General features: G+C 60.5%; 100 protein-coding genes and 9 pseudogenes. 74 read left to right on the forward strand and 35 right to left on the reverse strand.

What is annotated here, in order from left to right:
- The first annotated feature begins 247 nt into the window (after window positions 1-247).
- Complete coding sequence (locus tag WS75_RS26515; RefSeq protein ID WP_059684883.1) at window positions 248-829, forward strand: phosphatase PAP2 family protein; 582 nt, start codon at window positions 248-250, stop codon at window positions 827-829.
- Window positions 830-868: 39 nt separating this feature from the next.
- Here the strand turns inward: WS75_RS26515 and WS75_RS26520 are convergent, their stop codons facing one another.
- The 3 genes from WS75_RS26520 to WS75_RS26530 form a co-directional block, all read right to left on the reverse strand.
- Window positions 869-1,093 carry a hypothetical protein gene (locus WS75_RS26520; RefSeq protein WP_059685218.1) on the reverse strand — a complete coding sequence of 75 codons (225 nt, stop codon included), beginning with the start codon at window positions 1,091-1,093 and terminating at the stop codon, window positions 869-871.
- Between the two features lie 119 nt (window positions 1,094-1,212).
- Entirely contained in the window at window positions 1,213-2,034 is an 822-nt protein-coding gene (locus tag WS75_RS26525) for a siderophore-interacting protein (RefSeq protein ID WP_059684886.1), read from the reverse strand.
- Window positions 2,035-2,071: 37 nt separating this feature from the next.
- A complete protein-coding gene (locus tag WS75_RS26530; protein WP_059684889.1) occupies window positions 2,072-2,779 on the reverse strand; it encodes a PadR family transcriptional regulator in 708 nt (235 codons plus the stop codon).
- A gap of 465 nt (window positions 2,780-3,244) precedes the next feature.
- Here WS75_RS26530 and WS75_RS26535 point away from each other — a divergent pair, with 465 nt between their 5' ends.
- Genes WS75_RS26535 through WS75_RS26545 form a run of 3 tightly spaced genes read left to right on the forward strand, consistent with a single transcriptional unit; the run spans window position 3,245 to window position 7,260 of the window.
- A complete protein-coding gene (locus tag WS75_RS26535) occupies window positions 3,245-3,625 on the forward strand; it encodes a helix-turn-helix domain-containing protein (protein ID WP_082729745.1) in 381 nt (126 codons plus the stop codon).
- Window positions 3,626-3,671: 46 nt separating this feature from the next.
- Window positions 3,672-4,646 carry an AAA family ATPase gene (locus WS75_RS26540; RefSeq protein ID WP_059684892.1) on the forward strand — a complete coding sequence of 325 codons (975 nt, stop codon included), beginning with the start codon at window positions 3,672-3,674 and terminating at the stop codon, window positions 4,644-4,646.
- A gap of 16 nt (window positions 4,647-4,662) precedes the next feature.
- On the forward strand, window positions 4,663-7,260 hold the full coding sequence (locus WS75_RS26545) for a S8 family peptidase (RefSeq protein WP_059684895.1): 2,598 nt from the start codon (window positions 4,663-4,665) through the stop codon (window positions 7,258-7,260).
- Window positions 7,261-7,459: 199 nt separating this feature from the next.
- Here WS75_RS26545 and WS75_RS34985 read toward each other — a convergent pair whose 3' ends face one another.
- Window positions 7,460-7,744, reverse strand: a complete 285-nt coding sequence (locus WS75_RS34985) for an MbcA/ParS/Xre antitoxin family protein (RefSeq protein ID WP_082729746.1) — start codon at window positions 7,742-7,744, stop codon at window positions 7,460-7,462.
- Window positions 7,745-8,285: 541 nt separating this feature from the next.
- Here WS75_RS34985 and WS75_RS26550 point away from each other — a divergent pair.
- The 6 genes and pseudogenes from WS75_RS26550 (at window position 8,286) to WS75_RS34775 (ending at window position 14,180) form a co-directional block, all read left to right on the forward strand.
- On the forward strand, window positions 8,286-8,711 hold the full coding sequence (locus WS75_RS26550) for a helix-turn-helix domain-containing protein (RefSeq protein WP_082729747.1): 426 nt from the start codon (window positions 8,286-8,288) through the stop codon (window positions 8,709-8,711).
- Window positions 8,712-8,941: 230 nt separating this feature from the next.
- Window positions 8,942-9,580, forward strand: a complete 639-nt coding sequence (locus WS75_RS32910) for a TnsA endonuclease N-terminal domain-containing protein (protein ID WP_082729748.1) — start codon at window positions 8,942-8,944, stop codon at window positions 9,578-9,580.
- Window positions 9,577-11,568, forward strand: a complete 1,992-nt coding sequence (locus WS75_RS26560; protein ID WP_059684902.1) for a DDE-type integrase/transposase/recombinase — start codon at window positions 9,577-9,579, stop codon at window positions 11,566-11,568. Before WS75_RS32910 ends, WS75_RS26560 begins: the two co-directional genes overlap by 4 nt.
- Entirely contained in the window at window positions 11,558-12,592 is a 1,035-nt protein-coding gene (locus WS75_RS26565; RefSeq protein ID WP_179948954.1) for a TniB family NTP-binding protein, read from the forward strand. Before WS75_RS26560 ends, WS75_RS26565 begins: the two co-directional genes overlap by 11 nt.
- Window positions 12,593-12,635: 43 nt before the next feature.
- Window positions 12,636-12,956 (forward strand): annotated as a pseudogene (locus WS75_RS35145) (TniQ family protein); the annotation flags it as partial.
- Window positions 12,957-13,160: 204 nt separating this feature from the next.
- Window positions 13,161-14,180 carry a hypothetical protein gene (locus WS75_RS34775; RefSeq protein WP_257129456.1) on the forward strand — a complete coding sequence of 340 codons (1,020 nt, stop codon included), beginning with the start codon at window positions 13,161-13,163 and terminating at the stop codon, window positions 14,178-14,180.
- A gap of 253 nt (window positions 14,181-14,433) precedes the next feature.
- On the opposite strand, the pseudogene WS75_RS26575 reads toward WS75_RS34775, so the two are convergent.
- Window positions 14,434-14,955: pseudogene (locus WS75_RS26575) on the reverse strand (IS3 family transposase); the annotation flags it as partial.
- A gap of 45 nt (window positions 14,956-15,000) precedes the next feature.
- Here WS75_RS26575 and WS75_RS26580 point away from each other — a divergent pair.
- On the forward strand, window positions 15,001-16,026 hold the full coding sequence (locus WS75_RS26580; protein ID WP_059685222.1) for an IS110 family transposase: 1,026 nt from the start codon (window positions 15,001-15,003) through the stop codon (window positions 16,024-16,026).
- Window positions 16,027-16,295: 269 nt separating this feature from the next.
- On the opposite strand, the pseudogene WS75_RS33890 reads toward WS75_RS26580, so the two are convergent.
- Window positions 16,296-16,930 (reverse strand): annotated as a pseudogene (locus WS75_RS33890) (transposase); the annotation flags it as partial.
- 1,205 nt (window positions 16,931-18,135) lie between these two features.
- Here WS75_RS33890 and ald point away from each other — a divergent pair.
- The 10 genes from ald to WS75_RS26635 all read left to right on the forward strand — a co-directional run bounded on the left by ald (window position 18,136) and on the right by WS75_RS26635 (window position 33,684).
- A complete protein-coding gene (ald, locus tag WS75_RS26595) occupies window positions 18,136-19,251 on the forward strand; it encodes an alanine dehydrogenase (protein WP_059684915.1) in 1,116 nt (371 codons plus the stop codon).
- A gap of 180 nt (window positions 19,252-19,431) precedes the next feature.
- Window positions 19,432-20,967, forward strand: a complete 1,536-nt coding sequence (locus WS75_RS26600) for an MFS transporter (RefSeq protein ID WP_059684918.1) — start codon at window positions 19,432-19,434, stop codon at window positions 20,965-20,967.
- A 157-nt stretch (window positions 20,968-21,124) separates the two neighbouring features.
- A complete protein-coding gene (locus WS75_RS32920) occupies window positions 21,125-21,526 on the forward strand; it encodes a VOC family protein (RefSeq protein ID WP_082729751.1) in 402 nt (133 codons plus the stop codon).
- 1,841 nt (window positions 21,527-23,367) lie between these two features.
- Complete coding sequence (locus WS75_RS26605) at window positions 23,368-25,638, forward strand: iron-containing redox enzyme family protein (protein WP_156429896.1); 2,271 nt, start codon at window positions 23,368-23,370, stop codon at window positions 25,636-25,638.
- 33 nt (window positions 25,639-25,671) lie between these two features.
- Window positions 25,672-27,513: a carbamoyltransferase family protein gene (locus WS75_RS26610; RefSeq protein ID WP_059684921.1), complete on the forward strand. Its 1,842-nt coding sequence runs from the start codon at window positions 25,672-25,674 to the stop codon at window positions 27,511-27,513.
- Between the two features lie 291 nt (window positions 27,514-27,804).
- Window positions 27,805-28,881, forward strand: coding sequence for an SGNH/GDSL hydrolase family protein (locus tag WS75_RS26615; protein ID WP_059684922.1), 1,077 nt, complete (start codon window positions 27,805-27,807; stop codon window positions 28,879-28,881).
- A 225-nt stretch (window positions 28,882-29,106) separates the two neighbouring features.
- A complete protein-coding gene (locus WS75_RS26620) occupies window positions 29,107-30,273 on the forward strand; it encodes an ATP-grasp domain-containing protein (RefSeq protein ID WP_059684925.1) in 1,167 nt (388 codons plus the stop codon).
- Between the two features lie 157 nt (window positions 30,274-30,430).
- Window positions 30,431-31,750: an aspartate aminotransferase family protein gene (locus WS75_RS26625; RefSeq protein WP_059684928.1), complete on the forward strand. Its 1,320-nt coding sequence runs from the start codon at window positions 30,431-30,433 to the stop codon at window positions 31,748-31,750.
- 289 nt (window positions 31,751-32,039) lie between these two features.
- Window positions 32,040-32,354, forward strand: a complete 315-nt coding sequence (locus WS75_RS26630; RefSeq protein ID WP_059684931.1) for a hypothetical protein — start codon at window positions 32,040-32,042, stop codon at window positions 32,352-32,354.
- A 16-nt stretch (window positions 32,355-32,370) separates the two neighbouring features.
- A complete protein-coding gene (locus tag WS75_RS26635; protein WP_156429897.1) occupies window positions 32,371-33,684 on the forward strand; it encodes an amidohydrolase family protein in 1,314 nt (437 codons plus the stop codon).
- 161 nt (window positions 33,685-33,845) lie between these two features.
- Here the strand turns inward: WS75_RS26635 and WS75_RS26640 are convergent, their stop codons facing one another.
- The gene (locus WS75_RS26640) at window positions 33,846-34,826 is read right to left on the reverse strand and encodes a LysR family transcriptional regulator (RefSeq protein ID WP_082729752.1); all 981 of its coding nucleotides are present in this window, start codon (window positions 34,824-34,826) and stop codon (window positions 33,846-33,848) included.
- A gap of 1,132 nt (window positions 34,827-35,958) precedes the next feature.
- Here WS75_RS26640 and WS75_RS26645 point away from each other — a divergent pair.
- The 3 genes from WS75_RS26645 (at window position 35,959) to WS75_RS26655 (ending at window position 38,732) form a co-directional block, all read left to right on the forward strand.
- The gene (locus WS75_RS26645; RefSeq protein ID WP_257129457.1) at window positions 35,959-36,777 is read left to right on the forward strand and encodes a helix-turn-helix domain-containing protein; all 819 of its coding nucleotides are present in this window, start codon (window positions 35,959-35,961) and stop codon (window positions 36,775-36,777) included.
- Window positions 36,778-36,801: 24 nt separating this feature from the next.
- Entirely contained in the window at window positions 36,802-37,326 is a 525-nt protein-coding gene (locus tag WS75_RS26650; protein WP_059684941.1) for an oxidoreductase, read from the forward strand.
- A 65-nt stretch (window positions 37,327-37,391) separates the two neighbouring features.
- Complete coding sequence (locus WS75_RS26655) at window positions 37,392-38,732, forward strand: sensor histidine kinase (RefSeq protein ID WP_257129465.1); 1,341 nt, start codon at window positions 37,392-37,394, stop codon at window positions 38,730-38,732.
- Here WS75_RS26655 and WS75_RS26660 read toward each other — a convergent pair.
- From WS75_RS26660 to WS75_RS26665, 4 genes and pseudogenes are all read right to left on the reverse strand, one after another.
- On the reverse strand, window positions 38,723-39,520 hold the full coding sequence (locus WS75_RS26660; RefSeq protein WP_059684947.1) for an FkbM family methyltransferase: 798 nt from the start codon (window positions 39,518-39,520) through the stop codon (window positions 38,723-38,725). The genes WS75_RS26655 and WS75_RS26660 overlap by 10 nt on opposite strands.
- A gap of 163 nt (window positions 39,521-39,683) precedes the next feature.
- Entirely contained in the window at window positions 39,684-39,974 is a 291-nt protein-coding gene (locus WS75_RS32925) for an H-NS histone family protein (RefSeq protein ID WP_082729753.1), read from the reverse strand.
- Window positions 39,975-40,018: 44 nt separating this feature from the next.
- Window positions 40,019-40,372: pseudogene (locus WS75_RS32930) on the reverse strand (DDE-type integrase/transposase/recombinase); the annotation flags it as partial.
- Window positions 40,373-40,608: 236 nt separating this feature from the next.
- On the reverse strand, window positions 40,609-41,004 hold the full coding sequence (locus WS75_RS26665; RefSeq protein WP_059684949.1) for a DUF2384 domain-containing protein: 396 nt from the start codon (window positions 41,002-41,004) through the stop codon (window positions 40,609-40,611).
- A gap of 341 nt (window positions 41,005-41,345) precedes the next feature.
- Between WS75_RS26665 and WS75_RS32935 the strand changes: the two are divergent.
- Window positions 41,346-41,605 (forward strand): annotated as a pseudogene (locus WS75_RS32935) (IS5/IS1182 family transposase); the annotation flags it as partial.
- A 459-nt stretch (window positions 41,606-42,064) separates the two neighbouring features.
- On the opposite strand, the gene WS75_RS26670 reads toward WS75_RS32935, so the two are convergent.
- On the reverse strand, window positions 42,065-43,012 hold the full coding sequence (locus WS75_RS26670; protein ID WP_059684952.1) for an aldo/keto reductase: 948 nt from the start codon (window positions 43,010-43,012) through the stop codon (window positions 42,065-42,067).
- Between the two features lie 359 nt (window positions 43,013-43,371).
- Complete coding sequence (locus WS75_RS26675) at window positions 43,372-43,992, reverse strand: LysE/ArgO family amino acid transporter (protein WP_059684954.1); 621 nt, start codon at window positions 43,990-43,992, stop codon at window positions 43,372-43,374.
- Window positions 43,993-44,098: 106 nt separating this feature from the next.
- Here WS75_RS26675 and WS75_RS26680 point away from each other — a divergent pair, with 106 nt between their 5' ends.
- Entirely contained in the window at window positions 44,099-44,992 is an 894-nt protein-coding gene (locus WS75_RS26680) for a LysR family transcriptional regulator ArgP (protein ID WP_059598694.1), read from the forward strand.
- Between the two features lie 60 nt (window positions 44,993-45,052).
- On the opposite strand, the gene fnr is transcribed toward WS75_RS26680, so the two are convergent.
- From fnr to WS75_RS26700, 3 genes are all read right to left on the reverse strand, one after another.
- Window positions 45,053-45,799 (reverse strand): fumarate/nitrate reduction transcriptional regulator Fnr, encoded by a 747-nt coding sequence (fnr, locus tag WS75_RS26685; RefSeq protein WP_059684957.1) that lies wholly within the window; start codon window positions 45,797-45,799, stop codon window positions 45,053-45,055.
- Between the two features lie 179 nt (window positions 45,800-45,978).
- Entirely contained in the window at window positions 45,979-46,446 is a 468-nt protein-coding gene (locus tag WS75_RS26690; protein WP_059684959.1) for a universal stress protein, read from the reverse strand.
- 346 nt (window positions 46,447-46,792) lie between these two features.
- The gene (locus tag WS75_RS26700) at window positions 46,793-47,203 is read right to left on the reverse strand and encodes a DUF3005 domain-containing protein (RefSeq protein WP_059684964.1); all 411 of its coding nucleotides are present in this window, start codon (window positions 47,201-47,203) and stop codon (window positions 46,793-46,795) included.
- A 278-nt stretch (window positions 47,204-47,481) separates the two neighbouring features.
- Here WS75_RS26700 and WS75_RS26705 point away from each other — a divergent pair, with 278 nt between their 5' ends.
- On the forward strand, window positions 47,482-47,715 hold the full coding sequence (locus tag WS75_RS26705; protein WP_011659947.1) for a hypothetical protein: 234 nt from the start codon (window positions 47,482-47,484) through the stop codon (window positions 47,713-47,715).
- Between the two features lie 137 nt (window positions 47,716-47,852).
- Window positions 47,853-48,773 (forward strand): serine O-acetyltransferase EpsC, encoded by a 921-nt coding sequence (gene epsC / locus WS75_RS26710; protein ID WP_059464839.1) that lies wholly within the window; start codon window positions 47,853-47,855, stop codon window positions 48,771-48,773.
- Window positions 48,774-48,888: 115 nt separating this feature from the next.
- Here the strand turns inward: epsC and WS75_RS26715 are convergent, their stop codons facing one another.
- The 3 genes from WS75_RS26715 to WS75_RS26725 all read right to left on the reverse strand — a co-directional run bounded on the left by WS75_RS26715 (window position 48,889) and on the right by WS75_RS26725 (window position 51,349).
- The gene (locus tag WS75_RS26715; protein WP_059684966.1) at window positions 48,889-49,692 is read right to left on the reverse strand and encodes an SDR family oxidoreductase; all 804 of its coding nucleotides are present in this window, start codon (window positions 49,690-49,692) and stop codon (window positions 48,889-48,891) included.
- The gene (gene folE / locus WS75_RS26720; protein ID WP_059684968.1) at window positions 49,692-50,321 is read right to left on the reverse strand and encodes a GTP cyclohydrolase I FolE; all 630 of its coding nucleotides are present in this window, start codon (window positions 50,319-50,321) and stop codon (window positions 49,692-49,694) included. Before folE ends, WS75_RS26715 begins: the two co-directional genes overlap by 1 nt.
- A gap of 101 nt (window positions 50,322-50,422) precedes the next feature.
- Entirely contained in the window at window positions 50,423-51,349 is a 927-nt protein-coding gene (locus WS75_RS26725; RefSeq protein WP_059598699.1) for a LysR family transcriptional regulator, read from the reverse strand.
- Between the two features lie 116 nt (window positions 51,350-51,465).
- Here WS75_RS26725 and pobA point away from each other — a divergent pair, with 116 nt between their 5' ends.
- From pobA to WS75_RS26760, 7 genes are all read left to right on the forward strand, one after another.
- The gene (gene pobA / locus WS75_RS26730; RefSeq protein ID WP_059598700.1) at window positions 51,466-52,698 is read left to right on the forward strand and encodes a 4-hydroxybenzoate 3-monooxygenase; all 1,233 of its coding nucleotides are present in this window, start codon (window positions 51,466-51,468) and stop codon (window positions 52,696-52,698) included.
- A gap of 144 nt (window positions 52,699-52,842) precedes the next feature.
- On the forward strand, window positions 52,843-53,556 hold the full coding sequence (locus WS75_RS26735) for a 3-oxoacid CoA-transferase subunit A (protein ID WP_014900666.1): 714 nt from the start codon (window positions 52,843-52,845) through the stop codon (window positions 53,554-53,556).
- A gap of 19 nt (window positions 53,557-53,575) precedes the next feature.
- Window positions 53,576-54,232 (forward strand): CoA transferase subunit B, encoded by a 657-nt coding sequence (locus tag WS75_RS26740; protein WP_012365076.1) that lies wholly within the window; start codon window positions 53,576-53,578, stop codon window positions 54,230-54,232.
- An 87-nt stretch (window positions 54,233-54,319) separates the two neighbouring features.
- Window positions 54,320-55,693, forward strand: a complete 1,374-nt coding sequence (locus WS75_RS26745) for a 3-carboxy-cis,cis-muconate cycloisomerase (RefSeq protein WP_059684971.1) — start codon at window positions 54,320-54,322, stop codon at window positions 55,691-55,693.
- The gene (gene pcaD / locus WS75_RS26750) at window positions 55,693-56,478 is read left to right on the forward strand and encodes a 3-oxoadipate enol-lactonase (RefSeq protein WP_059684974.1); all 786 of its coding nucleotides are present in this window, start codon (window positions 55,693-55,695) and stop codon (window positions 56,476-56,478) included. The genes WS75_RS26745 and pcaD overlap by 1 nt, the downstream gene beginning before the upstream one ends.
- A 10-nt stretch (window positions 56,479-56,488) precedes the next feature.
- Window positions 56,489-56,875: a 4-carboxymuconolactone decarboxylase gene (pcaC, locus tag WS75_RS26755; RefSeq protein WP_059598704.1), complete on the forward strand. Its 387-nt coding sequence runs from the start codon at window positions 56,489-56,491 to the stop codon at window positions 56,873-56,875.
- 163 nt (window positions 56,876-57,038) lie between these two features.
- A complete protein-coding gene (locus tag WS75_RS26760) occupies window positions 57,039-58,397 on the forward strand; it encodes an MFS transporter (RefSeq protein ID WP_059684977.1) in 1,359 nt (452 codons plus the stop codon).
- A gap of 123 nt (window positions 58,398-58,520) precedes the next feature.
- On the opposite strand, the gene WS75_RS26765 is transcribed toward WS75_RS26760, so the two are convergent.
- Window positions 58,521-58,769 carry a hypothetical protein gene (locus WS75_RS26765; protein WP_059685225.1) on the reverse strand — a complete coding sequence of 83 codons (249 nt, stop codon included), beginning with the start codon at window positions 58,767-58,769 and terminating at the stop codon, window positions 58,521-58,523.
- Between the two features lie 109 nt (window positions 58,770-58,878).
- Window positions 58,879-59,496: a LysE family translocator gene (locus tag WS75_RS26770; RefSeq protein ID WP_059684979.1), complete on the reverse strand. Its 618-nt coding sequence runs from the start codon at window positions 59,494-59,496 to the stop codon at window positions 58,879-58,881.
- Window positions 59,497-60,208: 712 nt separating this feature from the next.
- On the opposite strand from WS75_RS26770, the gene WS75_RS26775 reads away from it, so the two are divergent.
- The 8 genes from WS75_RS26775 to WS75_RS26810 all read left to right on the forward strand — a co-directional run bounded on the left by WS75_RS26775 (window position 60,209) and on the right by WS75_RS26810 (window position 69,556).
- On the forward strand, window positions 60,209-60,955 hold the full coding sequence (locus WS75_RS26775; protein ID WP_233410054.1) for an SDR family NAD(P)-dependent oxidoreductase: 747 nt from the start codon (window positions 60,209-60,211) through the stop codon (window positions 60,953-60,955).
- 111 nt (window positions 60,956-61,066) lie between these two features.
- Complete coding sequence (locus WS75_RS26780) at window positions 61,067-62,419, forward strand: purine-cytosine permease family protein (protein WP_059684981.1); 1,353 nt, start codon at window positions 61,067-61,069, stop codon at window positions 62,417-62,419.
- A 94-nt stretch (window positions 62,420-62,513) separates the two neighbouring features.
- Window positions 62,514-63,518, forward strand: coding sequence for an AraC family transcriptional regulator (locus WS75_RS26785; protein WP_059684982.1), 1,005 nt, complete (start codon window positions 62,514-62,516; stop codon window positions 63,516-63,518).
- 126 nt (window positions 63,519-63,644) lie between these two features.
- Window positions 63,645-64,973 carry a Rieske 2Fe-2S domain-containing protein gene (locus tag WS75_RS26790; RefSeq protein ID WP_059684985.1) on the forward strand — a complete coding sequence of 443 codons (1,329 nt, stop codon included), beginning with the start codon at window positions 63,645-63,647 and terminating at the stop codon, window positions 64,971-64,973.
- 461 nt (window positions 64,974-65,434) lie between these two features.
- Window positions 65,435-66,181, forward strand: a complete 747-nt coding sequence (locus WS75_RS26795) for an aspartate/glutamate racemase family protein (protein ID WP_257129458.1) — start codon at window positions 65,435-65,437, stop codon at window positions 66,179-66,181.
- A 404-nt stretch (window positions 66,182-66,585) separates the two neighbouring features.
- Window positions 66,586-67,710: a porin gene (locus WS75_RS26800; protein ID WP_059684990.1), complete on the forward strand. Its 1,125-nt coding sequence runs from the start codon at window positions 66,586-66,588 to the stop codon at window positions 67,708-67,710.
- A gap of 49 nt (window positions 67,711-67,759) precedes the next feature.
- Window positions 67,760-68,065, forward strand: a complete 306-nt coding sequence (locus WS75_RS26805) for a hypothetical protein (RefSeq protein WP_059684993.1) — start codon at window positions 67,760-67,762, stop codon at window positions 68,063-68,065.
- Between the two features lie 483 nt (window positions 68,066-68,548).
- Window positions 68,549-69,556: an AraC family transcriptional regulator gene (locus tag WS75_RS26810; RefSeq protein ID WP_082729754.1), complete on the forward strand. Its 1,008-nt coding sequence runs from the start codon at window positions 68,549-68,551 to the stop codon at window positions 69,554-69,556.
- A gap of 122 nt (window positions 69,557-69,678) precedes the next feature.
- Here WS75_RS26810 and WS75_RS33895 read toward each other — a convergent pair.
- Window positions 69,679-69,804: pseudogene (locus WS75_RS33895) on the reverse strand (IS3 family transposase); the annotation flags it as partial.
- A 55-nt stretch (window positions 69,805-69,859) separates the two neighbouring features.
- Here WS75_RS33895 and WS75_RS26815 point away from each other — a divergent pair.
- Complete coding sequence (locus WS75_RS26815) at window positions 69,860-71,119, forward strand: IS256 family transposase (protein WP_059684995.1); 1,260 nt, start codon at window positions 69,860-69,862, stop codon at window positions 71,117-71,119.
- Between the two features lie 41 nt (window positions 71,120-71,160).
- On the opposite strand, the pseudogene WS75_RS32940 reads toward WS75_RS26815, so the two are convergent.
- Together WS75_RS32940 and WS75_RS26820 are read right to left on the reverse strand one after the other, a co-directional pair.
- A pseudogene (locus tag WS75_RS32940) lies at window positions 71,161-71,343 on the reverse strand (IS3 family transposase); the annotation flags it as partial.
- Between the two features lie 279 nt (window positions 71,344-71,622).
- A pseudogene (locus WS75_RS26820) lies at window positions 71,623-72,507 on the reverse strand (IS3 family transposase); the annotation flags it as partial.
- A gap of 317 nt (window positions 72,508-72,824) precedes the next feature.
- Here WS75_RS26820 and WS75_RS26830 point away from each other — a divergent pair.
- The 16 genes and pseudogenes from WS75_RS26830 to WS75_RS32950 all read left to right on the forward strand — a co-directional run bounded on the left by WS75_RS26830 (window position 72,825) and on the right by WS75_RS32950 (window position 88,303).
- Window positions 72,825-74,189 carry a Rieske 2Fe-2S domain-containing protein gene (locus tag WS75_RS26830; RefSeq protein WP_059684999.1) on the forward strand — a complete coding sequence of 455 codons (1,365 nt, stop codon included), beginning with the start codon at window positions 72,825-72,827 and terminating at the stop codon, window positions 74,187-74,189.
- A gap of 157 nt (window positions 74,190-74,346) precedes the next feature.
- Complete coding sequence (locus tag WS75_RS26835; RefSeq protein ID WP_059685002.1) at window positions 74,347-75,753, forward strand: amidase; 1,407 nt, start codon at window positions 74,347-74,349, stop codon at window positions 75,751-75,753.
- Window positions 75,754-75,789: 36 nt separating this feature from the next.
- Entirely contained in the window at window positions 75,790-76,815 is a 1,026-nt protein-coding gene (locus WS75_RS26840) for an FAD-binding oxidoreductase (protein WP_059685004.1), read from the forward strand.
- A 9-nt stretch (window positions 76,816-76,824) separates the two neighbouring features.
- Window positions 76,825-78,153, forward strand: coding sequence for a M20 family metallopeptidase (locus tag WS75_RS26845; protein WP_059685007.1), 1,329 nt, complete (start codon window positions 76,825-76,827; stop codon window positions 78,151-78,153).
- 118 nt (window positions 78,154-78,271) lie between these two features.
- Window positions 78,272-79,720, forward strand: a complete 1,449-nt coding sequence (gene iaaH / locus WS75_RS26850) for an indoleacetamide hydrolase (RefSeq protein WP_082729756.1) — start codon at window positions 78,272-78,274, stop codon at window positions 79,718-79,720.
- 37 nt (window positions 79,721-79,757) lie between these two features.
- Window positions 79,758-80,714: a VOC family protein gene (locus WS75_RS26855; protein ID WP_059685012.1), complete on the forward strand. Its 957-nt coding sequence runs from the start codon at window positions 79,758-79,760 to the stop codon at window positions 80,712-80,714.
- Entirely contained in the window at window positions 80,711-81,541 is an 831-nt protein-coding gene (locus tag WS75_RS26860) for an alpha/beta fold hydrolase (RefSeq protein WP_059685014.1), read from the forward strand. The genes WS75_RS26855 and WS75_RS26860 overlap by 4 nt, the downstream gene beginning before the upstream one ends.
- A 14-nt stretch (window positions 81,542-81,555) precedes the next feature.
- Window positions 81,556-81,981, forward strand: a complete 426-nt coding sequence (locus WS75_RS26865; protein ID WP_059685233.1) for a lipocalin-like domain-containing protein — start codon at window positions 81,556-81,558, stop codon at window positions 81,979-81,981.
- Window positions 81,982-82,083: 102 nt separating this feature from the next.
- Entirely contained in the window at window positions 82,084-82,887 is an 804-nt protein-coding gene (gene mhpD / locus WS75_RS26870; protein ID WP_059685016.1) for a 2-keto-4-pentenoate hydratase, read from the forward strand.
- Window positions 82,888-82,892: 5 nt separating this feature from the next.
- The gene (locus WS75_RS26875; protein ID WP_059685018.1) at window positions 82,893-83,822 is read left to right on the forward strand and encodes an acetaldehyde dehydrogenase (acetylating); all 930 of its coding nucleotides are present in this window, start codon (window positions 82,893-82,895) and stop codon (window positions 83,820-83,822) included.
- A gap of 11 nt (window positions 83,823-83,833) precedes the next feature.
- Window positions 83,834-84,853 carry a 4-hydroxy-2-oxovalerate aldolase gene (gene dmpG, locus WS75_RS26880; RefSeq protein WP_059685235.1) on the forward strand — a complete coding sequence of 340 codons (1,020 nt, stop codon included), beginning with the start codon at window positions 83,834-83,836 and terminating at the stop codon, window positions 84,851-84,853.
- 18 nt (window positions 84,854-84,871) lie between these two features.
- A complete protein-coding gene (locus WS75_RS26885) occupies window positions 84,872-86,005 on the forward strand; it encodes a zinc-dependent alcohol dehydrogenase (protein WP_257129459.1) in 1,134 nt (377 codons plus the stop codon).
- 12 nt (window positions 86,006-86,017) lie between these two features.
- Window positions 86,018-86,551: a cupin domain-containing protein gene (locus tag WS75_RS26890; RefSeq protein WP_059685023.1), complete on the forward strand. Its 534-nt coding sequence runs from the start codon at window positions 86,018-86,020 to the stop codon at window positions 86,549-86,551.
- A gap of 204 nt (window positions 86,552-86,755) precedes the next feature.
- Window positions 86,756-87,606 (forward strand): annotated as a pseudogene (locus tag WS75_RS32945) (integrase core domain-containing protein).
- A gap of 44 nt (window positions 87,607-87,650) precedes the next feature.
- Window positions 87,651-87,788, forward strand: a complete 138-nt coding sequence (locus WS75_RS33905) for a hypothetical protein (RefSeq protein ID WP_373558518.1) — start codon at window positions 87,651-87,653, stop codon at window positions 87,786-87,788.
- 11 nt (window positions 87,789-87,799) lie between these two features.
- Window positions 87,800-88,303, forward strand: a complete 504-nt coding sequence (locus tag WS75_RS32950) for a hemerythrin domain-containing protein (protein ID WP_233410059.1) — start codon at window positions 87,800-87,802, stop codon at window positions 88,301-88,303.
- 38 nt (window positions 88,304-88,341) lie between these two features.
- Here WS75_RS32950 and WS75_RS26915 read toward each other — a convergent pair whose 3' ends face one another.
- From WS75_RS26915 to WS75_RS26925, 3 genes are all read right to left on the reverse strand, one after another.
- Window positions 88,342-88,635: a DUF2384 domain-containing protein gene (locus WS75_RS26915; RefSeq protein ID WP_373558517.1), complete on the reverse strand. Its 294-nt coding sequence runs from the start codon at window positions 88,633-88,635 to the stop codon at window positions 88,342-88,344.
- A gap of 668 nt (window positions 88,636-89,303) precedes the next feature.
- Window positions 89,304-90,482 carry a chromate transporter gene (locus tag WS75_RS26920; protein WP_059685031.1) on the reverse strand — a complete coding sequence of 393 codons (1,179 nt, stop codon included), beginning with the start codon at window positions 90,480-90,482 and terminating at the stop codon, window positions 89,304-89,306.
- Window positions 90,479-91,456, reverse strand: coding sequence for a chromate resistance protein ChrB domain-containing protein (locus WS75_RS26925; RefSeq protein ID WP_059685034.1), 978 nt, complete (start codon window positions 91,454-91,456; stop codon window positions 90,479-90,481). The genes WS75_RS26920 and WS75_RS26925 overlap by 4 nt, the downstream gene beginning before the upstream one ends.
- Window positions 91,457-91,720: 264 nt before the next feature.
- Here WS75_RS26925 and WS75_RS26930 point away from each other — a divergent pair, with 264 nt between their 5' ends.
- The 6 genes from WS75_RS26930 to WS75_RS26955 all read left to right on the forward strand — a co-directional run bounded on the left by WS75_RS26930 (window position 91,721) and on the right by WS75_RS26955 (window position 98,784).
- Entirely contained in the window at window positions 91,721-91,993 is a 273-nt protein-coding gene (locus tag WS75_RS26930; protein WP_059604831.1) for a metal/formaldehyde-sensitive transcriptional repressor, read from the forward strand.
- 11 nt (window positions 91,994-92,004) lie between these two features.
- A complete protein-coding gene (dmeF, locus tag WS75_RS26935; protein WP_059685036.1) occupies window positions 92,005-93,300 on the forward strand; it encodes a CDF family Co(II)/Ni(II) efflux transporter DmeF in 1,296 nt (431 codons plus the stop codon).
- Between the two features lie 3 nt (window positions 93,301-93,303).
- Complete coding sequence (locus WS75_RS26940) at window positions 93,304-93,489, forward strand: DUF1289 domain-containing protein (protein WP_059685038.1); 186 nt, start codon at window positions 93,304-93,306, stop codon at window positions 93,487-93,489.
- A 7-nt stretch (window positions 93,490-93,496) separates the two neighbouring features.
- Complete coding sequence (locus WS75_RS26945) at window positions 93,497-94,702, forward strand: MFS transporter (protein WP_059685040.1); 1,206 nt, start codon at window positions 93,497-93,499, stop codon at window positions 94,700-94,702.
- Window positions 94,703-95,091: 389 nt separating this feature from the next.
- Window positions 95,092-96,399 carry a dicarboxylate/amino acid:cation symporter gene (locus WS75_RS26950; protein ID WP_059685042.1) on the forward strand — a complete coding sequence of 436 codons (1,308 nt, stop codon included), beginning with the start codon at window positions 95,092-95,094 and terminating at the stop codon, window positions 96,397-96,399.
- Window positions 96,400-96,849: 450 nt separating this feature from the next.
- Entirely contained in the window at window positions 96,850-98,784 is a 1,935-nt protein-coding gene (locus WS75_RS26955; RefSeq protein ID WP_059685044.1) for an SMP-30/gluconolactonase/LRE family protein, read from the forward strand.
- A gap of 25 nt (window positions 98,785-98,809) precedes the next feature.
- On the opposite strand, the gene WS75_RS26960 is transcribed toward WS75_RS26955, so the two are convergent.
- Window positions 98,810-99,247, reverse strand: a complete 438-nt coding sequence (locus tag WS75_RS26960) for a GNAT family N-acetyltransferase (RefSeq protein WP_059685045.1) — start codon at window positions 99,245-99,247, stop codon at window positions 98,810-98,812.
- A gap of 465 nt (window positions 99,248-99,712) precedes the next feature.
- Complete coding sequence (locus tag WS75_RS32965) at window positions 99,713-99,868, reverse strand: DUF3309 family protein (protein WP_082729761.1); 156 nt, start codon at window positions 99,866-99,868, stop codon at window positions 99,713-99,715.
- 207 nt (window positions 99,869-100,075) lie between these two features.
- On the opposite strand from WS75_RS32965, the gene WS75_RS26965 reads away from it, so the two are divergent.
- From WS75_RS26965 to WS75_RS26990, 6 genes are all read left to right on the forward strand, one after another.
- Entirely contained in the window at window positions 100,076-100,750 is a 675-nt protein-coding gene (locus WS75_RS26965; protein WP_059685047.1) for a histidine phosphatase family protein, read from the forward strand.
- Between the two features lie 20 nt (window positions 100,751-100,770).
- The gene (locus tag WS75_RS26970) at window positions 100,771-101,802 is read left to right on the forward strand and encodes a phosphotransferase (RefSeq protein WP_059685050.1); all 1,032 of its coding nucleotides are present in this window, start codon (window positions 100,771-100,773) and stop codon (window positions 101,800-101,802) included.
- A gap of 57 nt (window positions 101,803-101,859) precedes the next feature.
- Entirely contained in the window at window positions 101,860-102,624 is a 765-nt protein-coding gene (locus WS75_RS26975) for an SDR family oxidoreductase (protein WP_059685242.1), read from the forward strand.
- A 7-nt stretch (window positions 102,625-102,631) separates the two neighbouring features.
- Complete coding sequence (locus WS75_RS26980; RefSeq protein ID WP_059685053.1) at window positions 102,632-103,390, forward strand: SDR family NAD(P)-dependent oxidoreductase; 759 nt, start codon at window positions 102,632-102,634, stop codon at window positions 103,388-103,390.
- A gap of 39 nt (window positions 103,391-103,429) precedes the next feature.
- The gene (locus WS75_RS26985) at window positions 103,430-104,674 is read left to right on the forward strand and encodes an acyl-CoA dehydrogenase family protein (protein WP_059685056.1); all 1,245 of its coding nucleotides are present in this window, start codon (window positions 103,430-103,432) and stop codon (window positions 104,672-104,674) included.
- Between the two features lie 79 nt (window positions 104,675-104,753).
- Window positions 104,754-105,659 carry a LysR family transcriptional regulator gene (locus WS75_RS26990; protein WP_059685058.1) on the forward strand — a complete coding sequence of 302 codons (906 nt, stop codon included), beginning with the start codon at window positions 104,754-104,756 and terminating at the stop codon, window positions 105,657-105,659.
- Window positions 105,660-105,702: 43 nt separating this feature from the next.
- Here the strand turns inward: WS75_RS26990 and WS75_RS26995 are convergent, their stop codons facing one another.
- From WS75_RS26995 to WS75_RS27010, 4 genes are all read right to left on the reverse strand, one after another.
- Entirely contained in the window at window positions 105,703-106,830 is a 1,128-nt protein-coding gene (locus tag WS75_RS26995; RefSeq protein ID WP_059685061.1) for a J domain-containing protein, read from the reverse strand.
- Window positions 106,831-107,111: 281 nt separating this feature from the next.
- Window positions 107,112-109,484, reverse strand: a complete 2,373-nt coding sequence (locus WS75_RS27000; RefSeq protein WP_059685063.1) for a DNA polymerase II — start codon at window positions 109,482-109,484, stop codon at window positions 107,112-107,114.
- A gap of 218 nt (window positions 109,485-109,702) precedes the next feature.
- Window positions 109,703-111,349: an EAL domain-containing protein gene (locus WS75_RS27005; RefSeq protein WP_059685065.1), complete on the reverse strand. Its 1,647-nt coding sequence runs from the start codon at window positions 111,347-111,349 to the stop codon at window positions 109,703-109,705.
- Between the two features lie 356 nt (window positions 111,350-111,705).
- Complete coding sequence (locus WS75_RS27010; protein WP_059685243.1) at window positions 111,706-112,017, reverse strand: hypothetical protein; 312 nt, start codon at window positions 112,015-112,017, stop codon at window positions 111,706-111,708.
- Window positions 112,018-112,385: 368 nt separating this feature from the next.
- Between WS75_RS27010 and WS75_RS27015 the strand changes: the two genes are divergently transcribed.
- Both WS75_RS27015 and WS75_RS27020 read left to right on the forward strand, forming a co-directional pair.
- Entirely contained in the window at window positions 112,386-112,667 is a 282-nt protein-coding gene (locus WS75_RS27015; RefSeq protein ID WP_059685067.1) for a hypothetical protein, read from the forward strand.
- A 69-nt stretch (window positions 112,668-112,736) separates the two neighbouring features.
- A complete protein-coding gene (locus tag WS75_RS27020; protein WP_179948957.1) occupies window positions 112,737-112,979 on the forward strand; it encodes an energy transducer TonB family protein in 243 nt (80 codons plus the stop codon).
- A gap of 193 nt (window positions 112,980-113,172) precedes the next feature.
- On the opposite strand, the gene WS75_RS27025 is transcribed toward WS75_RS27020, so the two are convergent.
- Entirely contained in the window at window positions 113,173-113,607 is a 435-nt protein-coding gene (locus tag WS75_RS27025) for a hypothetical protein (RefSeq protein WP_059685069.1), read from the reverse strand.
- Window positions 113,608-113,930: 323 nt separating this feature from the next.
- On the reverse strand, window positions 113,931-115,289 hold the full coding sequence (locus WS75_RS27030; RefSeq protein WP_059685072.1) for an NAD(P)/FAD-dependent oxidoreductase: 1,359 nt from the start codon (window positions 115,287-115,289) through the stop codon (window positions 113,931-113,933).
- Window positions 115,290-115,343 lie beyond the last annotated feature (54 nt).

Genomic DNA, 115,343 nt, shown 5'->3' on the forward strand with positions numbered 1-115,343 from the left:
ATCGGCTTGCCCATCTCCTCAGTCTCGGTTGTTCCGATGCCTGAGGTTAACAGCTCGTCGCGAAAGTTAACAGCCCCAAGGGGCCATTTTGAAACCGTCTCTAAGCGCGTTCGCGCGCGACGCATGGGCCCGGTCCTGATCATCGGCCGTCCGACGCATTAAGCGTTACTTAAGCGAGTGAGCACTAGCATCGTTCCACCCGGCCGGCACGCCCGGTCCAATTGTTACGCCCCAGGCAACCGCATTCATGCAGAACCTCAATCTCACCCTGTTTTCCGCCATCAATGCCGGCGCCGTGCCGCCCCCCAGTGTTGCTCGCGTCGCGATCTTCGCTGCCGACTGGCTGGTCTTTGCGCTGCCCGCGATGCTGCTGCTGACCTGGATCTTCGGCGAGCGCCCGACGCGCCGCCAGGCGATCGAAGCCGGTGTCGGCACGTGCGTGGCGCTGGCGCTCGCGCAGGTCATCGGGCATTTCTGGTTTTCGCCGCGGCCGTTCATGGCCGGCGTCGGCACGCAACTGATTCCGCATGCGCCGGACAGCTCGTTTCCGAGCGATCACATGACCTTCGCGTGGAGTCTCGCGGTCGGCATGATGCTCGCCGGCAGCACGCGGGTGACCGGGTTCGTGATGGCCGCGATGGCCGTGGTGATTGCATGGGGCCGCGTGTATGCGGGCGTGCACTGGCCGTTCGACATGGCCGGCGGCGTGCTGGTCGGCACCGCCGGCGCGCTGGCCGCGCATCTGTACGGACAACGCATCGTCGAGTTGCTCGAACGGATCGGCGACGTCGTGCACGCGGTGATGATGGGGCGCGAGCGAGCGCCCTGAGAGAGAGAACTACGCGGGAGAAGTTCGGGCCGGACGCCGTCAACCGGGCGTCTTGGCCGCTTCAGCCGAAGTCGACGGGCCGCCGCCCGCTTCGTGCAGTTCGGGCGTCTCGCCCGGGTGCCGTGCGGCGTCACGTTCGAGTGCGCTTTCTTTCAGGATCGCGCACATCGCAACGAACAGCGCGAGCACGATGGCCGCCAGGCCGCAATAGCCGGCGATCTTCAGGTTATGACGGAAAGGCGAAGCGTGGCTTTCTTTTGTCATGAACGGGCGCTCCTGGGCGGGCTGCGCCGGCTGTCGCCCGACAGCGGCGTCGCAGACATAGATATATACCAGCCGCCCCGCCGATGCCAAGCCCGACGATGTTCGGGCTCCCGTTCGCGTCAGTCTTCCAGCGTTTCGTGCACGGCCGCTGCGCCGCGCTTCCAGTATGCCGCCGCGCGGATGCGCGACTTGTCGACGCCACGCTCGCCAGTCAGGTGCTGTCGCACCGCACGCATCGACTGCGCTTCGCCGGCCGCCCACACGTAACCGTCGCCGGAGGACGGCAGCGGCAATTCGCGCACCGCATTCAGCAGCACGTCGCCGTCCGCCGCGTCGGCTTCGGCGCGAAAGCGCCAGAGCTCATGCACGTCGGCACGCGTATCGAACGCGATCTGCGCGGTGCGATCCGCGACTTCCAGCACGACTGCCGCACGCGAGCCGGCCGGCAATTGCTCGAGACGGCGCGCGATGGCCGGCAGCGCCGTATCGTCGCCGATCAGCAGATGCCAGTCGAAATCGATCGGGACCACGAACGAACCGCGCGGGCCGCCGATACCGAGCCATTGGCCGACGCGCGCCTGCGCCGCCCACTGCGATGCGGGGCCGGGATGGTTCAGCACGAATTCCAGATCGAGTTCGCACGCGGTGCGATCGAAGCGGCGCGGCGTGAAATCGCGTGCGACCGGCTTCGGTTGGCCTTCGGGAAACTCGGGGCCATTCGCGCCGAGCGTCGGCATTGTGGGCCGGTCGGCGCCGGGCGGCGGGAAAAACACCTTCACGTGATCGTCGAACGAAGACGATTCGAAATCCGCGAGGTCGGGGCCGCCGAGGGTGACGCGCAGCAGGTGCGGCGTCACCGCATGCACGCGCACGACCTGCAGCAGGCGGAACTTCAGCGTATGGCGCACGCGGGTAACGGCGCGTTCGGATAGGTTCTGCATCGATCCATTCTCCTTGGGTGTGGACGGGCGGCGCGGGTCACGCGCCGGTGCCGCCTTCGATTTCGGCCGTCGCGCGGCGCATGATCGCCGCGATACGCCGCTGTTCGTCGGCGTCGGCGGCGCTCTTGTGGAGCAGTGCGCGCTTCAGCGCGAGACGGGCCTCGACGAACTCCGGCAGCCAGCCGGGCTGCGTTTCGTCCTGCGTTTCGCCGCCTGCCGATTCACCGGCGAACGCGCGGCGCATGAATTCCATCTTGCGTGCGAGATGCGTGAGGCGCGCGAACAGGGTGTCGACGCGCTCGCGCTGCGCATCGAGGTGCGCGCGGCCGGCGTCGGTCAGCGCGTAGCGCTTGCGGTTGCCTTCCGCCTGCGACACGACGAAGCCGACTTCCTCGAGATACGTGAGCGCCGGATACACCATGCCGGGGCTCGGGCTGTAGAAACCGTTCGAGCGCGTGTCGAGCGCCTTGATCAGTTCGTAACCGTGGCTCGGTTGCTCGGCGACCAGCGCGAGCAGCAGCAGCTGGAGATCGTCGGAGCTGAACTGGCGGCCACGCGGCATGCCGTCGTCGCCGAAATCGCCAAAGCCGCGTCCGCCGCGGCCGCCAAACGGGCCGCCGCCGAATGGGTCGTGACCGCGCCGATGGCGGCCGATTGCTTGCCAGACGCTGGTGTACCAGTCAGGGCCGGCATGCGCACCATGACCGTCGCATCGGGCATGGCCGCGGGAGGGGTTGTGTCGCATGATCGTGTCCTATGTGTCGTAAAACATATCGAAAGATATATATCGAAAGATAGAGTGTCAAGGAGGATTATTGGGGATGGATGATCGGCGGGCCCAGCTGTCGGGCGAACAATTTGTAGGTTGGCAAAAAAGGTGGCCTTTTTTGCAGTATTTGATCAAAACTATTGATATAAAAATCAAATAGTTTTCATTGAAACTCCCAACGTTTTGTCTGGTCGGTCTGATCAGACACCCGACGCGCATCGTTCCCGACGGCGGCGGCACCGGGTGGTGCGGTCACGTTCGCAGACACGCGGGCGTTCCTGGTGGGCGATCTTGAGCGCGTCAGCAGGAGGGCGTTGCGGCAATGAAGCTGAGGTGAATTCGTGTGTAGTGGTCCGACATGCCGCTCGTTATAGAGTAACGAGTAGCGTTTATATCAATTTTGGTATAATCGACCCGCGCAAGGTGAGACGAGACGCCGCGATGCCAACCAGCCACCAAGACCAGCGATCACGCAGCACGAACACGCGTCGCCGAAGACGGCCTCATGCAACGGAAGCCGACAATGGGAATGCTGTCAACGATGAGATACTGTCAGGCGATGATTTCGATGCCGATTCAGCCAAGATGGCTTTGGCATCGAAACTCAACGCCCTGTTGGGCGAACGCCGGCTAAGTCAAAGTGCCGCTGCCCAGCTGCTGGGAATGTCCCAGCCCAGGGTGTCGGCGATCAGGAACTACAAGCTCCATGGAATATCTTTGGAGCGCTTGTTGCAGGCACTTCTCGCGATGGGCCAGCAAGTGGAGATCGTGGTCAAGCCGCACCACGAGACAGGCGATCCTGCGATTCGTGTGACAGCCTGAATATTGTTATCAAGTACATTGAGTTTGTGATCCGAGAGGTAGAGAAATGTCCCGAGCGGACCTCATAGTCAACCTCGTCAAGGCTGGTAGCCAGGGAGACCAACAGCTCCTACGGACCACTGTCGAGGCAATGGCTGCGGAAGAGCGCGCCAAGCGTCATCATCAGTTGGCCGACAAACTGGAAGCTAATCTTCGCGCAGTTGGAGCCAAATCGCGTCCGGCCGAGGTCGTGCGTTCGTTTGACGGTGGTCATGGCGGGCTTCTATATGAAGTGGACCCTCGTCGGACACTGGAATCGCTGTTCCTCGATGCTCCGGCGCTGGAGGCGTGCCGGGAACTCGTGGAAGAGCAGCATCGCAAGGACCTGCTGCGATCCTATGGACTTGAGCCGAGGCATCGAGTCCTCTTGTCCGGACCGCCTGGCAATGGCAAAACCTCTCTGGCCGAGGCGATCGCGGCACAGCTGCTCGTACCGCTTTTTGTTGTCCGCTACGAAGCTGTTATCGGCAGCTTTCTGGGCGAGACAAGCGGGAGGCTCAAACGCCTCTTCGATTTCGTGCGCACCCATCAGTGCGTTTTGTTCTTCGACGAATTCGACACTCTCGGCAAAGAGCGCGGTGACGTCCATGAGACCGGTGAGATCAAGCGCGTTGTCAGTTCGCTACTGCTGCAAATTGATGCCTTGCCGAGTCATGTAGTGGTGGTTACGGCAACCAACCATGCCGAGCTGCTGGATCGTGCTGTGTGGCGACGTTTCCAGCTTCGCTTATCCCTGCCTGCGCCGACTTTAGCGCAGAAGGAAGAGTGGTTCTTGCGGTTTCAGGCCAAGTTTGATTCGTCATTGGGCTTCTCCGCGAAGACGCTCGCATCGAAAATCGATGTCAACAGCTTCTCTGAATTAGAGCAGTTCTGCGAAGATGTGCAGCGCCGGTATATTTTGTCGCTGCCAACTTCGAATTTGAAGTCCATTGTGGCGTCGAGGCTAAAACAATGGCAAGCTCGCTTTAGCGTAAATCCATAATAAGGCGATCTGGCGGATGGCCACGGAAAACTACCCTCTTCTTGTCTTTCCCCAGCCCACTCCGGCTGATCGAAATTCTCTCGGAGGGGGCGGTGGCTCCATCCACGTTCCTGACATAGCGAGGCAGCGGGTACGCATTGCGCCGCAACTCAACGTGCTGCAACAGGCTTTCGACGCGAAGCGTCTCAAGTTGCAGCAAGTGGCTCCGCTGGAAAACCCCGAGCTTGTCTTGGTGCTGGAGATCGCGGGGGAGGTAAAGGACTTTGCCAACGCGGTTGCGAAGATTCCGGGGTTCGAGTGGTTGGTAGAGTGGGCGGAAGATCAGATTGCGCCGGACGAAGATTTCTTTGTCGAAAACAGGGAAGGAAAAGCCTTCGGCGGAAGACTGTTCTTGTTGTCCAGTAATCAGCAGGCTCTAACTCAGCTACTCACACTCTGGAATCGCTACCAAGCTGACCCCAGTGCGAAGTTTGAACTGGGGCTAAACAGATTCAGAACCGTCTTCGGCCACCTGCGTAACATCCGCTACTGGAGCGTGGCTGATCGCATAGGTGTGGACGTTCGCGCGTACTGGCAGGATTGCCTCGACGCAGGCCAACAGACGATCAGGTTCGAAATCGAGGCATGGCATTTTGCATCCGCTGCCAAGAACGAGGCAACACGGGCGGAAATCGCCGCGCTCGTACAGGGGCTAGGAGGGCAGATACTGCGCTCGGCGTCGATAGCGGAGATTGCTTACCACGGGTTTCTGGTGGCACTTCCTGCGGCAGCGGTGGCGAGGGTGTTGAACGGCGAAACTCCCGAACTAGTGCTGTCGGATCGCATTATGTTTTTCCGGCCCAAGGCGCAGTCGGTGACCGATGGTGCGAATGAGCTAGAGGTGATGGCAGGCGAGGGAGTAGCGGAGGTTGCAGATAAGGCGCCTGTTGTCGCGTTGCTGGACGGGTTGCCATTGCAGAACCACCATCAGCTCCAACGGCGCCTGCTGATAGACGATCCCGATGGATGGGAAGACCAATACGAGGTCAAGGATCGCGTTCACGGCACGGCGATGGCTTCACTGATCCTGAATGGTGAACTCGACGGACAGTCATTGCCGCTGAATAGGCCGCTTTATGTTCGACCAGTTCTGCGTCCGGACGCGAACGACGGTTTCAACGCGCGACGCCGAGAGTCCACGCCGGATGATGTACTGCTTGTTGACCTGATCCACCGTGCTGTCAAACGCATCTTCGATGGCGACGCAGGAGAGGATCCAGTGGCCCCGTCGGTGCGGGTGATCAACCTATCGATTGGTGATGATTCGCGCTTGTTCGAGCGTGAGATGTCGCCTTGGGCTCGGCTCCTCGACTGGTTGTCTGTCAAATATTCTGTGCTCTTTATCGTTAGCGCCGGCAACGATATGCGACCGTTAAATTTGGAGGTTGCGTCTAACGCTCTTGCTGGCTTAACCGCGGAGCAGCGCGCAGCTCTTGCCTTTACGGCTATGACCAAGGAGGATGCCGCGCGTCGCTTGCTGACGCCCGCTGAAGCGATGAATATCCTGACGGTTGGGGCACTGCATGCGGATCGTTCGACGTATCCAGTGGTTCCAGATCGATATGACCTATTTTCTCTGGGGGGACTGAGTCCGTTATCCCGGATTGGCCATGGGTTTAGACGTGCTGTCAAACCGGACATCTTGATGCCTGGCGGACGGGCACTCTATCGGGCAAGGATGTTGCCCGATCCCATGGCAAGCACTTTGGACGTCGTTACTGCTGGTGCTGCGCCGGGACACCGTGTGGCGATGCCGCCGGTTCAGGGCGAAACGATAACCGACACCGCCTATACCAGGGGAACGAGCAACGCCGCAGCTCTCGCAAGTCGGGCTGCTGCGCAAGCATATGAGGTGCTTGAGGCCCTTCGCGCTGAGGCGGATGATGCGCCCGGCCAGAATTACGACGCAGTGCTGCTTAAAGCAATGCTGGTACATGGGGCGCAATGGGGTGATTGGCCAGATCGGCTGCTGGCTGAACGGCCCGAGCTGGCAACTATTGCGGACCACAATACGCGGCGAGTTGCCCAGAAGGACTACGTCACTCGCTGGCTCGGCTATGGGATTGTCGATATCGCACGATCTATTGCTTGCGCGGCCGAGCGCGCGACATTGCTCGGTGTGGGTGAACTGGAAGCCGAGAAAGCGTTTGTTTTCTCGGCACCACTACCGCCGACCTTGGCTGGTAAGAAGGCGTGGCGGAGGCTGACTGTGACGCTAGCCTGGATGTCGCCCATTAACTGCGCGCATCAGGGGTATCGGCGAGCGAAGCTATGGATCACGCCACCTCAGGAACAACTGCGTATCAAGAGAACCAACAGCGTTCACGATAAGACGGCCTTGCGAGGAACGGTGCAGCACGAGATATTGGAGGGCGAGGACGCCGTAGCATTCATAGATGGCGATCGATTCGAGTGCAAGGTGAACTGTGCCGCTGAAGCTGGCGACCTCGTCGGCAACGTCCGATTCGCGCTATGTATTTCCTTGGAGGTCGCGGTTGATTCGGGAATTCCGGTGTACCAAGAGATTCGCGCCCGAATCAAACCGCCGATTGGTATTCGGCCTGCAGCAGAGTAGCCCCTCGGGAGCAAGGCCCGCTACCTGGTGTGCAGGCTGCAGTCGTACCTGCTGCGCGAGCGGCTTCGTGCGACCAACCTGTCGGCGTCGCTCGGGCTGGAGCGAGAGGTGCGATCTGTGGACAGCCTCTGACGCGATCGTTGACCCGGTCGTCAGACGTCGAACCGAACGAACTCGTGGCGCCATAGGCCGAATTGATTTACCAGTAGGCACCCATTTGTCCGCTCACTAGCATCCTCGAAATTAGATCAATTCCATCGGGTGTGTGAAGGTAGTCTGTCGGCCGTCTCCCACCAAGAGCAGGAATCGGGGAGTGAATCCAGTCAAGTATCCACGCGCGTGAGTCAAAGTCATTAGGATTCCCGGATTCATCGACCATCTTTTGCACAAGCGCAGTAAGCATGTCGATCACGGTGGATGGGATGTCTGAATTCGGACCAACGGACGGAAATTCTGCACCGAAGGTTTCATTGATGCTGTACATGTGCACCTCATGCTTGAATTTTCTCGGCTGACAAAGACGTCACCTGTCGAAGCCCATCGCGTGTAGCTTCATTTTTTGTCGTGCTGAGAATTATGTTGCTAATTTGGTCGAATTCCTAGGCTCGAGGATGACCGAGAGATGGGACTGCTCGGTCGAAATTGTGTGCCGGCGGCGAGAAGAGCATTTCTTCCGAGAGGTGAGGTTTGCGGGTTGTTGCGGACGGAGAGTAGGCACATTGGTGGCTGGTTGCCGAGCTTAGATCGAAACGATCCCCAGTCGTTGCAAAGAGCTGTATTGCTGACCGGAGCTCAGATATCCGCTGGGGGTTTTGTTCCAGAAGAAACATTCTAACTCGCGCTGAAATCGACGAATCCCTTGGTGGGTGGCGTTTTCAGCGCGCGTCCGTGTCTCTGTAATTATCCTATTGCATCGCATGCGAAGTACAAAAAGCTCCCTAAAATCAAAGCTGTGCTTTTGACTTCTTGCGCGAAGTCGCCATAACATCGCTCGGTGCTAAGAACTCCTTTCATGAGTTAACCAGGTGAGCCCCTTTTCCGAACGACTGCGCGCACTCAGACTTCGCTATGGCATCCGTCAGAAGGATCTGGCAGTTGCCATGGCGCTTGAGCAAAGCTACGTCTCGGCCCTTGAGCTCGGCACGAAGGGCCCTCCTTCGCCGGCTATCGTTGACAGGCTGTCAGCGAGTCTGCGGCTTACGGAAGACGAATACGCAAGTCTGCACGATGCCCTGTTGCTCTCGCAACGACACTTCACGATTCCTCATACGGCGTCTGCCGACGTATATCGTCTCTGCAGCGAGCTTTGGCACGACCTGGACAGGTTGACCGATGCGCAAGTGCGCGTGATTCGCGATGTCATCGCAATGCGAAGTGGAATGAGCCAGGAGGTGGAGCGACCAATTGTTGGTCGCGTGGTCAGAAGAGGCAAGGAGGACGCCAAAATGTAAAAAGCGAGACAAACCCAAAGGCTTGCCCCGCTTCTTGTGTGGGCTGGACGCACCACTAGTTGACGCCGGTAGTTTCGTCCAGATGATCCATATCGTCAAGCCTTCTTCCCTTCCGTTTGTATCCATCGACCACGCGTAGCACGCGTGGCGGGGTGTACTTACGTCCGAAATTTGGTGCTATCCGTATCCGTACCCGCGTGAAGAGCGGGCGGATCTCCTATTGCTGAACCATGAAGAAGACGACTACTGCACGCAAAGTGCTGACCCGATCTGGACGACGTGTCCGCTACTTGTATCCCTCAACCAAGAATCGCGCGCTCGTACAGTGTGAATCGCGGCTTGAGTTCGATGCGGCCATGCACTTCGAGTTTTCGCCGGACGTCGCACGCTATCGCGAGCAACCGACCCGAGTGACTTATCGCGACCGCCACCATCGAGTACGGCAGTACTTTCCCGATTTCGAACTGACGATGAGAAATGGAGCGTCTGTACATGTCGAGATCAAGCCTTCATCGAAGCTACGTCGGGTTGACCTGCGTGAGCGGCTGCAAGATATCGCGCAGCACTACGCGCATCGAGGTCAGTCGTTCAAGGTTTTGACCGAGCGCGACGTCGGAGGTGCAGCAAGAATTGCCAATCTTGAGCGCCTAAGCTATCACCGCCGATCCACTCCATCTGGATTCGAACGTGTTGAGCTTTTGCGGCGTTTAGCTCAGGTTCAACCGTTGACATTTGGCCGTGCCTGTTCAATCGCAGGGAGTGAACATGCGATCATGCGTCTGCTGTCAGCAGGTTGCCTGGAGTTCGATCGCGACACCGCATTGACGAATTCGACCATGCTGCGCTTCGCTTCGGAGGAGCAATCATGATCCGATTCACCTTCAAGAAGGGTCTGGTATTCCGAGAAGGACTCAAACGATGGACGATTATTGGCCGGACGGCTTTCGGGAAGATAAAGCTCGAGTGTGATGAGGGCGAGCCGCGCACGATGAGTCGCGACGAGCTTTACCAAGCGGTTTTGCTCAACACGATGTCAATCGATGAGCAGAGTCTGAATGTCGATCCGAACGTGCTGTTCACGGCCGTTCCACGCGATCTCTCTACATTCCCGAAACACCATCAGCAAAATGCACGGCGTCGGCACATTTACATGCAGAAGCTGACGGACAGTTTCACTGATACGAACGCGTGGATACGCGAACAGACCGCGAAGATTGCTGCAGAGATCGGCGATACGGTGGTGCCCTCGGTCAGCAGTATCAAGCGCTGGTGGAGACAATATCGATACACGCAATGTGTCACCAAGCTGACCGATCGCAGAACGAATAGCGGGCGTCGACGCGATGGCGTCATCCAGGTGCTATTTGAGGAGGCTGTTAACGAGATATATCTCGATCCACAGAAGCGTTCGGGACAAGATGTCTACGGTAGCTTGGTCGAGAAGATCAACCAATACAACAAGAATCGACCTGATCAGTCGCCGCTCACCTGTCCTGTCGAGTCGACGGTGTATCGCTGGTTGAGGAACCTCGATCAGAACGTGGCGGACGAAGCGCGGCTGGGGAAAGACCTTGCCGCTAGAAAGGCCCGTTGGGTGAAGGGAATGGCCACAGCCGATTTTCCCTTGCATCGTGTCGAGATCGACCACACGCCTCTGGATGTCCTGGTGATCGATCTGGCCACGAACCTGCCGTTGGGCCGGCCGTGGATCACGGTTGCTATCGACCGATACAGTCGAGTCATTCTTGGCTTCTACATAAGCTTCCGAACTCCCTCGGCCCAATCGGTACTGCAGTGCCTCAAACGCGCGATCTTGCCAAAGGCGGGATGGGGCAAGATTGTCGATCTGCATCGCGAACATCCTGGGTACGGCATTCCGCACCTCGTTGCCGTCGACAACGGCATGGAGCTCCACGCGGAAGCGGTCCAGATGGTGTGTGGCGAGATGGGCATCTCGATGCTCTATTGCCCCGCGGGGCAACCGGAGTTCAAAGGGGCTGTCGAGCGAGTAATCGGCACAATCCAGCGCTCAGTGATGCATAAGCTGCCGGGGACCGTGTTCTCGTGCGTCGATGAACGTGGCGATTATCCGGCGGAGCAACTGGCCGCGATCGATCTGAAGACGCTGACGCAGATCCTTATCAAATGGATCGTCGACGAGTATCACCATACGCCGCATCGCGCGTTGGGAATGACTCCAGCAGAAAAATGGCAACAGGGTATCGCGAACGTACGGATCGAACTGCCGGCACACCCGCAACTGCTCGATGTATTGACGGGACTACCGGAGAGCCGAACCGTTTGGCATTACGGCGTCGAGCTTGATGGCCTGTACTACAACAACGAACACCTCCAGGTACTGCGCAGCCGTGCGCGCAACTACCGGACGCACGTGCAGTTGAAGCGCTACGAAGATGATGTCAGCTACATCCACGTCTTTGATGACGAAGCTGGGAGCTATTTCAAGGTGCCCGTTACGCAACGATTCGCGAACTATGCGGACGGCATGACCTTACACCAGCATCTTCTGATTCGCCAACGGACAAGGTTTGCTCACGGGAACAAGTGGAACGACGAGCATCTGTTGCGAGTGAAGGCTGAGATCCAGTCCATGATTCGCGAAGCTTTGCGGGCGAAGAAACTGCGAGATCGCAAGCGAGCTGCTTCCCTCGATATCACGGACAGCGAGCAAGTGTTTTCTGATGAGTCGAGCGATCGTCGTCGCTCTCGCAACTCGAGTCGGCCACGTATCCGAGAATCGCAACAGCCTATGCCTGACTCGTTCGACATCGGACAGATCCCCGATCTGAATAGCTCGCCGAATCCCAAGTATCAAGGAGACGCTCGTGGGTACTGATATCCAAACCATCAAAAAAGATCCTCTTGATTTTCTTGCGACGATCGGCCTTCCTGAGGACGCGAAGAAGTCACGTGCTCTGGTCGTCAGATTTTCGATACGAAAGGAACTCATCCACTATGACCGATTCTGCATCGCTTTGCGGCGGATCGCTGCTATTCATCGTCAATGGCGAGCGATGTCACCGGGGCCGCGCGCACTAGCATTCTTGGGACACACTGGAACCGGGAAGACCACCATCCTGAAGTTCTATGCCAGCCAGTTCGAGCGGTTTGAAACAACCGAAGGCCCGGTTGTTCCGGTGCTATATGTTGTCATGCCATCGAGGCCAACCATCAAGAACCTCGTGCAGGCGATCCTCCATGCACTAGGGGATCGAATACGTCGAGCTTCGGCGGAAGATCGGACGATATACCTCCTCGAGCTACTCAAACAATGCAGGGTGGAATTGCTGATCATCGATGAATTTCAGCATTTCGTTGACGCCGGGCAGATAGCGGAGGCAAGTCGCGCAACGGATTGGTTGAAGAATCTCCTGGAGGCTAGCAGCATTGTGATGATCGTAGCGGGCCTGCCGAAGAGTGCTACGGTTCTGGAGGCTAACCCTCAGCTGACCCGGCGATTCTCAGCGCATCATGAGCTGCGTCGGTTTGATTGGGCGCTGTCGGACGATCGTCGGGAATTTGCTGGCGTACTGAAGTACATGCAGAGCCGATTACCCTTGCCGTGCTCCGAGCTTTATTCTCCGGATTTCGCGATGAGAATGTACTTGGCTTCCGCCGGTGTAATCGACTACGTTGCCAAGATCATCGACGGGGCGGTTTTGTGTGCCATTGAGCGTGGTAAGAGTCGGCTCGGTCTTACGGAATTCGAACAAGCTTTTGCCGAGGAGGTCTGGGCTGGTGGGGTAGGTAGGCTCAATCCATTTCACCCCGATGCGGAGTTGCGTGATCTCGTGGGTACTGGTGAGCCCTTCTGGTATCTCGCTCGCGACGTGAATGGAAATGGCAAGAAACTCCGCTGAATCGTCGGTAGCGGTTGCAATCGCCTCTCCTCCAAGGATGTTTATGCACCCGGTCATCCAGGTCGGAGAGGCGAGTTCGGCCTATATGAAGCGCATCGCCGTCAGCAATGGTATCTCGCTAGATCGCCTGTATCAGCTTGGTGTAGTCCTCGACGAGACGGCTCTTGAGAAGGCGTTGTCTTGGGATCGTATCGCGCCCCCGGTCGAATCGAGACGATACTTGAATAGTCTGATCAGTTTGCGTCGCTCTGCGCCGAGGGCGTGGCTGAACAAGACTGCACGGTGCTGCCCGCTTTGCTTGCGCGAACAGACGCGCTGGGCAGCCGAGTGGGAATTGCGTCCCTATCTAGCGTGCACCAAGCATCGATGCTGGCTGATCGATCGGTGTGGCGCGTGCAACCGGCCCATACTTTGGACAAGAAAATCGCTGCTTTGCTGCGACTGTGGAGAACGGTTTGCAGACATGCAAACATCGTCAGCACCAACGAAGTTCACTGAGCTATCCTCAATAATAGCTAGTAGGCTTCCAAATTTTTGCGGAGAATCTTCTGTATTCGATGGACTTTCGTTGCATGAGATGATTGTTCTTGTTGTGCACTTCGGGAGCCCGGCCGATGCCGACAAGGGCAGTTACTTTCGTGGGGCAAGTCACGTCGGCGAAATGAGCAACGCTATCGCGACTCTCGAACCATCGGCTGATGCACTATCAGCTTGGCCATCTGGCTTTTCGACGTATCTGAGAGCCATGCACAGGGAGCGAGGCGATGAAGAGGGATCCATCGAATCAACCTTCCGCGGCATCTATCTTTATATTCGCTCAAATCATCATAAAGCGCAATTCGGATTCCTGAAGGAGTGCTTTTTGCAGTACCTTGTCGACCATTGGCCGTGGCCTTCGCTTGATCGAAAAAATTCCATGGTGGACGCCGTTTCATCTCGATTGCCCTGGATGTGGGCCTCCAGCGCTGCTCGAGAACTCAAAATGAAAGAGGAGAAGCTCAAGGAGTTGGCCGGGAAGGGGCTAATCGAGGTCAAATATCGCCCAACTCGAAGCAGGCGAATGTTGCTAGCAGTTCGGCGCGAAGACCTACCGAAGATTCGGCAGATCTTGCATGAGCAGGCGGGTATCAAGGCGCTACGAAATCTTGGGATTTCGAATCGACGGCAGATCGTGTTGCTCCCGCTCCTCTTTCCGGAGGCTCAAGGAGGCACCGTGCAGTTCAACAAACGAGTAAATGTGCAAGTGTTGAGATCCGGTATCGAGAAGCTACTCAAGCTTGCCGAAGATTTACCGCTCGTCGATTATGAGGGCGCCGGACAGATAGCGTTGGCACGGGTGCTTCGGTCGTGCGCTTGGCGTAACGAGATGGTCGAGCGTCTTTTCCGGTTGATCCTTAGCGGCGAAATGAAGCCGGAAGCAGTGCTGAGGGGCAAGCCAGGGTTTACCGGCTGGCTGTTTTCTCGAGAGGCGCTGGAAAGAACCAAGCTTGAGGGCTCGCTGACACGGCTGAAGGCGTATTCGCAGGCAGGCGCCAATGTGCTTCCCGCGCTGGCGCCACCAAGCCGGACGATATCGACGCCATCGTGAAGGCAGTTTCGCCCACGCCCGTCACCGCCATCCTCGTCAACCCAACACATAACAGCAGATCTCGAGAAGCTCGACGTGCGGTGGAGCCGCGTTGGTGGGTTCGTCGCGATGGCGGCTTGGGCCTGCTTCGAGAACCCGGTGCAGTCGCTCGTCAAGAGCGGATCGTCGCCGGCGGCAAGCTTCGGCTGATCGACCCGAATGTGGCTTCGTTGCGGCGCGGCGCTTGTTTCAGGTGTGTGACCCTGAACCGGAATTAGTCCCGATCGGAAGTGGAGATTTCCGGCTCGGTTGAGTTGTCGGGCGAGGCAGATTCCCTTGCCTGACGGGCGAATTCGGCAGGCGTCATCCACTGCAATGCGGAGTGGGGACGAACCTCGTTATAGTACGTGCGCCAGTCGTCGATTTTGCTCTGCGCGTCGGCCAATGACAAGAACCAATGCGCGTTCAGACATTCCTGCCGGAAGCGTCCGTTGAAGCTTTCGACCTTGGCGTTGTCAGTCGGCGTGCCCGGTCGGCTGAAATCCAGTTCAACGCCATGTTCATATGCCCAGCGATCCATTGCCTTCGAGATGAACTCGCTGCCATTGTCGACCTTGATCGTGGCCGGGTGGCCGCGCATGGCGGTGATACGCGTCAACGCTTCGACCACGTGTTCACCCTTCAAACTTTGGCCGACCTCGATGGCCAAGCATTCCCGTGTGTAGTTGTCGACGACGGTCAGTGTCCGAAGGCGTCTCCCATCGAACAGCGCATCTGCAACTAATGGTATGGTCCACCCGCTTCTTCTATCGTAGTGGCGCTACCACCCATGGAGGCTGCCATGAACTCGGTCACGTTAGGAATCGATCTCGGCAAGCGTTGGTTCCACGTCGTCGGCTGCGACGCTGCTGGCAAAGTCGTGCTGCGCGAGAAGTTGGGGCGTAATCAACTCCTGCAGCTTATGGCACAACATCCACCGTGCCTTGTCGGCATCGAAACATGCTGTGGCTCGCAGTATCTGGCCCGCAAATTTCAGGGCTTCGGCCACGACGTCAAACTTCTGCCAGCACAGTACGTCAAGCCGTTCGTCAAATCGCAGAAGAACGACTTTAACGACGCTCAGGCTATTGCCGAAGCTGTCCGACTTCCGGCGATGCGGTTTGTGCCGCTCAAGTCAGAGGAACAGATGGATGTCCAGGCGCTGCATCGCGCCCGCGAACGCATGCTCCAGCAACGCCTGGCATTGACCAACCAGATTCGCGGACTGCTGCTGGATCGCGGCATCGAGATTGCACAGGGGTTCTATGCGCTTCGCACAGTGTTGCCCGCTCTGCTCGAGAAGGAAGACTCCGGCTTAACTCCCATGATGCGCGATCTTGGACGCATGCTGCTCGATATGTGGAACCGCACGGAATCAACCATTGAACAGATGAACGACCGGCTCAAATGTCTCTCACGTGAGAGTGACCTTTGCCGACGCCTTCAAACGATTCCAGGTGTCGGTGTCTTGCTGTCGACCGCCATCGTCTCCGCAGTCGGCAATGCATCAACGTTCCGGCGGGCACGCGATCTCGCCGCCTGGGTAGGGCTGGTGCCACAGCAGCATACAACCGGCGGCAAGCCACGTTTGCTAGGTATTACAAAGAGGGGAAACAGTTATCTGCGTCGCCTGTTCGTGCAGGGCGCCCGCGCGCTATGGGTATGGAAAGACAAGCATCCCAACGATCCGATCCAGCACTGGCTAATCCAACTTGCCGAACGCCGGCATGCGCACATTGCGGTCTGCGCTCTGGCAAACAAACTCGTACGCATTGCATGGGCCGTCATGCGAAGCGGCGCGGAGTTTAACCTGCACTATCACGCCTGACGCATACCAGACGGATCGCTACCCTCGATGCCGCTTCTTTCCGCAGCTCGCGCAGCCAATCAGCATGGCGCAAACGACCATCCGTCGCTTCCCCAAACCCGTATGGACTTCCGGCAGACACCATGCCGCGCCACTAATTGGGACGGAAGCGTGCGACTACATCATGCAGGCCAGATCCGGCTTCGATCGGATCGCTACAGGCCGGATAGATAAACGCGAGTCGTCTATCGCCACCAGTCTGCGCTTGCGGTTTGCGGGTGGACCATAGAGAAATCCATGCTCCAGATTTCGTTGATCGTAGTCACGATATGCTTGGGCTGCCGTAGGCGTGCCGACTTGTTGCGCCGCGGCCGCTTATGCCGCAGCGACAGGCCTTCCGCGCGATATAGCCTGTACACGCGCTTGCAATTATCTCGCCAGCCTTCCCGTCGCAGGACCACGTGAACGCGTCGATACCCGTAGTGCACGCGCGTGGCGGTGATCTCCTTGATACGCATGAGCAGTGCCGACGAATCGCGCGCGACCGACTGATACCGATACAGCGAACGAGACATGCCAAACAACGCACAGGTCTTCGTCAGACTTGTTCGATAGCGATCACGCAACTCATCGATCAACATGCACCGACGGGCAGGCTTCAGAGCTTTTTTGCGAGTACGTCCTGCAGCATGGCCTTGTCTAGGCTCAGGTCCGCCACAAGTCGCTTCAGCTTCGCGTTTTCCTCTTCGAGCTGGCGCAACCGGCGCAACTCGGAAGGTCCCAACCCTCCGAATTTCTTCTTCCAATTGTAGAAAGTCGCCTCGCTAATTCCGAGCTTGCGGCAGACTTCTTCGACCTTCGTACCCAGCTCGGCTTGCTTCAGTGCAAATGCGATCTGCTCTTCCGTAAACTTGCTCGTCTTCATGGCATGGCCTTCGTGTCCGCTTGGACACATCATGCCGAATTTCTCTACTTTTGCGCCGGACTATTTCTTGGGTCAGGGTCAGATGCACAAAGACACACGATGAATAACGCTTATACAAGAATTTCATCTACCGAGTCTATGGTCGGTCCGTTACTATGGGGTCGCCGCACTGCCCAATCGGTTTGGGTGTAGTGCAAAAAAGTGATTAGTGGATACTTCTGTACTCGAATTTTGGTCAATCGGGTCAGCGCTAGGGTTAGGCGGAATTCGAGGCTACTTGGATGGTGTCGGGAACATCTTATCAATTGGTGTCAGTTAGAAAGTATGTTTCTCGAATTGTGATGTTCGTGGTTTTATTGTGTCGTGTGGTTCGGTAATTAAAAAATTGACGTAGCTTTATTGATAAATATTTTCAATGGCCGACGCCCGTGATGGGTTACACGACTTGGTTGAAAAGAAGTGTCTCTAAGGGCTGTAATAGGCCGACAGCGTAGCTTGTTGGCTCTATATATGCTGCATGAACGCAATGCAAATCGAGTCATTACATTCCAAAGATTGTGTTGTGTAGCGAACTGGCCAGACTATGAGGTTGCAGCCGGGCCGCCCGACATTGTCTGGCTATATCCGGTGGTTGGTGCTAGCGACGTGCCGATTTTGACGTGCATGCGCCAAGACGTCGGTGAGACCTCTCTGGTTGCGGTTACGGGAACGGAGTGGCAGACCGACCAGCCATTCACGCCTGATGGCATCTATGGTGGAGGATGTGTCAGATGATGACATCAGTGTGCGGCGGTGCAACCTGTGGCTCCGCAATGCGTCACGGCAGCGCGCAGTTGTGATTCGGGTCCCCAAGGCAGCGAGATTGGCATCAGAAGCGATCTTGGACGAGGGGCTGGTTTGCCAGGCTGTCACGGTGGCCAAGTTGCGTGAGTCGCGACGGCGATGAGGGGTTGCATGGTGTTGCTGGTGCGCGCCACGAGGACGTGTCATTCCTATTGGCCCGGCAGTCCAATGCGGACATCGGCATTGCGATGCTCAACAGGATGTTAGGTGCCGTGCGACTGGAGTCTGTTCGCTGTTAGGTACATGTCACGAAAAAATAGGTAAGGGAGATGTTGCTGTCGTCTCCAGCACCAACGCCATTGATCATCCCAATTCACACCGTGAATGGGAATGTATAGCGCAACCAGCCACTGGAGGACGATATGCGAATTGGTGTACCGAAGGAGATCAAGAGCCACGAATATCGTGTCGGGATGACGCCGGTCGCCGTGCGTGAAGCGACGGCCCGCGGACATCAGGTCATTGTCGAAACGCAGGCGGGTCATGGGATCGGCGCCGCCGACGATGATTATCTTGCCGCAGGGGCGCGGATCGGCTCCAGCGGGGAAGAAATCTTCGGCAGCGCCGACTTGATCGTCAAGGTAAAGGAGCCGCAGGAGAGCGAATGGGCCAGGTTCGCGTCTCATCACATGGTGTTTTGTTACTTGCATCTGGCTGCAGATCGGGAACTGTCGATGAGCTTGGCTGCCAGCGGCGCGACGTGCCTTGCGTATGAGACGGTCACTTCGGACGACGGAGGGCTACCGTTGCTTGCCGGTGGCTCTGAAGTGGCCGGACGCATGTCCATCCAGGTTGGCGCACGCGCGCTGGAGCGGGCGAACGGCGGCCGGGGTTTGCTCCTGGGCGGTGTGCCTGGTGTCGAACCTGCCACGGTAGTGGTGCTGGGAGGAGGGGTGGTTGGTGCGAATGCGACCGCCATGGCAATCGGTATTGGCGCGAGAGTGGTCGTTATCGATCGATCACTTGACGTGTTGCGACGGCTCACGGTGCAGTTCGGTAGCCGAATCGAGACGGCCTATTCGACTCAGGACGCGATCATCCGTCACTTGCGCGATGCGGACTTGGTGATCGGCGGCGTGCTTACGCCGGGGGCCGCGTCACCGAAGCTGGTGACGCGGGAGATGCTGCGTCAGATGAAACGGGGCGCGGTGCTGGTCGACGTGTCGATCGACCAGGGTGGCTGCTTCGAGACGTCCAGACCGACCACGCATGCAGAGCCGACTTATGTCGAGGATGGCATCGTGCATTACTGCGTCCCGAACATGCCCGGCGCGGTTCCACTGACCTCGACGTATGCATTGAGCAATGCCACCTTGCCTTTTGTTCTTCAGTTGGCTGATCTCGGTTTGAACGAGGCGCTACGGTCAAATCCCCATTTGATGAATGGCTTGAACATCACTCGCGGCAAGATCACCAACAGAGAGGTCGCGAAGTCGATCGGCCAACCATTTGTCGCGCCGGAGACCGCGCTGATTTGAGTGCTAAGCTGGACCCTGGGTTGACAGGCGTATATTTATGCGTGCTCGACTGTCCAAGACAGTCGTCAACCCATCCAGCCGGGTGATGTGCGGCGCGTTTCATTCCGTGCGCTGCAAATCGACATTACTCAGTTTCGCGAAGCAACGCTTCAGGGTGTCACTTCTCACCGAGAACACGCGATGCGCATTCCTTATGTCAGCAAGAACCTAGTAGCGTTGGCGGCAATCTGCTTGGCTGCACTGATGTTCGGTCTGGAGATATCGAGTGTGCCCGTCATCCTGCCTGCTCTTGAAACCGTATTGCACGGGGATTTCAAGGACATGCAATGGATAATGAACGCCTATACGATTGCCTGTACAACGGTTCTGATGGCGGTTGGGACGCTCGCCGATCGCTACGGGCGACGACGCGTCTTTGTCGTCAGCCTGCTGATCTTTGGCATTACCTCGCTAGCGTGTGGATTGTCAACGAGCCCGTCCATCCTGATCGCAAGTCGGTTCTTGCAAGGCATGGGCGGGGGCGCGATGTTCATCTGCCTCGTGGCGATCCTATCGCATCAGTTTCAGGAGGGGCGAGAGCGCAGCCGAGCCTTTGCCGCGTGGGGGATCGTTTTCGGCATCGGCTTGGGTTTTGGGCCGATCATCGGCGCCGCGATCATCGCACTGTCCAATTGGCAGTGGGTGTTCCTGATTCATGTTCCGCTGACGATTGTGACGCTGTGCCTGGTGTTCGGCGGCATGACGGAATCGCGGGATCCCGAAGCTAAACGCCTCGACGTACCAGGAATCATTGCACTTTCGTTGTCGGTGTTTGGATTGACCTATTACATCACGCAAGGATCCGACCTCGGCTTTTCGAGTTCGCCCTCGCTCGCGATTCTTGCCGCAACGGCCGCAGGGTTCGCAATTTTCGTGCTGGTCGAGAAACTGTCTTCGCGGCCAATGTTTGACTTCTCGGTGTTCAAGATTCCCAACTTCTCGGGGGCGATCATGGGCTCCATGGGTATGAATTTCAGCTTCTGGCCATTCATGATCTACCTGCCCATCTATTTTCAGGGCGCGCTGGGCTACAAAGCAGTACCCGCCGGCCTTTCGCTGCTTGCCTATACGTTGCCTACCGTTCTGGTCCCCCCGCTGGCGGAGCATCTGTCTAGCAGCTATCAGCCACGCATCGTCATACCGTTTGGATTGTTCACGATCGGCCTCGGCTTCATGCTGATGTGGCTGGGTTGCGATGCGGATCACGCGAGTTGGCTGACGATGCTGCCCGGTTTGGCGCTGTCCGGTATCGGTTTGGGATTGACTATCACGCCGGTCACCAACACGACCACTGGGGCCGTACCCAGCAACCGTTCCGGCATGGCGTCAGGGATCGACATGAGCGCCCGCCTGATTTCGCTGGCCATCAATATTGCGCTGATGGGATTTATCTTGTTGAGCGGAACGCTGTCGTACCTGACGAACGCATTTTCCAAAACCTTGGGGTCGGCTCAATTGCGGCTACTTGCGGAGAAAGTGGCAGCCGGAGATTTTTCATCGTTCGAGACGCGCTTTCCCGAACTAGCTCACCTGGATACGGGCGGTATCGTTCGGGCGGCCCTCGTGCACGGTTTCAGTCTTGTCTTGCTGTATGGGGGGATCGGTGTCTGGATCTTGGCGACGCTCAGCTTCGTGATCTTCAACACCGGAAAACGAACGGTTCAGGTTGCCTCGTGAACAATCGATCGAGCCGGCGGGTATGGCCGGCTTCGCAAGTTCCGAGTACCACCTTCTTGAATGTCCGGTGCCTGACACATCACTTTTGACTACCGCTGAATCAGCAGCTACGTGATTCGGGCAAGGACAACATTCGTCGCCTGCGAAGGACTTGCAAATGTTCAGTCACGTCACCGTTGGTGTTAGCGACATCAATCGCGCGTCGTTATTCTACGATGCCCTTCTAACTCCGCTTGGCCTGAAGCGTCGACTAGTGACGCCCGACGGCGGGCCGGTCGCCGTTTGCTGGGTTGAGCAAGGCCGCCCGTTGCCACGCTTTTACGCATACTTGCCGTTTGACGGGCGACCCGCCGGGGCTGGCAATGGAAGCATGGTCGCGTTCCTCGCCCCGTCGAACGACGCGGTTGCGGCATCATTCGCTGCAGGTCTCGACGCGGGCGGAACTAGTGAAGGGGAACCTGGGCCGCGCCCTCGATATGGCGAGGGGTACTTTGGTGCGTATCTCCGTGATCCGGATGGTAACAAGATTCACATTGTTCATCGTAGTGACGTGACGTAGTCCCATCTGACAAGGGCCGTCGAATGGAGGGCTTGGGCGAGCGATTGCCGCAACTTTCCCGAGACTGACAACGGGCCGACGTCGACCAATTATTCCCCACGCTTTTCCCGTCGGATCTGGAGACGAGCTCCAAATCGGTGTTTTTCCACCGCGTACTGTCAAGTCCTTGCAAGGGTAAAGGCTAAACCTATTGCGGTTGGAGAAATAGTCGCGATCGCCTGCTCGGGACTAACCACCCACATCAGGAGCCTCGTTACTTGATCTGCACATTGGACGGGAAATATCACTGCCTCAAGATGAGGGAGCGCGAGCACAATTTCTCGCGCTTGATTCGGTGCCTCGTTCAGTGCGGTGACTACGCCGTACCAACTCTTGGTTTGGAATATAGATTCGAGGATCGGCAACAGTGACCGCGGATATCGGCCCTGCCGCAGATCGAGAACTGATGTATCCACGTGTTTCCACCGATCGATTGAGTTTTTGGTGTTGATCGCAGGATTCGAAAAATACGCAGTGATCTCGAAATAAGCAAACTGATGTGTCGGGACTCGAGAAGGGCCAGGTCGGTACCCGAGGTCCGCGTCCGCTTTGACGAAGTCAAGTGCGGCACTACCGTAGTACGCACAAAAACCGGGCAACGCCTTTCCAAGCACTGGGGATAAATCGAGTCCCTCCCAGAAAGCAGGTTGATGCAGCATCACATGCAGTGGCCATCGGTACGTACCATACAGGCGGACTTTCGTCTTATCTGAATATTTCATTCGATTGTTGACCCTATCTTGATGAATTTTTTTACGATAGAAAAAATTCCGCTACGCTGGGACGATGTTGGCGCCCACTTCGTCTTTTAAAGTCAAAGAATCATTTGGTCAAATAGTGGGTATCAAAATCGAAAGATAGCGTGCCAATATTGGTGGAATAGAGGATGGCAACACAAGGATTCCGATGATCTCAAGATTGCGTTTTTTTGCTATTTCTCGCAAGTGTATTTTGGAGTGAATCAGGATGCCCTGATGTCCGATCCGGAATTCGATGACCACTCGGACAGTTCGCAGGCGACGGCGCTTGCAGCGTGGGGAAATGTCAAATGATCGCCACCACTACGATCTGGTGCATATTATGGCCCCGCCAGACGTGACGGTAGTGCGCCGCCCATGCGACATTGGGGGCAGCGAGGCAGCGAGGTCTGCATCTGGAGTGCTTCAGAGCCTGTCGCTACAAAATATCGATAGGTGTGCGCCAATGACGACTACTTTGCTTACCTATAATACGTTGGCGCCATTTGGCAAGGAATGGAACGAATCCTCGTCGAGTTGACGAGGTGGGTGCTATCTGAGAATCAATATTCAAATTATTAGTCATGCTTGGAAAGCATCAGGGATCCAGGCGAAAATGAGGTCGGATACTAGGGACAGTGTTGTTGTGCATGTTGATAGGCGTATGTACATGCAATGAATAACGCTTATTCAGAAATTTCATCTACCGAGTTTGTGGGAGGTCTATTAGTATTGGTTCACCACATCGCCGGATAGGCTCGCGCATTTTTTGAAATGACTGTTTGATGAATAACGTTTCTCTAGACAGCTGACCAGGTGGTCGAGGAGGAGCGTAGTGGGGCTGTATCTGGATACGGCCGCCATTGCTCGGAAAGTGGCCGAAGAAACTCCGTTGCTTGTTGTCAATGCGCGAATCAAATTGATGATTTGCGAATTTTCTAGTTGCCGGAATTTATCTGGGCGCGGAAATTAAATACTCCTATTGTATTTTTGTGTGCGATTTATGGGTGGCGCCGGTGATGTGATTATGTATCTCGATCGAAAGGAAGATTAAGGAGTTGTCCCTTGAATCCGAATCGCGTTCTGTCGAATGAGCAGACGATGCGCGCCGAGGCGGGCGTCGCGTCTGAAGTAACTGAGCCCCCCATGCGCTCCGATGCGGTATTAGAAAATGCGGTAGACATTTGCCGGGCGATTCTGAACTCGGATGTTGATCCATATACTGCTTCCATACGTGCGGAGCGCTATATCCGGAAACAGCAGGCAGTGGTGATTGCCGATAAGAAGCGTTGGCCCGATGAACTCGCGCACTTGCCGAACGCCGAGTTTGAGCAACGTCTTGATGATCTGGCGACGGCGTGTGCACCATCTGAATTGCGAGTCGTGGATGGAACGGACGAAACCGTGAGGTTTGTCTTGAGTCAATGCGTTCCCCGCGAACTGCTGCGTGGGGCTCTACTGCAAAATTTCTGCAATGCGTCGAACTCTCATGAGGTGGTGGCGAGCCTCGTGCACCGGATCCATGCGCTGCAGGTCGGTGAAGGTAAGGTTCAATCGAATTCCGCGAATCGATATCGGTTGCTGTTGTCCCAATATGGCCTCGATTTGCCCGACGTGTCGTCCGAGCGATTCTTCGCGTATCCGGATGTCATCCCATCGTCGTGGCATCTCCCGGCATACCAATTGAGCCTGTCCTTGTTTCCGAAGCGTTTCGAAGCTGAAATCTTTGGTGCGGCACTCTTTGATGCGTCGGAAATAATCGCGAGTCCGTTGCAGGCGCTAGCCGGAGATCGGCTTAGCGAAATTGGTCGTAGCCTCTACATTAAGCAGAAATTCTCGATCGGGGATGAGTTGAACCGAATCATCAGAGAGGTGATCTCCCGTTCGTTAAGGCAAACTGTGGATGCTTGCCATCCAGATGATCGTGATGCCGCCGCGGCCACCTATCGCTGGCGAATTCTGCTCGGATTTCGGACTTCGGCAATGCTTTCGATCGCATGGCGGGAAGATCTACAGGCACTGCTGAACAGCGATTACCTGGGGCCGAGGCATGCCATGGTTCGCTTGATTCAGCGCAAGGGCGTACATGCCGTTGGCTATCATGAAAGGCTGAAGGTCGGTGAAATTCCTTTCGATAGCCTAATCGTTGACGATCCGGTGGCCTTCGTCCGTGGTCTCGAGCGCTCGCGTTGGATTGCGCCGGGGCATCCAGACAAAAGTTTGTTGATCACGAAGCTGATTGAATTCGGCGGACCGATGTTCCGGGTGTTCTCCGATCCGGAGATCGATACCATCCGGCGATGGATTGCTGCGATTCCTGCTGACCTTGGCAAGGGCCACGACGACGCACACTCGGTCGACATCCCGCTCGCATGCCCGGCCCGGGGCTCCTCTTTGCATGTGCAGGGCAATATCGATGGTGGTGTCGACGTGATTCAGATTGCCGATAAGGCTCGCTTTTCTCCGCGGACCCTGTACACGAAGCTTCTCAACCATGAGCACGATCCAGTCATTTATCACGAAGCAAGGCAGTTCGTGAAGCTCTGGCTGGCCCGAAGCGGAGCGGACTTGACGCGTGACGAGGGAGCCATTCCATTCGACGTCTATTCGCACGAAAAACTCCGGAGTTGGTTCGACGATAAGGCCGCTTCGCAGTTGAAAAGCTACGAGGAATCGGAGCGAACAATTCAGAAGACCCGCGAAGAAGTGATAGATGAGGCGCTGCAGCTATGTCCGATGATCTTCATCGACGGGGCCTGGTTGCAGAAATGGGGCAATGCCGGGCTGGTGGAAACGGATATCGGATCGCACCTTTTCAAGATTTATGCGGACGAGATCGGCAATGGAAACTTCGCTTGGAATCATCCCAACATCTATCGGGCGCTGATCGGTCAGATGGGGGTTGAGCTACCCGATTTCAGAACCAGAGAGTTCGTGGAATGGCAGGGTTTTCGGACATCTGCCTTCGAGGTGCCGGTTTTCTGGCTGAGCATTTCCCTGTTTCCGCGAGCCTACCTTCCGGAGACGCTCGGTTTGAATCTCGCGATGGAATTGTCCGGGGTGGGAGGGTCATACAAGACCGCGCATGACGAGCTTCGACATTATGGATTCAGCACGTTGTTCGTCGATCTGCACAACACCATCGACAACGTTTCAACCGGACATTCGGCGTTGGCACTGGAAGCCATTGCGTTGCATATGGATCAGGTGGTGCGGAATGGTGACGCGCGATCGGTCGCTGAGAGATGGCGCCGAGTCTGGACCGGATATCGCGCGTTGACGCCACGCGGAAGAAAATGGACAGAACTGTTTAAACCCGCTGTGTATGCCTATTGATTGCATTTCCCTACCACAAAAAAGGTCCTGCTCATGACTTCATACATCGTGGGGTTGTCCGCCTACTATCACGACAGCGCGGTTGCGCTGCTAGCCGACGGAGAGATCATAGGCGCAGCCCAAGAGGAGCGCTTCACGCGGATTAAACAGGACAAAAATTACCCCGCCAATGCACTAGAGTTTTGCCTTAAGCGTGCGAACATCTCCATTGATGAGGTAGAGAAAATCTTCTATTACGAGAATCCGAAGAAGAAGTTGCGACGAATCATGTCGACATACCTCAATTTTGGGGTTGCAGGATACGGTTCATTTGTGTCTGAACTTCCGGCGTGGATCTTCGAAAAATCCAACGTCAAGCGGACTTTGTCTCGGGAACTGCAGTCGCAATTCGGCTCGAGCATGATTCTGCCGTCGATCGAATATATTGATCACCATATGTCGCATGCGGGAGCTGCGTTTTTTCCGAGTCCGTTTCCGCGTGCAGCCGTGATGTGCATTGACGGTGTCGGGGAATGGGCAACGACGTCGGCATGGGTCGGCGAGGGAAATACGATCAGACCGGTGTGGGACATCGAATTCCCGCATTCTCTGGGTCTGCTTTACTCGGCCATCACGTATTTTTGCGGTTTCAAGGTGGACTCCGGTGAATACAAACTGATGGGATTGGCGCCCTATGGCGAACCTCGTTACGCGCAGGTCATCCGCGATAATCTCATCGACGTCAAGCCCGACGGCAGCTTTTGGATGAACATGGAGTATTTCGACTATGCAGTCGGAAGCAGCATGATCAATCAGAAATTCGAAACCCTGTTTGGAGGACCTCGACGTAAGCCCGAGGCATTAATTACCAAGCGGGAGTTCGATCTTGCCGCCTCTATTCAACTTGTGCTCGAAGAAACCCTGATTCTCCTGGCGAAATCCGTGAGGATGCAGACTGGCCAGAAGGCGCTCTGCCTTGCCGGTGGCGTTGCCCTGAATTGCGTGGCGAACGGGAAGTTATTGAAGACTCGGATCTTTGACGACATTTGGGTCCAACCGGCAGCCGGTGACAGTGGCGGTGCGTTGGGGGCGGCGCTAGTCGGGTGGCATATGAGGAAGCAGCAGCCGCGCAGGCTTACCGGTCGTGATGCGATGCAATCTGCGCTACTGGGATCGAGCTACAGCAATGCTGAGATTGAGGCGGCATTGACTGCCTCCGGCGCTGTATTCCGATATGCGGAAGAAGATGAATTGTATGGCGAGGTCGCGGATCTTCTGGCGAAGGGCAATGTGGTCGGGTGGTTTCAGGGACAGATGGAATTCGGTCCACGGTCGCTAGGCGCGCGTGCGATTCTGGGTGATGCGCGCAATGTCACGATGCAGAGTGTCCTGAACCTGAAGATCAAGAATCGTGAGTCCTTCCGCCCGTTCGCTCCCGCGGTGCTGGAGGAACACGCGTCGCAGTGGTTTCAGACGGATCGGCCGAGTCCCTACATGCTGTTCGTGGTGGGCGTCGAGGAGAAGCGCCGAAGGACGCTCTCCGAGCAGGAGAAAAATCTGGATGGGATCGAACTGCTCAAGTGCATCCGGTCGAGCATTCCCGCGGTGACGCACGTTGACTACTCCGCGCGGGTCCAGACAGTCGGGGCGCGCGACAACACACCATTCCGGAAACTGCTAGACGCGTTCTATCAGAAGACCGGATGCCCGGTGCTGGTGAACACTTCCTTCAACGTCCGCGGCGAACCGATCGTGGAGAGTCCCGAGAACGCCTATCTCTGCTTCATGAGGACGCAGATGGACTACTTGGTGATTGGACAATACATCTTGTCCAAAGTCGATCAAGCAGAGCTTGTCGAGGAGAAAGACTGGCGAGAGGAATTTGCGCTGGATTGACCGGAATGTTTCCAGGTCCGATAAATTTCAATCTTCAGGATGGTGATTCCACATGGCAGCTCTCAAAAATGTGATCCAGATGTTGGTGTTTTCTTTGATTTTCATTCTAATGGTGATGCCGGTTGGATTATTTGTGAGGCTGTTTCGTGATCGTCACATGATTAAAATTCCGGTGTCACGTGAGACGTACTTCAATTTCAGGCGCTGAGTGATCGTAGGAAAATTGTGTGCGACAAACGTCGAATATTCCATTGGTCGATTTAATATCGTGATGAGGCAATCTTGAAAAAAATGACACCGGAACAGGCGCTGGAGGAAGTGTATCGTCTTACGCCGCAAATGAAGATTTATGACGAATTCATTTCCGATGTTCGTTGGCTTCCTTACACCATGTTTTTTCATCCCGCGAACTACCGATCGGATGTTGTCAATACCGATTCATTGGGGTTCCGAGACAGTCCCTGGAATGGCCGAAGTGTCAGCGTCGGAGAACTGCCGTCGACGGGATCGATCAATTTACTGGTTGGTGGCTCGAATGTGGTTGGGACAGGTGCCACGCACGACGCCTTCACCACATCGGCGTGTCTGTCTGAGATCACGCGCGAAGCATGGCTGAACTTCGGCAGCCGTGGCTATAACGCCCTCCAGGAAGCGCTACTGTTCCTGATGCACCGTCACCGATTCGATCGACTCAACCATGTCGTCATCTTGAGCGGCATGAACACACTCACTCTCGAGGGTTTGCCGGACAGCCTGTCGTCTGATCATGGCCGTTTCTACTACTCGTATGAGTACAACCAGTACATGAGCAGGTACTCGCACGACCTGCGGCGCCGCAGTGGCGGTGCGTCGGCAGCGCCCAAGAAAGGCGTACTTGGCAGGTTGACGAATATGCTCGGGGAGTACGTGGAAGATGGCGATCCGACTGGAACCATCATCGACGATCGAGACAGCCCCCCGGAAGAACGGCTGCAGCGAGCGTCCGGGGAAATCGTGAAGTCAGTCGCTTTGTGGAAAGAACTACTGGCGCCGTTTGGCGTGTCGCCAGTCTTTGTGCTCCAGCCGCTGACGTATTGGAGCAAGGATTACATGACGCCATTCGAAGAGGAGATCTTCAATGCAATCGACAGTTGCCCAAACAACTTCTGGCGGCTGTTCGGGAAGATTCTGGGCAAAGAAGTGCATAGTCCGTTCTCGGCGCTGATCGAGAAGGGGTGTCGTGAAATAGGTGTCGAATACTTTGACATGAACGATCTGCTGAAGGGTTCGCCGTTGGCCAGGCATGATTTGTTTGTCGATCGAGTTCATTGCACGGACGAGGGCTATGCTGAGATTGCCCGTCTGATCAATGACGTAATAGTCTCGTGAAAATTATCGATCCGGGAGTGAGATCATGAATCAACGCATCAATACCGATCGCCGTGCGATGGCCAGTGTGAAGAGTCGGAAGCGGAATCTATTAATTTCCTTGATTAAGAGAATTTTTTCAAAAAAGAAGAAGAATAATAACTCCATCTATCCGTTGCGGTAGAGCGGTGACTAGTCGGCTGTCCTGTCAGCGGAATCGATCTCGTTATTTTTAGGGGTGGCAGCATGAAGAAATTCGCTATTTTGAGTGATGGGTATGCCAGTTCAAGACTGAGGTTGGCGGGTTCAGACGTTGAAATCATTTCAGTCGATGACATTGTGAGGCGTGACCTCTCGTTCGGCGAGGATGACGTGCTGTATGTGCCGTCTGAGGATGGCTTGAACCTGGTCGCAGAACGTAGCGCGAATGACTCGATCAAGAAGGCAATTCGCCTGTTCAAAGATAAGTTCGAGTTTCGCGGAAAGGTAGCGAAGCTGTTTCCTGATTTTCACTACTTTGATTGTCTTACCGACGAGATCGGAGCATTGGATCTGAATTTTGACGACGGCAGGAAGTACGTGATCAAGCCGCGGCGAGGATACTATGCGACAGGGGTGAGGGAGATCGACCACCGTAGCGATTTGAAGGCCGTGCAGCTGGAAATTCAGGCCGAATTGGCGGAGCGGGGGCGATATTACCCGGACAGCATGCTGTCCGGCAGCTCGGTGATTGTCGAAGAGTTCATCGGAGAAGACATCAGGAACTCACTGTCGCTCGAATCCTGTGAGCTGGCTGCCGATCTCTTCTATGACCGCGAGGGTACACCTCGAATTGTAGGCTTGTACCATCATCCGCATCCGACATGCAGTGCTTATTTCCACACATTGTACTACTCGAACGCGGAGATCGTACGTCGGTACTCGGGGAAGGTCATAGAGTTTTTCACCGCGCTCCAGGCACTGGGAATGGATCTTCGCTCTTTTCCGATGCACGCGGAATTCAAGGTGCACCGGAATACTCTGATCCCGATTGAGGTCAATCCGTATCGGTTCGGTGGCTATGGCTTAGCTGACCTCATGCATTATGTTGCGGGGATCAATCCCTATCGTGCCTTCTTTGAAAACGAACACCTCGTCGCGGACGAGGTGTGGGCGAATCAGCGTGACAGCTATGCTTGCGTGGTGGGTTATAACGGGCAGGATCTGGTGACGGCAGACCACGTGCCCGACCACGAAGCGTTCAAGGCATTCCTCGCGCCCGGCCTGTTGCACTACGAGCCGCTGGATCACACCAACTGCCCACTCTTCGGAATCTCGTACCTCAAGCGGCATCAGGCGGAAACGCTCAGGCCGATCCTCGAGGTGGATTACAGACAGTTCTTTTCGCCAGCATCCGTGACAGTCAATTTGTAGGACGGGCGGTGGTCCGGTGTGCGCGGGGCGATTGGGTTGACGGATTCTTGAGGCGGCACGTTCGGCAGCCGATCCGCCGCGACGGCCGGAAACCGGCAGTGACGGTATTGCATCTTTTTTCGACTATGAATCATCACGCACGTCGAGGACACCACTGATGACACACGTCTTTTACCGTTCACCCAAAACGTGGATGCCGATGGCCGCATCTGGTCAGGGAATCCACATTACCGACGCATCTGGCCGCCGCTACCTCGACTCCTGTAGCGGCGTGGCGGTCACCAACCTGGGTTACAACCACACGCGTGTGATCGAGGCGCTTCAGCGTCAGGCGGCCAAGCTAGCCTATGTGTACGGCGGCGTGTTTCGAAACGAAGCGGCGGAGGAGCTGGCGACATTTTTGGTTGAACGCTCCCCCGGGCTGGACAAGGCTTACTTTCTCTGCAGCGGCTCAGAAATCGTCGAAATAGCGCTTAAGACCGCCCTACAGTACTTCGTAGAGCGCAATCAGCCGAGCAAGCGTCTGATGATCTCGCGCCGGCAAAATTACCACGGTAGCACGCTGGGTGTATTGAGCATCTCGGGGAATATTCAACGACGCGACATTTTCGATTCCGTCCTCTCCCGTGGACATTTCGTGTCGTCGTGCTATGCGTACCGCAATCAATTTCCCGGCGAAAAGGAAGAGGATTACGCGCAACGCCTGGCGGACGAACTGGAGGAGAAGATTCTCGAGTTGGGCGAGGGCAACGTCGCCGCATTTGTTGCTGAAACCGTGGTTGGCTCCACTTCAGGAGCGGTGCCTCCGGTTAAGAGTTACTTTCAGCGAATCCGTAAGGTGTGCGACAAGTACAACGTCCTGTTGATACTTGACGAGGTGATGTGTGGCATGGGGCGCACAGGCTCGCTGTTTGCGTGCAGCCAGGATGATGTCAGACCCGACATCCTGACGATCGGTAAAGGACTTGCTGCCGGCTATCAGCCCATCTCCGCAATGCTAATCCGACAACAGATTTACGATGCCATCGATGCGGGATCGGGGGTGTTGAGGAACGGACAAACCTTCGCGTTTCATGCGACCGCTTGCGCGACCGCCCTGGAAGTGCAGCGGGTGATTGAGGAGGAGAACCTGTTGGATGCAGTCCGGGAGAGAGGCGTGCAATTGCGACAGGCGTTGCACGATCAGTTTTCCGATCATCCCAATATAGGCGATATCCGAGGACGTGGACTGTTTCTCGGAGTGGAGTTAGTGAAAGACCGTGTGACCAAGGAGCCGCTTCCATTGGATCCGAATCGTAGCCTCAAGCTCCGCGCGTCTGCTCTGGAATCTGGGCTACTGTGTTATCCGCTGAGCGGCACCATCGACGGAAAGCTTGGCGAGCATGTGCTGTTCGCGCCACCGTTCATTGTCTCAGAAGACGAGATCGAGAAGATCGTGTCGATCTTCGCACGAGTTATCGGCAACGAGTTGTCCTGATGCCAAGTCGGTGCGCGTCATGCACACGCGCACCGACGTCATTCTGAGATTTGACTATCCTATCAATCATCCTGCTGGTTGATGGCACGTGGAATGAATTTTGGTTCGAATCAGGAATTTGGTATTGAAATTTCATTTGTTAATATTAATTAGTAATGCAAATTATATAAATGCTTGTGTTTTATATTGTGCGTGAATTTGAAAGGAATTTATTGGCCGGGGGGCATATTTTATTCGTCTGATCGGAATCCATGATCGGGCAGATGGTCGGGGCCTTCGAATATCGAGCATGAAAATGAACCTTGATAGACGTAAGTTTGACGGCTGGGCGTTAGAGATAGTCGATTTCAACCGCTTGCCGAGCGATGCGGGCTACATCTTTCGCAATGCGGGTGTCTGGTACGTCTGCTATCCGACGAGCGGTCAGCCGACCGACAGACAGACATTGTTGAGAGTCATCGACTGGCTGAGACGTGCCGGTCCCGACGTGCGCCTTGGACTGGAGGCCGTGCCAGAGCAAATTGGCGTTTCCAATGACGAAGCCCTAGGCGGGTTGCGATTGAAAGAGGAAACCGACATCGCGATTTCCCACGTTTGCCACTGAGATGAGGGGAACCAGATTGCTCTCTGAAACTGAAAGTCTCGAAGTGTGCGTTTCTATCGACGAAGTATGGGTCATCTCGAACGTGCTCTATTTCGATACGCGTGAACGTGCGCTGAAGCGCGCGGACATTGAGATTTGTGACAACGATATCGTCGGAATCACAGCGCCAAGAACGTCATCGGCCTCGGTCCATATCGACGGAAGTGAGTTGGTGTGTCTGCCTGGTTTTGTGAATGGCTGCGTATCGACGGGACTCAATCGAGAGGACGGGGATGACGATCGCGCTGCACGACTGGATGATGCGCTGTCCCTTGTGGTGTCGAGTGGAGTTACGACCGTCGGGATGTTCAGCGGCTGCGTGGAGGAGGAGACTGCCGCTATCGCGAAAGTCGGAGTGCGAGCGAACCTGTATCGCGAATATATGGATGTCTGGCTGGGGCCGGAGCACCGACCCGTCGAGATGGATGTCCTCGGATGTCTGTCTGATTTTGAGAAGACGGTACGGCGCTTCGAAAGCTCGGTATTGGCGATTCAGCCTGCAATCGGCTCGCAACTAGCTGCGTCGACTCAGTTGATAACTGCGCTGCACGATGCGGCCAAGAAGCGGCATGGAAGATGGGTGATCCGGGTGGATGGGGGGGCGCCGTGGGTCGAATCATTCCGGGATGCGTATGGATGCTCGGGGCTGGCGCTGTTGCGCAGCCTAGATGTGGTGGACGAGCATGCTCTCATCGTGGCGACGGTGCCGATGCCGTCGCTTGAATGGAGGCATCTGAGGAAGTGCCCTGCCAGCGTGGTCTATCCCGCCCACGAATTTGGTGCGAAGGTGGGCGAGAGTAGAGATATCGCGCGAATCGATATCGCCGGCCGAGCACAGGCGTCGCTCTGTTGGGAGCGAACTCCCCTGCTCGGGTTTGACGACCTGCGAGTTTGCCGCAGTCCTGAGCTCGCTGGTGAGGTCATCGACTTGCTAACCTGGAAAGGCGCGAAGGCACTGAATTTTCCGGAGACGGGGAGCGTTGCCGTCGGAAAGCGATCGGATCTGCTTTTGTACGATCGACGGTTGCTCCCGGAAAGAATCCCGGAACCCGGTGAGTGTGCCGCGATACTCGACATGATTCTGCGCTATTTGCCCCAAGGCGTACTGATAGACGGTCGCTGGGTGGTGCGTGATCTCGACTTGGTCAGAGGTGGCGCTGGTCGGCCGTCCGTGACCCCGCTAAGGCTCGCTCGGAGCGCGGTGGCGGTGGCGTCGGAATTTTCGGGGTGTAATAGCGGTGATCCGGCCTCAATTTCACGTGCAGCACGTCACGCAGGTCAGTTGCCTTGATGTGTGTGCTTCGCGGACATCGTTTCAACTAATATGGGACGATAGAGCGCGAAATTCGATGCGATTACGTGGGCACGTAGTACCCGTAACGCTGTCAAATCGTCGGGGACGTCCTTGCTCTGGCGGACGCGTCGACAGTCCCGATCTGCCTCAACATTCAGTTAAAACAGGTCGTGTTCTTTCAACGCAGGCTGCAGGAACTTCATCGCGGCGTCCAAATCCGACATCATCCCTGTTCGTCCCAAATGCTTCGATACCACCTCCTCCGCGATGCTAACAAACTGCCGTAGTTTTGCCGGGTAAAATTTCGCTTTAGGGTAGACTGCGTAGAGCGGCAGCGACGTTCCGCGCCAATCAGGCAATAATCTCACCAACGATCCATCGGCGAAATCGGCGCGCACAATCCACTCGGAAATGAGCACCGCACCGATGCCGAGTCGCGCTGCCATGCGCGTGCCAAACACGTGATCCAGCGCGAAGCGTGGGGCGATCTCCACGCGCTTGATTTGATCGGACCGGTCACGCAAGGCAATGCTATTGGTGTAGTACGACGTCATTGCAATCCAGGGTAGCTTGGCCAGATCCTCAGGGTTGCGGATTTCCCCATAGCGTTGAATGATGGACGGAGCTGCCGCTAATACCCGGCGCAGTTCACCAAGGGGCCGTGCCACATAAGAGGTCTTTTCCGGCTCACCCGCTCGAATCACACAATCAATCGCCTCCTCCTCGAAGTTTACGGATCCATCACTTAGCCTCCACTCAATCCGCATCTCCGGGCATTCTTTGAGATACCGGTCGGCCAGCTCGATGAGCCATTCCTGTCCGATCGCAGTCGGAACGACGACCCTCATCGTCCCGCTAGAAACAAAAGCCTGCCCTCTCATTTCCTCCTCAAACTCGGCCATTTTGCCAATCAGGCTGCGCGCGTACTCGTAGTAGCGGTGCCCCGATTCCGTTAGATTCATCTTATGTGTCGAACGGACCAGCAGTTGTGTCTCAAGGTGATTCTCCAGCGCCCTGAGGTGACGACTGACCGTGGGTTGGCTTGTACTCAACTGCCTTGCCGCGACAGATAGACTTCCTGCTTCAACTATTCTTATGAATGTACTCATCTGAATAAGGCGATTTCCGACCTCGGACATATTTACCTCACCTTAGTGGAGTTCGTGATCAGAGTTGTTGGGAAACGTAGGCGGAACGGCGATATTGTGGTCAAGCACTACAACGTCAATGATCACTTCGGTTCGCTGGGATGCCAGATGACGAGATTTCTGTGGCACGTCGATCAATATATGTGATAGCATTTAAAATGCCCCGTGATAATGCAGCTTCAAATCCTAATCTCGCTGCGTCGCCAGTCCCGTGTCACAACTGCGTACTGTTATCGTGCGTAGCGAAACCAGAATTTGGGCTATCTCGCGGTAACGTCATCATCCGCCGTCAGCACCGTCAGTCGTGAACTGGTCTATACGTTTGTCGATCGCTTTCAGTAACGGCTCAACCGTCGATAGATCGATGGTTTCTTGGCCCACGGGCACCAGTTGACTCACTGGTCGAGCGAGATTCGAAATCGGACTTCGACCAGTGTTGCCATGCCCATTCTTCCTGACCGCGATACTGATGTACTTGAGGAGAGAATCGGGGCCAACAAACAAGCATGGAACTGTATGCCCGAGGTGACGACTACGCGTGACGTGTACTGACATGTTACATCTCGATGCCCATCCATCTGGTTTCATCGCGTACATAATATTGAACCGAAAAATCAATGCGTCGCGTATGCTTTGTTCGCTTCCCTGTATTGCCTTCCATCGAGAAATTTTCTCAGCGCAATCCCGTAATTGAAAAGCATTGAATAGTACTGCGAACTAATATATCTACAACATTATTTATTCTTTCCTGGGGTGAAAGAAAAATGGCAAAAGAGAAGCGATACTTCTTGACATCAGAACGACGTAATCGCTGAAGTAACCGACTCGGCGAATATGTCGTCACTCTTAAGAGGGGCGATCTAGGGCATCAACAAGCCAAAAAGGCGACCGATCAGCAGCGCAGCCCGAGATGCGCGCGATAAGACGTAGGCGGAGGCGCTACTGCATTGTGCTATCGGTCATTCGTAGCATAGTATGACATTGAATAGACGATAGGATGCTTCAGAAGTCGCGTCAAGAGAATTTTTCCCGGAAATAGTTGCATTTCATGCAATCTTTTGGATTGAGAATGGCCTCTGACCCAAAATCCCTAGACAGTATCCAATCGGAGCTTGACGCTCGAATGATCGCGGAACGCGTCAGGAGACTTTTCGAGCGCAAGGGCATCACTAGACGCCGTCATGCCGCTACGATCAGTGCATACCTGCATCTGAGTCCGTCACAGGCGCACCGTAAGATGAAGGGTGAGAGCCCATGGACCTTGGCGCAGATAAGGGAGATCGCCACCGCGTTCGATGTCGCACCCGCCGAGCTGTTTCGGGCGGTCGATGACGCCGAGAACCTCGACTATCTGGGGCGACGTGCCATTCTGGTTGTTGGTCAAGAGGAACTGATGTGCATCGCGCAAATCGGCAGCGAGGTCGTCGCGGACATGCCATCAACATTGTTTGTCGCCGTACGGGCGCATGAGCAGTGGCGTGTTTATCGTACAGGACAAACTCCGGCCGGCAGGCAATACCAGGTGGAGAAAATCGAGATCGAGGGGAGGCGCCCCATGCCCGACCAACCGATCATTGCTATTCTTGACGACAATACGAACGCAGCGGATGAACTTGCCCGCTCTTTGCGGAAGAGGGACTTCTCGACGGTCCCATTCTATTCTATGGATACACTTCTGACTGCGATTGAAAAGACGTGCTTCAGTGGGTTCATTCTCGACTGGATGATCGGTAGCGAGACGGCCAGACGATGTATCGAAGCGATCCGCTTGACGCATGGTGTCGATGTTCCAATAGTCATCTTGACCGCCTATATGGGGCATACTGGGCACGCCACCACCATCGCGGAAATGATGACACTTCACAAGATCATCGGCCCTTATGAAAAGCCTGCGCGGTCGCCAGTGATCGCTGCCGCTCTCGAGCCATATTGCAAACGGTAGTTCCATGACTCGGTACTCGTCTTCATGCCCGCCATCGCTCAACGACTGCTGCAATACACGATTTCCTGCCTCGCGCTTTCGATAAGCGCACCGAGCTACAGCGACAGTCATGTCGATATCGTTCCGCTAGCTCTAACGATATCCGGAAAAATACAGATTCGTAACGATCCGAACCAAGAAACGTATCATTTCGACCAGGACGCGTTGCTATCTCTTCCGCAACATGAGATAGTCACTGCGACACCGTGGACTTCGGTTGCGAAATTCAAGGGAATTCTGCTCGAGGACGTGCTTGCCCGCGTAAAGGCAAGAGGGGCACATCTGGACATCGTTGCGTACGACGGTTATGTCGCACATGATATCCCCATGACCGATATCATTGCATTCCATCCTTTGATGGCTTACATGAAAGATGGGATATTTCTGAAACTCCGAAATCTAGGGCCGCTATTCCTTGTTTATCCACGCGGTATGGATCAGAAAATCCTGAGAACATCCGATTACGCGACGCGAGAAATTCGACAAATAAAAGCAATCTACGTGAAATGAGATTTGTTCTATCAAAAAAATGGCTTATCTCAAGGTGCTTCATTCCAGCGCTCGCCGTGTTCTTGATGGTGTGGATATTTTTTCTTATTCACATCATTCGTCAGCAGTCAATTTATGACCTTGTCGGACCTACGGAAAATCCATATTGGGGGATTGCACAATTCCGCATCGCAGCGGACGATTTTAAGGTGGAGTTGTTGAAATACAAGTATGGTGTGCAGCGGGACTCTGATGCAATAAGATTTAAATATGAAATTCTAGTATCTAAATTTTTCATAATTTCTCAGCGCTCAGAAACGACTCAATTCGCCTATCAGCAGCCACTGTATTACTCTGTCGTTGCCGATCTCGACAAGACATTCGCTAGAATGGATGAATGGATGACGAGGTTCCCAGTAGACAGCGAAGCAACTGATTCGCTTATCGCCGCGTCAAGCGTCTTCGATACCGCCTATGACCAATTCGTCAGTGCCGTTGGGCTCTCCGAGGTGAGGCGACGCGATGCGCTACTGGTCGAAGCGTTGCAGAACAGAAGCATGTTGCTGTACAGCAACATCGGTGTATCGCTGCTGTTTTTTGTGGCGGTCGTCATCTTTGCGCGATCGATTCGAAATTTTCGCCAAGCACTACGAACTGCACAACAAGTCGCGCATACTAAACAAGTTTTTCTTGCCGCAATTAATCATGAACTGCGCAACCCTTTGCAGACGATAGTGTCCGCTAACGAGAACATATCACACTATGCCACGAGTCAGGATTTGATGCATGCCGCGATCAACATCGACCATGCAGTAACGCACATTGAAACGCATATGAGGGATCTGACTGATTACCTAAGACTCCAGACGAACAAGGTAAACTTGCGCATCTCCACTGTTGATCTGCAGAAGATCGTCAACGAGGCTGTTCGGATATTTAAATCTAAGGCGGAAGAAAAAGGAATTCGAATTAATTCGACGATTTACACGCCGCTCACAAAATTCATTTCAGATGAGCAGCGTGTGCAGCAAATCATCTATAATCTTGTTGAGAATTCTATAAAATATTCCGCGAGCGGTACTGTCCAGATCAGATGTGGAATTCCTTCGACATCTGACGGTTCTTTGGTGACAATAGAAATCACTGACGAGGGTGTTGGCATTGATAAGGGCGTGGTGAACTTTCTGTTTTCACCATTCTTTCAAAGCTCGATTCCAGAAAATTCAGCCGTCTCTGGGTACGGAATGGGCTTGGCAGTTGTGCGCGGCCTTGTGGAAGTTCTGGGGGGGCAGATATCGGTAGATAGCGACATCGGCAAGGGGGCGACCTTCACCGTCAAACTTCCTTACCGATCATATCCGATGCCAGATGTGTTGCTGCCAATCAAAATCGATCCAACGCGTGCCGACGCGGATAATCATCCATGACTCTCAAGCAAGCGGCAGATATCATTCGACATCGACTCACCCTTCGAGACCGCTAGCACGTTCGGGCCGAGGTCATGGATTTCATATTGAAGATCGCCTAACGTCTGATGCATCCTGCTTGAATTTGACTTGATCTTTTCGATGAACATAATCGGACGAGAAGTGCTCAATGTTTCCAGTGCACCAGCAATGACAGTTTCCTCCATGCCTTCGACATCGATCTTTATCAGATCGACATACGACTGATTCAACGAATCAAGTGTGATTAGCGGAACGTCATACCCACGATCGTAATCGATATTCTGTCCAATATCCTCGTTCGTGGTGCTTTTGATAAGTTCAAGGCTTCCGAAGCTAGATTTCTTGTGATAGTCGATGAATGGTATTTTCAGGACCCCATTTTTGTTGCCAATGGCGACATTTTTTGCCTCTACATTGAAGCAATTGTTAATGGCGATATTCCCGCATAGTGCATAATATACTGACCTTTGTGCTTCAATTGAGATAACACTTCCGGCTCCGTCCAATGCTCGAGCGAACTCAATCGTGTGTACGCCGATATTGGCTCCGCAGTCGATTGCGAGAACAGGACGTTTGCCGTCTAGTTCGCGTTTCTTTAATTCAAGAATCGATGTCAGTAATTTTATATCGGTTTTATAGAAGTTTCCAGTCTCTAGTATGTTCCATCCCACACCGTAACTTCCATATTCCGCGCTGTGATTTTCATCATTCTTGTTAATGATAAGCGTTCCGTGATTTGTTGATGCCAAAATGTAAGCGATTCTCATGGATACCCCTTATCAAATGCGGTTTTCCTGTCAGAGCCAATGTCGTGGCGATATTGACGTCAACGAACCCGATGGGTGCCGAACCTAACCTCCAGCGCAATTTACGCAGAATGTGTGAGCTGCACAATGATCGCGGTTCTCGCGGAGCGCTCTGGAGATTGGATCATTCCTGGATCAGGAATCGATCACGGTTCTTTGCATCCTTGATCCATGCTGGTGCGCGACCACGGCCCGACCAGGTTGCGCCGGTCTTCGGATCTCGATACTTCGCTTCGACTGCTACTTTCGGTGTGCGGCCGCGTTGTCTACCGAAGATGTCCTTTTCACTAATTCCGTACTCTGTAACCTTCGCACGGATGTTTTCTACAACAGCTTGGAATTCTGCGATGCGGGCAGCCTCGGTTTGCGCTACGAGAGCGTCCATCTTAGCTTTCAATTCTTTGTATGTTGCCATGCGTCTCTCCTCTGGTTATGTTGTTTGCATGATAGCGGCTTTGACGTGAACGGTGCTCCGCGTTTGCTCGTCAGTTCATCCAGTGCGCGCACGACATCTGAAGCGCTCAATCGCTGACCAACATCGATAGCTAGTGCTTCGCGCGTAAAGACGTCGATGATGGTCAGCGCGCGGAACCTCTGGCCGTTCGAAAGCTGGTCGGCGACGAAGTCCAAGCCCCACGCCTGATTTGCCGCCGTCGACTTTGCACGTGCCGGGCGGCTCATCTGCGCACGTCGCTTGCGGTTTGGTCTGTAGCGCAGCGACAGCCCTTCCTCACGATACAGACGGTACAGCCGATTCTAGCTGACCTGATAGCCCTCCCGTAGTAGTAGCACGCGTATCTTGCGGTTGCCAAAATCGCTCCAGCAAGTGTGTCCGAAGCGCACATTCTGGAGCGGTTCACTATCAATGGGATCGAATAGGAAAACGCCCGCTCGAAGAGCGGGCGTTTGAAGAGGTGGGGCAGGAAACTTACCGCGGAACAACATCCAAGCCAGTAAGCCCCGCTCCCTGTTTTTTGTCGCCGGACATGGATCGGCTGCAGGGTAAGAGTAGCTGCTATTCGGCAGACTCGCAACGGCTGTTCTCCTTCTTATCCGGCGGCGCCTGTCTCAAGTGCTGCGATATAGCGCAGCAAGTACTCAGCACGTCCCTCCGATACAAGCTGTTCGGCAGTCTTGTAGTCAAAGGTTGCCAATGGATCATTGCGATACCAGTACAGGGCCTTCTGGACGTCGCCGGAGATATCGGTTGCTGCACGGATGATCCGAAGCGCGTCTCGAAGAAACTTCTGGACGCTTTCCGAGCCCGCCAGGCGGCTCACCGTGTTGCGGTGTACATGGGCTAGCCGCGCGAGCGTTTGCATATCGATGTGCAAGGCGATGGCGAAACGTCTTGCCGAGATGATCGGAGCGATGCTTGTCGGCTCTCTCAAAGACGCCATGAATTGGGCGAAATCGCTGGAACTGCAGGTAATGTCGGATTTCATGGGGGCGCCTGATTGCACACTATGTGCACATCTATAGCACATGCGCACCCGCTTCGGCCTGCATATCTCAACCTGACTGAGCAAGGAAAGCACGGATGGGGCTCAGAGGGAGCCGTCGACCTTGTCGGCAGCGTTGGGATGGTGCGACCCAATATCAGCGCAAGTCTTTGACTTTTATGGAATTGTTGAGTGCCTTCCGTACGGAGTTCAACTTTTCTGCGAATTCTGTAGGGAAAGGTCACCTTTTCTGCCACTCCTTCATGAAGAAGTTCGCAGAAAAGATGATCAAGTCATTGATTTGCATGGACCGTAGAGACCACCTTTTTTGCGAACCTACACAATTCGGCGTCGATGGCACACGGATTCAGGCCTGGGCTAGCCACAAGCGCATCCGTCGCAAAGTGTTAGCGACGACGACCGGCCGCCAGGCAACTGGCACGGCCGGCCGCGCAGCAACGAAACGCATGAATCGAAGCGCGACGGTGACAGCCGCCTGTACCGAAAGAGCAATGTGGCGCGGGCGCTGCCGAGCCATCTTGGTCATGTGCTGACCGACAATCGGCACGGTCTGGTGGTCGATGTACAGGCCAGCCGGGCGAATGAGCCGAAATCGAACGCTTCGCGGTAAGCGCCGCGAACGGCCAAAGGGAAACTACGTCCGGCCCGACGGTAATTCAACAACCTGCTAACGACTACCCGAGCGGCGCAGTCTCGGGTACGTCGGCGGGCATGGTAAATCGGCGAAAGACCGGCGCGGCCCCGAGATGCGCTTGCGGCGGAATGTCCGTCTGAGTCAACGGATACGGCCGCGTCAGGCAAAACGCGGGCGCGCATTCAGGCAATGTTGCTTGGTTCAGCGCGGACGTCGTATCGCTGAATTTGTTTCGTATTGCTGAATTGGAACCGTGTGTCGCCGGCTCGTTTCGTTGACGCCGCGCACTGCGCTCCCGCGCTCCCGGCGCGGTGCAGACATGCGTGCTTGCGTGTCGCACGCGATTCAGGCTGGCGGAGGGAACCGCAAAACGCGGCGATTCGAGCCGCCGGCCTGTTGCCCACGACCTCAGACCGCGCTGGCTGCGTCGATCTTGCGGATATCTTCATCGTCGAGCCGCACGCGGATCGCTTCTCCGAGCAATGCGAGCTGCGCGAGCGACGTCGCACTCGCAATCGGTGCGGTGATCGTCGGCCGCGCGATCTGCCACGCGAGCGCGATCGCGGCCGGTTGCGTGCCGTGCTTCGCCGACACGTCGTCGAGCGCCGCGAGAATGCGCAGGCCGCGCGCATCGAGATAACCGGCGACGCGATCGCCACGCACGCTCTTCTTCAGGTCGGCCTCGCTGCGGTACTTGCCCGACAGGAAGCCGCTCGCGAGCGCGTAGTAGTTGACGACGCCGAGCCTCAGGTCGCGCACGACCGGTTCGAGATCGCGCTCGTACTCGGCGCGGTCGATCAGGTTGTATTCCGGCTGGATCACCTGATACGCGGGCAGCCCGTTGCGCTTGCTGACCTCGGCGGCTTCGCGCAGGCGGGCACCGCTGTAGTTCGACGCGCCGATGATGCGCACCTTGCCCGCGTCGATCAGCGTCTGGTAAGCGGAGAGCGTTTCTTCGAGCGAGGCCGTGTCGGCGAGATCGCGGTGCGAGAAATACAGGTCGATGTAGTCGGTCTGCAGGCGGCGCAGTGAATCGTCGGCGGCCGTCAGGATGTTGTCCTTCGTCAGGCCGGCGCGCGCCGCGAGCAGGCCGACCTTGGTCGCGATCACGACCTGGTCGCGCTTGCCGGAACGCTTGAGCCACTTGCCGATGATCGTTTCCGATTCGCCGCCGCTGTTGCCGGGCGCCCAGGCCGAATAGACGTCGGCGGTGTCGATGAAGTTGATGCCGGTATCGGCGAGCGCGTCGAGCAGCTCGAACGATGTGTTTTCGTCGACGGTCCAGCCGAAGACGTTGCCGCCGAAGGCGAGCGGGGAAACCTGGATGTCCGACGTGCCGAGGGTACGTAGTGCCATTTTGCTCTCCGGAATCTGGGGGGTGACGGGATGGGACGACAGGATTGGCCGGGATGAATGCGACGTGAAGGCGCACGGGCGAAGCGCTTGCGCCGTTGTCGCGGACGCCGGAACATTCTCGCCGATCGAGCGGAATCGCGCAGCGGGCGCGCGCTCATGAAGACGGAGGAATGGCAGCGGACGGCGGATGTGCCGTCCGCCAGGTGGATGATCGGTGCGGCTGCGTTCGATCGGGAACCGAATCTTGCGGCGTCTGGGGGAGAGACCGCCGGAGACCGGCGTATCACATCACTTCGACGGAGCGGAACAAAAAGCGGGCGGCAACGTTGCCACCCGCGATCGATCGGCGCTCCGACCCGTTACCGCAACTGCACGGCCGCCAGAAACAGCACCATGCTGCCGATCGCGCCATCGAGTACACGCCACGCAACAGCCTTGCGGAACCACGGCGCAAGCAGCCGCGCGCCATATCCCAGCCCGAGGAACCACACGACGCTGACCGACATCGCGCCGATCGCGAACGCAAGCCGCGAGCCTTCCGGCTCGCGCGCGCCGGCGGTGCCGATCAGCAGGAACGTATCGAGATACACATGCGGGTTGAGCCACGTGAACGCGAGCGTCATCAGCACGATCGCGACCGCGCTCTGCGGCGGCGGCGCGCCGGCGTCGCCCCGCACGTCGAGCGTTTCGTGTCCCGGCTTGAACGCGCGGCGCAGCGCATTGATGCCGAACCACGCGAGATACGCGAGGCCGATGTATAGCACGACGTGGACGAAGGTCGGATAGCGTTCGACGAGGACGGACGCGCCGCCGACGCCCGCGCCGATCAGGATCATGTCGGACAGCGCGCACAGCAGCACGATCTTGCCGACATGCGAGCGCATGATGCCTTGCCGGAGCACGAACGCGTTCTGCGCACCGATGGTGACGATGAGCGACCCGCACAGGGCGGCGCCGTGGGAAAAAGCGATCCAGTTCATGATGGGGAGCGGTGAAGCAGTAGACGGGTGAATCGGTTGGCGCTAGTCTGCGGTCAGCCGGACCATAAGAGAAGCTAATTCACCTAATGCCGATTAAGGAAATCTAATGCTCGACTACGCATTGCTCGACGCTCTCGCGGCGGTGATCCGGCACGGTTCGTTCGAACGGGCGGCCAGGGAGCTGAACGTCACGCCGTCGGCGGTATCGCAGCGCGTGAAACTGTTGGAGGAGCGCGTCGGCAGCGTGCTCGTCAAGCGCGGGCAGCCGTGCGTCGCGACGACGTCGGGCGCGTTGCTGTGCCGGCATACGGAGCGCGTGCAGTTGCTCGAGGCCGAACTGGGCGGCCGGATGCCCGCACTGCCGGGCCAGATCGCGAGCGCATGGCCGATGCTGCGCGTGGCCGTCAACGACGACAGTGTCGCGACCTGGTTCATCGATGCGGTCGGGCCGTTCTGCACCGAGCGCGAGACCTTGCTCGACCTCGTGATAGACGATCAGGACTACACGGCCGCGCGCATTCGCGACGGCAGTGTGCAGGGCGCGGTGACCGCGCAGGCTGAACCGATCCAGGGATGCCGGTCGACGCGGCTGGGGCGCATCCGCTATCGCGCGGTGTGTTCGCCGGCGTTTTACGACCGCTATTTCGGCGCGGGCATCACGCGCGATGCGCTGCGCCGTGCGCCGTGCGTCATGTTCAATCCGAAGGACGGTTTGCAGGCGCGCTTCATCCGGCGCGTGACGCGTGCGGATCTCGATCCGCCGCAACACTGGATCCCGCACGTCGCGGGTTACCTGCGTGCATGCGAAACGGGGCTGGGATGGGGGATGTGCCCGGACCGGATGGTCGATCGCCAGCTTGCGGCGGGCGAACTGGTCGACATGTCGCGCGGGCGGACCGTCGATATCGACCTGTACTGGCAGAGCTGGCGCCTGTCGATCGGCTGGCTCGACGATTTCAGCGCGGCGCTGAAGGCGCGCGCCGCGCTGTTTCTCGACTGATCGAAGCGGGCGCGGGGGACGGTGGCGGGCGGCGGCGCGCAGGTTACGCGCCGCGCAGGGTCAGACGTGGTGCAGGCCGTCGAAGTCGACGATCTGTACGAGGCGGCCGTGCATTTCGATCAGGCCGCGCTTCTGGAACTTCGACAGCGTGCGGCTGACCGTTTCGAGCGTCATGCCGAGGTAGCTGCCGATGTCTTCGCGCGTCATCCGCAGGTTGAATTCCGACGGCGAGTAGCCGCGCTTCAGGTAGCGCGACGACACGTCGAGCAGGAACGCGGCGACGCGCTCTTCGGCGTTCAGCGAGCCGAGCAGCATGGTTTGTGACGTTTCGCGCACGATCTGCTCGCTCATCAGCTTGTGCATGCGCAGCTGCATCGAGCCGGCTTCCGAGCACAGCGACTTGAGCGCGCTGTACGGAATCACGCAGACCGAGCTGTCTTCCAGCGCAACCGCGGTGCGCGGGTGCGTGTCGTCGCAGATGCCGTCGAGGCCGAGCGCTTCGCCCGCGAGGTGCAGACCGGTGACCTGCTCGCGGCCGTCGTGGCGCGTGGCGACGGTTTTCAGCGAACCCGAGCGCACGGCGTACAGGTTGTCGAAGGTGTCGCCTTCGCGGAACAGCGCTTCGCCGCGCTTGACCGGGCGCGCCGCGCAGATGACCGATTCGAGGCGGCTGAGCGCTTCGGGTGCGAGGCCCTGCGGCATGCACAGATGCCGCATCGCGCACGACGAGCAGTGCGGGGCCTGACGGGGAGCCCAGTTGCCTGCATGGGACGAGGCGGCGGGACGTGTGGCGACGGGCGTCAACATGATCGTTTGCTCCAGCGTTGAATCGACCGAATCATTGTCCCACCGCAAGTTGCCGCTGTCGGGTGACAAAACGTCGCGACCGCGCGCACATGTCGCGGGCATCGTAGCGGCATGCAAGCATGCCGTCGCGTGTGCGCGCCGCGACGCGCACGCTGATGCCGCTGTGATGCCGGTGCCGCTCAGCTTTCCTGATCGTCTGTATGCGCGGCGGCCGGGATCAGCAGCACGGGCAGCGTTGCATGCCGCACGCACTGTTCGGCGATGCTGCCGAGCACGAGGCGACGGAACCCGCGGCGGCCGTGCGTGCCGAGCACGAGGAGGTCGGCGCCGAACGCTTTCGCACCGTCGAGGATCAGCGTCGACACGTCGCTGAGCGACGACGCCTCGCTCGTCAGCGTCTCGCCCTTCACGCCTGCCGCCTGCATCAGCGTCTTGAACTCCGCCGCGAGCGCATTGCCTTGCGCGATGAGCTGGTCGCGCAGCACGGACGGATCGTAGCCCGGCACGTTGTAGTAGATCGCGGCGTTCTCGACGACGTAGAACGGTTGCAGTTCGGCACCGTGCTCCTTCGCGAGCGCGAGGGCGGCATCGAACGCGTGGCGGGCCGTGTCGCTGCCGTCGATGGCAACCAGAATGCGCTTGTACATGGTGTCTCCAAGTGGCGGGTTGAACGAAAGTCGGCCGAACGGCCGAGCAGGCCGTGCGTCGCTGCGAGGCAGGGTAAACCAACGGCAGGGTCTTTGCAGCGACGTGCCGGTCGTCGCGAGTGTGCATTGAATATCAACCGGATCGCGACGACGTGACTTCGATCAACGCCGATGCATCGACGTCGCGAAACCCGGCTGTCGACCTGAACCCGGCGCCGATATCGATTCCAGCGCCGATTTGGAGCAGCGGCGCGCGAACGCGCACGTCGCTCCGCCGCCGTCGGCCGTCGGCCGTCGGTCTCGCGTCGACCCGCCAAACGAACGAGCGATTCAAACGCCGCGCGCGTCACCGCGGCAGCACCGTGATTTCGATCACGCGTTCCGGCCGGCGTCCATGACCGGGCCAGTACGCGCTGCCGTACATCCGGTGAACCGGGCCGTACGACGCGTCGCCCGCGTGCGACGGCGCGTCGAACCCCTTCTCGATCACCATGTAGCCGGGACGCAGCGCGAACGCCGGATGATTGCCGCCCTGCCGGCTGTCGAAGCCGGCGAAGCCGTCGCCGGCCTCGGGCATCGCGTTGACGAGCGATGCGTTGCTGCCCGTGATCTGGTCGGGCGAGAAGGCGCCGCCGCTCGCGAGACGCGCGGCCTCGCGATTCTTGCCGTCGGTGTCGACGGTGCTGTCGTGCGTGTCGTCGTTGTCGAGTTCGATGCTGCGCGGATGCGTGGTGTGCGGTTGAGCTGACGTTTCCATCACGGCTCTCCTGGCGGCGAAGCGCTCCGGATCGAAGCAAATCCCGTTCCGGGCAGGACGGGAAAACGGCGCGCGCGCGATCGCCGCGGTGGTGTGGCGCGCGCTGATTTGTCATGATTTATTTCAGCTAGAACACCCGTTTTCTACAGAGTATGATTCATTTCCTGCGAAGCGGCGACAGGGGATGCGGTCTTGCCGCCTCTGCCCGCATCGGGGCACCGCAGCACCCTTAAGACGGGTAGTGAACAACAAGTCAAGGGACTAGAGGTGGCGGATTCATGCAAGCGACTACTGCCTTCACGCACCGCGGTTATCTGTTGAATTGCGCGCCCGCGCGCGCCAGTGACGGGTCGTTCAAGCCCTACGTCGTGATCTCCAGATCGAGCGACGGGGAACTCGTCGCCAACCGTTTTTTCCCGACCGAGCTCCAGTTCAACGACGAAGGCGACGCGATCGCGCACGCGCGCGACTGGGCCGTGCGCTGGATCGACGCGAGCAGTATTACGATCTGACGCCGTCGCGCGGCGGCGGCATCGTCCGGCCGGCCGATCCCCCGACGTGCCGCTGCCGATCGAAAACGCGGTAATCTTCTGGAACCCGTCACTTTATTTGCGGCCGTGCGATCGAGCGCGGCCGCCTGCATTGGCATATGTCGACATCACCCGCCCGTCAGTGGGGCCTCGAAGAAATCGTTGCCGGCTTGCGCGAATCGCGCGAGGAACTTCATCGCACGCGTCATCCGCGCGGCATCCGCGAGCTGCCGTCGCGCGACGCGATCTGCAAGATCGTCACCGGCCTGCGCGCGTCGATGTTTCCGACGCACTACGGCGCGCCGGATCTGACCGACGAAAGCGTCGACTATTACGTCGGCCACACGCTCGAAAGCACGCTGCGGATCCTGTCGGAACAGATCCGCCGCGCGCTGCCGTTCCTGCCCGAGCACGCGGACACGCCGTTCGCCGAACTCGACGAACGCGCGTTCGAGATCGCGCGCGAGTTCGGCCGGCAGTTGCCGGCGGTTCGCGCGCTGCTGGTCAGCGACATCCAGGCTGCCTACGCGGGCGATCCGGCCGCGCAGCACATCACCGAGATCCTGCTGTGCTATCCCGGCGTGCTCGCGATGATGCACCATCGTCTCGCGCACGCGCTGCACCAACTCGGTGTGCCGCTGCTCGCGCGCTTCATCAATGAAATCGCGCACTCGGCCACCGGCATCGACATTCACCCGGGCGCGCAGATCGGCCCGAGCTTCTTCATCGACCACGGCACCGGCGTCGTGATCGGCGAAACCGCGATCATCGGCGAGCGCGTGCGCGTGTACCAGGCCGTCACGCTCGGCGCAAAGAGCTTCCCGGCCGATGGTGACGGTGCGCTGGTGAAGGGCAACGCGCGGCATCCGATCGTCGAGGACGACGTGGTGATCTACGCGGGCGCGACGATTCTCGGCCGCGTGACGATCGGGCGCGGCTCGGTGATCGGCGGCAACGTGTGGCTTACGCACAGTGTGCCGCCCGGCACGAGCGTCGCGCAGGGCAAGGTCCGCGAAGGCGGCAGCGGCGAGAAGCCGTGACGCGGCGCGCGAACGGCGCAATGGTCGTTCGCGCAGCGCAGGTGAAGGCGTGCGCCGATGCCCGCACACAAGGTGTGCGAAGGGCACACACGGCTACCGCCGAACATGCCGTTCGTCAGTGTTTGCCGGCCGGCGAGCGATGCTTGTACAGCACGTCCTGGTCGACGCGGATCAGGTTCTGCCCCGCATCGACGACGAAATCCACACCGTTGTACGCGCTGCCCGTCAGCAGCAGGATCGCGCCCGCGACATCGTCGGGGCCGGCGATGCGCGCGAGCGGCGTCGATGCACGGCTCGCGTGTTCGAAGTCGGCCTGCGTCTGGTCGTCGCTCGGCAGCATCAGCCCGGGGAACACCGCGTTCACGCGCAGCACCGGCGACGACGACAGCGCGAGCATCTGCGTGAGGTTGCCGAGCGCGGCCTTCGCGACCGTGTAGCTGAAATGGTCGCGGTGGAAGTTTTCCTTGATCTTCTGGTCGACCACATTCACGACCACACCCTGCGTGCCGGCCGCGCGGGCCCGTTCGTAGAATGCACGCGTGAGCAGGATCGGCGCGCGGCAGTTGACGGCCCACGCCTGGTCGAATGCCGCGAGGTCGAAGCTCGGGAAATGGTCCTGCCAGAACACTGACGCGTTGTTGACCAGCACGTCGAGGCGGCCGAAGCGCGCATACACCTGGTCGATCAGTGTGGTGATCTGCCCGGCATCCGACAGGTCGGCCTGCAGCGCGACCGAATCGTGCCCGCTCTCGGCGATCGCGCGGGCCGCTGCCTCTGCGGCATCGGCCGAACGGTCGTAGTGCACCGCGGTGCGATAGCCGTGCGCGGCGAAATACTCGGCGAACGCGCGCCCGGCCCGGCGCGCGGCGCCGGTCACGAGCACGACCGGCGCGTTTGCCGCTTGCTTCGTGGACTGCATTACGTATTCGTCAGGTTGACTGAAGAAGGATTCGCGACGATCGACAGGAATTCGCGCCGCGTGGACGGATCGGTGCGGAACGTGCCGAGCATGCGCGACGTGACCATCTCGACGCCCGGCTTGTGCACGCCGCGCGTCGAGATGCACTGATGCGCGGCTTCGAGGATCACGCCGACGCCCTTCGGCTGCAGCACGTCGAACAGCGTGTCGGCGATCTGCACGGTCATCTTTTCCTGGATCTGCAGGCGCTTCGCGAACGCGTCGACGAGGCGCGCGAGCTTCGAGATGCCGACGACGCGATGGTTCGGCAGATACGCGACGTGCGCGCGGCCGATGATCGGCACCATGTGGTGCTCGCAGTAGCTCTCGAAGCGGATGTCCTTCAGCACGATCATTTCGTCGTAGCCGTCGACTTCGCTGAACGTGCGCGCGAGGATGTCGCGCGGCTCCACCGCATAGCCGGCGAAGAACTGTTCATATGCGCGCACGACGCGTGCCGGCGTGTCGAGCAGGCCTTCGCGGGCGGGATCGTCGCCGGCCCAGCGCAGCAGCACGCGAACGGCATCCTCGGCTTCTTCCCGGCTCGGCCGGGATGCGGCCGGCTCGGGCCGCGCGGATTTTTTACCCATCTAGTCACTCCATCGAATGCGGCCGCCTGCGGCGGCGCGAATATCCGGGCATTGTTTCATGCTTTCGCGGGTCGTGCGTGCGGCCTGCCGCACACCCGGCATCACTTCGGCCATTCGTCCTGCTCGTCGTTGAACAGCGATGCGACGACGCCACGCAACCACGCCGTGCGCGGATCGTTGTGGAACTTGCGGTGCCAGTGCTGCTTCAGGTCGAAGCGCGGCAGCGGCAACGGCGGCTCGACCGGCACGATGAACGCATGCTCGGCCGCATAGGCATAGCCGATCGCGTGCGGCACCGTCGCGATCAGGTCAGTGCGGCTCAGGATGAACGGCAGGCTCATGAAGTGCGGCGTCTCGAGCACCGCGCGGCGGTGCATGCGCTGCTTCGCGAGGTATTTCTCGAGCACCTCCTGGCTGCGCCCCTCGGCGCGCACCACCGCATGCCCGCACGCGAGGAACTGCTCGGCCGTGAACGGGCGCGCCTGTTCGAGCGGATGGCCGCGTCGCATCAGGCAGACGAACCGGTGCGTGAACAGACGCTGCTGGAAGAAGTTGTTGCCGTCGAGATCGGGGAAGTAGCCGACCGCGAGATCGATCGAGCCGGCTTCGAGGCCGCGGCCGACTTCGTCGTGCGCGAGCGAAACCGAGCGCAGGTTCGCGTGCGGCGCGCGCGTCGCGAACGCCTGCAGCAGCTTCGGCAGGAACACGATCTCGCCGACGTCCGACAGCGCGATCGAGAACGTATGCGTGCTCGCCGCCGGATCGAAGTCATGCGGCGCGACGAGGCCGCGCTCGATCTGCGCGAGCGCATCGCGCGCGGCCGGCAGCAGCGCGAGCGCGCGCGGCGTCGGCTCCATGCCGCGCGACGTGCGCACGAACAACGGATCGCCGAAATACTCGCGCAGGCGGCCGAGCGCAGTGCTCACGCGCGGCTGGCTCACGCCGAGCAGGTCGCCGGCGCGGCTGACGTTGCGCGTGTCGTCGAGCGCGACGAGGTAGGGAATCAGGTTCAGATCGAGCGCATCCATCGTGAGGCCGGTATCCAGGAAACGTATACAACTTATCTCCAAAATCGGATTGCCGCATAGTCGGGAAAGCGCTCAAATGGGTTCCATTATTCGAACCAATGTTCAGGAGACGAACAATGCGCACCCAGGTCGCCATCATCGGCGCCGGTCCGTCCGGCCTTTTGCTTTCTCATCTGTTGCGCCTGCAAGGCGTCGATTCCATCCTCGTCGAAGCGCGTTCGCGCGAATACTGCGAGAACCGCATCCGCGCCGGCGTGCTGGAGCAGGGCACCGTCGACACGCTGAACGAAGCCGGCCTCGGCGAGCGGATGCGCCGCGAAGGGCTCGAACATCACGGCATCGAGCTGCTGTTCTCCGGTCAGCGCCATCGCATCGACCTGAGCGCGCTCACCGGCGGGCGCGCGATCACCGTCTATAGCCAGCATGAAGTCGTGCGCGACCTGATCGCGGCCGGCGACGCGCATGGGCACCAGATGCATTTCGAAGTCAGCGAAGTCGCGCTGCACGATATCGAAAGCGAGCACCCGTTCGTCACGTTCAAGCATGCGGACGGCCGCGCGGACCGCATCGACTGCGACTACATCGCCGGCTGCGACGGCTTCCACGGCATCGCACGGCAGACGATTCCCGCCGAGCGGCTGAACACGTTCGAGCGCGTCTATCCGTTCGCGTGGCTCGGCATCCTCGCCGACGCGGCGCCGTCGCTCGACGAGCTCGTCTACGCCCATCACGACAACGGCTTCGCCCTGTTCTCGATGCGTTCGCCGACGGTCACGCGCCTCTATCTGCAGTGCAAGCCCGACGAAGACCTCGCGGAATGGTCCGACGCGCGGATCTGGGACGAACTGCACACGCGCTTCTCGAACGACACCGGCTGGACGCCGACCGAGGGCCGGATCACGCAGAAGAGCGTGACGCCGATGCGCAGTTTCGTGTCGGAGACGATGCAGCACGGCCGCCTGTTCCTCGCGGGCGATGCCGCGCACATCGTGCCGCCGACCGGCGCGAAGGGGATGAACCTCGCCGTGGCCGACGTCCGCGCGTTGTCCCGCGCGCTCGGCGCGCGCTATCGCAGCGGCGACGCGACGCCGCTCGAGCGCTATTCGGCGACCTGTCTCGAACGCGTGTGGCGCGCCGAGCATTTCTCGTACTTCATGACGAACATGCTGCACTCGTCGCCGGAGGATTCGCCGTTCGTCAATCGCCTGAAGTTTGCCGAGCTGAAGTACGTGACGCGCTCGCGGGCCGCCGCGCAATCGCTTGCCGAAAACTACGTCGGCCTGCCGTTCGACGACCAGACGCCCCCCGAGGGATCCCGCCTTGACAACGCGCTGTGCGCGACTCTATGATCGGCCATCGTTCGCTAATCGAATATGGGTTCGAATAGCGAACAAATGCCGAAGGTCGACGACGGCCTTCGACGCGGCACGCGACACGCGCGTGTCCCCTCGACAGGCCGCGCATCGTGCCGCGGGTTCGTATCAGGAAGAGACATGGTCAACAAGATTTTCGAATCGCTTCAATCGGCGGTCGCGGACGTCCACGACGGCGCGACCATCATGATCGGCGGTTTCGGTACGGCAGGCATGCCGTCCGAGCTGATCGACGCGCTGATCGAGCAGGGCGCGCGCGGCCTGACGATCGTCAACAACAACGCGGGCAACGGCGAGACGGGTCTCGCGGCGCTGCTCAAGGCGAAGCGGGTGCGCAAGATCATCTGCTCGTTCCCGCGCCAGAGCGACTCGCAGGTGTTCGACGCGCTGTACCGTGCGGGCGAAATCGAGCTGGAACTCGTGCCGCAGGGCAACCTCGCGGAGCGGATCCGCGCGGCGGGCGCCGGCATCGGCGGCTTCTTCACGCCGACGGGCTTCGGCACGAAGCTCGCCGAAGGCAAGGAAACGCGCGTGATCGACGGCAAGTCGTACGTGTTCGAGACGCCGATCCACGCCGATTTCGCGCTGGTGAAGGCGTACAAGGGCGATCGCTGGGGCAACCTCGTGTATCGCAAGACCGCGCGCAACTTCGGGCCGATCATGGCCAGCGCCGCGAAGGTCGCGATCGTGCAGGTGTCGGAAGTCGTGCCGCTCGGCGGGCTGAACCCGGAACACATCGTGACGCCGGGCATTTTCGTGCAGCGCGTCGTCGAAGTGCCGCAGGCCGCGCATGCGGCCGAGCTGGCCGCCGAACGTGCATCGCAAGCCGCCTGACCGCCCGAGGAGACCCGACATGAAACGACTGACCCGCGATGAAATGGCCAAGCGCGTCGCCCAGGACATCCCCGAAGGCGCGTACGTGAACCTCGGCATCGGCGTGCCGACGCTGGTGGCGAACCACCTCGATCCGAGCAAGGAGATCTTCCTGCACAGCGAGAACGGCCTGCTCGGCATGGGCCCGGCCCCGGCGCCCGGCGAGGAAGACGACGAGCTGATCAACGCCGGCAAGCAGCACGTGACGCTGCTCACCGGCGGCGCCTATTTCCACCACTCGGATTCGTTCGCGATGATGCGCGGCGGCCACCTCGACTACTGCGTGCTCGGCGCGTTCCAGGTGTCGGCGAACGGCGACCTCGCGAACTGGCACACGGGTGCGCCCGATGCGATTCCGGCCGTCGGCGGCGCGATGGACCTCGCGATCGGCGCGAAGCAGGTGTTCGTGATGATGGAGCACCTGACGAAGCAGGGCGAGAGCAAGATCGTCGCGCAGTGCTCGTACCCGGTCACCGGCGTGCAATGCGTGAGCCGTATCTATACGGATCTCGCCGTGCTCGACGTGACGGCGGACGGCCTCGCGGTGAGCGAGATCTTCACCGACCTGTCGTTCGACGAACTGCAGAAGCTGACCGGCGTGCCGCTGATCGACGCGACGCGCAAGGCCGCAGCCTGAACGGCAAGCGTGCCGGCGCGCGCGATCGCGCGCACGCCGGCACGCTTGGGTAGACAATAGGCGCACGCCGTTTCCCAATCTGATGCCATGCTCGAAGACAGCGCCCGCCTGACCTCTCTCATTTGCGGCACCGAGCCGCTCAACCGGATCTGGTCGCCGCGCGCGACGATCCAGCGGATGCTCGACGTCGAAGCCGCGCTTGCGCGTGCGCTCGCCGCGCGGCAGGTGATTCCCGCCGCCGCGGTCGCGCCGATCGAACGCGCGTGCGACGCCGGCCGGCTCGACGCCGACGCGCTCGCGCACGGTGCGGCGCTCGGCGGCAATCTCGCCATTCCGCTCGTCAAGCAGCTCACTGCCCAGGTGAAGGCCGACGACCCCGAGGCCGCGAAGTTCGTGCACTGGGGCGCGACGAGCCAGGACATCATCGATACCGCGACGGTGCTGCAGCTGCGCGACACGCTCGACGTGCTCGAGCCGCTGCTCGACGAAGCGTGCGCGTCGCTCGCGGTGCTCGCGCGCGCGCATCGCGCGACGCCGATGATCGGCCGCACGTGGCTGCAGCAGGCGCTGCCGATCACGCTCGGCCTGAAATTCGCGCAATGGCTCGACGCGCTGCTGCGCCATCGCGCGCGCTTCGCCGAATTGCGCGAGCGCGCGCTGGTGCTGCAGTTCGGCGGCGCCGCCGGCACGCTGGCGAGCTTGCGCGAGCAGGCGGCCGGCGTGAGCGCCGCGCTCGCGGCCGACCTGAAGCTCGCACTGCCGGCCGTGCCGTGGCACACGCAGCGCGACCGCATCGCGGAAGCCGCGTCGTGCTTCGGGATGCTGACCGGCACGCTCGGCAAGATCGCGCGCGACGTGTCGCTGCAGATGCAGACCGAAGTCGGCGAGCTCGGCGAACCGGCAGCCGCCGGCAAGGGCGGCTCGTCGACGATGCCGCACAAACGCAACCCCGTCGGCTGTGCGGCCGTGCTGACCGCCGCGGTGCGCGCGCCGAACCTCGTCGCGACCGTGTTTGCCGGGATGGTCCAGGAGCACGAGCGCGCGCTCGGCGGCTGGCAGGCCGAATGGGATGCGCTGCCCGACCTCGCGCGCCTGACCGGCGGCGCGCTCGCGCAGATCGCGCAGATCGTCGCGGGCCTCGACGTGAACACCGAACGCCTCGCCGCGAACCTCGACCTGACGCACGGGCTGATCCTCGGCGAAGCCGTGATGCTCGCACTCGGCGACCGGATCGGGCGCCTCGATGCGCATCATGTCGTCGAGCATGCGTCGAAGGAAGCCGTGCGCACCGGCGCGACGCTGTTCGACGTGCTCGCCGCCGATCCGACCGTATCCGCCCATCTGTCGCGCGACGCGCTCGCGCGGCTGCTCGATCCCGCACATTATGTCGGCGAGGCGCAGGCCTACGTCGACGCTGTGCTCGCGCTGCACGCGGGCACGACACAACCAGGAGAACACTGATGCCTTTCGCCACTGTCAACGGCGTGAAACTGCATTACCGGATCGACCGTGCCGCGCGCGACGACGCGCCGTGGCTCGTCTTCTCGAACTCGCTCGGCGCCGACCTGCAGATGTGGGCACCGCAGATTCGCCCGCTCACGCAGCACTTCAACATCCTGCGCTACGACACGCGCGGCCACGGCCATTCCGAAGCACCGGCCGGCTCGTACACGATCGACCAGCTCGCGGGCGACGTGATCGGCCTGCTCGACCACGTCGGCATCGATCGCGCGTACTTCTGCGGGATTTCGATGGGCGGCCTGACCGGCGCCGCGCTCGCCGCGCGCTTCCCGTCGCGCATCGTGCGCGCCGTGCTGTCGAACACCGCCGCGAAGATCGGCTCGCCGGAAGTGTGGGCACCGCGCGCGCAGAAGGCGCGTGCGGAAGGGATGGCCGCGCTGGCCGACGCCGTGCTGCCGCGCTGGTTCACCGACACGTTCGTCGATCGCGAGCCGCGCCTGTTCGACGCGATCCGCGACACCTTCGTGCATACCGACAAGGACGGTTACGCGGCGAACTGCGACGCGCTGAACGCGGCCGACCTGCGCGAGGAAGTGAAGGGCATCGCGCTGCCGGTGCTCGTCGTGACCGGCGCGAAGGACATGTCGACGCCGCCCGACCAGGGCCGTGCGCTGGCCGCCGCGATTCCCGGTGCGCGTCACGTCGAATTCGACGCCGCGCACATTTCGAACATCGAGTGCACCGACGGCTTCAACCGCGCGCTGCTCGACTTCCTGACCGCGTGAGGCACCGACGATGGACGACCAGCAACGTTACGAAGCGGGGATGAAGGTGCGTCGCGCGGTGCTCGGCGACGCGCACGTCGACCGTTCGATCCAGAACCGCACCGAAGTGACCGACGAATTCCAGAACCTGATCACGCGCTATGCATGGGGCGAGATCTGGACGCGCGAGGGCCTGCCGCGCCATACGCGCAGCCTGCTGACCATCGCGATGATGGTCGCGCTGAACCGCGGCGAGGAACTCGCGCTGCACCTGCGTGCCGCGCGCAACAACGGCGTGACGCGCGACGAGATCAAGGAAGTGCTGCTGCAGACCGCGATCTACTGCGGCGTGCCGGCCGCGAATTCCGCGTTCCATCTCGCCGACAAGATCTTCAAGGAACAGGATGGGGCCGCCTAGGTGCGGCTGAATAACACGGCCGGCTCGCGCCGGACGTGACCCGATGGCGGCACCTGCCCCTGCCGGCAGGTGTCGACGACGCATGACGTGCCGGCGGCGAATCGGCGCGCAAACAAGGAAAGACGCGGCCATCAGGCCGCGTTGTTTAAACAGGAGACTCGCGATGAATCGCGCACCCGTGGTCGATGTCCAGACCTTCATCAACGAGCAGCCGTTCGGCGGCTTCCAGTGGCTCGTATTCCTGATGTGTTTCGTGATCGTGCTGCTCGACGGCTTCGATACGGCCGCGATCGGCTTCATCGCGCCGTCGCTGCTCGGCGAATGGAACCTCACCAAGCCCGATCTCGCACCCGTGCTGAGTGCCGCGCTGTTCGGCCTTGCGTGCGGCGCGCTCGTGTCGGGCCCGCTGTCCGACCGCGTCGGGCGCCGGTCGCTGCTGCTCGGCTCGGTGTTCCTGTTCGGCGTCGCATGTTTCGTGTCGGCGTTCTCCAACACCATCGGGCACCTGACGGTGCTGCGCTTCGTCACCGGGGTCGGCCTCGGTGCCGCGATGCCGAACGCGGTCACGATGATGGGCGAGTTCTGCCCGGACAAGCGCCGCGCGACCGTGATCAACCTGATGTTCTGCGGCTTCCCGCTCGGCGCCGCGTTCGGCGGCTTTCTCGCCGCGTGGATGATCCCGCATTTCGGCTGGCGCAGCGTGCTGATGCTCGGCGGCGTGACGCCGTTGCTGCTCGGCGTGCTGTTGCTGCTGAAGATGCCCGAATCGGTGCGTTTCATGGTCGCGCAAGGCCAGAGCATCGACCGGATCCGCGCGACGCTTGCGCGGATCTCGCGCGATGCGCTGAACGCCGGTTCGTTCGCGATGACCGAATCCGCGCCGCGGACGGGCAGCAAGGGGATGGGCGTCGTGCTGTCGCGCTCGTACGTCGTCGGCTCGGTGATGCTGTGGCTCGCGTACTTCATGGGCCTCGTGATCTTCTACGCGTCGATCAACTGGATGCCGATCCTGCTGAAGGATGCCGGTCTCACGCCGAAGAGCGCGACGCTGATTTCCGCGCTGTTCCCGCTCGGCGGTGTCGGCGCGGTGCTGTGCGGCGTGCTGATGGACCGTTTCAACGCGAATCGCGTGATCGCCGTGTGCTACGCGCTGACCGCGATCAGCGTGTATGCGATCGGGCAGGCGGCCGGGAACGTGGGGCTGCTCGTGCTGATCGTGTTCATCGCCGGCGTGCTGATGAACACCGCGCAATCGTCGATGCCGGCGCTTGCCGCCGCGTTTTATCCGACCGAAGGGCGCGGCACGGGCGTCGCGTGGATGCTCGGTGTCGGCCGTTTCGGCGGGATCGCCGGGTCGTTCCTCGTTGCCGAACTGACGCGCCGGCACTTCTCGTTCGCCGGCGTGTTCGCGACGATCGCGGTCGCGGGCTTGCTTGCGTGCCTTGCGTTGCTGATCAAGCAGATGGCGCAGCCGCACGGCGTTGCGCAGTCGAGCGGCAAGATCGAGTCGCTCGGGCATTGAGCGGGATCGGGGCCGGGGCGATGCGCCGGCCTTTTGCCTGTTGCGAAAGGTCGTGAGCCGGCCGACACGCAACGACAGACCGGGCCGCGTCGGCGGCCCGTCGACTTTGCGGCCGCCGCGCCGCTACTCCTCCGCGTCGTGTTCCTTGACGAAGTTGCGCAGATACGCGCGCAGCGCGGCCTCCTGGCTGCGGTGATCGGCGAGGTTCGCGGCGCCCATCTCCTCCTCGTCGCCGAACAGCGTGGGCGGCGCGCAGTACGTACCCACTTCGATGTTTTCGCGCAGCACCCGGATCTCGTGCGTGAGCGGGTGGTACTCGGCGATCCAGTGCATGCCCTCGATGTGCTCGCCGGCTTTCAGCATTGGCTTCATCGGCATCTCCATGCAGAGCAGCGGTGCAGCCGGCGAAGCGGCCGCACGCGCCCGTACCGAAAGGGTACGCCTGCATGGCGTGAAGCTCAACGGGGACGCTTGTGAGCGCTTACTGCGGAAGCAGATGCGCGACGAGCGGGTAGAGCGACAGGATCAGCAGCACGGCCATCGTCACGTTGAAGATGCGCAGCGCGCGGCGGTTCGACAGAAAGCGGCGCAAGCCCTGGCCGAACGCGGCCCACAGGCTGATGCACGGAAAGCCGATCAGGATGAACACGACGGCCATCCACGCGGCATTCATCCCGTAGTCGGCGGACAGGCGGATCGTTGTCGCGGCGGTCAGCACCATCATCCATGCCTTCGGATTGACCCACTGGAACGCGGCGGCTTCGAGGAACGTCATGGGCCGCGGCTTGGCGCCCTGCGCCTTCACTTCGCCGGACGTGCCGATGCGCCATGCCAGGTACAGCAGGTACGCGACGCTCGCGATTTCGAGGATCGTGTACAGGACCGGCACGCGCCGGAACGCCTCGCCGAGGCCGAAGCCGACGCACAGCATCAGGATCGCGACGCCGATGCTGATGCCGAACAGGTGCGGCATCGTGCGGCGGAAACCGAAATTGACGCCTGAGGCGAGCAGCATCGTGTTGTTCGGACCGGGCGTGATCGACGTGACGAGCGCGAACAGCATGCCGGCGGGCAATGCGCTGAGGGTGAGGAAGTCCATCGCGGATTCTCCATTCGTGTTCGAGACTGGGATGGAGCCAGTGTAGCGACGGTTTGCTGTACAGTACCGATACAGTTAGATTGACGATTGCCGGTACGGGAGGCGGATGGGGGGCGGGACGGAAACATCGGTGTTGTTGTTTCTCAGAAAAGATGTCCGCAGTCTCAATAAGTTGTCTTTGAATAAAAGATTGAATTTCTCGACTGCGGGATGCTTTCTATGAGTCTTGATGAAAAGATGATCGGAGGATATTTGTCCTTGGATGACATTAGCGCAATGTTTGATCGGCACCATCGTGTCGCTGCGATCGCGTGGAAGGCGCTCAACCGCAGGTTCACGTCCGAGCCTTTGGGAAGGGACGGATATTCACGAATCCCGGCCTTCCCTCCGTTTGCCCCAGCCGAAGCACTGTTCGATGCATTTCCGTTTGCGCTGGCTCGGCGAATACCCAGACGCCGCCTCTTGTGCTACGTCGCAACACTTTTGAAAGGTCGTGCCGCGATGCACTGGCTAACGCGACATCTGTATCGGGTTTTCCTGGAAAGATGTGATGAATAAGCCGATTGTCATGCCCTTCCAGGATGCCAATCCGATCGGGTCAGCGCTTTCCTGCACTCACGGGATAGGGCACGCACCGTAGGGAGGTGATCAGCCAAATTGAATCGTTATTCTCAGCCACGAACTTCCTGAATCGAAACAACATGAGGATTCGATGATGCTGATGGATAACAAGGTTGGACTCGTTACGGGCGCCGGTTCCGGCATGGGGCGCGCAGCAGCGCTTGCGCTGGCGCGCGAGGGCGCGATCGTGATTCTTGCCGGACGCGGCGAGGACAAACTCGCCGCCGTCAAGAAAGAAGTCGAGGCAGCGGGCGGCGTTGCCGAGATCAAGCCCGCAGACGTTTCGCGCCGCGAGGACAATGACGCACTCGTCGCTTTCGCCGAAGCCCGCTTCGGCCGGCTCGACTTCGCCTTCAACAACGCCGGCGGTCACGCCGACTTCAAGCCGATCGACCAGACGAGCGTCGAGGAAGCGGAATGGGTCATCGATCTGAACTTCAAGGGCGTCTATTACGGCGTGAAGTACCAGACCGAGGCCATGTTGCGCGCTGGCGGTGGCGCGATTGTCAACAATGCGTCGATCTTCGGGCTGCGCGGAATGGACGGCATCGCGCACTATGTTGCCAGCAAACACGCCGTCGTGGGACTCACGCGCGCTGTCGCGAAGGAATACGCGCAGCGTAACATCCGCGTCAACGCCGTTTGCCCTGGCGCGACGCAAACGCCCAACTACATGCGCTCGACGGGCGGCGATGTGCATCTGCTCGATGACGCGATTCCGATGCGCCGCCTTGCCCAACCGGAGGAAGTGGCGCAAGCGGTGGTCTTTCTGCTGTCGGGGCAGGGCTCGTACGTGACCGGCGCCGTATTGTCGGTGGACGGCGGCATGAGCATCTGATGCACGCATGCGGGCGCTCGTGAGCGCGCCTGCTCGGACGGAACGCAATTAATTTATGCAGCAGTCCATATGATTTTGTGGAATGACGCGAACGCGTAGAGGGGAGTCATCATGCCAGGTATGTTGGCCCAGGAAGCAGCAAGCGAGGAAGATCTTTCAACCGAAAGAGTCGGTATAAAAGGGCGGATGCCCAAGCTGTCGTTGACGATGGCCTGGTGGTCGCTGTGCAGTACTATGGTTCCTATTGTGATCGGCGCGACGCTCGCGCTCCACTTCGGGGCGTTGAACGCGATCATCGGCATGCTGCTTTCTGTCGTGGTCTATTCGTCAGCCAACTACGTCATCAGCCGCTTTGCGCTGCGCACCGGGCTCTCTGTCGCGCTCTTCTCGCGCGTCCTGTTCGGGCGCGTCGGTGCGCTGCTCGCCACGCTGATCTTTGCCGTGACGGTGATCTATTACACGGTTTTCGAGACTTCCGTGATGGCTGTGGCCGTCAACACGCTGTTTCCGAAGATATCGTTCCAGATCGCGGCGCTGCTCGTGATCGTGTATTCGGTGCCGCTTGTCTTCGGCAGTGTGCAGCACTGGCTGGACAAACTTAATGGCATCCTGCTGCCGTTTTATATTTTCGGTTTGTTCGCAGCCGTTGCAATGGCAACTTACGAGTACGGCTACAACCCGAACTGGATCGATTTCGGCGCGGGTCGGAACGGCTCCGCGAACGGCTGGTGGGACTGCTTCGTCGCTTACATGGGTGTATGGACCTTCATGATGGCCGCCTTCGACTTCGCGCGCTTCGGCAGGAAGGAGGACGAACGATACCATGCGCTCTTCAACTTCGGCGCGCCGTTCTGGGTGATGACTCTCGTGATCAACGGCGTGATCGGCATCTACCTTGTGAGCGCGATTCCCACGAGCGGCCCGCTCTCCGAACTGTCTGTGGTGATGGCGTTGCTCAAGCTCATGGGTATGGGCGGTTTCCTGTTTCTGTGGATCACCCAAACGCGTATTAACACTGCGAATTACTATCTCGCCACTGTCAATACACATGCCTTCTTCGAAAAGGCATTGGGCTTGAAGCTACCCAAATTCGTCTGGGCGATCGTTGTTGGCGTGATAGTTTATGCCCTCACGTTGTCCGGCCTGTTCGCCAATCTGCTCAAAGCGCTGCAATACCAGGGCGTGTTCGTTGTCGCGTGGGTCGCGATTGCGCTGACACACATTATTTCCACACGCTATGAAGATCCGTTCGGCGGCGACGACGAAGCGATCGAAGCGGTGCCTGCGTTCAACGTCATCGGCCTGAGCGCATGGTTCGTGGCTGCGGCCGCGGGCATCATCGTGATGAACCAGCCACCGAATATCAGCGGCTCGTCGGCTCCCGTGACATTCGTAGTTGCCGCAATTGCCTATCGATTTTTGACCACCTATTCTAGACGGGCAGTACAGGCGGGGCAGGTCTAGCCGCCTGACCCAAATGGATGTGCGCCTCGGGGATTTCCGAGGCGCGTCTGTTTTGCGAGTGCGAAGTATCGTGGGTTCGACGAGGAGAGGCGCGATGAGCTTTCTGACTGGTTTTTCAGTGACATCGCCCGAGACCGTACTGTCCCAATTCCCGTTGTGCCGGACCACGAATATCGATGAAGCAGTGTCGTGGAGCGAACGCGTGTTCTGCGAGAGCGAGATTCGCAGCTCGGGTGTCGACGACACGATCGATGCGACGATCTTTTACCGCAAACTGGGTTGTGCCGGCATCGGCCGCATGAGTTACGGCGCGAACGTTACCATCACGCCACGTACATTCGAATCGTTTTTGCTCGTACAGGTGCCCATTCGCGGCGAGGAACAAGTCGAGTTCGACGGCCATCGCTGGGCATGCACGCCCACACAAGGTCTGGTGCTGAACGCGCATGCGCAGACGCGTATTTACCACGACGCGGGCACCGAGAAGCTGTTCGCTCGCATCGACTCCGAGTTGTTGCACACGTGCTGCCAGCAGGCGCTGGGCCGATCGCTGCGCAAGCCGATAGAATTCCAGCCGATCATGCCCCTGCACGAGCCGGGCAGCCGGCAATGGATGCGCACGTTAGGCTGGCTCTTCGACGCGCTCTCGACCGATATGGCCGAGCTCCCTCCGCTGATGCGCGCGCAGATGGAGCGCACGCTTGCCGTGACCCTGCTGATTCATCAGCCGAATAACTACAGCGCCGAGTTGCGCGCGGGCGACGAGCGCTCGATCACCCCCGCTTTTGTGCGCCGCGCCGAGCGCTTCGTCGAGGAGCATGCGCAGGACGCCATCACGATCGGCGACATCGCCGTGCATGTGGGCGTGAGCACCCGCTCGCTCTACGCGGGCTTCAGGCGCTATCGCAACACCTCGCCGATGCAGCATCTCAAGGACGTGCGTCTGCGCCGGGTCTTCGAAGAATTGAAGGCCATGTCACCGACGAAAGGAACCGTCGCATCGGTGGCGTTCAACTGGGGTTTCAATCATCTCGGACACTTCAGTGCCGATTACAAGCGCCTCTTCAACGAGACGCCCTCGCAGACGCTCGCGCGCTGATTTTTCTTGCACTGTCCGGATAGAGTTGCATTGATTCGATAGGAGTGTTGATCGGTCGCTGCCTATGATGGAACCAACGTTCGATTCAGATCGAACTAAACGTAGCCATCAAGGAGGAAGCAGTCCATGTCCGATCAGCCGGTTGTGCGCCGCCGTGGTTCCGGTCAAACCACGAACAATGGCAATGCGGGCGCCGCCCAAAGCCAGTATCAGCCGTACAAGGATGCCGCGTGGGGATTCGTCAATCACTGGTATCCGGCGCTCTTCAGCAACGAGCTTGCGGAGGACCAGGTTGAAGGGATCCAGATCTGCGGCATTCCGATCGTGTTGCGGCGCGCGGAAGGCAAGGTCTATGCGCTGAAGGATCAATGCCTGCATCGCGGCGTTCGTCTGTCCGAGAAGCCGATGTGCTTCAACAAGAAGACGATCACTTGCTGGTATCACGGCTTTACGTTCGATCTCGACGACGGCCTGCTTTCCACCATCGTCGCAAATCCCGACGACAAACTCGTAGGCACGATGGGTGTGACGTGGTATCCGGTGGAGGAAGTCGCGGGCATGATCTTCGTATTCGTGCGCGAGGATGACTTCCAGGTCGACGCCGTGCCGCCGCTCGCCGAGGATCTGCCGCTGCGCTTCCCCGAGAATAGCGAGCGCTTTCCGCATCCGCACTGGCCGGCAGTGCCGCATCTGCTCGACAAGAACGCGGTTGCGATGGGCATTCATCGTATCGGCTATACCAACTGGCGGATCGCCGTTGAGAACGGCATCGATAACGGGCACCTGCTGCTGCACAAGGACAACTCGATCGTCCACGCGAACGAATGGATATTGCCGCTTGGCATCCTGCCCAATGGCGATGACTGCATTGCCGTGTTCGAGGATGAAAATGGCCCGAAGGGAATGCTCCAGTGGATGGGTACCGAAAAGTGGACGCCGGTGCTCGAAAACAAGGAGCTGGGGCTTTCGGTGCCCGGCGTTCGCGGCCGCCCGTATCGCACGTCGATCACGCTGCCCGGCATCGTAGCCGTCGAGAACTGGCCTGGCGAAAAGATGATCCAGCTCGAATGGTTCGTGCCGATTACGGACGACACGCATGAATATTGGGAAGTGATCGTGCGCATCTGCGAAACGCCGGAAGAGCTGCGGGACCACACCTATCGGTTCGAGCGCGTCTACAAGCCGCTTGCGCTGCACGGCTTCAACGATTGCGATATCTACGCGCGCGAAGCGATGGAAAACTTCTACGCCGATGGAACGGGCTGGGAAGATGAGAAACTCGTCGCCACCGATATTTCGCCGATTACGTGGCGCAAGGTGGCGGCCCGCTGGAACCGCGGCATCGCGAAGCCGCCGAAGGGCGTGCAAGGCGCACGTCGCGATTCGAGCTTGCGTTTCAAGCAGACTGCGGATGGCAAGCGGCCCGCCTACAAGGTCGAGCAGATCGAAGATTGAGCAGACGCTTAAAGCGCTTACGTCAAAGCGGGCTTCGGCCCGCTTTTTTTGACATCAAGATTCGTATTACAGATCAATTAAAAGATATTGCACTCATCGGATAGCTGATGCAGCGAAGGGGAAGCATAAAAACATCGCACACCATACGATGTTTCCAACGCGATCCGATGGCGAAGCCGGTCTCCCGAGTTCGTACTTTTGTCCAGACGATGTAATGAGCGACAGGCCGATGAACATGAAGGAACGAATTGCACAGCCGATTTCCGGTACATCGGCCGGCAGTGGTTCGTGGCCGGTTCGCCCGAGCCGGTCGTGCAAGAGCTCGGTGGCATGGGGCGACTTACATCCCGGAACTCGTACTTTGCACGCTGAAGATCATGTGTGTCGTCTCGACACGTTGACTCGGGAACGGCGCGATCAGCGCCTCTGACGATTCGACGCGGGACAACTGGAGAGCACGAGTGAGCGATAAAAGGCGGATAAAAATGATTTTCCCGGGTCCAATGAGCGATCAGACACGTGGGCTGGTCGAGTCACAATTGCCCCCCGGCATCGTGCGCGATGACATCGAGGTGGGCTTCTTCGGCGCTGGCCGGCATATCACGCTTGCCGACACCTACTACGACATGGCGGTGATGGAGCGAGCGGTTATCGAAGCGGGCCTGCAGGCCGAGGCCGAAGGCTTCGACGCGGTGTGCATCAACACCGTCAGCGACCCGGGCATCGCCGCACTGCGCGCGCGTCTTTCGATTCCCGTGCTGGCGCCGGGCCAAAGTGCATTTCATGTCGCCGCGATGCTGGGCCATCGCTTCATGGTGCTTACGATGTGGCGGCGCTGGTATCCGCTCTATCAGAAGACGTTGCGCGAATGCGGTCTCGAATCGCGGCTCGCTTCGATTCGACACATCGACGTGCGCCCCGACACCGAAGCGCTGCTTTCGGGCAAGGAGGACATCGTGTTCGCGAAGCTCGAGGCCGAAGCGCGCCGCGCGATCGACGAAGACGGGGCGGACGTAAGCGTGCTCGGCTCTACCACAATGCATCAGTCACATGCGTGGCTCGCCTCACGTCTGCCGGTGCCCGTGCTCAATCCCGGCGTGATCGCCTACAAGCTGTGCGAGATGTTTCTCGACCTGGGTCTCGCGCAAAGCAAGCGGGCGTATCCCTCGCCCGAAACCCTCAAGGATGCCGCATTCGGCTGGAGCTGAGCCGAGTTCGATACGCACACCGGATCGTCGCATAGCATCGAATTTCATGACTGACGCGCCCCAGGCGGATGGAAATGTGCGGCCTTCGGATCCGGCATGACTATCGCGGCCGCGCCGCGCGTACGAGCGCAGCGGACTGAACGCATTGATTGCGCTTGACGAGCGAGGCGCGCTTGAAGCCGCACGTGGTGCCGACACGCAGATAGAGGCTGGCACGTGCGCGCCCGGGCGCCTTCGTGCCGGCGGTGGAGATGCGCCTCGGACGCATGCCGGCCGCCGCGTGAGGATTGGGCCACCCGGTTTTCCTGCTGCCGAACGGGCGTCGTTGCGCAGGGAAATGTACCGCGTATCAAGAGTGTTAGCGGCATGGACAGATTCATCTCTATAGAAAAAGGTCAACGGCAATGAAAGTCACGGGCAAGCAGGCATTCTGTCTGGCGTTGGGGAGTCTTTGCGCGCCGGCGTTCGCGCAAAGCAGTGTGCAGATCTACGGGCTGCTCGACGCAGGCATTTCGTGGGTCAGCAATCAGGGCGGTCATTCCGTCACCAAGTTCGACGACGGCATTAACGGACCGACCTTCATTGGCCTGCGCGGCAATGATGATCTGGGCGGCGGCGTACGTGCGCTGTTCGTGCTCGAATCGCAATTCCAGATCGGGCTCGGCAGCAATATCCCGGGGCAAGGGATTTTCGGCCGCCAGGCGTATGTGGGTTTGTCGTCGGACCGTCTTGGCACGCTCACATTGGGCAATCAGTTCGATTTTATGTATGACTCGTTTGCACGCGGTAGTAACGAGCCGGGCATTCTTGCGGGCGGTCTCTACAATTTCCGCAGCGGTCCGTTTCAGAGCCTGGGCTTGCCGTCGCGCAACCCGAACGGCGCGGGCAATCCGAGTGGCTCGACCGATTGGGATCGGGGTGCGGACGAACAGGTGTTCAACGCAGTCAAATACCAATCACCCTCGTTTCACGGTATTTCTTTCGGCCTGCTCTATGGGCTTGGCGGCGTGCCCGGGGCGTTCTCGGCGGGGGCGACGTTCAGCGCGACGGTGACGTACGCGGCCGGCCCGGTCGGCCTTGCGGCGGCTTATACCGGTGTGCGCTATCAGGGTCAAACCTCCGCCGATATCAATCCGTTTCGCACGTGGGGCGTGGGCGGCCACTACGATTTTGGCGCGGTAACGATGGCCGCGCTTTTCACCACCACACGCAATGTGAATTCGGGCGCCTCCGTCTACGCCGCGCAAATCGGCGCGAACTGGATCATCGTGCCGGACGTGACGCTCGGTGGCACGTATCTCTATATGAAGGGCAATAACGAGCTGAATAACGTGCACGCGAACCAGGTCGGTGCGACGCTCAGCTATCTGCTTTCGAAGCGCTCGCTCGTCTACGTGCAGGGCGTGTATCAGCGCGGCAGCCACGGCTCCAATGCACAGATCAACGGTGTCCAGTTGCCGGCGGAACTGGGCGCTTCCACCTCGTCGAATCAGGGTATCGCCCGGATCGGCGTGCGCACGCTGTTCTGAGCTTCATGCATGAAGGCCGCACCACGCTGAACGAAAAAAGGAAAACGACATGGAAACAGGCAGAAAAATCCGCGGGCTGATGTTGACGGCAGCGCTGCTGCCGATATCAGGGACTCCCCTTGTGGCATTCGCACAGCCGGCGAGCGAGGCGGTTTCAGCGCCTGCGACGGCCGCTTCGGCGTCGCTCGCGAAAAAAGAGTTGCGTGCGAAGCGCAAGGCCGCGCGCGCGAGAAAGAATGCGGAGTTGAAGCAACTTGAAAGCTCGGGATATCGAGCAGACCAGTACGACCCGAACTACCCGGCAAACGTGTCGAAGGCTCAGCAGAGGGCCACAGGCACTCCCGCGAGCCAGTAAGCGATTCGGAGCGCTCGTGCCGATGCACGGCACGAGCGCAAACGGATCTCAAACGTGGCGAACCCCGGAGTTCATCTGGTCCGACGCATTACTGCCCGGCAGCGCGCCCATTCTTGCAGTAGCGGGATAGTCTATGCACGAACCGGATAGTAGGCCGGGTGAGCGTGGAATAGTCTGCATGCAACAATCCTGCGCGTGGTCAAGGCATTCGGCAGAGCATTCGAAAATGGACGGAGACGGTGCGAATGCACATGTATGGAAAGGGTTTGCGGCGGTGCACTATCGGCTACACCCGTAGACCCCGATGGCCCTCCCGGTTCGCGCATACGAAATCTATGGCGGCAAGACCGCGACAGGTGAATTCAAATATTTGCATCGCGCCCGTAGCGGAATTCGCGTGCGGGTGGAATTTTTTGCGACCGTATAATTGCCTGACCATCCAGGCTTGTCACCCAATCACTGAATACATCTGACTTTTCAGCAATGGAACAGAACGAGGCGTTGCATTTTGAGGCTAGCGACGACTCTGGCCCCTCTACTGATGCGGAGTTATTTCGGACCCGAGATATAGAGCAGGCCCGAGACTGGGGGACGCGTACATTCTGCGAAAACGATCTTCGAAATATCGATGTGCGAAGTGAACTCGACGCACGCCTGATGTATCGGAAGTATGGCTCGATCGGCATCGGACGAATGAGCTATGGCGGCGAAGTCAGGATTCGGCCGACCACCTTTGATGACTTCTACTTGGTACAGGTGCCACTCAGTGGCGGTGAGCACATCTCCAATGGAAAGCACTGCATCAGTTCATCGCCTACGGTCGGCTCGATTCTCAACGCCAGTCAGCAACATGAAATTATCCATACGAGAGGCACTGAAAAGCTGATTCTCCGTATTGATCGCGATTTGGTGGAGCGTCTGTGCGGGCAGCATCTCGGCAACGGTGCGCAGACCCGAGTCGAATTCCAAACCGCGATGCCACTCGATTCCGCAGCCGGCAGGCGGTGGGCTTCCACCATGCAGTGGCTCTTCGATTATCTGGACGGCACTCATTCGTCATCACCATTGTTGGCGGCGCAAATCGAGCAAATGATCGGCTCGCTGCTCCTCATCAGTCAAGCCAGCAATCATAGTCTGGCGCTTAATGAAAATCGATCACGTTCGGTGACGCCAGCATTTATCAGGAAAGCAGAGATTTTCATCGAGGAGCGGGCGCACGAGCCTGTTACGGTGGGAGCCATTGCCGAGCACGTAGGGGTCAGCACCAGTTCGTTATACACAGGATTCAGGAAGTACCGGAACACATCACCTATGCACCTGCTGAAGTACATCAGGCTCAATCGGGTGCGGGAGCAGCTGTTGAAGTCGGATCCCCAAAATACCACGGTGACGGCGGTAGCGTATCAGTGGGGGTTTGCCCATTTGGGGCACTTCACCACCGATTACAAACGCTGGTTTGGCGAAACTCCAGGTGAAACACTGGCTCGCTAAACTGTCTGCATTGGATAAGAGGCGAATGCGTAGGATCACGATCGTCGAGACGGGTTAAGGCGGTCCTCAACCTGATAGCGGCCTGAGCATCCCTCGGTTTTTCGCCTACCAACGGTCCCGAGTTATGCAGCCGCATCCTTGGTCTGTTGAGCCTTGATCCAGTCCTGAAGGAACTGCTCCGGAGAAACGAGGCCGAGCGACGAATGACGACGACTGCGGTTGTAAAACACTGCGATATATTCGAACGAGCCTATCCGGTCTTTTGTGTGTGAGGCATAAACTGACGGCCAAGGAGCCACTTTTATGCCACGCAAACGCAAGGAAGAAGTGACGATAGAACCGGGCAAGGGCTTGAGCCTGGACCCGGAACTGATCAAGCAACTGGTGCCTGGAATGCTGGATCGGGCGACGATCAACGAGCAGCTCGCGGCGCTCAAGAAGGCGATCTTCGAGCGCGCACTGGGCGGCGAGTTGGCCCACCACCTCGGCTACGAGAAGGGCGAAGCCAAGCCGGCCGGCAGCACGAACCACCGCTACGGCACGAGCCGCAAGCGCATCGCGACCGACGACGACCTGCTCGACGTCGAGATTCCGCGCGACCGCGAAGGCACCTTCGATCCGGTGCTGATCGCCAAGGGCGAGCGACGCTTTACCGGGTTCGACGACAAGATCATCGCGATGTACGCCCGCGGCATGAGCGTGCGGGAGATTCAGGGCTTCCTGCAGGAGATGTACGGCATCGAAGTGTCGCCGGACTTCATCAGCACCGTCACTGACGCGGTGATCGACGAAGTGCGTGAGTGGCAGCAGCGGCCGCTCGAGCCGATGTACCCGGTCGTGTTCTTCGACGCCTTACGCGTCAAGATCCGCGACGAAGGCGTCGTGCGCAACAAGGCGATCTACCTGGCGCTGGGCGTGCGCCGCGACGGCACACGTGACGTGCTGGGCCTCTGGATCGAGCAGACCGAGGGGGCCAAGTTCTGGCTGCGGGTGGTGAACGACCTGAAGCTGCGCGGCGTGCAGGACATCCTGATTGCCGTGGTCGACGGCTTGAAGGGCTTCCCGGAAGCGATCAACACGGTGTTCCCGGAAACGACGGTCCAGACCTGCATCGTGCATCTGATCCGGAACTCGCTGGACTTCGCCAGCTGGAAAGACAGGAAATCGGTTGCAGCGGCGCTCAAGGAGGTCTATCGGGCGCCGTCGGCCGAAGCGGCCGCCGTGGCGCTGGATGCGTTCGACGCGAGCCCGTGGGGTACGAAATACCCCCCGATTGCCGCCCTCTGGCGCCGGGCCTGGGATCAGGTGATTCCGTTCTACGCCTTCGCGCCGGACATCCGGAAAATTGTATATACGACCAACGCGATCGAGTCGCTGCACATGCAGCTTCGGAAGATCATCAAGGCGCGCGGCCACTTCCCGTCGGACGAGGCCGCACTCAAACTGATCTGGCTGGCGCTGCGCAACGTCGTGGCCAAGTGGACCGGTTCCCGGCACGATTGGAAGAGCGCGATGACCCAGTTTGCGCTGCTTTACCCGGAACGATTCAACATCGGAATCTGAATCCTAACCCGCCTCACACACTAAATTCCGGATACCTCCTATTCGAACAGATCGGCCTTCGCGTCCTGATGCGTCCGGTAGCGCGTGGCGTGAACCCGTTCGTTCTTCAAGCTGTTGAAGAAGCTTTCCGTCGGGGTATTGTCCCAACAATTTCCCTTGCGGCTCATCGAGCAGCGCATGCCATAGGCAGCCAGTTTGCGCTGGAACTCGTGACTCGCGTACTGGGCGTATTCAACCGGTCGTCGCAACACGAGATTGTTGAGCAGATTTTAGATGCTCGTTCAATGCTTCTGCCGGAGTCTTCCAACCGCCTCTGCGGCTCTCTCACTCGTAACGCCGGTGGCGATCTGCTTCCAAAATCGACACTCAATCTCATGCCGAAGCGACGGTGCACCTGGCGAGTGCATCGCTCCTCGACCGGTTATCTGATACACCCATTCTGCAATTCGACCCATGCAACACCTCCTCGATTAAAGGTGTTGCGACGACCGGTTGAATACGCCCTGGCTGCCTCGATCCGAGTGGCACAGTGCGCCGGCGCGGGTCGGCGCCGGAACCAAGCCATCGTCAATGCGTCCGTCACGAGATCGGCCGTCATGCGCGGTTTGATGGACCAGCCCACCACCTCCCGGTTGAACAGGTCGAGCACCACGGCCAGATACAGCCAGCCCTCGCGGTCCAGATGTACGTGATGTCCGAACTGAACACCTGATTCGGTGCGACGGGAGTGAACTCACGATTCAACAGATTCGGGGCAACCGGCAGCGCGTGCTTCGAATCGGTTGTTACCCGATTGCGGCGTTTATGCCGCGCCCGGATGCCGTTCTCGCTCATCAGCCGTTCCACTCGCGCCTTGCTGGCCGGAAAGCCGCGCTCACGGAATTCCTCGGTCATGCGTGGCGAACCGTAGGCCCCCTTGACCTTGGCGTGCACCGTCCGGATCAGCGCGTCAGCAACTGCGTGTCCGGTCAGTCGCGTTCGCCCCGGTGTGCCGCCGCGTTTCCATGCGCGATAGCCGTTCACGCTGACCGACAGCACGCAGCACAGCGACGACAGCGGATACTGCCCGACCTGCCGGTCGATCCAGGCATACCTCACAGCAGGTCCTTCGCCAAGTATGCTGGCGCTTTTTTTGCGATCTCAAGCTCCATCTGCAGGCGCTTTTTCTCCGCTCGCAGACGAGACAGTTCCATCTGCTCCGGCGTGACTGGCTTCGCCCCGGCACCGTTGAGTTTGCCCGACGCTTCGGCTTTCACCCAGCTACGAAGCGTCAGCTCGGAAACGCCCAACTCGCGGGCCACCACGGCCACTCCCTGGCCATCCTTGACCCGCTGGACGGTGGTCAGCTTGAACTCCGCCGTGTACACCTGTTTCGGTACCTTGAACATCCTGATTCCCTTCCTTTCCGTCGAGTTTATACGCGACCTCTTGGAAGGCGAAATTTCGGGGGAAGCTCAGTTAGTCAAAAACACAGTCTTATGCCTACCCGTTATTGTAAGTGGGTGACTGTGTTCGGCGTTTCAGGGGGCTGCTCCAGGAGAAACCCTCGGAACACATATTGAATGCACGGATGGGATAGGACCCGTAGTGGTTGGAGTGTCCGTTGCTCGGTCCGGTAATACGATTGCCTCGTGGTCACTGCTTAACCGGTGCGCAAAAAATTACCGCCTTTAAAAGGGCTAACTCCTTCTGAGGATGCACTCAAATGTCGAACCAAACTATTGTTCGTCGTCGCGTAGCGCAGCATTCGATTAGCGATACGCGCTACAACGATGCAAAGTCTCAGTCGCAATACCAGCCCTACAAGGACGCAGCCTGGGGCTTCATCAATCACTGGTATCCGGCGATGTTCAGCAAGGAGTTGGTGGAAACCACGGCCGAGAACGAAGAAGGCCTCCAGACGGGCATCAAGGGCGTCATGATCGCCGGCGTGCCCATCGCACTGCGTCGCGTCGATGGCAAGGTTTACGCAGTCAAGGATCAATGCGTTCACCGTGGCATTCGTCTCTCCGAGAAGCCGATGTGTTTCAGCAAGGAAACGATCACGTGCTGGTACCACGGATTCACGTTCAATCTGGACGACGGCAAGCTCGCGACCATCGTTGCCAATCCGGACGACAAACTGATCGGCACGACCGGCATCACAACGTACCCGGTTCAGGAAGTCGCGGGCATGATCTTCGTGTTCGTCCGCGAAGACGACTTCCCGCTCGAAGACGTTCCCCCGCTGTCGGATGACCTGCCGTTCCGTTTCCCGGAAAACAATGATCGCTTTCCACACCCGCTGTGGCCGGATTCGCCGTCAATCCTGGACGAAAACGCTGTCGCGCATGGCATGCATCGCACCGGCTTCGGAAACTGGCGCATCGCGTGCGAAAACGGCTTCGACAACGCACATATCCTGGTCCACAAGGACAACTCCATCGTTCACGTAAACGACTGGGTGCTTCCGCTGGGCATTCTGCCGGTCGCGGACGATTGCATTCAGGTCGTCGAGGACGAGAAGGGTCCGAAAGGCATGATGCAATGGTTGTTCACGGACAAGTGGCAGCCGGTGCTCGAAAACAAGGAACTGGGCCTCAAGATCGACAATGCGAACGGTCGCTTCTATCGCACGTCGGTGGTCCTTCCGGGCGTTCTCATGGTCGAAAACTGGCCGGAAGAGCATGTCGTCCAGTACGAATGGTACGTGCCGATCACGGACGATCTGCACGAGTACTGGGAAGTGCTGGTCCGCGTTTGCCCGACCGAAGAAGATCGCAAGAAGTTCAAGTACCGCTTTGACCGCGTGTACAAGGAACTGTGCCTGCATGGCTTCAACGACTGCGATCTGTACGCCCGCGAAGCGATGCAGCACTTCTATGCCGACGGCACCGGCTGGGATGACGAGCAACTGGTCTCGACCGACATCTCGCCGATCACTTGGCGCAAGCTCGCTTCGCGCCACAACCGCGGTATCGCGATGCCGGGCAAGGGAGTCTACGGTGCAGTGAAAACCCACAGCACACGCCTGAAGGAGCTCGCCGACGGCAAGCGCCCGGCGTACTTCGTGGACCAAGTCTGGTTCTAAGGATGAGTCGGCACTCGCCAGGGTACCTGTTTGCCCCGGCAGTACCTTGATGTCCCGGTTATGAAGGGAGAGGTCGGTTCGTCCGGTTCCCGATCTCCCTCTTCGTTTCCGTCGGAATCAAGTCTCGATCCAACTCAATTTACCCTCCCTATCCGTCATGAGCAGCCTTCCACGCGACTTGCATAATCTCGAGATCCACGACCTGTCGTTGCAGATTCGTAGTGGCAAGCTCAGTCCGGTAGAAGTCACCACGGCGATGCTGGCCCGCGTGGACGCACTGGACGCGAATTTGCACAGCTTCGCCCGCGTGACGCCTGAACTGGCATTGAAGCAGGCAGGGCAAGCAGAGCAAGAGATTCGGGCCGGGAACGTCAGAAGTCCTCTGCATGGCATTCCGCTCGCAGTCAAGGATCTGTTCGATACCAAGGGCATCGTGACCGCCGGCGGTATGCCGATTCATTCGCAGCGCGTACCCACGGAAAATGCGACGGTCGTACAACGCCTGCAAGATGCCGGGTCGGTGATGCTGGGCAAGCTGCAAATGGCGGAGGGCGCATTTGCCATCCACCATCCGACGATCCCCGATCCTGTCAATCCCTGGGGCGCCGCGCACTGGTGCGGTGCCAGTTCCTCGGGTTGCGGTGTCGCAACGGCGGCTCGGCTGTGCTATGGCACGGTCGGTTCCGATACGGGGGGATCGGTGCGATTCCCCAGTGCAGCCAACAATCTAACCGGGTTGAAAACCACTCACGGCACCATCAGCAGCAAGGGTGTGATGGAACTGGCCGCGTCGCTGGATCACATAGGCCCGATGGCTCGCTCGGCGCGCGACGTACTGCTCCTTCTCGCGATTATTGGCGGTCACGACACGCAACGACTGCTTGACACCATTGACGAGCAACGATTCGGAAATTTCCTGAAGGGCTTCAGGGGATTGCGAATCGGCATGGACGAAGCGTGGATTTCGGCAGGCGTCGATTCCGTGATTCAGCGCGCGATTCAGCAGGTCAAGGTCATCCTCGCCCAGGTCGGCGGCGAAATCAAGAGCATCAAGGTTCCGGATACGCGGGCGACCAGCTCCAACTGGGAGCATCACTGCGGGGTTCAAACCGCTGTCGCTCATGGGGCGACGTATCCCGGCAAGGCCGCTGAATACGGTCCTGCGCTCGCTCGTTTGATTGATCAGGGGCGGCAAATCAAGGCAGTGGACTACGAGCGGATCATTCGCGAAGCCACGCAGTTTGCGCGCGACATGGATGCGGTGTTCACCGAGGTGGATGTCGTATTGGCTCCGGTGCAGCCGTATGCGGCTCCGACGTATGAAAAGCTGGCGGATCTGGCTTCGGATCCTGAGACCAACCGGCGGCTGATTCAGTTCACGGCGCCGTTCAATGCGTCGGGACACCCCGCGTTGTCGATACCTGTTGGATTTACAGAGCAAGGATTGCCCGTCGGTGGGCAACTCATTGGCCGCAAGTATCAGGACGACCTGCTGTGCATGGTCGGCATGGTATTGCAGAGCCACAGTGATTGGCATCGTCAGGTCCCGCCTGGATTGGCTTGATTGATTTTGAAGGTGTTCTTTTTTTTGGATTAAGTCGTGGCCAAAGCGCATCAGGTAACCATCAATTTCGCAGACGGCGTAAGCCGTACCTTTGTCTCCGAGTCGGGCCAAAGCGTTCTCGAAGCCGCGATCAAGGCCGACGTGCCTGTTCTATATCAATGCACGGCCGGAGCCTGCGCGTCCTGCACGTGCAAGCTCGCAGACGGTGAGGCCGTGCCGATCCCCGGTGCCAGTTCGACGCTCCTCGCTTCGGAATACGCGGAAGGACATCGGCTACTGTGCGTCACGAAGGCCGAATCCGATTGTTCTTTCGATGTCGCATACGGTTCCGAAGTCGGCTCGTCGGTCGCCCGCGAAGTGAATGTCTTCATCGACTCCGTGGAACGTATCGCACCCAATGTGATGCGTCTGACTGTCGAACTGGCCGATGGCGACTGGCTCGAATTCAGGCCGGGTCAGTTCATGCAGATCACGGTGCCCGGTGTGGGCGTTCTGCGCAGCTACAGCCCGTCGTCCACGTCGCTGACACTGCCCAAGGTGACATTTCTGGTGCGGTTGTTGCCCAATGGCGCGATGTCCACGTTCCTCGAAAACGACGCACGAACGGATCAGGTTCTGACGATGAAGGGACCCTACGGTGCGTTCTTTCTGCGTGACGAACATCGTCGCGCACCGCATATCTTCGTTGCCGGCGGGACGGGCTTGGCGCCGATCCTGTCGATGATCGACAGCCTCCGACAAAGCTCGGGCAAGAAGGCGCCGATGCTGTTGTCGTTTGGTTGCGCGGTTCCCGAAGCGCTGTTTTCTCTGGACGACATCGAACTGCGTCAGCACTGGTTGCCGTCGCTGAAGACCCGGATCTGCGTGGATCGCAACGCCACGGAAGGCCTGTATGAGGGATCACCGGTATCGGTCCTGAACGAAGACGACGTGACGGATCCGAACACCGTGGCTTATCTGTGCGGCCCTCAGCCGATGATCGAGGCGGCAACCACGCGCCTGATCGCGTTGGGTGTGAAGCCGGAATTGATTTTCGCAGAGCAGTTCGTTGCATCGAATTAAGGAGTAGACGTGGAACTCAAAGCTACGAAACAACTGCTGTTTTCCGCTCGGCAGGACGAATGGTACGAAAAGGCCAAGGCCAACCTGAGTTCGAAGCGTCTTCAGAAGCTGCTGTTCGAACTGACGGACATTCACAGCCCGACGGGTTCGACCCGCGATGCTGCAGACTTCATGCAGCAGCACATGGAAACGATCGGGCTGAAAACGAAAACGCATGACAACTCGGCCATCAGCCGTTCGGTGATGGGTGAACACCGGGGCACCGGTGGCGGCGCGTCGCTGCTGCTTTATGCGCCTATCGACACTCACCTCGATCGCACCAAGGAAGAAGAGATTCTTTCCGGCCCCGGTCAGGAGGCCGATCTGCAGCCGCACGCCCGGCAGATCGACGACTGGGTATTCGGTCTCGGCGCTTCGAATCCGAAGGGCATGATCGCCACGCACGTCGAAGTGGCAACGTCAGTGCTGGAAGCGGGTATTCCGCTGAAGGGAAATCTGCTGGTCGGCATGGCCGATGGCGGCATGCCCGTCGACATCAAGGCGCGTCATTCAGGCATGTCGAATGGCGTGATCAATCTGCTGAATCGCGGCATGTATCCCGATTTCGCCATCATCATGAAGCCGTGGAACTGGGTCTACCACGAAGAGCCGGGTATGGCGTGGTTCAAGGTCACGGTCAAGGGGACGATGGGTTATGCGGGGATCCCGCACGACGCTCCGGGTTTCCGTTCGTCGGTGGTGCCGGCTGCCACGGTGATCCAGGCACTCCAGGCATGGCTTCCCGAATACACGAAACACAATACGTCGGGCGTTATCGAGCCGCATGGCTGGATTGCCGGCGTGCGTGGCGGTCAGCTCGAAAGACCCGCATTCCCGTCCGCAGTCACGGAGATTTTCCTCGACATTCGTGTGAACCCCCGGACGAGCCCCGCCGATGTCAAGGCGCAGTTCGCGAACTTCATCCGGGACGTGAGCGCTCGTCATCCGGAAATCGACCTGGACTGGGAGATGTACGGCTCGGTCCCGGGTGGCACCACGGATCCGGACAACTGGATCGTTCAGTCGGCCAAGCGTGGCTGGGAGCACATCGAGGGACGTCCGCACGGCGTTCCCGACATGCTCGCGGGTCAGACGGACGGCGCTGCGCTGCGTCGTTACGGTGTGCCGACTGCTCGTATCGGTTGGCCGTGGCCGGCTCAGGGCGCTCCCGTGCCGGTTGCCGAGGGGCTGGGTGGCATGGGTGCCACCTACGTTCCCGACCTGATGCCCTGCGCTGAAAAGATCCTGTATGCGGTGATCGACACGCTGACCCGTGAGCGGAGCGAGCTCGGCCTTTGAGTTTTTGTCGTTGCGGTTTCATCACCGGAAGGCAAAGCAGGATTCAGACATGGGCAACAGGCGCATCAAGATGCTTTTCCCGGTTCCGACGGGCGATGCCCGCCGCTAAGGATTGAATATGTCCCACGATAAAGAACAACCGTTCATCGATTTCACGATGGCCGATGCCACTCGGGCTTTTCACGACGGATCGGTGACGAGTACCCAGTTGGTATTGGCCTGTCTGAACCGTATCAACGCAGGGCAAGCGCTGAATGCATTCGTTACCGTTGATGCAGAGGGCGCCTTGAAGGCCGCAGCGGCTATTGATCGCGCACGGCAGGCCGGGGGGCGATTGGGGCCGCTGGCTGGCATCCCTATCGTGGTCAAGGACAACATTCATAGCGCAGGCCTGCGCTGTACCGCGGGTAGTCCCGCATTCGCGGACTTCGTGCCCGCCACGGATGCACCGACTGTGCGCAAGCTGCGGGATGCCGGCGCCATTGTGCTGGGCAAGACCAACATGCATGAGTTGGCCTACGGAGCGACCGGTTACAACGGCGCCTTCAATACGGGAGCAGGCCGTGGCGTTCGTAACGCGTATGACCAGACAAAGATTGCGGGGGGGTCGTCCTCGGGCTCGGCCGCTGCTCTGGGTGCGCGTATGGCGCTCGGAGCGCTGGGAACCGATACGGGGGGCTCGATGCGCATTCCCCCGGCACTCAATGGCGTGGCTTCGCTGCGTCCTACCTGGGGTCGCTACTCGGACCAGGGCGTGATCCCGATTGCCCGAACTCGGGATACCGTGGGCCCGATGGCATTGACTATGCACGATGTGGCGCTCCTTGACGGTGTGATTTCCGACGAGTACGCGTTGCCCCACGTCGAACTCAAGATGCTGCGTCTGGGCCTTCCCGCCGAGTTCTGGGCGAATCTCGATCCCGACATACGCGATGTAGCGGAATTTGTCGTCACCCGCCTCACGCAGTTGGGTGTGACCTTCATCGATCTGGGCAAAACCGGCTTGATGGAACTGAATGATGCAGTGGGCTTCCAGGCGGTGGTCGGTGAATCCAGATCCAGTATGGAGCAGTACCTGAAGGACAACCATCACCCGATGACGGTCGAGCGCCTGGCCGAAAAGATCGACAGTCCGGACGTGAAATGGATCTACGAAAACTGGGTGCTGCCCAACAAGTTTCCGAATGCCGTGGGCGAAATGGTGGATGTCGCGCCGATGTACGAACAGGCACAAAAGGCTGGTGGCGGACGTGATCGGTTGAGAGCCAGGTATGCCGAACTGCTTTCGCAGCATCGGCTGGATGCGCTGGTGTTCCCGACTACTGCATGCGTGGCGCCCGATGCCGACGACAGCATTTATGAGGAAGAGAACTTCCGGCGTCTGATCCAGAACACCGAACCGATAGCGAGTGCCGGCCTTCCGGGCCTGAATCTGCCAGCCGGACTGGGCGCCCAGACCGGACTCCCGGTTGGCATGGAGTTCGATGGTCCGCAAGGTTCGGATCGACGGCTGCTCGCGATTGGCATTGTGTTGGAAAGCGTTTTGGGCTGCATTGCGCGCCCGTGATGGGCCTGTACGTTGTTTCTACAAGGATCGAACAGAGATGATTGACGCGCTGAGCTACATCGTGGTCGAAACCCCGCGTATGCGGGAATGGATCGACCAGGTGACGAGCCACGTCGGTATGCAGGTCGACGTGATCGAAGCGGGAAAGACCATGCGCATTCGCGCGGACGAAAAGATTCAGCGGTTCGTCGTCACTGCGACCGATGGCGAGTCGACGATGGGAATGGGTTTCGAAGTCCCGGACGCTGCAACGTGGGCCGCGTGCGCGAAGGCATTGGAGGCCGCTGGCTATAAACCGACGCCCGGCACGGCCGAGGAAATCGAATTCCGGGGCGTCGAAAACATGATGCACTTTCGTGACGATGATGGCGTGCGTCTGGAGATCGCCTATGGTCTGGCCGATGCGGATACCGAATTCGTGCCCGGTCGTCCGATTGGCGGTTTCCGTACCGGCAACATGGGGTTGGGTCACGTGGCGCTCATGACGGAGCACTTCGAGGAACTGTCGAACCTGTATCGCAACGTCCTGGGCATGCACCTCACGGACTACACCTATAAGCCGTTCAAGGTTGAATTCCTGCACTGCAACCCGCGTCACCATACGATCGGTATCGCCCACACGGGCGGCAAGTCCGGCATCTATCACCTGATGCTCGAATACAACGACTTCGATGACGTCGGTCGCGCATACGATACCGCGCTCCTGAATCCGGACTCGATTGGTGTGACGCTGGGTCGTCACATCAACGACCACGCCACCTCGTTCTATCTGAAGAACCCGGATGGATGGATGTTCGAACTGGGTTGGGCGACGCGAACGGTCGGCCCTGACTGGGAAGTTGAAGAACTGAAAGGCATGAGTCTTTGGGGGCATGACCGGACCTGGCTTCCGGATCACAAGCGCGAAGAAGCGCGACAAATTCTCAAGCAACTGGCGGCCGAAGGCATGCGTGCACCGGTTGTTATTCCCGATACACAAAAGGCAAAGTCATGAATAACGCAAGTCCCGAAATCGCAAATTCACTGACGCTGGGTGACTTCACGCTGAACTATCACGACGTTGGCGACGGCGAAGCCGATCCCGTCCTGCTGATTCATGGTTCGGGCCCTGGTGTCACGGCCTGGGCCAACTGGCGCGGCATTATTCCCGTACTGAGCCAGAAGGCGCGCGTTATCGCGCCGGATATGCTGGGATTCGGATATACCCGGTGCACCGAGCGCCTCGCGCTGACTCCCGCTGTCTGGGTGGAATCCATGGTCGTGTTGCTCGATGCATTGAAGATCGGGCGGGTGTCGGTGGTCGGCAACTCCTTTGGCGGTGCCATCGCGCTGGCCCTGGCCAACGCGCATCCCGAGCGTGTGAATCGCCTGGTACTGATGGGGGCGGCAGGCATCAATGCACCGATCAGCAAGGGCCTCGAAAAGGTATGGGGTTACACGCCCAGCCTGGAGGCCATGAAGGGGTTAATGGAAGTGTTCGCCTACGATCACTCGATCATCACCGACGATCTGGTTCGTATGCGTTACGAGGCGTCGATTCGTGCCGACGTGCAGGAACGATTTGCCCGCCTGTTCCCGGCGCCGCGTCAGCGGGGCGTGGAAATGCTGGCTCTTGCCGAATCGGATCTGAAAGCGATCAAGCACCAGACACTGCTCATCCACGGCGTGAACGATCAGGTGATCCCGGTCGATTGGTCGCGACATATGAAAACGTTGCTCCAGAACTCGACGCTGCGGGAGTTCGATCAGTGCGGGCACTGGGTGCAGATAGAAAAGGCCGCGGCGTTCACGCTCGCGGTTTCCGAATTCCTGTTCAATTGATGAGCGAGATCACGATGGAAAATCTGGATATCGAGGGCCGTTGGGAAATTCAGGCCTGGGAACAAATTTTTGATGACGGCCGGGTGACCTACCCGATGGGTATGGCGCTCGAGGGGTTCATGGAATACGGGCCGAATGGCATGTTCTGTGCCATCACCAAAAAGGATCGCGCACAGTTCACGACCGGCGGTCAGTGGAATGCGTCGGAGGCAGAGAAGGCCGCCGCGTACAACACATACCTGACCTACGCCGGCGACTGGAGCGTCGTAGGCAACGTGGTAACGCACGCGGTAAAACACTGCCTTTTCCCGAACTGGGTAGGTGGCGAACAGAAGCGCTTTGCGGAGCTGAAAGGCGATCTGTTGTCTCTGACCACGCATAAGCTGGAAGCGGGTACGTCGGAAGCGCGGGTAGCTCGTCTCACATTCAAGCGTGCCTGAAGCCCGTATATGTCGAGTCTTCCTGAATGCCTTTCCCATGCCTGGATGGATCGCCGGGTTCGCCTGCATCCATGCTGCACCCAGCGTGCGAGGAGAAAATAGATGAGCAAGCAAGCGATCGCGGAACGGCTGCGCATTGCCGAAACCACCCGCCAGGCTATCGATCCCATACGCGGGGGATTTACGGTTCCTGCGATTCATCCGGAAATCGCGCCTGACGATATGGCAACTGCCTATGCGGTGCAGCAGATCAATGTCGAGGGACGTGTCTCTCGAGGCGAACGCATTGTTGGTCGCAAGATCGGTCTGACCTCGCAGGCGGTACAGAAACAGTTGGGCGTCGATCAACCGGACTTCGGCACCCTGTTCGCATCCATGGCCTACGGCGATAGTGAACCGATCCCGCTGTCGAAACTGATCCAGCCGAAGGTCGAGGCCGAAATCGCATTGGTGCTGAATCGCGATCTGACGCACGAGCGTCATACGTTTGCCGATCTGCTGGGTGCGACGGACTACGCGGTGGCCGCCATCGAAGTCGTGGACAGCCGAATCCGAAACTGGAACATCAAGTTCGTGGATACGGTTGCCGACAACGCATCGAGTGCCGCATTCGTTTTGGGGTCGCGTCCGGTCCCGCTGTCGCAGCTCGATCTGAGCACGTGCGCGATGAAGCTTGAATCAGATGGGGAAGTGCGCTCAACAGGCAACGGCGCTGCGTGTCTGGGTCATCCGCTGAATGCCGCGGTATGGCTCGCGGACCGTATGGCTGCGCTGGGTGCGCCGCTGCGTGCGGGTGATGTCGTTCTGACGGGCGCGCTGGGGCCCATGGTTGCAGTCACCACGCCTGGCACCTACGCGGCGGTAATCGAAGGGCTGGGCTCGGTCCGTGCAACTTTCATCGGATAACGAATATGGTGAAGAAACTCAAAGTAGCGATCATCGGCTCGGGTAACATCGGCACCGATCTGATGATCAAGATCATGCGCAAAAGCGAAGTACTGGAAATGGGCGCCATGGTCGGTATCGATCCGAGCTCGGATGGTCTGGCGCGTGCAGCCCGTCTGGGTGTCGCGGTCACCCATGAGGGTGTTGAAGGCCTGACGCGGTTGCCCGTGTTCAAGGACATCGATTTCGTGTTCGACGCCACGTCGGCCGGCGCTCACGTGAAGAACGACGCATTCCTTCGCACGCTGAAGCCCGGCATACGGATGATCGATCTGACACCCGCGGCAATCGGACCGTACTGCATTCCCGTCGTAAACGGTGAAGCGAACGTCGATGCACGCAACGTCAACATGGTGACGTGCGGCGGGCAGGCCACGATTCCGATGGTCGCGGCGATCTCGCGTGTCGCCAAGGTTCACTACGGCGAAATCATCGCGTCGATCTCCAGCAAGTCGGCAGGTCCGGGTACCCGGGCCAATATCGACGAATTCACGGAAACCACCTCGAAGGCGATCGAAGCCGTGGGTGGAGCATCGAAGGGCAAGGCCATCATTATTCTGAATCCGGCCGAGCCGCCGGTCATCATGCGTGACACGGTGTACACGCTGTCGGAACGCGCCGATCGCGATGCCGTGGAGGCGTCGATCGAAGAGATGGCCGAGGCAGTGAACGCCTATGTACCGGGTTATCGTCTGAAGCAGAAGGTGCAGTTCGATGAAGTTCAGAACCTGAACATCCCGGGACTCGGCAGCTTGAGCGGCCTGAAGACCTCGATTTTTCTCGAAGTCGAAGGCGCCGCACACTACCTGCCCGCTTATGCAGGCAACCTCGACATCATGACCAGTGCCGGTATGCGTACCGCGGAACGCATGGCTCAATCCATGATCGGCGCATGAAGGGACTGCAAATGACTCAGGGAACGAAACTCTACATCTCCGACGTTACGCTGCGCGACGGTTCGCACGCGATTCGCCATCAGTATTCGATCCGGAACGTGCAGGACATCGCACGCGCGCTGGATAAGGCGAAAGTCGATTCCATCGAAGTCGCGCATGGTGACGGTCTGCAAGGCTCGAGCTTCAACTACGGCTTTGGCTCCCATTCGGATCTGGAGTGGATCGAGGCAGTTGCCGACGTGGTGACGCATGCGAAGATCGCGACCCTGCTGCTGCCCGGTATCGGCACCATTAACGATCTGAAGGCTGCTTACCAGGCGGGTGCGCGCGTGGTTCGTGTCGCTACCCACTGCACGGAAGCCGACGTGTCGAAGCAGCATATCGGACACGCACGCGAACTCGGCATGGACACTGTGGGCTTCCTGATGATGAGCCACATGACCACGCCGGAAGCACTGGCCGGGCAGGCGAAGCTCATGGAAAGCTATGGCGCCACCACGATCTACATCGTGGACTCCGGTGGTGCGCTGTCGATGCAAGACGTCCGCGATCGTTTCCGTGCCGTGAAGGCGGTCCTCGAACCCACAACTCAGACGGGCATCCATGCCCACCACAACCTGTCGCTGGGTGTCGCAAACTCCATCGTTGCCGTGGAAGAAGGCTGTGACCGTATCGACGCATCGCTCGCCGGTATGGGCGCCGGCGCTGGCAATGCGCCGCTGGAGGTATTCATCGCCGCAGCGGAACGCATGGGCTGGAATCACGGCACGGATCTGATGACGTTGATGGATGCGGCTGACGACATCGTGCGCCCGCTCCAGGATCGCCCGGTTCGGGTGGACCGTGAAACGCTGGCCTTGGGCTACGCAGGTGTGTATTCGTCGTTCCTGCGTCACTCGGAAGTGGCGGCAAGGAAGTACGGTCTGAAGACGGTCGATATTTTGGTCGAACTGGGCAAGCGCCGTATGGTCGGCGGTCAGGAAGACATGATTGTGGACGTGGCTTTGGATTTGCTGAAAGCTCAAAGATAAAAACGGAGACAGTCGAGAATGACAAACGAAGGTCGATACATGCGCGCTGCGCGCCTCCACGACAACACGTTGGGCCGGTTCAGCATCGATACGATCCCATATCCGACGCTCAGGCGTCCGACCGACGTCGTGATCAAGCTGAAAGCGTCTGGCATCGTGCCAAACCTGGGCAATGTGACCACCAATTATCGGTCGGAAAAGCCCTATCTCGCGCATGCGGCACTCCCTGCCATCTACGGTCTGGATGCAGCGGGTGTCGTGGCCGAAGTCGGTCCCGCAGTGACTGGCATCAAGGTCGGCGAGCGTGTGTACATCAATCCGGGCCGTTCGTGCGGGTCGTGCTACGCCTGCCGTGTGGGCGAGTCCATCAACTGCGAAGCCTACGCATTCCAGGGCTACTTCGGCTTCGGACCGAAGTCGCAGTTCATGTATGAAGAATACCCGTACGGAGGCCTCAGCGAATACGCCACGGCGCCCGCGGACGGTCTGGTGAAGCTCGGCGACAAGGTATCGTTCGAGGTCGGCGCGCGTATGGGCTATCTGGGCACGGCCTATTCGGGTCTGCGCAAGGCACAAGTCGCGGCCGGCAAGTCGGTGATGATCATCGGCGGCACGGGCACACTGGGCCTGTGCGCCACGCTGATCGCACGTGCAATGGGCGCGACGAAGATCCTGGTCGTCGCGCGCAACGAGGAGACGCTCGCCCAGGTCAAGGCTATCGATCCGGCCCGTATCCTGACGTACTCGGTCGCCAACGGATCGTCGGGCATGGCTGCATGGGCCAAAGCGCAGACGGACGGTGTTGGCGTCGACTCGGTGGTGGACGCGATCGCTCCGGGCCCGAACATGCAGGTCACCAAGGACGCCTTCGGTGCGCTGCGTCGCGGCGGCAAGCTCGTGGAAATCGGTGCGCAGATCAACGAAGTGCCGCTCAACATGCACGAAATGATGTGCTCCGCACTGTCGGTGATCGGCTCGCTGTGGTTCACGGTGGGCGAAGGCCAGGATCTGGTCGCGATGATCGAAGCCGGTACGCTCGATGTGTCGTCGTTCAGAAACTACACCTACACGCTCGATCAAGCAAATGAAGCTCTCCGCGACGCAGCAAAGCGCGTCATGGGTTTCGTCAACGTCGTGGTTGTCCAGGACTAGGGGATATACGAAATGGTACGTCGCGTTGTAACCGGCCAAATCGACGGCAAGTCGGTTGTCTTGAGCGATTCGGAAGAATCGGGCCACTCATTTGCAGCCGTTCGCGGTTTCAGGACCACGCAGATTTGGGCCACGAGTCCCGAAACCGCGCTGCCGCATTCGGGTGGTGATCCCGTTGCGGCCGCAACCACGGTAATGCCGGCGCTGAACGGCACCCGTCTGATGATCGTGCAGTTCCCACCGGACGCCGCGATGGCTGATCCCGAGTTCGACGGCGCTGCCGCTGGCGCCGAGTATGCGGCCATCCTGCCGGGTCTGGCCGAATGTTTCGAACCCGATGGCTCGGGATTCCATATCACCGACTCGGTTGACTACGACATCATCCTCAGCGGCGAACTCAGTCTGGAAGTCGACGATGGGCAAACGCGAGTTCTGAAAGCCGGGGATATCGTGGTTCAGAACGGTACGCGTCACGCATGGCGCAACAAGAGCAACGCACCGGCTGTGATGGCTTCGATTCTGATTGGAACCCAACGAAAGGCTTGACCCGGAACCGAAGTGGGGAATGAAAAATGGGTTCGTCAGCGGAATCTGTGGGTGAATCGAGGCGCAATTAGGCGTTGTGCGATTGATTCAGGTAGTGGTAGAGCTTGCGGCAGGTTGCGTCAAACGAGTTCTGCTCGGACTCGTGACCTGCTCCCCGCGTTTGGTACGGTGACGGTGTAGAGTCCGTTCCAGAGAGGAACGGCAATGAAAATGCGATTCACCGAAGAGCAAATCATTGGCATCTTGAAGGAAGCCGAGGCTGGCCTGAAGCCGGCGGAGCTGTGCCGCAAGTACGGCATCTCGGAAGCGACCTACTACAACTGGAAAGCGAAGTTCGGCGGGATGACGGTCTCCGAAGCGCAGCGTTTGAAGGAACTGGAGCAGGAGAACAACAAGCTCAAGCGCCTGTTGGCCGAATCAATGCTCGACAACGCCGCGCTGAAGGACCTGTTGGCCCGAAAGTAGCAAGCCCGCAGGCGAAGCGCGAAGCGGTCCGAACCTTGATGACTGAACGCGCCATGGGTGTTACCCGGGCCTGCGGGCTGGTAGGGATTTCGCGCTCGCTGTTCCACTACGAATCACGCCGCCGAGTTGACGACGAAGCGCTGACTGGCCGGATGATGGCCATCGCCGCGCAGAAGCGCCGTTACGGCTATCGCCGGATTCACGTGTTGTTGCGACGGGATGGCTGCTTCGCCAACCACAAGCGCATTTGGCGCCTGTACAGCAAGGCGGGGCTGAGCGTGCGCAAGGGAAAAGTTGCGGGATGCATGGGCCTACGAAGCCGGTTTCACGCTGTCGTTCATTCGGCCTGGCAAGCCGGTGGAGATGCCTATATCGAGAGCTTCAACGGGCGCTTCCGTGACGAATGCCTGAACGAGCACTGGTTCGTCTCAATGCGCCACGCCAAGCGGCTGATTGAGGAATGCTGTATCGAGTACAACACCGAGCGGCCTCATAGTTCACTCGGCTATCTGACGCCTGTGCAGTTCGCTCGGGCGCACGATGCAAAGCAGCAGTTTTTAACCTCGGACTCTAACTGCAGTTCGGACTAAAACCGGGGGCAGGTCAGGCGAGAAAGGCGTTCTTGAGCGGGATCGTGGAGGGCCGGAACAACAAGGCCAAAGTCACTATGAGAAAAGCATATGGATTTCGGACATTCAGAGCCACGGAAATCGCGTTCTATCACGCGTTAGGCCGGTTGCCGGAGCCTTCACTCACCCACACTTTTTACTGACGAACCGAAAAATGAACGATCAACTGACCAATCACGATGACCATCATGCACGGCGAACGACCAAAAGCGTCGAAAAGCTGGAATGGAGCGATGCGCTGCTGCTCGGACATGGCCCTATGGACGATGAACATCGCGAGTTTGTTCAGGTCGTCACTGCATTACGCAACAGTACGGCACACACCGCTTTGGCTGTGCTCGATGCAGTGGAAAAACATTTGATTCGCCACTTCGATCTTGAACACATGTGGATGGAGAAAACCGGTTTTCCCGAGGTCTATTCCAAGTGCCATCGAGATCAACACGACGAAGTTCTGGGTGCAGTGTTTCAAGTGCATCAACTGGCGGCTGTCGGTCAGATCGGGCTGGGTGCTGTGCATAGACTTGCACAATCGCTGATGGACTGGTTTCCGGGCCACGCGGACTATATGGATTCGTCCTTGTCCGCGTGGATCAACGGTAAAACCCATGGTGCTCAGGCTGTGGTACTGCGGCGCAATCTGCGGCACGAGTGTTGATTTGCGCGGAATCTTGACCCACGGGGATTCCGCGCAAATCAACAGTAACGCAGCAGGTCTTCAGTGCGTCCCTCCGATATAAGCGCTTCGGCAGTCTTGTAGCCAAAGGTCGGCAGCGGATCATTGCGATACCAAAACAGCGTACTCCGTATATCTCCGGAGATATCGGTTGCAGCTCGGATGACCCGAAGCGCGTCTCGAAGATACTTTTGCACGCTTTCGGCGCCGGGAAGACGACTGATGGTATTGCGATGGACATGGGCCAGCCGTGCGAGTGTCTGCATATCGATATGCAGGGCGGCCGCGAAGTGTTGCGCCGAGACGATCGGCACAGCGCTCTCCGAGTCCTTCAAAGACGCCAGGAAGTGATCGAAATCGAGGGGGCGTTCGTTGAATCTCGGGCCAGACCGGGGTTCATGGAAGCTTTCTCGGCACACACTATGTGCACATTTATAGCACAAGAAGTGCCGACATCGCTGGCCGCTGAAACGCTCATCCATTGTGCTGCCGGTCGCCGAGTTCCGTCGAGGCGCCTCGGTAGGGGCGTGACATTCCGAAGGACAACTTTTCTGAGAATTTCCGAGGCTGCGGACATCTTTTCTGAGACAAGAAGCATGCGGTGTTCTCAAAAAAGATGTCCAAGTCCTTGATCTATCTAGGGGGCCAAAGACACCTTTTCTGAGAGCCTACAGGATCGTGCTCGGCGTGCTGGCGGCAATCGGCTCGCGTTGACGCTCGACGGCCGTGCCGCGAGCCGACACGGTCCGTAGCCGGATCGATTTCGACGAACTCGGCGAGCGCGGACGCGCGCCGTCTGCCAGGTATGTGCATCACACCGGCACCACGCGTAAAGCGCATTGTCGATGAATCGCGCACTCACCCACGGGCATGCAATGCGGCCGACCTTCGGCCGTTCGCGCGCACTCCATTTCATGGCGCGCCTCCTGTCCGCCGGACGAATGTCGTCCAATGCGTCACGGCCATCTCCCCGCAGTGCGGCTCAATGATGGAGCAGCGGGTAGGCCGCCAGCCCGACGAGCGCGGCAGCCATGACGATGACCGGCTCCTGCAGCTTCTTGAAACGCCACAGTAGCAGCACGGTAGCGAGGGCGAGCAGTGCGGTCGGCATGTCGACGATCGAGCGTTTCGCGATGACGAGGACGGAGCCCGTGATCGCCCCGACGGCTGCGGCGGTGATTCCGTCCACGAACGCCTTGACGCCCGGGCGGTGCCCGTACTTCTTCACGTACGGCGCGGGAATCACGGTGAACAGATAGCAGGGCAGGAACGTGCCGAGCGCCGCGACGCACGCGCCGGGCAAGCCCGCCACGAGATACCCGATGAAGCCGACGGTGATCACGACGGGGCCGGGCGTAATCATCGCGACGGCGACCGCATCGACGAACTGCTTGTCGTTGAGCCAGTGATGTTCGGTGACGACGCCGCCGTAGAGGAACGGCACGATCGCGAGCCCGGAGCCGAACACGAACGTGCCTGCCTTCATGAAGAACGCGCCGATCTGAACGAGCTGCGGCAGATCGATGCCGCTCAGCATTCCGCTGGCCGCCGGCAGGTTGGCGGCGGCAACCGCATTCAGCCCGCCCCGGTGCAGCCACTTGGGCGGAGCGCGCCACAGCCAGCCGACCAGGCCCGCGACGAGGAACAGCCACGCGATTTCCGATTCCGTGATGAAGGTCACGGCGGCGAGCGTCACGAAGATTGCCCAGAGCAGCTTGTCGCGGCCGACCGTTTTCGTCGTGAGCTTGTAAGCGCTCATCGCGATGATGCCGAGCACCGCGGCGCCGACGCCGTAGAAGACGGCCTGCATCCAGGACAGCCCGCCGAAATGCGCGTACGCGAACCCGAGCGCGAGCACCATGAGGAACGACGGCAGCACGAATGCGAAGCCGACGAGTGTTGCACCGAGGATGCGGTAGTGAACGAAGCCGAGATAGATCGCGAGCTGGGCCGCCATCGGCCCCGGCGCAAGCTGGGCCAGCGTGAGTCCTTCCTTGTAGTCGGCTTCCGTGATCCAGCCGCGGCGCTCGACCAGGTCGCGACGCATGTAGCCCGCAAGCGCAACCGGCCCGCCGAAGCCGAACGTGCCGAGGCGCAACATGTAGGCGACCAGCTCGCCGAGCGAGTAGGTCGGTTCGGTGGCGGCGATGGCAGTGGTCATGACCTGGCTCCGGTCTCGTTCTTTCCGCTCGACGAGAAATGCGCGTGCAGGGCGTCGAGAACGGCGCTCATCTGCTCGAGCAATTGGTCATCGTTTTCCGTGCGCTGGCGCGTGCCGGCCATCACGGCCTCGAAGCCGATCGCCTCGGGCGCTGCGGGGCCGCCCACGTCGAGCGCGTGCACGATCTCGGCGAGCCGCGCGAGCGCAGGGTCGTTGTCGAGTCCGAAGCTGGCCAGCAGCACCTCGAACGTTACGCGTTTGCCGACATGCGTGAACGTCGCACCGTCGAAATCGAAACCCAGCGCGTCAGCCGGACAATCGGCAGGCGATGCGAGCCAGATGAAGCGGGCGCGTGCGTCGATGAAGCGGTGGATCAGCCACGCGCTGGCGACGCGGTCGACCCATATCCGCTGTCGCGTCGCCCAGGTGCAGCCCTGATATTCGTTGATCGCCAGCGGGCGGATCGAGCGGTCCGCGGCGTGCGGCTCCCCCGGCGACAGCACGGTGTCGATCAGTGCGACGAAATCCTGCAGGGCAACTTCGGCACGGGTGGCCGAGTCGCCCGGGAAATAGTCGATCGCGCGGATGGCGTCGAAATCCTTGCGCATGCGCCGCAGCAAACGTGTCAATTCCGTGGCCGACTTACCGGCGAGGGTCTTGCGGGCATCCGCAAGGGTCTGGATGAAGGCGGCGTCGTCCTCCCCGCGATCGAAGAGCGCGCGGAATTCCAGTTCCTGCGATGCGTCCAGGCTCGGCGCCCGTAACAGATGAGCCGTGCCACCGCTTTCCGCAATCGCCCCCGCGAGGTCGCGCAGCGTCTCCTCATGCTCTTCGCTGTACGGCAGCAGGTAGATACCGTCGCGCAACACCGCACAGCCCTTTGCCTTCAGCGCGCGCCAGAAGCGCATGCGGGCCGTCGCGTTTTCGGTCGGAAGGGTCAGCACGAGGAGCGACCACGTTGAAATATTTTTCATGTAGTGAACTCTATCCAATTGTTATTCACTCTACAAATTTTTTGACGCAGTCGCTGTGTCGCGTCGCACCCATGCCCGCTTCATCGTGGTCAGGCTTGTTGCAGATCCGAGCGGAGTGGCCCGAAGCGAGCACGGTGCAGGTCCGTTCGAGCACCGGGGCGCCGCGTTCCGGCTAGACCTTTCATCGGCCCGATATATACCCCTCCCCCCTATATGGAAATGCGATTTCAGATATAGTCCCCCCGGGTATATGAAGGGACCATCATGAGCCACACCATCCAGGACAAGCAGAAGCTGCTGAACCGTGTCCGCCGCATCAAGGGACAGGTCGAAGCGATCGAACGCGCGCTCGAGGACGAGCGCGGTTGCAACGAAATCCTCCGCCTCATCACGAGCGGTCGCGGCGCGATGAACGGCCTGCTCGCGGTCGTACTCGAGGATCACATCCGCAGCCATCTGGTCGATGCCGAGGGGCACGACGACGAAGGCAGCGCGACCGAGCAGCTGATCGAAGTCGTACACAGCTACTTCAAGTAAACGGAGGCGGAATGGGCAATTTCAGCGATGACGCCTTCGGCGCAGGGCACGACCACATTTTTCTTGGCGCGGCGCACGAGCAGAACGAACGCCGGACCTGGATGGTCATCGCGCTGTGCGCGGCGATGATGGTGGCCGAGATCGTCGGCGGGTCGCTTTTCGGCTCGCTGGCGCTGATCGCGGACGGCCTGCACATGTCGACGCACGCGGGCGCGATGCTGATCGCCGCGCTCGCCTATACCTATGCGCGCAAGCATGCGAACGATCCGCGCTTCGTGTTCGGCACGGGCAAGCTCGGCGACCTCGCGGGTTTCACGAGCGCGATCGTGCTCGCGATGATCGCGCTGCTGATCGGGTATGAAGCGGTCGCGCGTTTGCTGGCGCCCGTTCCGATCCATTTCGACGAGGCGATTCCGATCGCGGTTGCCGGCTTGCTCGTCAATGTTGCGAGCGTCTGGCTGCTGAGCGGCGATCATCATGGCCATAGCCACGGTCATGGCCACGGCCATCATCACGGGCATGGTCATGGCGATCGCGACGATCACGCGCACGACCACGAAGAGGAAGCGCACCGGATTTTCGACCAGCAGGGCGCATTCGTCGTGTCGGTGTTCGAGCAGGGCGTCCCGCCGGTTTTCCGCGTCGCGCCGGCGACACACGAGACGAAGCTCGTCGATGCGAGCGCCGTGTCGGTGACGACGATCCGCCCGGACGGCACGCGCCAGATGTTCGCGATGCAAAGCCGCGATGGTTATCTGGAGTCGACCGAAGCCATTCCCGAACCGCATGAATTCAAGGCGATCGTCCGCTTGAACGGTCGCGAGCACGAACTGGCGTTCGAGGAGCACGGTCATGGCGCGTCCGCGGCGGCGGCGCGCGATCACAACATCCGTTCCGCCTACATCCACGTGATCGCCGATGCCGCGGTTTCCGTGCTGACGATCGTCGGGCTGCTGCTCGCGCGTGCGTTCGGCTGGGTCTGGATGGATCCGCTGGCCGGCATCGTCGGCGCGATGGTGATCGCGAACTGGTCATACGGCCTGATGCGCGACACGGGCGGCATCCTGCTCGACATGAATTCCGATCGGCGTCTGACGGACACGGTGCGTGGCGCCATCGAAGGCACTGGAGACCGCGTCGGCGACCTGCATGTGTGGCGGCTCGGGCCGGGGCACATGAGTGCGGTGGTGTCGGTGACGACCACCGATCCGGATCGGGATGCGCGCTTCTATCACGGCGTGCTGCAGCGATTCAGGAACCTGTCGCACGTCACCGTCGAAGTCGTGCCCGCGACGCGAGGACGATAAAGCATGGCGGTCAAGTCCCCTTGTGTCGACGTGTGCTCGTTCGACGGTCGCACCGGCTACTGTGTGGCATGTCTGCGGACGCGCGAGGAAGCGCGCGGCTGGAAGAAGATGACGGATCACCGGCGTCATCAAATCGTGAACGACCGCGCGCGGCGGCATGCGAAACTGACGCGGGAAACGACCGACTGAAGACATCATGCGCGCTCCGTCACCGATTGCCGGCAAACCTGCGATTCCGCGGACCGTGTGGGCGCTGGGCCTCGTGAGCCTCTTCATGGACGTGTCGTCCGAGCTGATCCATGCGCTGTTGCCGATCTACCTGGTGTCGACGATGGGCATGAGCGTCGCCGCGCTCGGCGTCCTCGAGGGGGCGGCCGAAGCCACGGCGTTGATCGTCAAGGTGTTCTCCGGTGCGATCAGCGACTGGCTCGGGCGCCGCAAGGGGCTGCTGCTGGTCGGCTACGGGCTCGCGGCGTTGACCAAGCCGTTGTTTCCGCTGGCGTCCACGCCGGCCGTCGTCGTGACGGCCCGTCTGCTCGACCGCGTCGGCAAGGGGATTCGCGGCGCGCCGCGCGACGCGCTGGTGGCCGACATCGCGCCGCCCGAAATTCGCGGCGCGTGCTTCGGCCTGCGTCAGTCGATGGATACCGTCGGCGCGATTCTCGGCCCGATGCTCGCGATCGTGCTGATGCTGTGGTTCGGCGACCGCATCCGGACCGTGCTCTGGTTTGCCGTGGTGCCGGCCTTCGGCGCGATCGCATTGATCGTCTTCGGCGTACAGGAGCCCGAACAGTCGAAACCGGACCGGCGCTTTCGCTCGCCGCTGCGCTGGAACGCCCTCCGCGAGTTTCCCCGCAGCTACTGGTTCATCGTCGCGGCCGGCGCGACGTTTACGCTCGCGCGCTTCAGCGAGGCGTTCCTGGTGCTGCGTGCGCAGCAGACGGGGCTCGACGCGGCATGGATTCCGGCCGTGATGGTCGCGATGAGCGTCACCTATTCGCTGTCGGCCTGGCCGGTCGGCATCCTGTCGGACCGGCTCGATCGCCGCGTGCTGCTCGCGGCCGGCATGGCGTTTCTGATCGCGGCCGACCTGCTGCTTGGCATCGGCACGTCGACGATCTCGATGTTCGCCGGCGTGGCCGTGTGGGGGCTGCACTTGGGCTTCACGGAGGGCGTCCTCGCCGCGATGGTGTCGGAAACCTCGCCGGCCACGCTGCGCGGCACCGCGTTCGGCGTGTTCAACCTGGTGAGCGGCATCTGCATGCTGCTCGCGAGCAGCATCGCCGGCGCACTGTGGACGCGTTTCGGCGCATCGACCACGTTTCTCGCGGGCGCGGCGCTGGTCGTGCTGCCGCTGTGCCTGTGCCGGTTCATGCCGCGACCCGGCACGTCGCACGCGTGACGCGGCGCCGGCGGGGTCTGCCGACGTTCGGCGCAAGGTTGAGCTGACGGCCGGGCACGACGGTGCCCGAAGACCGGACCCGCCGTCGCGGTCCGCCCGTCCCCGGCTCCGGCTCCGTCCCCGTCCCCGTCCCCGTCTCCGTCCCCGGCTCCGGCCGGCGAAGGCCCGTCTCGCTTCCTTTTCCGCGCCGCGCATCGCTTGTCGCTTTCAGATATGAAAGATTGTCCTGCGTTTGCGATAGAATGCCCCCCCTGTTCGCCGTGGCCATGCCCACGGACGGGCACCGGTACTCGAAGCGGCGTGCGCCGCGCTCGCGGGCCACCGTTCCCATTTCGATGCCGGCGATCTCCCTGTCGTTGGAAGCACAAGTTCTGTAATTTGGATTGCTAATGAAGAAGAAGCACAACATCACCAAGTACATCGTCATCGCGATGGTGCTTGGCATTGCCGTGGGCTACGCCTGTCATAGCGCGTTTCCCGACCCGAAAATGGCCAAGGAAGTCGCCGGCTACGTGTCGCTGCTGTCCGACGTGTTCCTGCGGCTGATCAAGATGATCATCGCGCCGCTGGTGTTCGCGACGTTGACGGTCGGCATCGCGCAGATGGGCGACAGCGGGTCGGTCGGCCGCGTGGGCGTGAAGGCGTTCGGCTGGTTCTTCATCGCGTCGTTCACGTCGCTGGTGCTCGGCCTCGTGACCGCGACGATCCTGAAGCCGGGCAGCCACCTGAGCCTGCCGTTGCCTGCCGCCGACGCGGCGCTGAACCTGAAGACGGGCGCATTCACGCTGAAGGACTTCGTCGTCCACCTGGTGCCGAAATCGATCGCCGAGGCGATGGCGAACAACGAGATCCTGCAGATCGTCGTGTTCTCGATCTTCTTCGGTACCGCGCTGTCCGCGCTTGGTGACGCCGGGAAGCGCCTGACCGGCGTGATCGACGATCTCGCGCAGGTCATGCTGAAGGTGACGGGCGCGGTGATGTGGTTCGCGCCGGTCGCCGTGTTTGCCGCGCTGGCCTCGACGATCACGACGGAAGGGCTCGGCATCCTGCTCACGTTCGCGAAGTTCATGGCGAGCTTCTATCTGGCGCTTGCGCTGCTGTGGGGCGTGCTGACGCTCGCCGGCGTGGTGTTCCTCGGCAAGCGCGCGTTCGCGCTGATTCGCCTGATTCGCGAGCCGTTCCTGCTGTCGTTCGCGACGGCGAGTTCCGAAGCCGCGTATCCGAAGCTGCTCGACGCGCTCGACCGGTTCGGCGTGAATCGCAAGATCTCGAGCTTCGTGCTGCCGATCGGGTACTCGTTCAACCTCGACGGCTCGATGATGTACTGCACGTTCGCGGTGCTGTTCATCTCGCAGGTGTATGGGATCGACCTGCCGCTCGGTACGCAGATCACGATGCTGCTGATGCTGATGGTGACGTCGAAGGGGATGGCGGGCGTGCCGCGCGCGTCGCTCGTCGTGATCGCGGCGACGCTCAACCAGTTCCATCTGCCGGAAGCCGGGCTGCTGCTGATCATGGGCGTCGACATGTTCCTCGACATGGGTCGCTCGGCGACCAACGCCGTCGGCAATTCGATCGCGGCTGCGGTGGTCGCGAAGTGGGAGGGCCAGCTCGGCGAACCGCGCGCCGACGCGGATTCGGACGGCGGTGGCGAAATTGAGCAGGTGAAGGTACGGGAGACGGCGACGTCCGCGTGATTTCCCTGTTGTGAATGATATGCGCCGGCCCGGATTCGACATGGACTCGGGCCGGCGCGATACCCGCCAGCGGTCATTCCTTTACCCGTCTTTACCCGTATCCGGCGATTGTCCCGATTCGCCGAAAAACTTTCCGCCATTGCCGATACGCCGCATTCGAAACCGCGGCGATATTCCCGCCATCGAAAGCTGCACTGCCCCGATAGCACACGCGAACGCATAAGTGGTCGTTCACTCTCGCGCAACCGTCCGCCCGGCCGTCGCGAGCAGCGCGCAATTTTTTTCGATTTATATGACGCTATTCTCGGCGTTGCCGATTATCGAGCGCACGCGCGACGTAATACCGACTGCACCGGGTGATCTAGCGGAAGTATTTACGCATTGCCGATCTTCAAACCACCCGGCTACCCCCTCACGTGAATGACGCCACCATTCAGGAGCGCATCAGCCATGGTCGCCAGAAAATCGATTCAGGCCGTACTGCTCGCCGCCGCGATCGCCGCGATCGCGCCGGCCGCAAACGCGGGTAACACCACCGACTGGATCGCGAATACCTACGGCACGCTCGCCGCGCACGTCGGCAACGTCGCGCGCTCGATGTGGGTCGCGCCCGAAGGCGTGATCTACACGGCGTCGATGTGGGACGAGGACGAGGGCGGCGTCGCGATCTACCAGAACGGCAAGAGCGTCGGTTCGATCGGCACGCATTCCGAGTTCCAGGGCAGCGCGATCACGGGCAATGCGACGTCGCTGTTCGTCGCGCTGCAGCCCGGCAACGGATACGGCAGCGGCGCGGTCGGGCGCTACAACCGTGCCACGCGGTTCCGCGACAAGTTGATTCAGGTAACGGCGGCGACCAACCAGCCGCGCATCGACGTCGTCACCGGGCTCGCCACGGCCGGCTCGCTGCTCTATGCGAGCGATTTCTACGGCAATCGCGTGCGGGTGTTCACGACCGACGGCGTGTGGCAGCGTGACATCGGCGTGCCGGCACCGGGCGCGCTCGCGGTCGACGGTGCGGGGAACATCTGGGTCGCGCAGAAGAGCGCAGGCTCGGTCGTCGAATTCAGTCCGGCCGGCGCGCTGCTGAACACGATCCGGCTGGCCGCCGGATCGCAGCCGTCGGCGCTCTATTTCGATGCGGCGGTGGGGCAGCTGATGATCGGCGACGAAGGCCCCGACATGAACATCAAGCGCTATTCCGTCTCGGGCCGACCCGCGCTGGCCGGCACGTTCGGCGTGCCCGGCGGCTATCTCGACACGACGACGGGTACCAAGGGGCAGGTCGGCGCGAAGCGCTTCACCCGCATCGCCGGCATCGGCAAGGACACGGCCGGCAACCTGTATGTGCTCAACAACCCGTGGGGCGGCAGTTGGGATCTCGGCCGCAACGGCGCGACCGACATTCACGCGTACAGCAGCGCCGGCAGCCTGCGGTGGACGCTGCAGTCGCTCAACTTCGAGGGCATCGCCGCACCGGATCCGGTCACCGACGGTGCGCTGTTCTACAGCGGCACGCACGTCTACAGCGGCACCGCGGGCGGCACCTTCGTCGCGAACACCGTCGATCCGTTCACGTATCCGTCGGACCCGCGCATCAACATGAGCGACACCCAGCGCGACGAACACTTCGGGCTGCTGACGTCCGTTGGCGCGAACCGGATCCTCGTTGCAGCGGGGCAGAATCCGCCGGTCTACTCCTTCTTCCACTTCAACGCGGCCAACGGCTACGTCGCGATTCCGGACGGATCGATCCCCGGGCCCGTGTTCAACACGATCCGGCGCGTGTCGGCCGGCTTCAGCCTGGACAGCAAGGGCGGCGTCTGGGCTGGCCTCGACAAGACCGGCGCCATTTATCACTATCCGCTGAACGGTTTCGACGCGAGCGGCAAGCCGTCGTGGGGGCCGGGCGTACCGACGCCGGTGCCGGCCAGCATCCAGCCGCTGACGCGCATCGTCTATCTCGCCGACAGCGACACGATGGTGCTCGCGCAGGGTGTGGTCGGGAGTACCGACTGGACGTCGATCGGCACGCGCATCGAGGTGTATCACGGCTGGAGCGCCGGCAACACGACGAAGCCGAACCCGGTCATCACGCTGCCGCACGGCGGCGCGAAGTCGATCGACGCGGCCGGCAACCATCTGTTCGTCGGCTACTGGTTCAGCAGCAGCGGGCCGCTGTGGCCGAATATCGACGCATTCAACCTCGACACCGGCAATCTCGACACGACGCTCGTCAACGCGAGCCCCGCGACCGTGGATACCAGCAGCGCGATCGACGCGATGTACAGCGTGCGCGCGTATCGCCGCTCGAACGGGGAATACGTGGTGACGAAGAACAACGTGAAGGGGAACAGCATCACCGTTTATCGGTGGACGCCTTGATGGGCGAGGCGCGGCACGCCACGGTTCAGGCGCGCCAGATCAGGCTCGCGCTCGTCTCCGTTTCCGACGTGAGGGTGAAGCCGAGCCGCTCGTAGAGGCGCCGCGCCGGGTTGCCGTGCAGCACGCCGAGCGATACGGGCACGTGCTCGCGTGCGGCTTCGATCAGCAGCTCGCGCAGCACGGCTTCGCCGATGCCTTGTCGCTGTCGCGACGGGAGGATCTGGATCTGGTGAACGTGCCATTCGTCGGCGGCGCGCGTGACCTTCAGCAAACCGATTGCATCGGCGCCGTCGCAGACGATCAGCGCGTCCTCGAAGTTCGAGCGGATGCGCTGATCGTGCGCGTTGTCGTCGGTGGGTGCGCCGACGCGTTGCAGATGCTCGGTCATCGTGAGTCGGCGGAGCCTCAGCAGGAACGGCAGGTCGGTGGCGTTCGCCGGGCGCAGACAAATGGCAGGGGGCATGGTCGAGGAGCGTTCGCGGGTGGATTCCATGACTCGAAGCGAATGATCCACGAACGCGGTATGGCGGTCAAAGGCCGGGCAGCCGGAATTGTCATTAGGTTGGACCGAAAGCTTGCATCAACCGACGGCGGCCGGGGCGACGCGCTCGGGTGAACGGTATGACTGCCCGGTAGCCCGCCGACATTCGCGCTGGCGCGGCGACGCCGTGCTGCTCGTGGAACCGCAGCGCCTCGACCGATACGCCGAGCCGCGCGGCTGCCGCCGAAGCGCTCGGGCGCAGGGTGTGCGCGCTCGTTCGGCGCCTCTGTGCGGCATACGCGCGCCGCCGAGAGACGGCAGGAACGACTGCGCCCGGGCGGGGTTCGCACCGTTGCCGGGTTGGCATTCATCACCGGCTTTTGTAAAGAAGCCACGGCCGCGCAATCGAACGACGCGTGCTTGCGCAACGAGCACGCGTCGTTACACTCAAATGTGACCCAGCAGCACCAGTATCACGACGATGACGACGATCAGCCCGACCGAGCCCGATGGCCAGTAGCCCCAGCTTCGGCTGTGCGGCCACGCCGGAAATGCTCCGATGAGCAGCAGAATCAGAACGATGATAAGGATTGTGCCGAGCATCGCACCCCTCCTGAACGTGGTGACATGACGGTGGCTCCTGCCGCAATTCGCGTGCCGCGTCGGGGAGTCGGGCGAAAGCCGGCCAAGCGCGCTGGGTGAATCCATGGAATTCATGCGATGAATAGCGGACGATTCAGAAAATAAATTTCAAAAATGTGACTTCGGTCGCTATGCTGGGCCTTCGGTTTCCCCACAGGCGGGCACGCAATGGCTGAACTTTTTCTGGTGCGGCACGGGCAGGCGTCGTTCGGCACGGACGATTACGACCGGCTGTCCGCGGCCGGTGAGCAGCAGGGTGTCTGGCTCGGCGAATACTTCGCGCAGCAGGGCCTGACGTTCGACCGGGTGATCTGCGGCACGATGAACCGGCATGCGCAGACCGTCGATGCGATCCTGCGCGGGATGGGCGGCGAAGGCGCGCAGGTCGACCGCCATCCCGGCCTGAACGAATACGACTTCCACGGGCTGTTCGCGGCCGCGGCGAGCGACTATCCGGAGATCGCGCGGCTCGCGGCCGGCTCGATGAAGGAGCACTTTCGCGCGCTGCGTCAGGTGCTGCACCTGTGGTCCGACGACAAGCTGGGCGACGCCGCGCCCGAAACCTGGACACAGTTCCAGCAACGCGTCGCCGATGCCCGCGCCGCGATCCGCCAGGGCGGCAGCCAGCGCGTGCTCGCGGTGAGTTCCGGCGGCCCGATCGCGGTGACCGTGCAGCAGGTGCTCGCCGCACCGCCATCGAGCGCGATCGCGCTGAACCTGCAGATCCGCAACAGCAGTCTTTCGCAGTTTTTCTTCAACGCCGAAGCGTTCCACCTGGCGTCGTTCAACGGCATACCACATCTCGAGGATTCCGAACGACATGCGTGGCGCACCTACGGCTGACCTTACGAACGATCGCGACGATGACGAACCCTTCCCAGCCCCTCGACGTAGCCCGCCTCACGCGCTATCTGGAAGCGCACGTGCCGGGTTTCGAAGGCCCGCTCGACATGGAGAAGTTTGCCGGCGGCCAGTCGAACCCGACCTTCCTGCTGCACGCGAAGAGCGGTCGCTACGTGCTGCGCCGCCAGCCGCCCGGCGAGTTGTTGAAATCCGCGCATGCGGTCGATCGCGAATTCCGCGTGCTGAGCGCGCTGTCGGGCACCGCCGTGCCGGTCGCGCGCCCGTATCACCTCTGCGAAGACCGCGACGTGATCGGCAGCCTGTTCTACGTGATGAGCTTCGAGGACGGCCGGATCTTCTGGGATCCGGCACTGCCGGAGTTGCCGAAGGCCGATCGTGCGATCTGCTACGACGCGCTGCTGCGCACGATGGCCGCACTGCACGACGTGGACGTCGACGCTGTGGGCCTCGCCGACTTTGGGCGCCCCGGCAACTACTTCGAGCGCCAGATCGGCGTGTGGACGAAGCAGTATCGCGCGGCGGAAACGGAGCGCCTCGACGCGATGGAGACGCTGATCGACTGGCTGCCGAAGGCCTGCCCTGAGGACACCGGCCGGCCCGCGCTGGTGCACGGCGATTTCCGGATCGACAACCTGATGTTCGCGCGCGACGACTATCGCGTGCAGGCCGTGCTCGACTGGGAACTGTCGACGCTCGGCAATCCGCTCGCCGATCTCGCGTATTTCTGCATGTGCCTGCGGCTGCCGCCGGGCGACCAGGTGCGCGGGCTCGCGGGCCAGGATCGTGCCGAACTCGGCATTCCCGACGAAGCGGCGATCGTCGCGCGCTACTGCGAACTGCGCGGGATCGAGCCGATCCGCGACTGGCATTTCTATCTGGCGTTCAGTTTCTTCCGGCTCGCGGCGATCGCGCAGGGCGTGAAGGCGCGCGCGCTGCAGGGCAATGCGTCGAGCGAGCAGGCGCTGCGTGTGGGCGCGATGGCTGGCCGGCTGGCCGAAATGGCGGTCGACGTGATCGGCGCGCATCGCTGACATCGCGGACATCGCCACGCGGCCGCACTAAAAACATCAATGGAGGAGCACAGCAACATGGCAACGAATCTGTTCGATCTGACGGGCAAGGTCGCGCTGGTGACGGGCGCGAGCCGCGGCATCGGCGAGGAAATCGCGAAGCTGCTCGCGGAGCAGGGCGCGCACGTGATCGTGTCGAGCCGCAAGCTCGACGACTGCCAGGCGGTCGCGGACGCGATCGTCGCGGCGGGCGGCCGCGCCGAAGCGCTGGCCTGTCACGTCGGGCGGCTGGAGGACATCGCCGCGACGTTCGAATCGATCCGCGGCAAGCATGGCCGGCTCGACATCCTCGTGAACAACGCGGCCGCGAATCCGTATTTCGGGCACATCCTCGATACCGATCTCGCCGCGTATGAAAAGACCGTCGACGTGAACATCCGCGGCTACTTCTTCATGTCGGTCGAGGCCGGCAAGATGATGAAGGCGCAGGGCGGCGGCGCGATCGTCAACACCGCGTCGGTGAACGCGCTGCAGCCGGGCGACCGTCAGGGCATCTACTCGATCACGAAGGCCGCGGTCGTCAACATGACGAAGGCGTTCGCGAAGGAATGCGGGCCGTTCGGCATCCGCGTGAACGCGCTGCTGCCGGGCCTCACGAAGACGAAGTTCGCGGGCGCGCTGTTCGCCGACAAGGACATCTACGAAACCTGGATGGCGAAGATTCCGCTGCGCCGCCACGCGGAGCCTCGCGAGATGGCTGGCACCGTGCTGTATCTCGTGTCGGACGCGGCGAGCTACACGAACGGCGAGTGCATCGTCGTCGACGGCGGCCTGACGATCTGAGCGCGCGATGAAACTCGACAGCTACGCCGGGCAGGCCGTGATGATCACCGGCGCCGCGAGCGGCTTCGGCGCACTGCTCGCGAGCGAGCTGGCCGCGATGGGCGCGCGGCTCGCGCTCGGCGACCTGAACGATGCGGCGCTCGAACGCGTGGCCGCGCCGCTACTGGCGGCCGGCGCCGACGTGATCGTACGGCGCTGCGACGTGCGCATCGAAGGAGAGGTCGCTGCGTTGGTGAAGGCGGCGGTCGAGCGCTTCGGCCGGCTCGACGTCGGCATCAACAACGCGGGCGTCGCGCCGCCGCTGAAGGCGCTGATCGATACCGAGGAAGCGGATCTCGATCTGAGCTTCGCGGTGAACGCGAAGGGCGTGTTCTTCGGGATGAAGCATCAGATTCGCCAGATGCTCGCGCAGCGCGAAGGCGTGATCCTGAACGTCGCGTCGATGGCCGGGCTCGGCGGCGCACCGAAGCTGGCCGCGTACGCGGCGTCGAAACACGCGGTGGTCGGGCTCACGAAGACGGCCGCGCTCGAATACGCGCGGAATGGCATTCGTGTGAACGCGGTGTGCCCGTTCTACAGCACGACGCCGATGGTGACCGACAGCGACATCGGCGATCGCCAGGATTTTCTCGCACAGGGCTCGCCGATGAAACGGCTCGGCCGCCCCGAGGAAATCGTCGCGACGATGCTCACGCTGTGCGCGAAGGAAAACACCTATCTGACCGGGCAGGCCGTCGCCGTCGACGGCGGTGTCTCGGCCTTCTGAACGAAACGAACGGAACAACGGAATCTCGAGGAGTCGATCATGGACTTTGGCTACACCCCGAAAGTGGAAGAACTGCGCGAACGCGTGCGTGCGTTCATGGACGCGCACATCGTGCCGCGCATCCGTCAGTGGAACGAGGAAGTGCATGCGGGGCAGTATCCCGTGTCGTTCATGGAGGCGCTGAAGGAGCGCGCGAGGGCCGAAGGGCTGTGGAACCTGTTCCTGCCGCACCTGAAGGAGGACGAGCCGGGCACCGGGCTGACGAACCTTGAATACGCGCCGCTCGCCGAGATCATGGGGCGCGTGGGCTGGGCGTCGGAGGTGTTCAACTGCAACGCGCCGGACACCGGCAACATGGAACTGCTGCACATGTTCGCGACGCCGGAGCAGCGCGAACAGTGGCTGCAGCCGCTCTTGCGCGGCGAGATCCGTTCGGCGTTCGCGATGACGGAGCCCGACGTCGCGTCGTCGGACGCGACCAACATCACGACGCGCATCGAGCGTGTGGGCGACGAATACGTGATCAACGGCCGCAAGTGGTTCATCACGAACGCCGCACATCCGAACTGCCGGATCTTCATCGTGATGGGCAAGACCGATCCCGACGCGGAATCGCACCAGCAGCAGAGCATGATCCTGGTGCCGCGCGACACGCCGGGCGTGACGGTCGTGCGCAACATCACGGTGGTCAATCACTACGCGCCCGAAGGACACTGCGAGATCACGTTCGACAACGTGCGCGTGCCGGCGCACAACCTCCTCGGCGAGGAAGGCAGCGGTTTCGCGCTCGCACAGGCGCGCCTCGGGCCGGGCCGGATTCACCACTGCATGCGTTCGATCGGCGCGGCCGAGCTCGCGCTGGAACTGATGATCGACCGCGCGCAGTCGCGCGAGGCGTTCGGCAAGCCGCTGAACCGGCATGGCACGATCGGCGAATGGATCGCGCGCTCGCGCATCGAGATCGACCAGGCGCGCCTCCTGGTGCTGAAGGCCGCATGGATGATCGACAAGGTCGGCGCGAAGGCGGCGCGCAAGGAAATCTCGATGATCAAGGCGCTCGTGCCGACCGTATACACGGACGTGTGCGACCGCGCGATGCAGGTGTTCGGCGCGATGGGCCTGAGCCCCGATACGCCGCTCGCCGATCTGTGGACCTGGGGCCGCGCGCTGCGCTTCGCGGACGGCCCGGACGAAGTGCACCTGCAGGCGATCGCGCGCATGGAGGTCAAGGACGCCGTGCGCGGTTCGACCGAGCCGTACCTGACGCGGCCGCCGCGCGGTTGAGCCGCGCGCCGCGCGGGGATGCGACGTGGAGGAGCGGGAGACGCACGCCGTATTAAGATGCCGGCAAGGAGATCCGGCGATGCGTCTTTCGAAGATTGATCTGAACCTGTTCGTCGTATTCGAGGCGATCTACAACAAGCGCAACCTGACGCGCGCGGCCGAGGTGCTGAACCTCACGCAGCCGGCCGTCAGCAACGCGCTGGCGCGGCTGCGCAAGACGCTGAACGACCCGCTGTTCGTCAGCACGCCGGCCGGGATGATGCCGACGCCGATGGCCGAGAACATCGTCGGCCGCGTGCGCGAGGCGCTGCAACTGCTCGATTCGAGCGCGCACGAAGGCGACGTTTTCGATCCGGCTTCGTCCGAGCGCGTGTTCCGGCTCAGCATGAGCGACCTGACCGAGGCGCTGCTGCTGCCCGCGCTCGGTGAACTGCTGCAGACGCATGCGCCCGGCATGCACGTGCGCAGCTACACGATGGACCGCCGCGAAGTGGCGACCGCGCTCGCGAACGGCTCCGTCGACATCGCGATCGACGCGCCGCTGATCGGCGACCCGCACCTGCATCAGGCGCTGCTCGTGCGCGACCGCTACGCGTGCATGATCCGCGACGATCACCCGTTCAAGGGCGACACGCTGACCATGGACGACTACCTGTCGATGGGGCACATTCACGTGTCGAGCCGCCGCAAGGGCAGTGGGCACGTCGATGCGGAGCTGACGCGGCTCGGGCTGCGCCGCAACATCCAGATGCGCGTGCAGCACTACATGGTCGCGCCGCTGATCGCGATGCGCGGCGATCTCGCGCTGACGGCGCCGCTCAGGCTGCTGCAGCGTTACCCGGCGCGGATTCTCGAACTGCCGTTCGAGATGCCGGGGCTCGAATACTTCTGCTACTGGCACCGCAGCGCCGATCAGGATCAGGGCAGTCGGTGGCTGCGTGAGCAGTTGATGATGCTGATGGGCGGGATCGGCGAGCCGCAGTGAACGGCGCGGCGTGCGCATCGCGCGTTTGCCCGCGCATGCCGGCTCAATACGAATCCTCGTCGAAGCGCGACGATGTGCTCCGGCGCTTCATGTCTTTCAGCCAGCTCCTGACCTGATCCGGATCCTCGAACTCGCGCAGCGCGACGGCCAGATCCTGGTTGCTGCGCTGCATGCCGGCGATGTCGCGCGTGAGCATGCGCAGGACCGTATCGGGCGCGACCTTGCTCGACGACGCGATGCCGTAGGTCCGCCGGAAATCGTTCTCGACGTGCTGGATCTCCTGATCGAGTTCGCGCAGTTGTTCCTCCAGGATGCCGTTGTAGCGCGTGAGCCGCGCTTCGCTGAGGCCGTCGATCGCGCGGCGGTCGATCTGTTCGATCTCCAGCTGCAGCTCCAGCAGCTGCAGCAGGTTGCCCTTCTCGTAAGCGCGGTTGACCCGCTGCATCAGCTCGGTCTTGCGTTGTTGTTCCAGCGGATCGGTTTCGCGATCGGGATGCAGCGCGCTCGCGAGCTTGCGATAGATCTCGCGGATCGACTTGCTCGATTCGGCCTGCTCGGCTTCGATGCGGGCCTGCGCGGCCGATTGCTTCGGCGCTTTCTTGCGCTTCGCGCGCTGGGCCTCGCGGGCCGCGTGAGCGGCCATGTCGCGCTCGAACTGTGCGTCGAGTTCGGCTTGCATCCGTTCGGCGAGTTCGTCGGGCGACAGTGAGTCCAGATCTTCAGCAGGTTGCGATTGCGGTTGGGGCTCCCGCTCCGGTTTCGTTGGCTCGGGCTCGGCCGATGCGTTGCCGACGTGCGCGGATTCGGCATGCCGGTTGTAAATGATCTTCAGCGCCGCGTCGTCGCTCACGTTCAGCAAATCGCGCGCCATGTCGGCGATCAGGTCGGACAGCGTGCGCTGTTCGGCCTTGCTCAAGCCTTTCTGCAGGAACGTGTCGTCGAGCAGATGAATCAGCCTGATCCGCAGCGCCGTCGCTTCCTGTTCGAGCGGCAACAGCGCGTCGACGAATTTCTTCTGGAACGCCGGCATCACGGCTTCCCATGCGCCGAGCCGCTCGCGCCGCTTTTCGATGTGCTTGACGAGCGTGTTGAACGTTTTCTGGGCTTTCGACAGGCTGGCTGTCTCGTGACCGGGCGCGATGGCGACCGCGGCACCGCGACGTGCGGTCATGGTGAATGTCCTCCAGCCGCGGCGGGAGGCGCGGCAGGCCGGTATTTTAGCCGGACGGATGCGTTCCTTCCGGCGTGCGGCGTTACAGCACGGCCATCGATTCTGTCATGTTCTGCTTCATGTAGTCGAGGAAGCGCTTCTGGAACAGCATCGTGTGCTCGTGCGCGGCGCGCTCGGCGGCGTCGGCATCGCGTCGCGCGATCGCGTCGATCAGTTCGTCGTGGTCGCGCCCGAGCTTCGCAGCCGTATGAAGATATGGGCGAGCGCAATACCGCGCATCGTCAGTCGCCGAACAACTGCCCCTGCCCGGAAATCACGCGTTCGAAATCGTCGCGCAGGAACGGCAGGATCGCATCGGCGACCGGCTGCAACTGGCGGCTCACGTAGAACGCGTAGTCGATCGGCGAGCGCATCGTCTCGAGCGGCTCCGGGCCGGCCGTCGTCATCACGTAGCTGATCCAGCCGCCGCGCTGGTACTGCAGCGGCCGGCCGCGCGCCTGGTTGAATTCGTCGGCGATCCGCGCGGCGCGCACGTGCGGCGGCACGTTGCGCTGGTATTCGCTCAACGGCCGGCGCACGCGCTTGCGATAGATGAGTTGCGCGTCGTATTCGCCGGCGAGCGTGCGGCGCACGTAGTCGCGAATGAAGTCCCGATACGGTTCGCGCTTGAACACGCGCCGGTAGAGCTCGCGCTGGAATGCCTGCGCGAGCGGCGTCCAGTCGGTGCGCACCGTTTCGAGCCCCTTGAACACGAGGTCCTCGCCGCCGTTCGCCGCGAGCGCGAGGCCCGCATAGCGCTTCTTGCTGCCTTCTTCCGCACCGCGCACGGTCGGCATCAGGAAGCGCCGGTAATGCCGCTCGTACTGCAGTTCGAGCGCGCTCTCCAGCCTGAAGCGATCGCGCAGGTGCGCTTGCCACCAGCGGTTCACATGCTCGACGAGCGCGCGGCCCTTGGCGGCGGCTGCGTCGTCGTCGTGCTCGCGCCCGAGCCAGACGAAGGTCGAATCGGTATCGCCGTAGATGACTTCGTAGCCCTGCGCCTCGATCAACTCGCGCGTGCGATGCATGATCTCGTGGCCGCGCATCGTGATCGATGACGCGAGGCGGGGATCGAAGAACCGGCAGCCGGTCGAGCCGAGCACGCCGTAGAACGAATTCATGATGATCTTCAGCGCCTGCGACAGCGGCGCGTTGCGCTGGCGTTTCGCTTCGTCGCGGCCTTCCGACACGCGCCGCACGATGTCGGGCAGGCAATGCGCGGTGCGCGAGAAGCGCGCGCCGAGAAAGCCCGGCACCGACGTGTCGTCGCCCGGATGCGCGAGCCCCTCGATCAACCCGGCCGGATCGATCAGGAACGTGCGGATGATCGACGGATAAAGGCTCTTGTAGTCGAACACGAGCACCGAGTCGTACAGGCCGGGCCGCGAATCCATCACGAAGCCGCCGGGACTGTTCTGGCCCGTCACGTCACCGAGGTTCGGCGCGACGTAGCCGAGCCGGTGCATGCGCGGCAGGTACAGGTGCGTGAACGCGGCGACCGAGCCGCCGGTGCGATCGGCCGCGAGGCCCGTGACGGTCGCGCGTTCGAGCGCGAAGGACAGCAGGTCGGCCTTGTCGAAGATGCGCGTGACGAGTTCGCAATCCTTCAGGTTGTAGCGCGCGAGCGCGGGCTTGTCGTGATCGAAACGGCGCTGGATCTCGTCCATCCGCTGATACGGATTGTCGATCGACTTGCCTTCGCCGAGCAGCGACTGCGACACGTATTCGAGGCTGAACGACGGGAACGTCCACGTCGCCGATTTCAGCATGTCGATGCCGTCGAGGATCAGGCGGCCGGCCGCGCCCGCGAAGAAATGGTCGGGCTGCTGGCCGTGCGCGCGCCACTCGAGCACGCTGCCCCCGCGGCCGAGCTTCAGCGGCACGCCGTATTGCTCCGCGTGCGCATGCAGGATGCGCAGGTCGAACTGCACGAGGTTCCAGCCGATCACCGCGTCGGGATCGTATTCCTCGAACCACTCGTTGAGGCGTGTGAGGATCTCGGCCCGGCTGTCACAGTAGTCGAGACGGAAGTCGACGGCCGACGCGTCGCCGTTCGGCGGGCCGAGCATGTAGACCTGCCGCTGTCCGCAGCCTTCGAGCGCGATGGAATAAAGCTCGCCGTGGACGCTCGTCTCGATGTCGAGCGACACGCAGCGCAGTGTCGGCCGATAGCCGGTCGCGGGTTTCAGTTCGGCGTCGGTCAGCGTGCCGTCGTGGCCGGCCGTGCCGCGAAACAGCACGGGTGCGGTAATGAAGCGCTCCATCGCGTAGCGGTCGGGCGGCTGCACGTCGGCTTCGTAGACGTCGACACCGGCCGCGGCGAGGCGTTTCTGGAGTCCGGACAGGTGGCGGTAGCGGCGGCAGTAGAGGCCGGCCACCGCGCGCTGGCGGAAGTCGCGCAGCGCGAGCGGGCGCAGTTCGGCATCGCGTTCGCCGGCGAGCGTGCGTTCGGCGAGCGCCTGCTGCTCGACCGGCACGAATGCGACGGCTTCCTGCGGGCGCAGCCGCACGCGGCGCGGACCGTGTTCGGTTGCCAGCCAGAACTCGATCTCGATGCCGGATGCGGTGTCCCGCCAGTGGCGGGTGAGGATGAAACCTTGCTCGAACGCCGTCAAAACGCTTGCTCGTCGTGGATGCCTAGGCGGCGGATTTTAGCGCCTCTCGCGCGGTTCCCGCCGAAGGGGGAATCGATGGCACCAGGTGGCAGGAGGCCGCCGTGCGACCCGCCACGCAGCGCATTGGCCGCGTGCGGCAGCCGGCGTCGCGTGCAGACCGGACGACGCGTGTGCGTCACGTATTCGCCGACCGAGCGCGTGCCGCGCCGATACGGCATTCAAGTCGGCATCGGCGCGACATTCCGCTTCAGGTGTTCCGCTCGCCGTGGCCGCTGATACAGATAGCCCTGCGCGTACTGAATCCCGACCGCATGCAGCGCACGATGCTGCTCTTCCGTCTCCACGCCCTCGGCAATGATCTTCAGGCCGTAGTGGTGGGCGACCGCCGCGATTCCTTCGATCAGTTTCGCGTTGCCCGTCGTGAGCTGCGAGATGAACTGCCGGTCGATCTTCACGTAGTCGAACGGAAAGCGCGACAGCGTGTCGAGGTTGCTGTGATGCGTGCCGAAGTCGTCGATCGCGAACTTCGCGCCTTTCGCGCGCAGTGTGGCGAACATCTCGGTGGTGCGCGGATTCTTCTCGAGCAGGATGCGCTCGGTCACTTCGAGGACCAGCGTGCAGCCCTGTGGAAGCCTGTCGAGCGTGTCTTCGACGACGGATAGGAAGCGGGCGCGTTCAAGATCCTTCGGCGCGACGTTGATCGCGATGCGGAGCGGCACCGACGGCGCGAGTGCGGTCAGTTCCGCTACGGCCGTCCGAAGCACGAACTCGGTCACCTTCGGCAGGACCGCACTCGACTCGACCTGCGGCACGAACAAGGCCGGACTGATGGTCCCCCATTTCGGATGGCGCCAGCGCAGCAGCGCCTCGACGCCGACCGTCCTGCGCGTTTCGACGTCGATGATCGTCTGGTAGACGACATGAAATTCGTTGCGCTTCAGCGCATTGCGAACGGCCTTCAGCAACAGCCGGCGCGGCGCCATCGCGAGCAGGTACGTGGCCGCTACGAGGCCGTTGACCAGCAGCGCGATCGTCAGGCAGATGAGTCGGTAGCGCCGCTGCACCTGCGAAACGTAGGGTTGCGCCGAGGTGACGGAGACCGTGAATGGCCACGCGTTCGACGCGATCTTGCTGCCTGTGGCCGGCGCCGCGTTGAACGGCGGGACGAACGTGCCATGCTGATCGATGCTTCCCGCGCCCTCGATCGACAGCGTGGCCGTTTCCGCCCCGAAGCGGATCCCGTGCGCGAGCACGTTCGCCACATAGTCGCCTTCGACCAGATAAAGGACGCCGGAGTCGGGCGCGGTCGCGCGAAACGCCACCAGCACCGGAACGTGAGGCTGAAACGGCGTTTGCCGAAGCAGCGTGATGGCCGTCCTCCCCGGTGCTGGCGCGTGAATGTACGCGTCGAGCGGGACGTCGATCGCGCCCAGCGCCGACGAGCATGTGACGCGACCGCTGTTCGCCAGCCCGACGGCCCGAAGATAGAGCAGGTGAGTGCCCACTTCGGCGAGCGTTCTGAAGATCGTCGTGCAGGGCCGCCCGACCAGCGCGTTCAACTCGTCCGGGTGCCGCGTGCGAATGCCGTCGAGGATGCGGTCGACCGATATCACGATGTCGTTCGCGACGTCGCTTTCGTGCCGTGCAATCGCGTCGCGCGCCAGGCGCCCTGCAACGACGAACGCCAGCACGAACACGAGGATGCAGACGATCAGGGCAACCGGGAAGACGATGTGCGGCCACGCGCCGCTGCGCTGGAACGCGGGTTTCGGGCGCCGTGCGGGCGCGGACGGTCCTCGGGTCGTACTTGTTGTTGTGCGCATGTGAATGCAGGTCGAACCGGTCGATGAATTGGCGCGAGGCATTCGCCGTGCCTGGCCGGGGCACCGCGGCTCGCACCCATATCGGGACGCAAATCGATTCTACGCTCGCGAAGCGCACGAAGCGGCATCGCGGCGGGAGTGCAGGATTCGAGGCGAATTGTCGTAACACACATCGGCAACGTATGTATATCGGTATTGCACACCCCAAAAAAAACCCGGCCGCATCGATGTGCGGCCGGGACAAAAAACACCGTCTCTTGGCACGAGGATGGTGCGCGGCAAGTATAAGGCGTGTCACGCTCAATTACGAAATATTGCTACTCAAATATTGGAACAATATCGAGATTGATGCTTATTGAGAAATATTTGCGTCGCGCGTCACATCCGGCGGCCGCGCTTCAGAAGTCGTTGCGCATCTTGTGGAGCAGGTCGCGAGGCGATTGATGCGTGTCGATGGCGGTGAGGACGTCGGTCAGGAACCACGGCAGATTCAGTTGCGTATCGGAATCGCCGACGCAGATGCGGATCGGCGGCGCCTTTGACGCCGCGCGGGAGCCGGGCGCTGCGCTGGCGGACGTCGACGACGGCACGCAGTTTCTCGCTTGCTGCGCAACCGGTGCTGTGGCGTTGTCCGTAGCGGCGCCGGCGACCGCCGGCAAGCTGACGGCGGCAAGCAGGGTCAGGATGGCGAAAGGGGCGGCGCGGTTCATGCGATTCTCCGGCGATGTACGTTCGACACCGTCGGCGGGCCCGAGTTCGGCAGGTTGCCGATGCCGCACGCGCGACCACATGGGCATGTCCGACGCGCTCGAGCGCGGTGCGTGCGTGGTCTCGCACACCGGATCGATCATTCAAACGTCAAGAATCGTTCGGATTCCCGTCAGACGCTTGCGATGCTGAATGCGCTCATTTATCGTGCCGCCACGACGGCGCCGATACAGGGCGTCGAGCCAGTTCGCAAGGAGCATTCGTCATTACCGCATTCAATCGTCGCACGCATGTTCGTGCCTTTCTCGTCGCATCGGTCGCGTATCTCAACCTGTCACAGCCCGCGTCGGCGGCCTATACGGAATCGTGGATGAGCGATCACGACGTCAAGGAATACGCGCACCAGATGAAGCATTCGCCCGTGGCAGCGAGCGGTGCGACGGCCGTGAAGCCGGTGCGGCCAACCGGTTCTTCCCGGTCGAATGCACCGGCCGCCGCGCATGCCAACGCGAAACCCGTGTCGAAGGCGCAAGCGGCGCCCGCGAAGACCCGCAAGGTCGAGCACGCGGTCGGCATCGATCCGAAGGCGCCCGTCGTTGCGAAGCCGAAGACCGTGCGGGCGACGCACAAAAGCGTGGCCATCCAGCACTGACGCTGCACGCAGGCCGGCGCGTATCGACAACCGAAGCGTTCGAGCATCACGGAGAAACTCATGTCGCTGATGGACCGCCTGCTGTCACGCGGCGTGCAGAACGGCACGTCGAGAAGGCGCGTGATCGTGCGTGTCTGGCTCGACGAGCACGGGCGTGTCCGCGATCTCAAGGTCCGGCGCAGTTGCGGCGACGCCGCGCTCGATGAGAAGGCGCTTCACGCGATTGCGGTCATGCGCTTCCCAGGCGGTCATCTTGGCTCGGGCGGGAAATCGGCGAAGCGCTGGCACGATCTCGATTACCCGGTGGACTGACGACGCGTCGAGGATACCCATCACGGCGCTTCAATCCCGTGTAATCGTAGAAGCGGCTTCCGGCGGCGATCTTCTCGCCGTCGTACGCCGCGTGGAAATCCGTCTCGCGCTTGTTTTACTGCATCGTCACGATGACCCGCGCGCCGTTGCGATACACGTCCGGCGCGAGCCGGCCCGTATGCAGGTGCTCAGGTCAGTGCAGGCCTGCCGATGCGATCGAGCGCATCGTGTCGGTGATGCGTACGCAACGCGACAGGCCGAACGTCTCGGCTTCGCGGCGTTCCGGTTCGCTGCTCGCGACGGCCACCGCGCGCTCGGGTGGCACGCCCAGCGCCTGCAGTGCGACGTCGAACGGATGCTGGTTTGATACGGAGTCCTGCTGATTGGCGTCGGTCACGACGACCGAGAAGCGGTCGAGGTTCGCGCGGCCGAACTGGCCTTCGAACATGTCGCTGAGCCGGGCGGCAGGCAGCGTCGTGACGAGACCGAGTCGATATCCTTGCTCCGACGCGCTGTCGAGCCACTGGATGATCGCATCGCGCTGGTTGCGCGATTCGTGCGAATCCGGTGTCGCTTCGATCTGCGCGAATGCGGCGTCGAGACGGGTGACGATGGCTTCGATGACCACGGTGATTCCTCTCCTGAGACGTGACGATCCGTTCGCGGACGGGAATGTCCCACACCTTAGCGTCGATCCCGAAATTACAACCAATTAATATTTATAGTCGACTCATACGATTCGACTAATGAATGGGGTGGCGAGCCAACGCCGGCGCGGGATGCGCCCGATCCCATGTTGTGCGGATGATTGCATCGTATCGACGGGCTTCAATGTGATGCACCAAACGTGCGCACGCAACGAATGCACCCGATGTGTGCAGATGAAAAAACGGCGTATCGGGCGAGGTGTGCCCGACACGCCGTCTTGCGATGCCGTGTGGCAGTCGGCGGTCAGTGCAGCTTGATCGACGGCTGGTTGCGGCTTTGCAGCCAGTGGCTCAGCGACTGAAACAGCGCGCGCTTCAGTCCGTACACGCTGAACAGATGCTTGCGGTACAGGAACTTGTACAGCCCGATCGCGGCGAGCCCGTCGACGATCAGCGAGCGCGAACGCACGCCGAGGTCGGCCTGATACACGGCACCCGCCCGGCCGAGCGACACGACGGTGCCCGCGTCGCGGAACGTGAAGCTCGATATCGGCTTGCCGGCGAGGCGCCGCGCGAGCGCATCGCCAAGGTACACGGCCTGCTGGTGCGCGACCTGTGCGCGCGGCGGCAGGAAACCGCTCGCATCGGCCGACGGGCACGCGGCACAGTCGCCGAACGCATACACGTGCGGATCGTCGGGCGTCTGCAGCGTGTCGGTCACGATCACCTGGTTCGACCGGTTGAGCGCGATGTCGCCGAGTTCCCGCAGCATCGCGGGGCCCGCGACGCCGGCCGCCCAGATCGAGATGTCGCTCGCGAGCCGCTCGCCGGTCGCGGTCGTGACCGCGTCCGCGCCGACTTCCGCGACGCGCGTATCCGTCAGCACCTCGACGTTCATCGTGCGCAGTTGCGCCTGCATCCTGGCCGACAGCCTTTCGTCGAGCGCCGGCAGGATGCGCGGGCCGCCTTCGATCAGCCGGATGTGTACGTCGCGCGCCGACACCAGTGCCTTGAAGCGATACGTCGTCAGCTGCTGGATCGCATGACGCAGCGCCGCGGCCAGCTCGACACCCGTCGCGCCCGCGCCGATCACGTTGATGCAGATCGGTGCCGCGCGCCGCGCCGGCTGCTGCTCGGCCAGGTGGTTCGCCTTCGTGCAGGCGGCCAGGAACTTGCGGCGGAAATCCTCGGCCTGGTCGAGGTTTTCGAGCGGCAGCGCGTGACGCGCGGCGCCCGGCACGTTGAAGAAGTTCGTCACGCTGCCGACGGCCAGCACCAGATCGTCGTAGCCGAGCTCACGTTGCGGCAGGATCTCCGTGCCGTCCGCGTCCTGCACCGGCGCGATCGTCGCCGTGCGTGCCGCGCGGTCGACCCGCTGCAGCGCGCCCTGCACGAAGCGGAAGCCGTGGCGCTTCGCCTGCGCCGCGTATTCGATCGAGTGCGAGGCCGGATCGCGATGGCCGGATGCGGCTTCGTGCAGCAGCGGCTTCCAGAAGTGCGTCGGGTAGCGGTCGACGAGCACGACCTCGGCTTGCCCGCGGCGTCCGACCGTGTCGCCGAGACGCGTGGCGAGCTGCAGGCCGCCGGCGCCGCCGCCGACGATCACGATGCGCGGCACGCGCGGTGCGCGATCCGTTGCAAGGGTAGGCGTGATGTGGTCCATGTTGTGGCTCCCGCTGATGACGATTCGGATGACATTGCTCAAGAACCGACGATA

Source organism: Burkholderia sp. FL-7-2-10-S1-D7, from assembly GCF_001524185.1.
Lineage (GTDB): Bacteria > Pseudomonadota > Gammaproteobacteria > Burkholderiales > Burkholderiaceae > Burkholderia > Burkholderia diffusa.

Coding starts and splice junctions, on each gene's coding strand:
- WS75_RS26515 (WP_059684883.1), top strand. CDS start 248: ATGCAGAACCTCAATCTCACCCTGTTTTCCGCCATCAATGCCGGCGCC.
- WS75_RS26520 (WP_059685218.1), bottom strand. CDS start 1,093: ATGACAAAAGAAAGCCACGCTTCGCCTTTCCGTCATAACCTGAAGATC.
- WS75_RS26525 (WP_059684886.1), bottom strand. CDS start 2,034: ATGCAGAACCTATCCGAACGCGCCGTTACCCGCGTGCGCCATACGCTG.
- WS75_RS26530 (WP_059684889.1), bottom strand. CDS start 2,779: ATGCGACACAACCCCTCCCGCGGCCATGCCCGATGCGACGGTCATGGT.
- WS75_RS26535 (WP_082729745.1), top strand. CDS start 3,245: ATGCCAACCAGCCACCAAGACCAGCGATCACGCAGCACGAACACGCGT.
- WS75_RS26540 (WP_059684892.1), top strand. CDS start 3,672: ATGTCCCGAGCGGACCTCATAGTCAACCTCGTCAAGGCTGGTAGCCAG.
- WS75_RS26545 (WP_059684895.1), top strand. CDS start 4,663: ATGGCCACGGAAAACTACCCTCTTCTTGTCTTTCCCCAGCCCACTCCG.
- WS75_RS34985 (WP_082729746.1), bottom strand. CDS start 7,744: ATGTACAGCATCAATGAAACCTTCGGTGCAGAATTTCCGTCCGTTGGT.
- WS75_RS32910 (WP_082729748.1), top strand. CDS start 8,942: ATGAAGAAGACGACTACTGCACGCAAAGTGCTGACCCGATCTGGACGA.
- WS75_RS26560 (WP_059684902.1), top strand. CDS start 9,577: ATGATCCGATTCACCTTCAAGAAGGGTCTGGTATTCCGAGAAGGACTC.
- WS75_RS26580 (WP_059685222.1), top strand. CDS start 15,001: ATGAACTCGGTCACGTTAGGAATCGATCTCGGCAAGCGTTGGTTCCAC.
- ald (WP_059684915.1), top strand. CDS start 18,136: ATGCGAATTGGTGTACCGAAGGAGATCAAGAGCCACGAATATCGTGTC.
- WS75_RS26600 (WP_059684918.1), top strand. CDS start 19,432: ATGCGCATTCCTTATGTCAGCAAGAACCTAGTAGCGTTGGCGGCAATC.
- WS75_RS32920 (WP_082729751.1), top strand. CDS start 21,125: ATGTTCAGTCACGTCACCGTTGGTGTTAGCGACATCAATCGCGCGTCG.
- WS75_RS26610 (WP_059684921.1), top strand. CDS start 25,672: ATGACTTCATACATCGTGGGGTTGTCCGCCTACTATCACGACAGCGCG.
- WS75_RS26615 (WP_059684922.1), top strand. CDS start 27,805: ATGACACCGGAACAGGCGCTGGAGGAAGTGTATCGTCTTACGCCGCAA.
- WS75_RS26620 (WP_059684925.1), top strand. CDS start 29,107: ATGAAGAAATTCGCTATTTTGAGTGATGGGTATGCCAGTTCAAGACTG.
- WS75_RS26625 (WP_059684928.1), top strand. CDS start 30,431: ATGACACACGTCTTTTACCGTTCACCCAAAACGTGGATGCCGATGGCC.
- WS75_RS26630 (WP_059684931.1), top strand. CDS start 32,040: ATGAAAATGAACCTTGATAGACGTAAGTTTGACGGCTGGGCGTTAGAG.
- WS75_RS26640 (WP_082729752.1), bottom strand. CDS start 34,826: ATGTCCGAGGTCGGAAATCGCCTTATTCAGATGAGTACATTCATAAGA.
- WS75_RS26645 (WP_257129457.1), top strand. CDS start 35,959: ATGATCGCGGAACGCGTCAGGAGACTTTTCGAGCGCAAGGGCATCACT.
- WS75_RS26650 (WP_059684941.1), top strand. CDS start 36,802: ATGCCCGCCATCGCTCAACGACTGCTGCAATACACGATTTCCTGCCTC.
- WS75_RS26655 (WP_257129465.1), top strand. CDS start 37,392: ATGGTGTGGATATTTTTTCTTATTCACATCATTCGTCAGCAGTCAATT.
- WS75_RS26660 (WP_059684947.1), bottom strand. CDS start 39,520: ATGAGAATCGCTTACATTTTGGCATCAACAAATCACGGAACGCTTATC.
- WS75_RS32925 (WP_082729753.1), bottom strand. CDS start 39,974: ATGGCAACATACAAAGAATTGAAAGCTAAGATGGACGCTCTCGTAGCG.
- WS75_RS26665 (WP_059684949.1), bottom strand. CDS start 41,004: ATGAAATCCGACATTACCTGCAGTTCCAGCGATTTCGCCCAATTCATG.
- WS75_RS26670 (WP_059684952.1), bottom strand. CDS start 43,012: ATGGCACTACGTACCCTCGGCACGTCGGACATCCAGGTTTCCCCGCTC.
- WS75_RS26675 (WP_059684954.1), bottom strand. CDS start 43,992: ATGAACTGGATCGCTTTTTCCCACGGCGCCGCCCTGTGCGGGTCGCTC.
- WS75_RS26680 (WP_059598694.1), top strand. CDS start 44,099: ATGCTCGACTACGCATTGCTCGACGCTCTCGCGGCGGTGATCCGGCAC.
- fnr (WP_059684957.1), bottom strand. CDS start 45,799: ATGTTGACGCCCGTCGCCACACGTCCCGCCGCCTCGTCCCATGCAGGC.
- WS75_RS26690 (WP_059684959.1), bottom strand. CDS start 46,446: ATGTACAAGCGCATTCTGGTTGCCATCGACGGCAGCGACACGGCCCGC.
- WS75_RS26700 (WP_059684964.1), bottom strand. CDS start 47,203: ATGGAAACGTCAGCTCAACCGCACACCACGCATCCGCGCAGCATCGAA.
- WS75_RS26705 (WP_011659947.1), top strand. CDS start 47,482: ATGCAAGCGACTACTGCCTTCACGCACCGCGGTTATCTGTTGAATTGC.
- epsC (WP_059464839.1), top strand. CDS start 47,853: ATGTCGACATCACCCGCCCGTCAGTGGGGCCTCGAAGAAATCGTTGCC.
- WS75_RS26715 (WP_059684966.1), bottom strand. CDS start 49,692: ATGCAGTCCACGAAGCAAGCGGCAAACGCGCCGGTCGTGCTCGTGACC.
- folE (WP_059684968.1), bottom strand. CDS start 50,321: ATGGGTAAAAAATCCGCGCGGCCCGAGCCGGCCGCATCCCGGCCGAGC.
- WS75_RS26725 (WP_059598699.1), bottom strand. CDS start 51,349: ATGGATGCGCTCGATCTGAACCTGATTCCCTACCTCGTCGCGCTCGAC.
- pobA (WP_059598700.1), top strand. CDS start 51,466: ATGCGCACCCAGGTCGCCATCATCGGCGCCGGTCCGTCCGGCCTTTTG.
- WS75_RS26735 (WP_014900666.1), top strand. CDS start 52,843: ATGGTCAACAAGATTTTCGAATCGCTTCAATCGGCGGTCGCGGACGTC.
- WS75_RS26740 (WP_012365076.1), top strand. CDS start 53,576: ATGAAACGACTGACCCGCGATGAAATGGCCAAGCGCGTCGCCCAGGAC.
- WS75_RS26745 (WP_059684971.1), top strand. CDS start 54,320: ATGCTCGAAGACAGCGCCCGCCTGACCTCTCTCATTTGCGGCACCGAG.
- pcaD (WP_059684974.1), top strand. CDS start 55,693: ATGCCTTTCGCCACTGTCAACGGCGTGAAACTGCATTACCGGATCGAC.
- pcaC (WP_059598704.1), top strand. CDS start 56,489: ATGGACGACCAGCAACGTTACGAAGCGGGGATGAAGGTGCGTCGCGCG.
- WS75_RS26760 (WP_059684977.1), top strand. CDS start 57,039: ATGAATCGCGCACCCGTGGTCGATGTCCAGACCTTCATCAACGAGCAG.
- WS75_RS26765 (WP_059685225.1), bottom strand. CDS start 58,769: ATGAAGCCAATGCTGAAAGCCGGCGAGCACATCGAGGGCATGCACTGG.
- WS75_RS26770 (WP_059684979.1), bottom strand. CDS start 59,496: ATGGACTTCCTCACCCTCAGCGCATTGCCCGCCGGCATGCTGTTCGCG.
- WS75_RS26775 (WP_233410054.1), top strand. CDS start 60,209: ATGATGCTGATGGATAACAAGGTTGGACTCGTTACGGGCGCCGGTTCC.
- WS75_RS26780 (WP_059684981.1), top strand. CDS start 61,067: ATGCCAGGTATGTTGGCCCAGGAAGCAGCAAGCGAGGAAGATCTTTCA.
- WS75_RS26785 (WP_059684982.1), top strand. CDS start 62,514: ATGAGCTTTCTGACTGGTTTTTCAGTGACATCGCCCGAGACCGTACTG.
- WS75_RS26790 (WP_059684985.1), top strand. CDS start 63,645: ATGTCCGATCAGCCGGTTGTGCGCCGCCGTGGTTCCGGTCAAACCACG.
- WS75_RS26800 (WP_059684990.1), top strand. CDS start 66,586: ATGAAAGTCACGGGCAAGCAGGCATTCTGTCTGGCGTTGGGGAGTCTT.
- WS75_RS26805 (WP_059684993.1), top strand. CDS start 67,760: ATGGAAACAGGCAGAAAAATCCGCGGGCTGATGTTGACGGCAGCGCTG.
- WS75_RS26810 (WP_082729754.1), top strand. CDS start 68,549: ATGGAACAGAACGAGGCGTTGCATTTTGAGGCTAGCGACGACTCTGGC.
- WS75_RS26815 (WP_059684995.1), top strand. CDS start 69,860: ATGCCACGCAAACGCAAGGAAGAAGTGACGATAGAACCGGGCAAGGGC.
- WS75_RS26830 (WP_059684999.1), top strand. CDS start 72,825: ATGTCGAACCAAACTATTGTTCGTCGTCGCGTAGCGCAGCATTCGATT.
- WS75_RS26835 (WP_059685002.1), top strand. CDS start 74,347: ATGAGCAGCCTTCCACGCGACTTGCATAATCTCGAGATCCACGACCTG.
- iaaH (WP_082729756.1), top strand. CDS start 78,272: ATGTCCCACGATAAAGAACAACCGTTCATCGATTTCACGATGGCCGAT.
- WS75_RS26855 (WP_059685012.1), top strand. CDS start 79,758: ATGATTGACGCGCTGAGCTACATCGTGGTCGAAACCCCGCGTATGCGG.
- WS75_RS26860 (WP_059685014.1), top strand. CDS start 80,711: ATGAATAACGCAAGTCCCGAAATCGCAAATTCACTGACGCTGGGTGAC.
- WS75_RS26865 (WP_059685233.1), top strand. CDS start 81,556: ATGGAAAATCTGGATATCGAGGGCCGTTGGGAAATTCAGGCCTGGGAA.
- mhpD (WP_059685016.1), top strand. CDS start 82,084: ATGAGCAAGCAAGCGATCGCGGAACGGCTGCGCATTGCCGAAACCACC.
- WS75_RS26875 (WP_059685018.1), top strand. CDS start 82,893: ATGGTGAAGAAACTCAAAGTAGCGATCATCGGCTCGGGTAACATCGGC.
- dmpG (WP_059685235.1), top strand. CDS start 83,834: ATGACTCAGGGAACGAAACTCTACATCTCCGACGTTACGCTGCGCGAC.
- WS75_RS26885 (WP_257129459.1), top strand. CDS start 84,872: ATGACAAACGAAGGTCGATACATGCGCGCTGCGCGCCTCCACGACAAC.
- WS75_RS26890 (WP_059685023.1), top strand. CDS start 86,018: ATGGTACGTCGCGTTGTAACCGGCCAAATCGACGGCAAGTCGGTTGTC.
- WS75_RS32950 (WP_233410059.1), top strand. CDS start 87,800: ATGAACGATCAACTGACCAATCACGATGACCATCATGCACGGCGAACG.
- WS75_RS26920 (WP_059685031.1), bottom strand. CDS start 90,482: ATGACCACTGCCATCGCCGCCACCGAACCGACCTACTCGCTCGGCGAG.
- WS75_RS26925 (WP_059685034.1), bottom strand. CDS start 91,456: ATGAAAAATATTTCAACGTGGTCGCTCCTCGTGCTGACCCTTCCGACC.
- WS75_RS26930 (WP_059604831.1), top strand. CDS start 91,721: ATGAGCCACACCATCCAGGACAAGCAGAAGCTGCTGAACCGTGTCCGC.
- dmeF (WP_059685036.1), top strand. CDS start 92,005: ATGGGCAATTTCAGCGATGACGCCTTCGGCGCAGGGCACGACCACATT.
- WS75_RS26940 (WP_059685038.1), top strand. CDS start 93,304: ATGGCGGTCAAGTCCCCTTGTGTCGACGTGTGCTCGTTCGACGGTCGC.
- WS75_RS26945 (WP_059685040.1), top strand. CDS start 93,497: ATGCGCGCTCCGTCACCGATTGCCGGCAAACCTGCGATTCCGCGGACC.
- WS75_RS26950 (WP_059685042.1), top strand. CDS start 95,092: ATGAAGAAGAAGCACAACATCACCAAGTACATCGTCATCGCGATGGTG.
- WS75_RS26955 (WP_059685044.1), top strand. CDS start 96,850: ATGGTCGCCAGAAAATCGATTCAGGCCGTACTGCTCGCCGCCGCGATC.
- WS75_RS26960 (WP_059685045.1), bottom strand. CDS start 99,247: ATGCCCCCTGCCATTTGTCTGCGCCCGGCGAACGCCACCGACCTGCCG.
- WS75_RS32965 (WP_082729761.1), bottom strand. CDS start 99,868: ATGCTCGGCACAATCCTTATCATCGTTCTGATTCTGCTGCTCATCGGA.
- WS75_RS26965 (WP_059685047.1), top strand. CDS start 100,076: ATGGCTGAACTTTTTCTGGTGCGGCACGGGCAGGCGTCGTTCGGCACG.
- WS75_RS26970 (WP_059685050.1), top strand. CDS start 100,771: ATGACGAACCCTTCCCAGCCCCTCGACGTAGCCCGCCTCACGCGCTAT.
- WS75_RS26975 (WP_059685242.1), top strand. CDS start 101,860: ATGGCAACGAATCTGTTCGATCTGACGGGCAAGGTCGCGCTGGTGACG.
- WS75_RS26980 (WP_059685053.1), top strand. CDS start 102,632: ATGAAACTCGACAGCTACGCCGGGCAGGCCGTGATGATCACCGGCGCC.
- WS75_RS26985 (WP_059685056.1), top strand. CDS start 103,430: ATGGACTTTGGCTACACCCCGAAAGTGGAAGAACTGCGCGAACGCGTG.
- WS75_RS26990 (WP_059685058.1), top strand. CDS start 104,754: ATGCGTCTTTCGAAGATTGATCTGAACCTGTTCGTCGTATTCGAGGCG.
- WS75_RS26995 (WP_059685061.1), bottom strand. CDS start 106,830: ATGACCGCACGTCGCGGTGCCGCGGTCGCCATCGCGCCCGGTCACGAG.
- WS75_RS27005 (WP_059685065.1), bottom strand. CDS start 111,349: ATGCCTCGCGCCAATTCATCGACCGGTTCGACCTGCATTCACATGCGC.
- WS75_RS27010 (WP_059685243.1), bottom strand. CDS start 112,017: ATGAACCGCGCCGCCCCTTTCGCCATCCTGACCCTGCTTGCCGCCGTC.
- WS75_RS27015 (WP_059685067.1), top strand. CDS start 112,386: ATGAGCGATCACGACGTCAAGGAATACGCGCACCAGATGAAGCATTCG.
- WS75_RS27020 (WP_179948957.1), top strand. CDS start 112,737: ATGGACCGCCTGCTGTCACGCGGCGTGCAGAACGGCACGTCGAGAAGG.
- WS75_RS27030 (WP_059685072.1), bottom strand. CDS start 115,289: ATGGACCACATCACGCCTACCCTTGCAACGGATCGCGCACCGCGCGTG.